This is a genomic window from Pseudomonas sp. G2-4 (assembly GCF_030064125.1).
Taxonomy (GTDB): Bacteria; Pseudomonadota; Gammaproteobacteria; order Pseudomonadales; family Pseudomonadaceae; genus Aquipseudomonas.
On record NZ_CP125957.1, the window covers coordinates 2,336,438 to 2,450,287 of the forward strand.

Consider the following 113,850-nt stretch of genomic DNA (forward strand, 5'->3'; position numbering starts at 1 on the left):
CAGCCTTGAGCGCGGTGCTCATCGATACTCTCGGCGCGTCAGGGTTGATGTTCCTGTCAGCCCTGCTATTAGGTGCCACGCTGGTACTGAAACAGACGTTGATGCGCTGGCGTGCGACGGGCGGGGCCGGTCGCCCCGGTGCCGCTCCGACACAAAGCCCGCGCCAGCCACTGAGCGGCAATCCATTCAGCGGTTTGACTGCCGTATTCAAGTCGCCTTACTTGCTGGGCATTGCCGGTTTCGTGGTGTTGTTGGCAACGGTGACGACGTTTCTCTACTTCGAGCAGGCTCGTTTGGTGGCTGAGTTATTTCCCGATCGCGAGGCGCAGGTGCGCGTCTTCGGAACCATTGATTTCATCGTGCAAGCAGGTGCATTGCTGTCTCAGTTATTCATCACTGGGCGCATTGCACCGAAGCTGGGGGTGGGGGCGTTGCTGGCGGTTGTGCCGCTGGTGATGTGTATCGGCTTCCTGGGCCTCGCCCTGGCGCCCGGTTTCGCGGTACTCGCGATGTTGATGATCGTACGGCGAATCGGCGAGTATGCGTTTGTCCGACCGGGCAGGGAGATGCTCTTCGCACCCTTGGATGCCGAGAGCAAATATAAGGCCAAGAACTTCATCGATACCGTGGTTTATCGCGGGGGGGACGCCGTCAGCGGCTGGGCCAAGAGCCTGCTCGACATGCTGGGGCAGGGTGTTGGCTTGGCCGCGGTGATTGGCGCCGGTTGTGCATTGCTATGGGGGTATCTGGGCTTGCAGCTGGGACGGCACGCCGATAGCTTGCAGGGCGAATCGGTATCAATGGAGGCTGGCGCCGCCGAAACCTAGGCATTTGTTGGATAGCGAGCGTGTTGTCCCGCTCGGTCAAGGCAGGGCGGCTTCGACCAGTTCGATCCAGTGCCTGACAGGGGTTCGGCCTGCACCGTTGAGGTGGGTCTGGCAGCCGATATTGGCGGTGACAATGACTTCGGGGTGTTCGCTTTCCAGCGCATTGAGCTTGTTGTCGCGCAGTTGCCGAGACAGTTCGGGTTGGGTCAGCGAATAAGTACCCGCCGAGCCGCAGCACAGGTGACTGTCGGGAATAGAGGTCAGGTTGAACCCCAGGCTTGTCAGGATCGCTTCAACGGCACCCCCGAGCTTTTGCGCATGCTGCAAGGTGCAAGGGCAGTGGAACGCCAGGCGCTGGTCGCTGTGTGCGCCGAGCTGATCCAGCGGCTCGTCGCGCAGTACTTCAACCAGATCCTTAGCCAGGGCACTGACCCTTTTCGCTTTGTCGGCATACGCCGGGTCGGTGCTGAGCAGGTGGCCATAGTCCTTGATGAAGGCACCGCAGCCGCTGGCGGTTTGCACTATGGCCTCGGCGCCGCTTTCTATGCCCGGCCACCACGCATCGATGTTGCGGCGGGCACGAGCAAGGCCAGTGGCCTGAGCGTCCAGGTGATAGTCCACCGCGCCGCAACAGCCGGCCTCGCGGATCGAGGTGACGCTGATCCCCAGTCGATCCAGTACACGTGCGGCGGCCGCGTTGGTATTGGGCGACAGGCTCGGTTGCACGCAGCCTTCGAGCATCAGCACTTGCCGGGTATGGCGGGTGGTCGGTCGTGGTTTTGCCGGATACACGTTGCGCGGCAATTTGCTTTGCAGTGTGTTTGGCAGCAATGGGCGAAAAACCTGGCCGCTGCTCAGCAGCCCTTTGAACAGCCCCGGATTGGGAAGGGCGCCGCGCAGTCCCGCGCGCAACAGGCGTTGGCCGAGTGGGCGTGGGACGGCTGCATCGACCACCGCCCGGCCGATGTCCAGCAAGTTGTGATAGTCGACGCCGGACGGGCAGGTGGTTTCGCAATTGCGGCACGATAGGCAACGATCCAGGTGCTCCTGGGTCTTGCGGGTCACTTCATTGCCTTCGAGCACCTGCTTGATCAGGTAGATACGCCCCCTCGGGCCATCCAGTTCATCGCCCAGCAGTTGATAGGTCGGGCAGGTGGCGTTGCAGAAACCGCAGTGCACGCAACTGCGCAGAATGCTTTCGGCTTCTGCGGCACGGGGCAGTTGGCGGGCGTCTTCGCTCAAGGTGGTCTGCATGGTTCAAAGCTCCGCGTACAGGCGACCGGGGTTGAAGAGGCCCCGTGGATCAAGTTGCTGTTTCAAGTTCCGGTGATAGTGCATCAGCGCGTCGGGCAACGGTTGGAATGGACTGTCGATCAGGCCATGGCTGTAGCAGGTCGCATGTCCGCCGAGCTCTTCGACCACCGAGCGAATGAGGGACGCTTCGGCGTCGGATTTGAGCCAGCGCTGAGCGCCACCCCAATCGATCAGTTGAGCACCCGGCAGCGACAGTCGGGGTGTGTTCTGCGGCAGGGAAAGGCGCCAGAGCGGCTGATTCTCATCGAAAAAACTCAATCGATGTTCGTTCAGGTCTTGCCAGTACGAAGCGTCCAGCCGCTCACCGCCCAAACGGTCATGGGCCGCCGCCACCGAGCCTTCGCCGCCCTCGAGCCGCAGGTGCAGGCGCTGGCCATCGTGACAGGCGGCGCTGATCGGCAGCGGTTGCTGGCCCCATTCCGCCAGGCGCAGCAGGGCACGATCGCTGTCCATCTCCAGGCTGATACTTAACGCTTGCCGCGGTTTCGGCAGGACCTTGAGGGACACTTCGGTTATCACGCCAAGCGAGCCGTAACTGCCGGCCATCAAGCGCGACAGATCGTAGCCGGCGACGTTCTTCATGACCTCGCCGCCAAAGCGCAGATGCTTGCCATGACCGGTGATGATCCGTGTCCCGAGGACGAAGTCGCGGACCGATCCTGACCAGGGGCGCCGCGGTCCCGAGAGTCCGCAGGCAATCATGCCGCCCACGGTGGCGTCTTCGCCGAAGGAGGGCGGTTCGCAAGGCAGCATCTGCTGCGACGCGTCCAGCACTTCAGACAAGTGTGCCAATGGCGTACCGCAGCGAGCGGTGATGACCAGTTCGGTCGGGTCGTAGCTGACGATGCCCCGGTGGGAGCGGGTGTCGAGGACTTCACCCGCCACGATGCGCCCGAGGAACGCCTTGCTGTTGGAACCCTGGATGCGCAGCGGAGTGGCGCTTTCCAGCGCCTGGTTGACCTGCTCCAGCAGCGAGGCGCTGTCATCCATATCGTGTTCGCTGCGCATCAGAAACGCTCCAATTCAGGGAAGGGCAACTGACCCATATGCACGTGCATGGCACCAAACTCGGCGCAGCGATGCAGTGTTGGAATATTCTTGCCCGGGTTGAGTAATCCGCTTGGATCGAATGCAGCTTTGACGGCATGGAACACGGTCAGCTCATCGCTATTGAACTGCGCACACATCTGATTGATTTTCTCGCGGCCCACACCGTGTTCACCGGTAATGCTGCCGCCGACCTTCACGCACAATTCGAGGATCTTGCCCCCCAGGGCTTCGGCACGATCGAGTTCACCCGGTTGATTGGCATCGAACAGAATCAGTGGATGCATATTGCCGTCGCCGGCGTGGAACACGTTGGCGACCCGCAGGTCATACTCGGCTGATAACGCCGCGATAGCCTGCAGCACACCGGGCAGTTCCCGGCGTGGGATCGTCCCGTCCATGCAGTAATAATCCGGAGAGAGGCGACCCACCGCTGGAAAGGCATTCTTGCGCCCGGCCCAGAAACGCACGCGTTCGGCCTCGTCGCGAGCCTGGCGCACTTCGGTGGCGCCGGCCTTTTCCAACACTTGGCGCACACGGTCGCAATCATCATGGACGTCGGCTTCTACACCATCGAGTTCGCACAACAGAATCGCTTCGGCGTCGACCGGATAGCCGGCGTGGATGAAGTCTTCGGCAGCGCGAATGGCCAGGTTGTCCATCATCTCCAGACCGCCCGGGATAATGCCCGCGGCAATGATGTCACCCACCGCGCGGCCAGCCTTTTCGACGGAATCGAAGGCCGCCAGCAGCACTTTGGCGGTTTGCGGTTTGGGTAGCAGTTTGACCGTGACTTCGGTGATCACCCCGAGCATGCCTTCGGAACCGGTGAACAAGGCCAGCAGATCGAAACCGGGTGAGTCGAGGGCCTGGGACCCCAGCGTCAGGTGTTCACCGTCGACGGTGAGGATGTCGACCTTGAGCAGGTTGTGCACGGTCAGGCCGTACTTCAGGCAATGCACGCCGCCGGCGTTCTCCGCCACGTTACCGCCGATTGAACAGGCGATCTGGGAGGACGGGTCCGGCGCGTAGTACAGGCCAAACGGCGCGGCAGCCTGGGAAATCGCCAGGTTACGAACGCCGGGTTGGACGCGGGCAGTGCGGGCGGCGGGGTCGATGTGGAGGATGTGGTTGAAGCGCGCCATCACCAGCAGCACGCCTTTTTCCAGCGGCAATGCACCGCCGGACAAACCCGTGCCTGCACCGCGGGCGACGACGGGCACCTGCCGTTCATGGCAGAGCCGGAGCACGCCTTGGACCTGGTCGATGTGGCGCGGCAGCACCACCAGCATCGGCGTGGTGCGGTAAGCGGAGAGTCCGTCGCACTCGTACGGTTTGAGCTCTTCGCGCTGGTGCAGGATTTCCAGGTCGGGCCACTGGGTTTGCAGGGCCTGCAGCAGGGCGTTTTTGTCGACGTCGGGCAAGACACCGTCGACGCGTTCATCGTAGAGAATATTCATGGTCAGTGGCGACACTCCGTTGTTTTTATTAGAGGTCTGTTCAACTCAGCTGACTTGCATGATTAGCCTGAGGCGTTCTGCTGTCTATGTCAGAAGCAGCTGGAGATACATCCAAGTTGTGAGGGTGCGTTGAGCTACCTATACATGAGGGCATTACCATGCACCACTTGATCGTGCCGCCGCCAGACGGATCGCACGCGCAGCCTATTTATCAGGCACAGACGCTTCAGCTGACTTTGGTCAAATAACTCGGCACGGGTTGTTCGGGCAATATGGACAGAACTTTTAAACGCTGGAGCATCCGATGGCGGGCGCGGTGGAGGTGTTCCTTGAGATTCAACGCCGCCGCATCGAATGCACCGTGCAACAGCAATTCTAGAATCAAACGGTGTTCGGCCATCATGGCTTCGTCTGGACCGATACCCAACTGACTGTAGAAAATCCGATTAATGGTCATGGGGCTCTGGCTCTGGCGAATCAGCGTCGCGATCTTGCGGTTGGGAATACCTGCCAGGCAGTGGCGATGCAGGTCTTCTTCCAGTCTTTCGATGTCAGCCAGGCTGCATTGCGGATTGTTCTGCGCGGCCTTGACCCGCGTGAGCATGGCTTCAAGTGCGTCCCGGCTGAGCCCGGGTGCGCTCTGGCGTAATGCCTCAGGCTCAAGGCAGGCGCGTAGTTCGTAGTCTTCGGTGACTTCCCGCGCGGTGAGCGGGCCGGCCAGCCATTGGGAGTAGGGTTCCTTTTCGACCAGCCCCCGGTCACGCAGACGCATCAACGCCTCGCGCACCACTGCCCGGCTGACGCCGTAATGTTCGGCGGCCATTTGTTCATCGAGGCGGTAGTGACCGAACGCAACGCAGGTCGATAAAGCTGCGCCAATCTCGTCAAATATCCGCTCGCCCAGCGGTCGCGTATCAACCAGTTCTTCGCTGCTATCAAGGCCAAACTGATGGTGGGTGAGGGTGAGCCGTAATGGCTCCACCTCAACTCCCTTCGGGTTGACCAGATAACCACGGCCATCGAATCGGCTGATCAAACCTTCGTCATGCAGCAGGTTCAAGGCCCTGCGCACGGGCACCCGACTGGTGCCGAACAGCTCCGCCAGGGGGGCTTCGAGCAACACAAGTCCCTGAGCCACGTCTCCGTTGACGATGGCGTCGCGCAGGACCTGGCGGATCATGGCGTAGCGGGACGCGGTGCGGGATTCCTCGGTGGACATCGATTTCATAGGCTTCTCGAAAGGCGGGCGCCGATTCTCGCACAAGTTCGGTTGTCACCGCGGGCTACGTCAACGTGCCCATTCCCAGGGCTGTTGTTACTTTTTTGCACTAAAATGTATCTTTTGTAAAAAATCCATTATTGATGTTCGGCGTTCAGGCTACTTGCCCCACACTGCAGCCGACGAATATTTGCAAGCGTTACAAGGCCTCTAGTCCGCCAATCCGACGGGTAAAGCCGTTTGCAAAGATCTACATCGCAGGTCAGGCAGATTTATCCTGGCACGCTTTCTGCCTTTATAAAACGTACATTTTACTAATATATACGTTTATAGGTGGATGAAATGGCCTGCTTTAGCCCCTCTGTCCCGTTTGCAGCCGATGCCCTGGCACTGGCGGAGCAATTTGCTTCTGGCAGCAGCGACCCGGTTCGCGCATTGGACGAAGCGTTGGCCAAAGCAGCAGAGGTCGATCATGTGTTCATTTCCCTATGTTCTGTGCGCGCCCGCCGCGAAGCTCTGGCGTCGGCTGCGCGCTGGAAAGCTGGACAGCCGGCAAGCGCGCTGGACGGCGTCCCCATCGTCTGGAAAGACCTGTTTAACATCGCAGGGAGCGTAACGACAGCGGGCGCTGCAATACGCCAAGACTTACCGCCAGCGCTGCTTGACGCCAATACCGTAGGCCAGCTGTCGCGAGCCGGGATGATCAGTGTCGGCAAAACCAACCTCAGCGAATTCGCTTATTCAGGCCTCGGGCTTAACCCTCATTTCGGCACTCCACATAACCCATTCGGGCTCGAACAGCCGCGCATTCCGGGTGGTTCCTCTTCGGGGTCTGCGGTGGCGGTTGCGGCGGGGATCGTGCCAATTGCAATGGGCACGGATACCGCTGGCTCCATCCGAGTTCCAGCAGCGTTCAACGGTTTGGTGGGGTTTCGCAGCAGTTGCCGACGCTACAGCCGCGACGGCGTCTTCCCGCTGGCGCATACCCTCGACAGCGTAGGGCCCCTGACCCGCAGCGTGCGCGATGCCGTGGCCATCGACAACATCCTGCATGGACGTTCGCAGCCGATATCTTTAGCTCCACGCCCGCTGGCCGGTCAGCGGTTTTGGGCCGATGAGGCAGTCATTTTTGATCCGCGTGTCGAATCTGCCGTACGCGACAACCTCTTGCAGTGCCTGAGCATGATGAAAGCTCAAGGCGCGCTGATCGACCTGCGTCCTTCGCCCGCCTTTCAGGCGACGCTTGAGCTCATCGAGCTATCAGGCTGGCTCGGCGCCGCTGAAGCCTTCGCCTTGCACCAGCCTCTCTTGGACAGCGCTGCAGCTGCGCAACTCGACCCCCGCGTGCGGCGTCGTCTGGAGGCGGCACGCTCATTCCCGGCCAGCCAGTTGATCAGGCTCTACAGCGCCCGCGAGCAGCTGCAGCAACAAATCACCGACGAACTCGATGGCGCCTTTTTGATAACCCCAAGCGTTGCCCACGTGGCGCCGCTGTTGGCGCCACTGCAAACCGATGACGAGCTATTCGCGCGCACCAATCTCGCTACGTTGCGCCTGACCATGCCCGGCAGTTTGCTGAATCTACCGGGCGTGTCGCTGCCCAGCGGCTGCGACGAGTCAGGTTTGCCCACCGGCATGTCGATCAGCGCGCCGCCTGGTGAGGACTCACGATTGCTACGCGCTGCGCTGGCGGTAGACACCGCGATGCGACAGCGCTGAAGCACTCACGATTGATCAGATAAACCCGCAGGAGAACGATAATGGCTAAAGAAATTTTGTGCGCCTTTGGTGTCGACGTAGACGCTGTGGCAGGTTGGTTGGGCTCATACGGTGGCGAGGATTCGCCCGACGATATTTCCCGCGGGCTGTTCGCTGGCGAAATCGGCGCACCGCGCCTGCTCAAGTTATTCGAGCGTTATGGGCTGCGCACCACATGGTTTGTGCCCGGCCATTCGATGGAGACCTTTCCCGAACAAATGAAGGCCGTGGCCGATGCCGGTCATGAGATCGGCGTACACGGCTATAGCCACGAAAACCCGATCGCCATGACGCCCGAACAGGAAGAAATCGTCCTCGACAAGTCCATCGAGCTGATCACCCACATGACCGGCAAGCGCCCGACTGGCTACGTTGCGCCATGGTGGGAGTTCAGCAAAGTCACCAACGAGTTGCTGCTCAAAAAAGGCATCAAATACGACCACAGCCTGATGCACAACGACTTCCATCCCTACTACGTACGTGTGGGTGACAGCTGGACCAAGATTGATTACAGCCAGCATCCCGATACCTGGATGAAGCCGCTGGTACGTGGCCAGGAAACCGAGCTCGTGGAGATTCCCGCCAACTGGTACCTCGATGATCTGCCGCCGATGATGTTCATCAAGAAGGCGCCCAACAGCCACGGCTTCGTCAACCCGCGTCATCTGGAAGAAATGTGGCGTGATCAGTTCGACTGGGTGTACCGCGAGCATGAACATGCGGTTTTTACCATGACCATCCACCCCGACGTCTCCGGCCGCCCGCAGGTGCTGCTCATGCTGGAGCGTCTGATCGAGCATATCCAAAGCCATGAAGGCGTGAAATTCGTCACCTTCGACGAAATCGCCGATGACTTCGTTCGCCGCAATCCTCGTAACAGCTGATTGGCCCTTCCTACTGAGGCATGACCCATGTCCATCTATAACAAGCTCGATCTGACCGGCTGGAAACCCCAGCAACTGACTTCCGAACAAGTACGCTATGCCACCTGGATCGCTTTTTTTGCCTGGGTGTTTGCGGTGTACGACTTCATCCTGTTCGGCACATTGTTGCCGGAAATCGGTCGGCACTTTCAGTGGGGTGAGGCGGAACAGGCGGAGATCGCCACCTGGGCCGCTGTCGGTACGGCAGTGGTCGCCCTGGCTATCGGACCATTGGTCGATCGCCTCGGTCGACGCATGGGCATTATCTTCACGGTGACCGGTTCGGCAATCTGCTCGGCACTGACCGCATTGGGCGGCTCATGGGGCAAGTCGCCGTTGATCCTGATCCGTTCGCTAAGTGGCCTGGGCTACGCCGAAGAAACGGTCAACGCCACTTACCTGAGCGAGATCTACGCGGCGTCCGAAGACCCACGCCTGGCCAAGCGTCGCGGCTTTATCTACAGCCTGGTGCAGGGTGGCTGGCCTGTCGGCGCGCTGATTGCTGCGGGGCTGACAGCCGTGCTGTTGCCGATCATTGGCTGGCAGGGGTGTTTCATCTTCGCGGCCATCCCGGCGCTGGTCATCGCCTTCATGGCGCGCAAGCTCAAGGAAAGCCCGCAGTTTCAAATACATCAGCGCATTACCCAGCTGCGCAAGGCCGGCGACGCCGAGCAAGCGAAAGCGGTGGCGATGACCTACGGGGTGGATTACGAAGAGCATCGTACGGCGGGCATAGGCGCTGCGTTTCGTGGCACATCGCGTCGTGCAACGCTGGTGATAGGCGCGGCGATTCTGCTCAACTGGGCGGCGATTCAGGTGTTCAGCGTATTGGGTACCTCGGTGATCGTCAGCGTTCACCACATCTCCTTCGAGAACTCGCTCATTATTCTGGTGTTGTCGAACCTGGTGGGTTACTGCGGTTACCTGGCTCATGGCTGGATGGGTGACAAGATTGGACGTCGCAACGTGATTGGCCTTGGCTGGATGCTCGGCGGTCTGGCATTTGCGGGCATGCTGTTCGGCCCGAGCAACATGCCGATGGTGGTCGGTCTTTACAGCCTTGGGCTGTTCTTCCTGATTGGTCCTTATTCAGCGGCGTTGTTTTTCATCAGTGAGAGCTTCCCCACCAGCATTCGCGCCACCGGCGGCGCCATCATCCATGCCATGGGCCCGATCGGCGCGGTGGTTGCAGGCTTCGGTGCCACCTCAGTATTGAGCGCCGGTGGCGACTGGCAAACCTCGGCCCTGTATTTCGGCGCGCTGCCTTGCTTTCTTTCCGGCGCGCTGATGTTTGCCGCCAGGCACGTGCGCCCAGAAACCGTCCAATAAGGAACTGAACATGACTCGCAAAGTAGCGTTGATAACCGGTGCCGCCAGCGGTATAGGACAAGCGTTGGCAGTCGCTTTCGCCCGCCAGGGCGTGGCAGTGGTCGGTGGGTATTTCCCGGCCGATCCCCATGACCCGGACATCACCGCGCGTCTGATCGCTGACGCTGGCGGCGAAAGCTTGATGGCGGCGCTGGACGTAACCAGTACCGATTCAGTCGACGCATTGGCCGAGCAGGCTGTCAGCCGTTTTAACCGTATCGATTGCGCGGTGGCCAATGCCGGTTTATTGCGCCGCGCGCCCCTGCTCGAGATGACTGATGAGCGCTGGAACGAGATGCTCGATGTCGATCTGACGGGCGTGATGCGCACCTTCCGTGCGGCGTCACGACACATGGGCGAGGGTGGGGCAATGGTGGCCATTTCGTCGATAGCCGGGGGCGTTTATGGTTGGCAGGACCACTCGCATTATGCCGCTGCCAAGGCCGGAGTGCCGGGACTGTGTCGCTCGCTGGCAGTCGAACTGGCGCCACGGGGCATTCGCTGCAACGCCGTGATTCCGGGGCTGATCGAGACGCCACAATCGTTGGACAGCAAGAACTCGCTAGGGCCGCAGGGGCTGGCCCAGGCGGCCAAAGCCATTCCGTTGGGACGCGTCGGCCGGCCCGATGAAGTGGCGTCGCTGGTGCGGTTTTTGTGCAGTGAGGAATCCAGTTATCTCACTGGACAGAGCATCGTCATCGATGGCGGCCTTACCGTGCGTTGGCCTGGGTGATTCGCGTAGTTGGCTCGAAGCGAAAACGCTGCGCACCCGCACTTGGGAATATGAGGAAAGCATCATGCAATTGGACAACAAACGCGCCGTGATCACAGGCGCAGGCAGCGGCATTGGCGCCGCCATCGCTCGCGCTTATGCCGAGCAGGGCGCACGCTTGATCCTGGCGGATCGTGATGCGACCTCACTGGCAAGCACCGCCCATGTCTGCCGCGAGCTCGGCGCTGAGGTTGTTGAAAGCGTGGCCGATGTCGGCTCTGTCGAGGGCGCGCAAGCCAGTGTCGATGCCTGTGTCCACCACTATGGCGGCATCGATATCCTGGTGAACAATGCAGGCATGCTTACCCAGGCGCGCTGTGTCGATCTAACGCTTGCCATGTGGGACGAGATGCTGCGCGTCGACCTCACCAGCGTCTTCATCGCCAGCCAGCGTGCCTTGCCGCATATGCTCGCCCAGCACTGGGGACGTATCATCAACGTCGCCTCGCAGCTGGGCATCAAGGGCGGCGCTGAATTGAGCCATTACGCTGCAGCCAAGGCTGGGGTGATCGGCTTCACCAAGTCCCTGGCGTTGGAAGTCGCCAAGGACAATGTGCTGGTCAATGCCATAGCCCCTGGCCCCATTGAAACGCCGCTAGTGTCTGGCATCAGCAGCGCCTGGAAAATTGCCAAGGCCGCAGAGTTGCCGCTAGGGCGTTTCGGGCTGGCAGAAGAAGTTGCGCCGGTCGCGGTGCTGCTTGCTAGCGAACCCGGTGGGAATCTGTTCGTCGGCCAGACGCTGGGCCCTAATTCCGGCGATGTCATGCCGTGATTCAAAGGAGCAAATGACCATGTGTGGACTCTGTGGCCTGCTTGGCGAAGACGTGCACTGGAGCGACCCGCTAGGCGATGAACTGCCCCGGCGTCGTGAGCGCTTGCGCCGGATTGCCGCGATCAATACGGTCGTCGCGCCTTTTCGCTTGAAAGTCGAGGATTTCCAGGGCGTTTCCTATCTGTTGCTTGGCGCCACAGGCAAGCAGGCGTTGGCCAACGGCCTTGATCAGCTGTGGCAACGGGCGGAGCAGTTGACCGGTCGGGTACTTGACCCTTTGGATGAACGGCTGCTGGATCAATTGGAGCGCCAGCCATGAGTATCGCGCTGAACGTGATCACTGGCTTCCTGGGCAGCGGCAAGACCAACTTGCTCAAGCGTCTGCTCAAGGAGGAAACCTTGGGTGATACGGCACTGCTGATCAACGAGTTTGGCGACGTAGGCATCGACCATCTGCTGATGGAAGAAGTCGCGCCGGACACCCTATTGCTGCCTGGCGGCTGTGTCTGCTGTTCGATCCGGGGCGAATTGCGCGACGCGCTCGCGACCCTGCTGGAACGCCGTGCACGGGGGGAAGTGCCGGCTTTCCGACGGGTAATCCTGGAAACCACCGGTCTGGCCGATCCGGCGCCGATTCTTGCAACCATCAGCAGCGACCCGCACCTGCGCGGCCGGGTTCATATCGGGTTGGTCGTGACCGTGGTCGATGCCAGCCATGCAGCTCTTCAGGAACGCCTGCACCCGGAGTGGATGGCCCAGGTGGCAGCCGCAGACAGGCTAATGATCAGCAAGACCGACCTAGCGGGCGAACCCTCATTGCGAGCGTTGCAGGCGCGTCTGCGCTCGATCAATCCAGCGCCCGTTTATGCCACAACTGACATTCTCTGCGGCGACCAATTGCTGCTCGGCGAAGGGCTGCGCGGTAACGATCCGGCCAAAGAGGTTGCACGCTGGCAACTGCAACGTGTGAGGTCAACACCTGCCCGTCACGCAGAGGCTCAAGTCTGCTGTCTGACGCTACAACGACCGCTCGACTGGGTCACTTTCGGAGTCTGGCTGTCCATGCTGCTAAGATGCCACGGCGAACGAATCCTCCGCGTCAAAGGACTGCTCAACGTGAATACCAGCCAAACCCCCGTCGTCATTCATGGTGTGCAGCACTGCCTGCATGCGCCCGTGCATCTGCCTGCCTGGCCAGGAGATGATCGTACATCAAGGCTGGTGTTCATCGTGCGCGGCTTGGATATCGACCTGCTGCGACGTTCATTCAAGGTGTTCACCGAGCGGCTGTCGCCAGTGCTTCAGGAAGCTTTGACATGACGGTAACACTGCGGGTGCTGGGGACCTCGGTCACGTTGCTGGAATCGCTGCGTGAGCGTGCCGAGCAGGAGCTGGGTATCAAACTCGTCTACCAAGTGCATGATGTGCAAACCGCCCAGCGTATCGCGGTCATGCAGCCCGACAGTTACGACCTCTACGATCAGTGGTTCCACAATGTGGACTTCGTCTGGCCGGCACGCGCCATTCAACCCATCGATACCCGTCGCATCGCCCTGTGGCACGAAATCAACGACCTGCCTAAACGCGGCAGATTGTCTGCCAGCGACAGACTGGTCAGCGGCAGCGTGCCCAGCGAGCGGATGTTCGTGCAGCACGACGGTAGCCTCGGCAGTGCCGTCACTGAGCGTATCAGTATGCTGCCCCTGACCCACAACGCTGACAGTTTCGCCTACCGCCCAGAACGTATGCCTGTTGGCTTCAATTCGACAAACGAGAGCTGGGGCTGGCTGCTTGATCCCGCGTGGTGCGGACGTGTTGCCCTGCAAAGCGACGCCGCAATTGGCGCACTGGATGCCGCATTGGCGGTGCAAGGCGCGGATTTGGCGACGTTCAACGACATAGGCAACCTGAGCATCGAAGAGATCGACATTCTGGCCGACATCCTCGTACGCAAGCAGGAGGAGGGCATGTTCGGTGCATTCTGGTCGGATGACGAAGAAGCCGCCGAGCTGATGTTGCACCCCACTATCGATATTCAAAGCCTGTGGTCGCCTACGCTGGTGCGGTTGCATCGTGCCGGAGTGAAGTATCGCGTCGCGGTGCCTCGCGAAGGGTACCGTGGCTGGTTTGGTGGTCTATCTCTGTCACGCCATGCGAAGGGTATTGTGCTCGATGCCGCGTATGCCTATCTGAACTGGTGGCTTTCCGGCTGGCCCGGGGCGGTGATGGCGCGCCAGGGGTATTACATTGGTAATCCGAGCCGCAGCCGCGATCACCTGAGCGCCGCGGAGTGGGATTATTGGTATGCCGGATTACCCGCGCGCGAACAGCTGATGGGCAGCGACGGCTTGCCTCTGATTGACATTGGCGAAGTGCGCGACGGTGGTTCTTACGAACAACGCATGGGGCACATTGCCGTGTGGAATTCGGTGATGGATGAGCACAACTATCTGGTGCGCCGTTGGGGCGACATTCTACGAGCGGGCGAGAAAGGCTCCCGCAGGCAATGAAATCATGGTTGTGAGCGGGATGTCCTGGCGATCAGATCCACCTCTCGATAATACGCCTTCAACGTATCGACGAACTCCTCGGCCAGTCGCGTCCGTGTGGGTGCGGTCGGCCATATCACATAGGTCGGAAAGAGGATGTCCGGTGTGAATGGCCTGACCACGATGTCGCGATGCAGATAATCCTTGGCGACCAGCGGGTGGGCGAGGGTGATGCCCATGCCGAGCGCGACCATCTCGCAGTTGATCGCGCTGTACTGCGCCTCGACGGCCATGATTCGCTCGACGCCTGCCTGCTCGAACAAACCATCCACCAGTGATCGTGTGCCATCGCCGTGGCAGAGTGAAACGAATGGCTGGCCTTCCAGGTCCTGGAATGTGATCTGCGCCCGTGCCGCCAGTGCGTGTGTGCGAGGCAATACGCACACGGCGGCTTTTTCGGCGAGCAGTTCGATTTGCTCGCTGTTGACGTCGCCGGGATGAACCACGATGCCGATGTCGCAAAACTGCGACTTGACCCATTGCTCCACCGTAGGCGAGGAGTTCACGTGCAGTGACACCGTGAGTTCGGGCCGCGTGGCGGTGAAGTTCTTGATCACTGCAGGAAGCAGGCTCAGGCCTGTCGACGGTACGGCCGCTACCCGCAAACGCCCGGTGCCCAGGTTGCGAATGTTCTTCGCCGAATGCTTGAGGCTGTCGAGGCCGACATAAGCGCGTTCCACTTCATGAAAAAACGCCTGGCCTTCTTGTGTGGGGACCAGCCGCACGCCTGCGCGCTTGAACAGGGTCAGTCCGGTGCTCAGTTCCAACTGCGCGATCAGCCGGCTGACATTGGGCTGCGAGGTATACAGCACCTCGGCTGCCGCGGTCATGGACCCCAGTCGCATGACGCTGCGGAATGCTTCGATTTGCCTGAGATTCATGCTCGCCCTCCATATCAAATATGAATAACTAACCCGGATATTCTGATTTGACCATATGGATGGTGCATCGCAATACTCCAAAACAGCAACCCCATAGCGCACCTGAAGATGCGCCATCGGCGTGAGGTATTCGCCGACAACATGCAGCGCGCTGCATGGCTTCGATTGACGCCGAAGCAACTGACGCATTGTTCGATCTGCCCCCACGCACTTCGGAGATAGTCTGTGAATAGCCATAACTCGACCTCAGCCATTCCGCCGTTTAGTCCCTTGACCCGCATTGCCACTGTTGTCACCGTGACCCTCTTGGGGCTGGGCAGTAGTGGTGCCGTTTTCGCTGAGCCGACGCTGTATGTCGCCGGTGTGGGCGGGTCAACCGAGCAGATGTACAAGACCAAGGTCATTCCGGCCTTCGAGAAGCAGCACAACGTCAAAGTGATCTACGTTGCAGGCAACTCGACGGAAACCCTGGCCAAGTTGCAGGCCCAGAAAGGTCGCCAGCAGATCAACGTGGCGATGATGGACGATGGGCCGATGTACCAGGCGTTGCAAATGGGACTGTGTGCAAAACTCAGCGATGCGCCGGTCTATCAAGACCTCTATCCGCTGGCGCGAATCAGTCCTGAAGCGACCGGGATTGGCGTGGTCGCCACCGGTATCGGTTACAACGAAGAGGCCTTCAAGAAGCGTGGCTGGGCCCCGCCCGATTCCTGGGAAGACCTCACCAATACCCGCTACAAGCAGCTGCTGGGCATGCCGCCCGTGACCAATACCTATGGCTTGCATACGCTGGTGCAGATGGCCCGTTTGCGCGGCGGGGGTGAAAAGAATATCGATCCTGGCTTCAAGGCGCTGAAGGACGAAATCGGCCCCAATGTCCTGGCTTGGGTCTCGGCGCCAGGTGAAATGGACGGCATGATGCAGAACGGCGACGTGGTCATGGCCGTGTATGGCAGCGGCCGTGCGGTGGCGTTGCAGAGCACCGGCTTTCCACTCAAGTTCATCTACCCCAAGGAGGGCGGCATCGCCCTGCAGGTCGCCGCCTGTGGCATCACGCCCAATGCTCAGCCTGAGCTGTCGCAGCAATTCATCCAATATGTGCTGTCACCGCAAGTGCAGGAAATCCAGGCACGGGAAAACGGTTTCGCGCCGGTCAACAAAACCGTCAGCCTTGAGCCGGATGTCGCCGCGCGTATGCCCTATGGCCCGGAGAAGGTCAATGCGCTGATCAAAGTCGATTGGGAGACGATCAACCAGCAGCGCAGCGAATGGACGACGCGCTGGAATCGTACAGTCGAACGCTAGCCATCCATTGGCTCCGATCCTTCCCGAAACCCTTCTGGAGGCGCAGGCCCAGCCTGCGTGGCAAGCCAATGGCATTTCTAACGCTTGAAGGCCTCGTCAAGACTTATGGCAGTTTCAAAGCCATTGACGGCTTGGACCTGGAGGTGCGGCACGGTGAGTTCATCGCCTTGCTCGGACCCTCCGGGTGCGGCAAGACCACCACGCTGCAATCCATCGCCGGCTTCGTTCAACCTACCCAGGGGCGCATCGTTCTGGATGGCCGCGACATTACCCATGTACGGCCCGAGCAGCGCGGGCTGGGGATTGTCTTCCAGAGTTACGCGCTATTTCCGCACATGAGTGTCGCCCAGAACATCAGTTTCGGCCTGGAAATGCGTGGCGTACCCAAGGCCGAACGCCGCCAGCGCGTCGACGAGGCACTGGCGCTGGTGCGCCTCGACGGTTTGGGCGAGCGTTATCCCAAGGCGTTGTCTGGCGGTCAACGACAGCGGGTTGCCATTGCCCGGGCCCTGGCCATTCGCCCGAACCTGCTGTTGCTCGACGAACCCATGTCCAACCTCGACGCCAAGCTGCGCGAAGAGATGCACATTGAATTGCGGGCGATTCAGCGTGACCTGGGCATCACCACCATCCTGGTGACCCATGATCAGGTCGAAGCCATGACCATGAGCGACCGTATTGCCGTGATGCAAAAAGGTCGGATCGTGCAGATCGATACACCGTACGAAGCCTACGAACGCCCGCATTCACCTTTCGCCTCGGCGTTCCTGGGCAAGACCAATGCTTTCGCTGGCGCCGTGCAGGCCCGCAACGAACGGTGTTGCAACGTGCAGGTCAAGGACACGCTGCTGCATGTCCCCCATGAAGACCGGGCGCTGGGCAATGAAGTCAATGTCTACATCCGCCCGGAAAAGATTCGCCTGACGGAGGCGGGCAGGGGCCGTTTGAACGGGCGCATCCGCTTGCGCGTATTCCTTGGCAATCTGTGGTTGATCGCGGTGGAAACCCACTTGGGCATGGTGCACATGACCCAGCCGAACCTGGGCACTCCGCCGCCCGATGAAGGCCATGAAATCGGCCTGGACTGGTCCGACGACGACCTGCGCCTGTTGGATCGGGAGGCTGCCCATGGCCAGGTATGATGCCGAACACGTCGGTGCCGCGCCCTGGTTGCTCAGCGGCCCGGCGTTGCTGGTGTTCATCGCGTTGCTGCTGGTGCCCCTGCTGCTGACAGCGGTGCTCTCGCTCAACCTGTTCAGCGACACTGAGGGCGTATTGCCGGTCTACAGCTTCGGCAATTACCTGGAGGTGTTCAAGGACGGTTACTTCCACGACATCTTCCTGCGCACGGGCGGCCTGGCGCTGGCCGTGACGGTCCTTTGCGTACTGTTGGGCGTACCGGAAACCATCATCATTGCGCGAATGGCGCCGCGCTGGCGCTCATTGTTCCTGCTGGTGGTGTTGGGGCCGCTGCTGATTTCGGTGGTGGTACGCACGCTCGGCTGGGCGATCCTGCTGGGCAACAATGGACTGATCAATGATGCCTTGCAGGCGCTGGGCATCACCGACCAACCGGTGAAAATGTTGTTCACCCAACTGGGCGTGATCATCGCGCTGACCCATGTGCTGGTGCCGTTCATGGTGATTGCCGTGTGGGCCACCCTGCAGCGCCTGGACCTGCAGGTGGAGTGGGCCGGATTGTCCCTGGGCGCCTCGCGGCTGACGGTGTTCCGCCGGATCATCCTGCCGCAAATCATGCCCGGCATTCTTTCCGGTTCGATCATTGTCTTCGCCCTGGCGGCATCCGCCTTCGCCACCCCGGCGATCATCGGTGGTCGACGTCTGAAAGTGGTGGCGACAGCGGCCTATGACGAGTTCCTCGGCACCCTCAACTGGCCCCTCGGCGCCGCCATCGCGATGCTCCTGCTGGTCGCCAACCTGATCATCATCCTGGGTTGCAGCAAGTTGGCCGAGCGCCGTTTCAAGCAAGTCTTCGAGTAACCGGCCATGCACAAGAACGGATTTTTCTCGCTGCTGTTTCATCTGTTGTTCATCACGTTCATCGTCGCGCCGTTGGTGGTGGTGATGGCGATCGCCTTTACCGACAAGGGGTACCTGTCGTTGCCCACCGACGGCTTGTCGTTGCGCTGGTTCCGCGCGTTGCTTGAGAACCAGGAAATGCTCGACGCATTCTTCCTGTCGTTGAAGCTGGGCCTGTTTTCGGCCACTGTCGCGACGTTGCTGGCGGTCCCGGCGGCATTGGCGATCAGTCGCTACGAGTTTGCCGGGCGCAGCACGCTGACGGGTTTCCTGCTGTCGCCGCTGATGATTCCCTCCGTGGTGTTGGGCATTGCGTTCCTGCGGTTTTTCTCCATGGCACAGATCGGTGGATCGTTCTGGGCGCTGAGCATTACCCATGTGATTGTGGTGTTGCCCTATGCCTTGCGGCTGACGCTGGCTTCGACCATCGGCCTGGAGCGCGACATCGAACAAGCCGCCTTGTCACTCGGCGCACGGCGCTGGAGCGCTTTTTACCGGGTGGTGCTGCCGCGTATCCGCACGGGTGTAATCGGCGGCTGGATGTTGGCGTTCATCCAGAGCTTCGATGAGCTGACCATGACCGTATTCGTTGCCACGCCAGGCACCACCACCTTGCCGGTGGCCATGTACAACCAGATCTCCCAGACCATTGACCCGTTGATCACTGCGGTTTCCACGGTCCTGATCATTGGAACCCTGGTGTTGATGCTGGTGCTCGACCGCATGGTCGGGCTGGATCGGGTATTGATCGGAGAAAGTAAATGAGCCAGGACAGGCACAATCCCGTGCAGTCGGAAGTGATCGTGATCGGCGGCGGGCTGGTGGGAATGGCGGTGGCCTATGGCTTGGCCCGGGACGGTGTCGATATCCAGGTGCTCGATCAGGGCGATGATGTATTTCGTGCCTCCCGGGGCAATTTCGGCCTGGTCTGGGTCCAGGGCAAGGGCCATGACCTCCCGGATTACTCGCGCTGGACCCGTTCTTCGGCCACTCGCTGGCCGGCGCTTGCCCAGGCGTTGATGGCCGACAGCGGTATCGATGTCCAGCTCAGGCAACCGGGTGGTTTTCATATGTGCTTCAACGACGAAGAACTGTTGGAGCGTCAGTCGCGACTGCAAATCTTGCAGGATGCGCTGGGGGATTATCCGTTCGAAATGCTGGACGCCGCCGAACTGAAAGCGCGCCTGCCGTTGATCGGTCCTGCGGTGGTCGGTGCCAGCTTTACGCCTCAGGATGGTCACGTCAATCCACTGAAATTGCTCCGGGCCCTGCACACCTCGGCGCAGGCCAAGGGCGCGCGATTGCAGGGCGGCGTGCAGGTCGAGCGCATTGATTGCGGCGCCGGCGAGTTTCGTGTGAGAGCCGGCCAACGCTGCTTTGTCGCGCCAAGGATCGTCCTGGCCGCCGGCTTGGGCAACGCCGCGCTGGCGCGGCAGGTGGGCTTGTATGCGCCGGTAGCGCCCAACCGCGGACAAGTGTTGGTCAGTGAGCGGGTCCGGCCTTTTCTCCACTATCCGACGCTCAACGTGCGCCAGACCGATGAAGGCACCGTGCAGCTTGGCGATTCCATGGAGGAGGTGGGCTTTGATGACGGCACCTCCACCGAGGTGTTGGCCGCCATCGCCAAGCGCGGTGTCACGACCTTCCCCTTGTTGCGCGACGTGGGGCTGGTCCGGGCGTGGGGCGCATTGCGGGTGATGAGCCCGGACGGATTGCCCATCTACCAGCAATCAAGCGCCCACCCGGGTGCCTTCGTGGTCACCTGTCACAGCGGCGTGACCTTGGCGGCCGCCCATGCCCTGCGCATCGCGCCGTGGATCATGGGCGGGCTGCCGCCTGATGAGCTGGAGGTGTTTTCCGGCGATCGTTTTCTAACTGACAAGGTGTTTTCCCATGCACACTGATTCGCTGTTCCAACCGATCACCAGTGAGGTCAGGACGACGCGGACGGTGAGCCTGACGTTCAACGATCAACCGCTGAACGTGCCCGCCGGCATGAGTGTCGCCGCCGCCTTGCTGATGTCTGGCATCCATCGCTTTCGCGCCACCCCGGTCAGTGAGTCACCCCGCGCGCCGTACTGCATGATGGGCGTGTGCTTCGAATGCCTGGTAGCGATCGACGGCGTCCCGAACCGCCAAAGCTGCCTGATCGAAGTGGCTGACGGCATGCGTATCCATTCCCAGGAGGGCGCGCGGGACTTGATCTATCAACCGATGAGTGTCCACGTCGTGGAGGTGCAGTCATGAACCTTGAAAGCGTCGAAGTCGTGGTGATTGGCGCGGGGGCGGCGGGCATGGCGGCAGCGACGCGGTTGGCCGGGTTGGGCCTGCAGGTGGTGTTGCTGGATGAACAGGGGAGCCCGGGTGGGCAGATCTATCGGGGCATCAGCCTGGCACCTCTGTCACGGCGGGATTTGCTGGGGCCCGATTATGCCCAGGGCAATGAATGGGTCCAGGCCCTGGCCGCTTCGAGCGTGCGTTATGAAAAAGGTGCATCGGTGTGGCAAGTGACGCGAGAGCGCCAAGTCAGTTATCTGCGTGAAGGCCGCCTGTATACGCTGGACGCCAAGGCCGTGCTGTTGGCCACCGGCGCCATGGAACGGCCGTTTCCGATTGCCGGCTGGACCTTGCCCGGTGTGATGAGCGTCGGCGCTGCGCAGATCCTGTTGAAAAGCTCAGGCCTGGCACCGAGCGAGCCGGTGGTATTGGCCGGCTGCGGCCCGCTGTTGTACCTGCTCGGCTGGCAGTACCTGCGGGCCGGTGTAACGATCAAGGCCCTGGTCGACACCACGCGGCCAGAAGATTACTGGCGCGCCCGTCGCCACCTGTTTGCTGCCTTGCGGGCCTGGCCGTACCTGCGCAAGGGGTTGGAGTTGATGCGCAGCTTGCGTACTGCCGGTATTGCTCACCACAGCGGTGCCGAAGACCTGGCAATCGAAGGCGAGCAGGCGGCGCAAGCCCTGACATTCAGTGTGTCCGGCAAGGCGCAACGCGTCGCCACGCGTTGCGTGCTGCTGCATCAAGGCGTGGTGCCGAACATCCAGTTCAGCCAGGCGTTGCGCGCCCGCCATGAATGGGACCCACAGCAGCTGTGTTTCACCCCGGTCAGCGATCCATGGGGGGAACTGGATGTGCCGGGGGTCTATGTCGCTGGAGACGGTGCGGGCATCGGTGGGGCGCAGGCAGCGGCGTTGCAGGGGCAATTGGCGGCGCTGGGGATTGCCGCGCGGCTCAAGTCGATCGGCCTCTCTGAACGTGACGACGAGGCTCGCCAGTTGCGCCTGAAACTGACAAGCAACCTGCGGATCCGCCCCTTTCTCGATGCGCTGTATCAACCAAAGGAGCAAAATCGTATCCCCGCCGATGAGGTGATGGTCTGCCGCTGTGAGGAAGTGACAGCCGGTGAGCTGCGCGGTTTTGTTGCCCTGGGCTGCGCGGGTCCGAACCAGGCCAAGGCCTTTGGCCGTTGTGGCATGGGACCGTGTCAGGGGCGCATGTGCGGCCTGACGGTGACTGAAGTCATCGCCAATGCCCGTGGCGTGTCGGCGGCCGAAGTCGGGTATTACCGGATTCGACCGCCGATCAAGCCCATCACCCTGGGGGAGTTGGCCGGTGAGTGAAGCGAGCGGGCGCGTGACGGATGTGCTGGTCATTGGCGGCGGCATCCATGGCCTGAGCACTGCATTGTTCCTCGCGCAAGCGGGCGTCAAGGTCACGGTGCTGGAAGCGGAGTATTGCGGTCGCCACGCCTCTGGCGTGAACGCTGGAGGGGTACGCACCCTGGGGCGTCACACAGCGGAAATCCCATTGGCCCTGGCCTCGCGGGATCTTTGGCATGACCTCGAGAGCACCTTGGGCGACGACGGTGGTTTTGTCCCCAGCGGCCAGCTCAAGCTCGCGGAGAACACGGCAGAGCTGCTGGAGTGCCGGCTCCGGGTCGAGCACCTTCAGGCGTTGGGTTTCACCCATGAAGTGCTGATCAATCAGCATCAGGTGTTCGAGAAAGTGCCGAGTATTTCCCGGCACGTGACGGGCGGCATCTGGGTCGAGGGCGATGGGTACGCGGTGCCTTACAAGACCGTCACCGCGTTTCGCCTGGCTGCGCAGAAACACGGTGTACGGATCCACGAAACCACCCCGGCACAGCGGATTGAGCAAACCGGCACTCGATGGAAAGTGCACACACCTGGCGGCTGTTTCAGCGCCGAACATCTGGTGGTGACGGCAGGCGCCTGGGCCGCCGAGCTGGCGGCCCAGGTTGGCGAGCCGGTTCCGGTGCATCCCGAAGGCCTGATGTTAATGGTCACCCATCGGGTCGCGCCTTTCTGTACCCCGGTGTTGGGCGCCACGACAAGGGCCTTGTCGTTCAAGCAGTTTGCCAACGGTACTGTCGTGATTGGTGGCAAGCTGATCGGGTCGCTGGATTTTCTCTCGCGCCATGGCGAAGTCGACATGAGGCGCCTGGGCAGCAGCGCCCGCACGGTCACCGACTTGTTCCCCCATTTGCGAAACCTGGGCGTCAACCGCGTCTGGGCCGGCGTTGAAGCCTTTACCGCTGATGACCTACCGGTGATAGGGGCCAGTCGCAAGGCCAGCAACCTCAGTTACTCATTTGGTTTTTGTGGCAGTGGCTTTCAGATGGGCCCTGGCACCGGTAAACGCCTGGCCCAACTCATTCTGGGCGAGCACTCGGACATCGCCCTGGAACCCTTCGCCATTGATCGTTTCGAGGTCGCCGCCACTGCGACGGCTTCAACTGTCCAACCCACCTCAACCCTGTTGCAACACTAAGGAGTTCACATGCTGGAGATCACCCGGATCGAAACCAATCAACGCATGAGCCGCGTCGTTCAATGCAATGGCTTCACCTTTCTCGGCGGCCAGACGGCCACTGACCGGACCCAGGACATCAAGGGCCAGACCGCCCAGGTGCTGGCAAAAATCGACAACTACCTGGCCCAGGCCGGCCTGGACAAGACTCGCATTCTCAGTGCTCAGGTGTGGCTGTCGGATATCCAGGCTCATTTCGCCGGTATGAACGAGGTGTGGGACGCTTGGGCCCCGGAAGGCCATGCACCGGCGCGCGCCACCGTTGAATCGCGTCTCGCGGCCCCAGACCTGTTGGTGGAAATCACCGTCATCGCCGCAGGCTGATCGCCAGCGGTGCCCTATGAGTCGGCCGGGGACTGCGGCCGACTTTTCAGGGGCACTGAGGGCGCTGCGGTGCACCTGCATTAAAGGAGCGCCTCACCTCGCAGAGCGTTCAGAACCAGCGAAAAGGCCGGAGTGGGTAACCGACGGCTCGGATAGTACATGTGATACCCCGAGAACAGCGGGCACCAGTCTTCCAGTACCCGTACCAGGCGGCCTTCCTCAAGGTGGGGGGCAAACTCTTCCTCCGGTAAATAGGCGATACCCAAGCCGTTGACCGCCGCCGCCGGGACATGGGCGCTGGAGTTCACGATAACCTGGCCAACAACGCGCACATTGATCTTCTTCCCACGCTTTTCGAATTCCCAAGCGTCAACGCCGCCAAGGGTTGGATAGCGTATGTCGATGCAGCTGTGATTCACCAGGTCCTGCGGTTTCCTGGGCATACCGTTGAGTGCGAAATAGGCAGGTGATGCCACGGCGGCCATTCGGACCTCAGGTCCGATTGGAACGGCGATCATATCTTTATCGACGGTGTCGCCAAATCGTATGCCCGCATCGAAGCGGTCGGCAACAATGTCTCGGAAGCCATAGTTGATATCAAACTCAACCTTGATGTCAGGGTATTCGAGGAGCAGGGGCGTGAGGCGCGGAAGCAGGATGGTTTTGAGAACAAAATCACCGCAGGTAATGCGAACCGTACCTGCAGGCTTGTCACGAAGCTCAGTCAAAGCGTCCAGCTCGGATTCGATCTCGTCGAAGCGATGACCGATGGCTTGCATGAGGCGTTCACCCGCGCTGGTTGGCGAAACGCTACGCGTGGTGCGCGTCAGCAAGCGAATCTCCAGTCGTTTTTCAAGCCCGGAAACCGTCTGACTCAGGGCGGACTGCGTGACGCCCAGGTGGGCGGCCGCTCGTGTAAAGCTGCCTTCCCTTGCGACCGTCACAAAAGCCAGGAGATCGTTAAGGTTATGTCGTGGCATCGAAATCCGCCTATCGGTATTGATTAGCTGTGCTAATAGCTTCTACAAGGTTTCATTAGATTATCAAGCATCACGTATTCCCAGAGAATAGGGCAAGCCTACCTGTAGTCCCAGGCAGGGCGCGTACCAGTCGCTGATCCAGACCCCGCAACCACGCGATCAGCACCTATTCATTGATGGGAGCACCTCATGAGAAAACTCGTTATGTTCGCCGTCCTCCTGATGGCGTCGCTCTCCGCACTGGGAGCAGACATGTCTAACGGAGCCGATAATTTCTACAAAAGTGAACAGGTCACGATGCAGAAGGTGATCTTCAAAAATCAGTACCAGATGAAAACTGCAGGGAATCTGTTCGTCCCCAAAAATCTGAAGCCAGGTAGCAAAAACGCAGCGATCATCGTTGGCCATCCCATGGGCGCGGTCAAAGAGCAAAGCTCGAACCTGTATGCCCAGAAACTGGCGGAGCAAGGTTTCGTGACCCTTGCCATCGATCTGTCGTTCTGGGGCGAAAGCGAAGGGCAACCGCGCAACGCGGTCTCGCCGGAAATCTATGCTGAAGACTTCAGTGCAGCGGTGGATTACCTAGGCACACAGACCTTCGTGGATCGCTACCGGATAGGTGTCCTGGGCATTTGCGGGAGTGGAAGCTTCGTCATCAGCGCTGCCAAGATCGACCCTCGGATGAAGGCCATTGCCACGGTCAGCATGTATGACATGGGCGCGGCCAACCGAAATGGCCTGAAGCATTCCGTCACCGTCGAGCAGAGGAAGCAAGCGATAGCCGCTGCTGCCGAGCAGCGTTATGTCGAGTTCACCGGTGGCGAAACCCAGTACACCAGCGGAACTGTCCATGCGCTCACGGACAAATCCAACCCCATCGAGCGCGAGTTCTACGATTTCTACCGCACGCCCCGTGGTGAGTTCACCCCCAAAGGCCAGTCACCGTTGCTGACCACTCACCCGACGCTGACCAGCAACGCCAAGTTCATGAACTTCTATCCGTTCAACGATATCGAGACGATCTCGCCACGGCCAATGCTGTTCGTCGCCGGCGAAAATGCTCACTCGCGTGAGTTCAGTGAAGAGGCCTATCGACTGGCGGGGCAACCCAAGGAGCTGGTCATCATTCCAGGTGCGGGCCACGTGGATCTCTATGATCGGGTCAATCTTATTCCGTTCGCCAAGCTGACCTCGTTCTTCCAAACCCATCTTAAGTAACCTTTATCGTCGGTTTGGAGAGCGTCAGATGAGTAGCACCACCTTACCCATTCAGGCAGCGCGTCGACAGGTATGGGGAGCTGTCCTGGCGATGTCGCTGTGCGCCTTCGCCCTGGTCACTTCCGAGTTCCTGCCGGTAAGCTTGCTCACACCGATTGCGACCGACCTCGCGTTGACAGAGGGGCAGGCCGGACAGGCGATTTCAATTTCCGGCCTCTTCGCGGTCATCACCAGTCTTTTCATCTCCTCAGTGATTCGCCGACTCGACCGCAGGCCCGTTCTGCTGTTCCTGACAGCCTTGATGGTTGCGTCCGGTACGCTCGTCGCGTTGGCCCCCAACTATTCAATGCTGATGCTGGGGCGAGCGGTTCTGGGCATCGCGATTGGAGGCAGTTGGGCAATGTCAACCGCCGTCGTCATGCGGATCGCTCCAGAAGGCGTTGTGCCCAAAGCCATTGCTTTGATTCAGGGGGGCACCGCCTTGGCTACAGCGGTAGCCGCCCCCCTTGGTAGCTTCATGGGCGGATTGATCGGCTGGCGGGGCGCGTTTTTTTGTGTGGTGCCGCTTGCGGTTGTGGCGCTCTGTTGGCAGGCGTTCACCTTGCCGAAAATGCCTGGCGATAACGCGTCTGGATCTGCAATTGATGTGTTTCGGCTGCTAGGCAGTGCCAAGGTCGCGTCAGGGATGGCGGCGGTAGGCTTTCTGTTCATGGGGCAGTTTGCGTTGTTTACCTATCTGCGCCCATTTCTCGAGTCGGTGACCCACGTCAATGTGTCTGAGTTGTCCCTGTTACTGCTGATCATTGGGATGGCGGGTTTGGCGGGGACGATGGTGATCGGTTCGGTGTTGAACAAAGGCCTTTATCGGGTACTCATGATCATCCCGTTGCTGATGTCGGGGATTGCCCTGGCTTTACTGGCCTATGGCAGCTCGATGTGGACTACAGCCGTCTTGCTGGGGGCATGGGGCCTGGTTGCGACATGCGCACCAGTAGGCTGGTTCACCTGGCTGTCACGCACGCTTCCACAGGATGCCGAGACCGGCGGCGGCCTGATGGTGGCGGTGATTCAGTTGGCGATTACGCTCGGCGCGACGGTGGGCGGGTTACTGTATGACGGAATGGGCTACCAGGCCACGGTCATCGCGAGTGGGGTATTTCTTTTGGTGGCTGCTGCCCTGGCGTTGCTCGTATCGCGGACAACCACGCCTGTTTCACGATGATCTATCGAGGCGTTTGCGCTACGCAAAAATCCGTTGACCACGGTGCAATGATCAACGCGGCCGCCAGGATGAACAGCACTCGAAGATTCCTGGGGTCGAGCCTCACAGTGAAGCATTGAGTTCGTCGATCAAGGTTTCCCGATACTTCAATGCCGATACCGACACCTCGCCGAGCTTGCTGGCGACGGCACTCAACAAACCTTGAGCCAGAAGCATGAAGGCACACATGCTGTTGCTGAAAAACAGGCTGTGATTGGGAACGTAGAAGCTGTGCAAGGCTACCTTCGCCAGCGGCGAACTGGACGAGTCGGTCAGTGCAATGACTTTTATCCCGTGCCGGGCTGCCACCTCGGCAGTGGCCAGAACGCTGGGGGTGTAGGGAAAGCAGCTGGAAACAACCAGTACATCGCCCTCATCCAATTGCGCGAGAGCATCCGCCACCCCTTGGCGACTGGAGTCGAGGGCAGCCACATCCGGGCGCAACATGCCCAGCCCATAGGACATGAACAGCGCCAGAGAATTGAACTGGCGCATGCCGTGGACCCGTACCCGGCGGGCGCTGGCCAGCAGTTCCACCGTCTGGACAAACACGTCCGGGTCGACCTGCTCAATCATGCTGGCGAGGTTGGCGCTTTCCTGGCGACCCAGACGCGTCAACTGATTGAGGATGTCCTTATCGTCAGCATTAATCACCAGTCGCGAGGCCTGATCACTGTAGAAATGCTTGCCCTCGGTAATCTCCCGGCGAAACACGTCCTGCAACTTGCTGAAGCCGCCATAGCCCAGACGTTGTGCCAACCGGGACAGGGTCGAGGCATTGACGTCCAGCTGCTCCGCCAGCTCACTGATCGAGGAAACAGCGGTGCGTTGTGGAGACTCGATCAGCGCCATTAGCACGCGTCTGGAGCTGCTGCCCAAGGCGATGTCCACCTCGCGCCGCTCGATGGCCTCGAGCAATTGCTTGAGGCCATCCAGGGTGTCGGGTACGTCTGCTGGAGCTTTAGTCATCAGGGGCATCCATTGGCTATTGAACGGTCGCCACGCCATCTTGAGTGGTGGGGTGATCGGTGTTGCGACGCGTGAAAATTGGCCATTCTACCGCGAGAGAAGCACGACGCCTTCAATGTCTGGCTGGTCGGTGTTCGGCTGCGTATAAATCCGCCACTCTACAGTGTTGGCGCTGATCAGAAAGACCCCCGTGGCCAGGGTGTTTTCATCGTCCGGATCATCTGCGGCGGCGCGGTAAACGGGCAGGTGACCACCCGAGGTATCGCGCAAGATACTCAGTGATACCCCATCATCCAGATCTCCTGGCAGCTGCTTCAGAGACTGGTCGATACATTGTTGTCGGGCGCCGGAGCTGGCGGTAATGCGTTGTTGGAGCCGACTCAGCGACGGCGCGATCAGGTGATTCGAATGCCCGCCTGGCCGCTGGACCTCGCTGACGTTGCTGCCTTCGGCGCTGGCTTCGACACTGACCACTCGGCGGCTTCCGGCCTGGCCAAAGGTGTGGTGAAAAGCGCCGGCGCGGTCGGTACGAGTCACCACGGCAATCGCCTCATCGAGGGTGCGGGCGTCAAGGGTCGCGCGCCCCAGAATCTGTCGAGGGATACCGGCAGGAATGCGGGTTGGGCGGATGTTGTTGACGGTCGCCACCAGGCCACACTCATTGACGGCCAGGGTGTGCCCGGGGAGGGAGCCCGGATAGACAAAGCTGCTGAAGGCCAGGCCCGACTCAGGTTGGGCATGCAAGAGCGCGCATTGGCCCCTGAGTTGAGGAAAACCATCTTCATTGTGAGCGATCAGCACGCCGTCGCTGGCAGGACCGAACAGCGTCGTGCAGCCATCGACGCTCTGCTGATGAACGTAGTCGCCACGGCAATTCCACATAAACACTTCATCAAGCGGTAATTGCAACCCGGCCGCCAAGCCTTCTATTTCCTGCCAGTAACGAGGGAACTCGGTTTGCACCGCCTGGCGCATCTGCACGGCTTTCGGTGTTTGCGCCAGCGAAGTGAGATATTGCCAGAGGGGTAGGGGGCGCAAGTGCCGGAGCACCGCATCGCGACCGAAGACACCCAGGCCGTGACCGATGGCGTGCGCGTTTCCAGCCAGGTGAATAGGGGGCAACGTCATGACATCTCCTCAGGACACGTGCTGTAGAAATTCCCGCAGGCGCGGGCTGGGCGGGTTGGCGATCAACTCGGCGGGCGGGCCATCCTCGGCGATGCGGCCCTTGTCGATAAAAATCAGGCGAGTGGCGACCTTGCGGGCAAAGTCCACTTCGTGGGTGACGATCACCATCGTCATGCCTTCTTCTGCCAGCGCTTTCATGACGGTGAGCACTTCATGCCGCAATTCCGGGTCCAGTGCCGACGTCGGTTCGTCGAACAGCATGAGCTTGGGTTTGACCGCCAGCGCCCGGGCAATCGCTACTCGCTGTTGCTGGCCGCCGGAAAGCTCGGAGGGGTAGTGATTGGCGCGGTCAGCCAGGCCGACTTTCGCCAGCAGTTCGGCGGCGAGCTGCTCGGCCTCTTTACGGCTGGCACCCCGCACCCGCACTGGGCCGAAGGCGACGTTCTGCAGCGCAGTCATCTGTGGAAACAGGTGGAACTGCTGGAAGACCATGCCGGCTTCCTGACGAATCAGTCGCTCGTCGACCTTGGGGTTGTTGACCTCCAGGCCATCGACCATCAACTGGCCTTCGGTGATTTCCTCGAGCTTGTTGATGCAGCGCAGCAGCGTCGATTTCCCTGATCCGGAAGGGCCGATAATGACCACCACTTCGCCGCTGGCAATCTTGAGGTTGATGTCATGCAGCACCTGAGTGCTGCCGAAGTGCTTGGAGACACCTTTGAAGTCGATCATAGGATTTTCAGCCTCGATTCCATGCGCCGCAGTATGTGACTCAGTACCAGCGTAATGATCAGGTAGATGATGGCCACCGCCGACCAGATTTCCATCGCACGGAAATTACCGGCAATGACTTCCTGACCCTGGCGGGTCAGCTCGGCAACACCAATGACAATGAACAGCGAGGTGTCCTTGATGCTGACGATCCATTGGTTGCCCAGCGCCGGGATCATTCGCCGAAAGGCCAGCGGGGCGATGACGTAGCGCAGCGTGTCTCTTTTCGACAGGCCCAATGCCAGCCCGGCCTCGCGAAACCCTCGATGGATCGACAGCACCGCACCGCGGGTGATTTCGGCGATGTAGGCGCCGGAGTTGAGCATGATGGTCACGACCGCCGCGCTGAACGGATCGATGCGCACCGGCACCATCATGGGCAGTGCAAAGTAGATGAACATGACCTGCACCATGATCGGGGTGCCACGAATCAGTTCGATGAAAACAAGCGCAACACGGCTGCTGAAAAAACCGCCGTAGGCGCGGGCAAAACCCGCGACTACGCCGATGATGGCGCCACCGATCAAACCCAGGATCGAAATCCACAAGGTCAGTTTGGCGCCTTCGAGCAGGACCGGTAGCGCATCCCAAATGGCGCTCCATTGGAAATGCATGCTGGATTCTCTATTGAGTGAAGGGCAGGGGTTTATTGCGGATCGGTGCCGAACCACTTGCGATAGATCTGCGCATACGTTCCGTTGTCACGAACTTTCTTCAGCGCGACGTTGACCTGCTCGCGTAGCTCGCTGCCCTTGGGGAACGCGATGCCGTATTGCTGGGCCATCATCTGTTGGCCGACGGCTTTGACCTGGCCTTCTCCGGCGGTCTTGATGTAGTACAGAACGTTAGGCGTATCGTGCATGGCGGCATCGACGCGGCCGGTACGCAGTTCCAGATAGGCGTTGTCGATGTTGGGGAATTGGCGCAGGTCGCTCGCCTTCAGATTGGCCTTGGCATAGTCGGCGGCCGAGGTGCCGCTTTTCACGGCCAGGGTCTTGCCGGCGATATCCGCTTCACCCTTGATCGTGTCGTTGTCGCTTTTGACCATCAGCAGAAAGCCGCTGTCGTAGTAGCCGTCGGAGAAGTCGATGGCCTGTTTGCGCTCTTCCTTGATGGTGATCCCGGCCAGCGCCAAGTCGACGTTACGGGTCTGCAGGGCAGGAATGATGCCGTTGAAATCCATCGGCTTGAGCTTATAGGTGACGCCCATTTCTTTGGCGATCGCTGCCCACAGATCGATATCGAAACCGACGTATTCGTTGCCCTGTTTGAACTCGAAAGGAACGAACGCGGTGTCCGTTGCCACCAGCAGTTCCTTGCTGGCTGCAAAGGAGCCCGACGCGGTGACCAGTGCCATTACAGCCAGTGATGCCTTCAGAAGGTTCTTCATGCGTGTTTACTCTTCAGGGGGAATACAAGCCCCAAGGCGAGCCTGGGGCGGTTGGGATAGCGGCAGTCAATTTTTTGAGTGATTCACAAGGTTCACTCCACTGTTTTTGTTGTTGGCCCGGCTAGCCACCTGAAAGAGGAGGCGCACGAAACGTATGCTTCTGTGCAAAATATACGTGCATTTTATGCAAATGCAAGTATGTTTTGCGCGCATGATTTGCCTGGCTAATCAGCCTGTTTGTCGGCAATACCTATGGATAAAGGATCCAAAGCGGAGGGTGAAGCGTTTTTTAGGCGCAAAAAAATATTGCAATTATCATTTCTGCACTTATTATTTGCGTGAATTATCGGGAGCGGATCATGAGCCACGTTTTTCATCGCAGCCTTACACAAAGCTACCCAATGGCCGTAAAAGGCGATGGTCCCTATCTGGTCGACAGCAACGGTCGCCGCTACCTGGACGCCAGTGGCGGTGCTGCCGTGTCATGCCTGGGTCACAGCGACCCCGAGGTGATCGAGGCCGTGCGCAGGCAGGTCGGCCAGTTAGCCTATGCGCACACGTCGTTTTTCACCACGCAAGTGATGGAGGAGCTGGCGGATTTCCTCGTAGCCCGGGCGCCTGAAGGCATTGATTCGGTGTACTTCGTCTCGGGTGGTTCCGAAGCCGTGGAAGCGGCATTGAAATTGGCCCGCCAATACTTCATCGAGATTGGCCAACCACAGCGCAAGCACCTGATCGCTCGTCGGCAGAGTTACCACGGCAACACGCTCGGAGCACTGGCCACCGGTGGCAATGAATGGCGACGCAAGCAGTTCGAACCGCTGCTGATCGGTGTCAGTCATGTCACCCCTTGCTATGCCTACCGCGAGCAACAACGTGGGGAAACCGCTGAGGCCATGGGCGTGCGCCTGGCCGCCGAACTTGAAGCCGAAATTCTGCGTCTGGGTGCCGAAAACGTCATGGCGTTCGTTGCCGAGCCCGTGGTTGGGGCGACCTTGGGGGCGGTTGGTGCGGTGCCTGGCTATTTCAAGCGCGTTCGCGAGGTTTGCGACCGCCACGGCGTTCTCCTGATCCTCGATGAAGTCATGTGCGGCATGGGCCGGACCGGGACATTGTTCGCCGCAGAACAGGAAGGGATTACCGCCGACTTGATCACCATTGCCAAGGGCCTTGGCGCAGGCTATCAGCCTATCGGCGCGACCCTGGTGAGCAAGACAATCCGTGACGCCATCGCCAATGGCTCGGGATTTTTCCAGCATGGCCACACCTATATCGGCCATGCCACGGCGTGTGCCGCGGCGCTGGCGGTGCAGAAGGCCATCGAGTCGCGCGGCTTGCTGGCGCGGGTCAATCAGTTGGGCGAGGGGCTGCGTACGCGCCTGGTCGAGCGGTTGGGCAGCCATCCTCATGTGGGTGATATTCGCGGGCGTGGCTTGTTCCATGGCATTGAGTTGGTGGCTGATCGCGATAGCAAGGCACCCTTCGATCCCGCATTGAAATTGCACGCCAAACTCAAGAAAACCGCCATGGCTGAAGGCCTGATGTGTTACCCGATGGGCGGCACCATCGACGGGCAATATGGCGATCATATCCTGCTGGCACCACCGTTCATTCTCGAAGACCGTCACCTGGACGAGATCGCCGACAAACTCCTGATCGCGGTGAACAGCACGATTAAAGGTCTCTGAGGAACTATCGCCATGGCTATTCAATCGCGTCTGACCGCCCTCGATGAAGCGCACATGGATGAGGCCCAGCGCGCCGTTCTCAAGGAGATCCTCCGCGGCCCGCGAGGTAATCTGGACGGTCCCTTCCTGGCCTGGATTCATAGTCCGGAACTGGCCAATCATGCTCAGCGACTGGGCGCGTTCTGCCGTTATGGCACTCGTCTGGAGTTGCGGCTGACCGAACTGGCAATCCTGTTCACGGCTTCATGGTGGCAGTCCCAGGCCGAGTGGCAGATTCATGAACCGATCGCACGCTCGGCGGGTGTATCCGATCAGGTCATCGAGGCGCTGCGTCAGCAAGTATTGCCGCCATTCACCCGAGACGATGAACGGCTGGTTTATCGAATGGGCAAGGCGCTGTACGAGACTCGCCGTATCGACGACGGTCTCTATGCGCAAGCTGTGCAAGCGTTTGGAGAGCCCGCTGTTGTCGAGTTGACCGGGGTATTCGGATATTACGCACTGGTTGCGATGACCCTGAATGTCTTCGCTGTTCGCCGTGATACCGATGCACCGCTGCCATTCGTTGAACCATGAATGCGCCCGCTGACGGCATCAGACCCTCACATCGACCTTATTGGCGCTGCGCTCGGGCAACGCTTGCGCGACTGTTTCATGCGTCATCCGCTCGCCTTTGCTCCACAACTGGGAAGAGAAGAAACCGTTCAGGGTATCGGCATTTGGAGTCGCCCCTTTTTTGAGGAACAGGGCACCCAGGTCGATAGTGCTGGCGAAGTTGTCCTTGTTCAGGATGTACCCACCCGTGAAGTTACCGCCCCACGGGGCGTCGGCGGCCACCAAGGCGATGGAGGCGTCGCGGTAGCTGCTCGCAGCCGATTTCAACCCACTGGAAGCGTTCAGCAGCTTGTTCAGCTGGTCCATGTCGGACGCACTGAGCTGGCCTGAACTGTCGAAGGCCTTGAGATTGCCATCCGCTTCAATGGTGAAGCCAAATTTTTTGTCGGCCAGATCCGGATGGGTGGAGGCCAATGCTGACTGGAACTCTTCGAAAAAGAACTTCAGCGATTGATGGGCGTTGCGGTGCTGCTCGGCAATTTGCGGGAAATCCGGCGACTGGGTTCGCGCGATCATGCTCTCGATCGATTCCGTTGTCGGGATCGGCGCTGGGGTTTCATTGACTGGATGGTAGATCGCCGCCGGATTGATGTTAACCGACGTTTTCAGCAGGTCTTCACTGAGCGTCTTCGGGGTCAATGGTTGGCTGGTTTGGCTTAGCTGAGTGGCTGATGGCTGGATAAACGTAGCGTTAAAAGAAACAGTCATGTTGTCATTCCCTGGACGTCTGAAGTCAGCAGGGTATCGACGGCCTATGGAAAAACTTGAGTGCGGTAGAGTCAGTGAGGTCCTGAAGCCCGGCTCGGGAGTGGTGGCCGGCCGCGGTCGCGCACAGGTGGCAGGGCAGCCTTATATATTGATATTAAGATTTAATATGGCTTAATTGCATGGAGTTAATGTCGTTAAAGTATCGGCGATTACGAGTACTGGTCTATGCTGAGAAAGTCGAATGGCAATAGAGGTTGGGTGTCCTGTGTTAAGAGGGGTAATCAGCTAATTGAAATAGCTGATGTCGAAAAAGGGCAGCGGCGGTTTTAACCAGATGAGGGTCGGAAAGTTAGGCATGAGCAATGTTCTCGCTAACTTTCGTCCTGGCGTAATGTGATGCCCAAGGCTCTGTCGGGTAAGTGATGTAACGGCCGTTTCGGTCGACTATTTCCCCTGGTCGACTTGAAGGAGCGGATTGTTTGTCATGAGTCAAATAATTTCATTCGGTTTAAGCCTATCGTGGTGATGCCAATCAAGGCGCTTCGCCTACCCGCCATACTTGACCATGCGGCCCCTGTCGAAGGCTGAGCTGTTTTGCCCGCTGTCCGCTTCATCCCCGCAGGATCACCAACCCAAGGAAATACGCACCATGGAAAGTTGGAAGGTCAGAACTCATCTTTTTTTGCTTGCCGGATCTTTAATGTTGGGAATGCTGTGTGTTGGTGGACTCGGGCTGTATGGCATGCGTTCCACGTTACATGATCTGGAAACCGTCTACCTGGATCGGGTGGTCCCACTAAGGGATCTGAAAAAAATCGCCGATCTGTACGCAGTGAACATTGTTGACGCCACTCACAAGGCACACAACGGCAACTACACCATGGCTCATGCGTTGGCCCAGATCGAGCAAGCTCAAGTCGAGATTGCCAAGACTTGGTTGACCTATAAGTCGACTGAACTTATCGCTGAAGAAACTCGCTTGATCGGGCAGATCACGCCCCTGATGGACGCTACTCAAGGTCCGTTGATGGCGCTTCAAGGCATGCTGGGTCAAGGTGATGAGGCGGGTTTGGCGCAGTTCGCGGCCACGCGGCTATACCCGCTGATCGATCCGTTATCGGAGAAGTTTTCCGAATTGATCGAGGTGCAACTGAGCGAAGCCAGGCGTCGTTTCGAAGAAAGCCAGGATGCCTACCAAGCCTACGTGAAGCTCGGTTTACTGATCCTCTCGCTAGCCCTGGTTCTGGGCTGCACTTATGCATTCTTTTTCTCAAGGCGCTTGAGCCTCCAGTTGGGCGCCGAACCAGGTGAGCTGGCAGCAATGAGTTCAAGCATCGCTGAGGGGCATCTGGCCAACTCTCTGCTCGATCAAGGTAAACACCCGACTGGTGTGTTGCATTCGGTGCAAGGTATGCGCCAGAGCCTGCGGGGTATGATCGGCAATATCAGCCAGGCTTCGATGCAAATCGAGAGCGCTACTCGGCAGTTGGCCCTTTCGTCCGAACAAGGGCAGAGCAGTGCTGCCCTGCAAAGCGATACGGCATCGTCCATGGCGGCTACGGTCGAGCAGCTTTCGGTGAGTATCAATCACATCGCCGACAACGCCCGTCAGGCCCAAAGTACGGCACAGAGGGCGGGGCAGATCACCGATGAAGGCATGGGGGTGATGCGCAAATCGATCCATGAAATGAGTCAGATTGCCGATCTGGTGACGCAAAGTTCGGCCGATATTGATCAGTTGGCAATTCAGTCCAACGACATTAGCCAGATTGTCGGCGTCATTCGCGGCATCGCCGAGCAGACCAACCTGCTAGCGCTCAACGCCGCCATTGAAGCGGCACGGGCGGGTGAACAAGGTCGTGGCTTTGCCGTCGTAGCCGATGAAGTACGCAACTTGGCAAGTCGCACGGCCCAGTCGACGAAGGAGATCGTTACCCTGGTCGATGCGATACAAAACGGTATGCTCAAGGCAAAAGCAGGCATGGCCGCCGGCTGCGAGCGAGTGACCAATGGGCTTGAACTTGTGGAAAGTGCGGGCGCTTCGATGATCACTATAAAAAAGGCGTTGGATGAATCAATGGAGGCGGTCAGTTTCATTTCCCTGTCGTTGCAGGAGCAGCGTGCCGCCAGTGATCAGGTGGCCTATAACGTGGAACAAGTCGCGCAGATCGTTGAACAGAACTCCGCTGCTCAAGGGGGAATTGTGCAAGCGACTCAGGAGCTTAAGGTAATGTCCAATGGGTTGGAGGTCAGCTTGAGCCGCTTTAGTTTGTAAGAGCGACACAACATACACGTGGGAGTCGGCGCTCATGCATCGCTCAGCAGAACCGACTATCCTTTCGTAACACTGCACTCTTGGCAAAAAGGGACACCATGCCAGACTATGATCGTGCCATCGGCTCCGGACCCGGCATTACAGGCGGTGATCGAACCTCTCCGGTCAGGCCCTGGCCACTCTGGATGGCTTCAATCACGGTTTTCTGTCTTGTCATGACATCTCCGGGATACGGCCAGAACCTGCCCACCGCAGCGGGTGGCGAAAACGCCATGGTTACGGTAGCTCAAGCGCAGGAAATGGTTTCCAGGGCCACCCTCGGCGCCGTTCGCTGGAGCGGTCCTGAATCCGGTCCGCCAGCCCCGCGGGGCAAGAGCATCGTTCTTGTCGCAGAAGATTTGCGCAACGGAGGCATTGTCGGAGTTGCGCAGGGCGCTCGGGAAGCCGCCAAGGCGATGGGCTGGACGTTGAAGATATTCGATGGTGCTGGATCATCGGCCGGGCGGGCAAAGGCTTTTTCCGATGCGCTGGCAGCGAAACCCGACGGCCTGATTCTGTGCGGCTCTGATGCCCTTGAGAACAATGCGGCACTGACCCTCTTCGCCAACCAGGATGTGCCGGTGGTGGGCTGGCACGCCGGGGCACGCCCCGGGCCGATTGACGGTACGCCGGTGGCCATGAACGTCACCACTGACCCGCTCGAAGTGGCTCGCCTCACGGCCATGGCGGCCGTCGCACAGTCAAACGGACGCGCCGGCGTGGTCATCCTGACCGATTCCAAATACAGCATCGCCATGGCGAAAGCCAAGGCCATGGAAAACGTCATTCGCGCCTGTCGGGAATGCACGTTGCTGGAAACGCGCGATGTCGCGATCTCCGAAAGTGGCGAGAAGATGCCGGCGATCACCAAAGAGCTGCTTCAGCGCCATGGCAAGCGCTGGACTCATACGCTGGCCATCAACGATATCTATTTTGACTATGCGATTGTCTCATTGACCAACGCCGCAATACCCAGCGACGGCCTCAGTCTGCTGTCTGCCGGCGATGGCAGCGCTTCGGCTTTCTTACGCATACAGGCAAAAACCTACCAGACCGTCACCGTGGCCGAGCCGCTCAATCTGCATGGCTGGCAACTGATGGATGAGTTGAATCGGCTGTTTGCAGGGCAGCCGGTGAGCGGCTTCGTTGCGCCGATTCACTTGGTCAATGCCGACAATATCGCGCTCGACGGCGGAGAAAAATTTCAGTACGACCCTGACAATGGCTATCGAGACATCTATCGCCACCAATGGAATCCCTGATATTGAACGTGACTTTCCGGCTCGCAAGGCTGTATCGCCGGCTATTGCCGCAATCGCTACGCGCACAGTTCACACTGGCGTTCCTGACGCTGGCGCTGCTGATCCTGGCGGGTGGGGCAACGGCGGTCTACGCCCTGCGCACGTCAAACAGCGCCACCCGCCAACTGACGGATGAACGACTGGTTCGCATGCAAGATGGGCAAGACATGCTGCAGCGTACCTTGTTGATTGAACGCCAGACCGATCAGCTCCTGACAAGCCACTCCGCTGACACCCTGCGTTCAAGCTATGCGGCGACCGTCGAACAGCTTGAAGCCCTTGATCAACTGGTGCAGCAGTTGACAGCGGCAAACAGCGGCGTGGCGATACTCGATATGCACCAGTCAAGCCAGATGTTCCGCAACACCGCCAACATCGTTGCGCAGCTGCGAGAGAGCCTGCTGCAAACCGAGGTCTCCTTTGAGCAGGACCTGGAGGATCAGACCACCCGGTTAACCGCGATTCAGACCCGGGCCAACCTGGAGCAGGCAGTGTTGCTTTTCGAGCTGCCGCAGGCGGTTGACAGTGATGCCGTGCAACGGCTGCGGACCCGATATGAGCGCTTGTCACAGGCCGCTGGCACGTTACCCGACGCTGATGTGCCGACCCCCGATCTTTTCTCCCAACGCCTGAGGCTCATCGATCAACACAACGTCATACAGCGCTTCAATGAGGAACTGAAGAATGAGGCGGAGGTTCTGGTCGCGGTGGCCCGTACTCAATCCAGTGCTTACACCGAAGACTATCGCGAAGCCGTGCAGCGCCTGGTCGAGGCCTCGAATCGTAGCCAGCAATGGGTACTGATCATGTTGGGCGCCAGCCTGGTGTTCGCCTGGTTCGTGACCCGGGTGTTCATGGGCCGTCATGTGCTCGTGCGCCTGAATGAAATAAGCCGGCAGTTACGTCAGGAACACACTGAAAAAACCCATTTGATGATGGCCGAGCATGGGAAGGATGAGATCGGCAATATGGCTCGCGCGGTGAATCAGTTCCTCAAGGATCGAATTCAACTGGAGAAAAAAACCGTCCAACTGAGCATCGCCACCGAGCGGCTCGCCGTGCAAAACAACCGATTGGAGCAAGAAGCCGTCATTCGGGCCGGACAGGGTCATGTCTTGGAGCTGATCGCCAGGAGCACTGAGCTGGCAGAAGTCCTTGAGAGCCTGGCTCACCTGGTCGAGTCCCAGTTGAAGGAGATGAGGGTCTCCATCCTGGTGCTGGATGAAGAGGGCAAGCATCTGCTGCACGGGGCTGCGCCCAGTTTGCCAAAAGCCTACAACGAGATTATCGACGGGATTGCGATCGGTCCGAACGTCGGTTCATGCGGCACCGCGGTGTATCGACGAGAACCGGTCATCGTCACGGATATCGAGCTGGATCCGCTGTGGGAGGAATATCGTTCAATCGCTGCGCTCTATGGCATTCGCTCCTGCTGGTCGACGCCGATTCTGTCCCATGAGCGAAAGGTGTTGGGCACGTTTGCCTTGTATTCCAGCACCGTACGCAGCCCAAGCGCGTTCGAGGCGCGGCTGATCGACATGGCGACCCCGCTTGCCGGCATTGCGATAGAACGGCAACTGACGGAAAAGCGCATTCGCTACATGGGTGACCATGACGCACTGACCGGGCTGCCGAATCGCACCCTGCTCGAAGACCGTCTCAAGCAGGCCATACTTTATGCTCAGCGCTACAACCGCCTGGTGACGGTGGTGTTTCTCGACCTGGACAAATTCAAGCTGGTGAATGACAGCCTTGGGCACAGTGCCGGAGACGAACTGCTGAAAACCGTCGCCCAGCGCATGTTGGGGTGTGTACGCCGCACCGATACGGTCGTGCGCCTGGGGGGCGACGAGTTTGTGATCGTCCTGTTCGACCAGCCCTCAGACCTCGACGGTGTGACGCCCGCCCTGCACAAAATCCAGGAGGCCATCCTGCAGCCCATCCAGCTCAGCGGACATACACTCCACGTCACCTGCAGCATGGGGTTGGCCTGCTATCCCGCCGACGGCAGCGATACCGACACGCTATTGAGCAACGCGGACGCCGCCATGTACCGGGCCAAGGAACTGGGGCGCAACAGTTACCAGTTCTACACGAGCGAGATGAATTACAAGGTTCAGGGCAAGCTCGCCATGCAAGACGGGCTTCGAAACGCACTCAACCATGACGAGTTCCTGTTGCTGTATCAGCCACAGGTGGATTTGCATTCGGGGCAGATTATCGGTGTAGAGGCGTTGATCCGCTGGCAGCACCCCGAGCTTGGCAGGGTGTCTCCGATCAAATTCATTTCCCAGGCCGAAGAGACCGGGTTGATCGTGCCCATCGGCGACTGGGTGATTCATGCCGCATGCAGACAGAACAAAGCCTGGCAGGATGCGGGCTGGCCGCCGATCACCATGTCGGTGAATATTTCCGCACGGCAGTTCATTGAAAGGGACCTGATCGACCGGGTGAGGCATGCCTTGCAAGAGACCGGACTGGACCCGATGTACCTGGAGCTGGAGCTGACCGAAAGTCTGATCATGCAAGACCTTCAGCAAGCCATCCGCAAAATGAAGGAACTGCAATCGATGGGGATCAGCCTCTCGATCGACGACTTCGGCACCGGTTACTCCAGCCTCGCCGCATTGAAAACCTTCCCGATCGCAAGACTCAAGATCGACCAGTCTTTCGTGCGCGACCTGCCCGACAACGAGAACGACAAGGCCATCGCCACCGCCGTGATTTCGTTGGGGCACAAACTGAACCTCAAGGTCATTGCCGAAGGTGTCGAAACACAAGAGCAGCAAACGTTCCTGTATGAAAACGGCTGCGATGAAATCCAAGGCTACTTTTTCAGCAAGGCGGTCAGTGCAGAGGAAATCAGTCAGTTGCTGCGTACGGCCCGGTTGCCTCAACCGAGTCGCGTTGCGAGCCCTGACTCGGTAAGGCAAGAACACGGTGTAAAAGGCCCCCGGTAATCCAATGTCCAGGCATTGATGACTCAGCGTGCGGGAAAACGCGGCCTTTATCCAATCACAGCATGCGGCGCAGGACGTCGTTGCGAGGGTCGCGGTCGAAGACCCGGTGCTTGAGGGCGCCCGCGACATGCAACACGATCAGCCCGAGCAGGGTATAGGCGAGCACCTTGTGCAGCCATTGAAAGACGACGAACCAATCGTCATTTTTCGGCAGGAGCTCGGGGAGGTTGACCCCAAAAAAGAACACGCCGTCGCTCATTGTGTAGGTGCTCGACATCGAGTATCCCATCAGCGGTACGGCGACGATCAGTACATACATGGAGCGTTGCACCAGGCGTGACAAAAACCGCTCATGGGCGGCCAATGTTTCCGGCGGCGCTGGGAGCGTGGGGGTGCGCAGACGCAGGACAATCTGAACCAGGACCAGCAGGAAAGCCAATACGCCAAAGGATTTGTGCCAGGGGTAATAGAGCTCGTACTTGCTCGCCACTTCATCGTCCATGCCGGTCATATGCCAGCCGGCCCAGAGGAGGCCGGCGATAAGCACGGCGCGCACCCAGTGCAAAACTCGCAGGGATGCTGGATACCGATCAATTGTCGCTTGTTTTATGGGATTCATCGCAGCCTCTTCATTGATCATCAAGACATCGAAAATGCACGGTTCAATACCACCCTCGGCGACACCAGGCTTCGAGGGTGGTGGGTGCAGTGATTGTGCTCAGGTCGGCAGCAGTACGGTGATGACCTTCTCCTCGGTGTAGGCCAACGCACCGCCAAACCCGCCTTCGCGCCCGATGCCGCTGGCCTTGACGCCACCCCAGGGCAGGTTGGCATCCAGCGGGCTCCAGCAGTTGATCCCCACGGCGCCGGCCTTTACTGCAGCGGCTACGCGGTGGGCTCGCACCAGGTCGGCAGTCCAGACCGTGGCCGCCAGGCCGTAGGTGGAATCGTTGGCCAGTGCGACCGCCTCCTCTTCGCTGTCGAAGGTGATCACTGTGCCGACGGGCCCGAAGATCTCGTCCTGGGCAATCGCCATGTCGTTGCGGGCATTGGCGAAGATCGTCGGCTGGACAAACCAGCCCTGTTCAGGGGTCGATACACCGCCGGCCAGTAGTGAGGCGCCTTGGTCGATGCCCAGTTGGATGTAGCGGTTGACGCGATCGAATTGCGCTTTCTTGGCCACCGGCCCCATTTGTACATCCGGCTGCCGGGGATCGCCCACCTTGACCGCGCGCGCAGCATCGGCAAGCGCCGCGGCGAAGCGATCGGCGAGGCTGCGGTGTACCAGGATGCGTGAGCCGGCTGCACAGATCTGGCCCTGATTGACGAACAGGCCGAGCGCGCAGCCGCGCAGCGCGTCCTCGAAGGAGGCATCGTCGAAGACAATCTGTGGGCTCTTGCCGCCCAGCTCCAGTGCCACGCGCTTGAACAGCACGCCGGCGGTGCGCTGGATCTCGCGTCCGGCCTCGGGGCTGCCGGTGAAGCTGATCTTGGCGATGTGCGGGTGTTCGCACAACGCGCGACCCACCTCGTCGCCGTAGCCGGTGACCACGTTGATCACGCCGTCAGGGAAGCCCGCTTCCTGAGCCAGCGCCGCCAGGTGCAGGGCCGACTGCGGGGTTTCTTCCGACGGTTTGATGACCACGGTGCAACCTGCTGCCAGCAACGCGGCGAGCTTCCACACCGTGATCATCAGCGGTGAGTTCCAGGGCACGATGGCGCCGACCACGCCCACTGGCTCGCGCACTGTGTACGAGAGGGTCTTGGCGCCGAAGTATCCACCGGTGGGAATGGTGCGTCCCTCGAGCTGGTTGGCCCAGCCGGCGGCGGCGCGCAGGTTGGCGATCGCGTTGGGCAGGTCCATCCGGCGCGGTTCGAGCGGTGAGCGACCGATGGCGTTGGCGTCCAGATCGGCCAGCAATTCGCTGTCGCGCTCGACCAGATCAGCCAGTTTCGACAGCAGTCGAGCGCGCTGGGCGCCGTCAAGCTGGCTCCAGGCACCCTGCTCGAGTTGGGTGCGCGCCGCGCCCACGGCACGGTCCACGTCCTCGGCCGTGCCGCGCGCAGTGCTGCCGTATGCCTGTTCTGTCACGGGGTTGATGAGGGTTATGCGACGACCGTCGGAGGCTTCGAAGGACGCGCCTTGGATGAAGTGGTTCAGGTGCTGGGTCATTGGGGGGCCTGCGTGATAGGGAATGGTCGGGTGACACGCCTCATGCCTTGAGGGAGGCGAGGGCGTCGCCGAAGATGTCCAGGGCCTTGAAGAACAGCGAGCGTGAGATCGTCAGCGAGGGCATGACCCGCATGACGTTGCTGTAGCGACCGCAGGGAATCATCAGCACGCCGTGGTTTAACAGGTAGCCCATGAGCTGGCCGATCTTCTGCGGCTCCAGGGGGGCTTTGGTGGCCGGGTCCTCGACCAGTTCGATACCGATCATCAGGCCGCGGCCGCGTACTTCACCAACGAACGGGCTGTTGAAACCACGGATACGTTCCTGCGCCTCCAGCCCCAGCGCGTGGGCACGGTTGAGCAGATCAAGCTCCGGGTCTTGCAGGATGCTGATGTTGGTCAGCGCGACGGCCGCGGACAACGAGTTGGCGGCGAAAGTATTGGGCATCGATCCGTCAGGAATCGCGGCCGCCAGGTCTGAGCGCATGATCAGGCCGGCCATTGGCAGGTCGCTGCCGATACCTTTGCCAAAGGTGAGCATGTCGGGCTTGACGCCTGCGTGCTCGACCGCCCACATTTTTCCGGTGCGCCCTGCGCCGGACTGCACTTCATCAACGATCAACAGCGTGCCGCTGCGGTCGCAGGCCTTGCGCAACAGTTGCAGGAACTCTGCCGAGGGCGGCACGTAGCCGCCTTCGCCCTGCACCGGTTCCACGATCACGGCGGCCACGTCGTCGGCGGCGGTGTAAGGGGTATTCAGCAGGTAGTCCACGTACTCGCCGGCGATCTGCTCGGCGCTTTTGTGAGTGGTGTCAAAGGGAAAACGGTAGGCATACGGGTAGGGGGCGTGAATGACGCCACCCATCTGGGCGCCGTAGCCCTTGCGATAGGCCGTGCCTGTCGTCAAGGAACCCGAAGCGTTCCACACGCCGTGGTAGCCACCGTGGAAAGCGATGATCTGGTGCCGCCCGGTGATGCGCTTGGCGAACTTGATGGCGGCCTCCAGCGCATCGCTGCCGCTTTGCGTGAAGAACGTGATGCAGTCGCCACGCAAACCGTCGGGTGCGATCTCGGAGAGCTTGGCTGCCAGTTCGGTGCGCCGGGTGCTATTGACTTCCAACGCATGCATCAGCACCTCGGACTGTTCGCGGATGGCTTGCACCACCTTCGGGTGGCAGCGGCCTACGCTGCTGACACCCACGCCTGCGGACAGGTCAATGTAGGTGTTGCCGTCCGGGTCCTTGAAGGTCGCGCCAAACGCACGGTCCATGGCCACGGGCATGCGTCCGCCGCCGCGGGCCATCGACTCGGTGCGCTCCGACAACGCCAGGGCCTCGCGGGTCTTGGGGCCGGGCACGGTGCCGGAGGTCATCCGCGGGGCATCCGCGAAGTGGAGGGATTCAAGTTTGGTTTCGCTCATGACGGTCTCTCAAGATGTCGGTTTCAGTGTGCCGATCATCCTCGCGTGGGGTTCCTGGCCGGTAGCCCGAATCGGCACATGGATGGACCGCCCCAAACACGAGCTCCAGGGAACTGGCTGTTCGTCAGAGAATTGTGCAATATTTCATCTATGTGCGAATATCGTCAAAGAAGTCGGACAAAAACAATAATATTGGCAGAGGCTTTCGCGCATTATGAGAAATCAGAACATAAGCCATTTTCGCGACATCCATGTCCATGCCGCCACCGTCCAGGAGTGGAACCAGGACTACAACCAGTTAACCGCCGGTTTGGCCGAGTGTTCGCTCATGCAGTTGACCACGGCGCGATGCCACGTCTTTCGCGAGCAGATCAACCAGCGTGTCGTGCAGCACGGCGTGGCCCCCCGGGGCAAGATGTGCTTCGCAGTGCCGCTCACTGTCCCGGGTTCGACGCGGATGCAGGGGCGGGAAGTGGACGACAGCAGCCTGTTCTTTCTCCATGGTGGCGAGGAGTTCATGTTCCATATGCCGATGGGCATGGAGCTGCTGTCCATCACGTTTGAACGTGAATGGTTCGAGCAGGCATTGGCGCAAACGGCGTCGGCCAAGGACATCAGCCAGTTGTTGCGCCAACCGGTGATCAGGGTTTCCAGCCAGCGCTTCGCCCAGGCTCGCCGCCGATTGCTGGCGGTGATCTCCCAGGCCCTGGCGCACGAAGAACTCGACAGCGCGGGCGATCCGGCGTTGGAGCAGGCCATGCTCGGTGAGTTGCTGCAACTCATGACCGACCCGGCCTGCGACAAGCAGCAGCGCATCGCCAGCTCCACGCGCAGCTTCATTGTCGAGAAATGCCACCGTCTGGCGACCGCAGAGATGATCAACGTGCCCAGCGTGAACGAGCTGTGCCAGCGACTCCACGTGAGCCGGCGTACCGTGCAGAACAGCTTCCGCTCGGTGGCCGAGACGACGCCGCTGAACTACTTGCGCTCGGTGAGGCTCAACGGTGTGCGCCGAACCTTGATGTCTACCCCCGCGTCGCACCTCTCGATCGGCGATGCCGCTGCCCAGTGGGGTTTCTATCATCTCAGCCATTTCGCGGCGGAGTACCAGGAGCTGTTCGCCGAGTTGCCGTCCCATACCGTGCGCGCAGCCATCCCCGGTTGCGCCCATGCCTGAACATCAGCCCGCCGCACTCAGTGGCGGACGGCCGTTGACCCCACAAGGATGTAGAAAAAGATGAACAGTCTTCGCCGCCTGCTCATGGTCTTCGACCTGTTTCGCCCGGAACAACCGGTCATCGATGTGGAGATCATTTGCCGAGAGCTCGGCTACACACCCGCCACCGCCTACCGTTATCTGCGCGAACTCGGCGATGCGGGCTTGTTGAAGCGATTGCCGCGCGGCTACGCACTTGGCCCGCGAATCGTCACGCTGGAGCATCAGATGACCCACTACGATCCGTTGTTGGCATGCAGCCGGGACCTGGTCGACAAACTGGTCGCCGACACCGGCCTGGATGCGCTGGTCAGCGAGTGGCATGGCGACTCAGTGGTCAACGTGCTGATCCGTCGTGGCTCGGATGCCGGCCCGGTCGGTGGTGACAGGGGGAGGGCGATTGATCTTTTTCACAGCGCGACCGCCCGGGTCGTATTGGCTTATCTGCTGCCGCGCCAGATCCGACGCCTCTACGACACGCACGCGAACCAGGCTCAATTGCTGGAATGGAAGCCGTTCACCAAAAGCCTGCTTGCCATCCGCAAGCAGGGCTACTGCATCAGTGAAAACGAGCTGCACTCGGGACGCAGTGGCATCGCGGCACCGATCTTCGACGAAAAGCAGCGAGTCCTCGCAAGCGTGACCCTGGTCGGACACAGTGAGCGGTTCCGTGCGTTTCAGCAAAGCTACTTGTGTGAGCTGGTGACCGACGCGGCGGCGGAACTGACCGCGCGTATCGCCTTGCAGTGAGCTGTTGCCTTGGCCTGTTTTGGAACGAGGTACCGATTTGGGATATCGGGGCGTTCACGGGGAGGCATAGGATCAGGTCCAACATGCGACTACAGCGATAAGCTATTCGGTGACAGTGAGCGGTTGACTGCGCCGATCCTACAGCGACTGCCTCATACAATAAGGTCAAGAAAAAATGAGTGTATCTGTTCCGATCAACAGTTCGACTGGGTTGAAGCGCGGCGCCCTGGGTGTCGGCTTCATCATCTTCTTCGTGGTTTCGGCCGCCAGTCCCTTGAGCGTCATCGCCGGAGGTTTTCCCATTGGCATCATGCTGGGAAACGGTGCGGGTACGCCGGCCCTGCTGATATTGACGCTGCTGGTGTTGTTGGCCTTCTCGGTGGGCTATACCACCATGGCCCGTCATGTGACCAATGCCGGCGGCTTCTATGCTTTCTCATCTCTTGGTTTGGGTGGTTTGGCTGGCGGTGCCGCCGGGGTGTTGGCGATGTTTGCCTACAACATTCTCCAGATCGGACTTTACGGCATGTTCGGTGGGGTGGTGAGCAGCACGATGGCCAGTGTGTTTGGGCTGGAGCTGCCTTGGTGGTCATACTCGCTGATGGCGATGGCCAGTATCGCTATCCTTGGCTATCGCAAGATCGATCTTTCTGCTCGGGTGCTCTCGGTTGTGGTGATTGCCGAATACCTGGCAATCCTGACCCTGGATTTCGCCATTCTCAAAACCGGTGGCGACAGTGGTATCAACCTGGATTCGTTCAGTAGCAGCCATGTGTTCAGCGGTACGCCTTCAATCGGCGTGCTGTTCTGTTTCGCCGCCTTTATCGGCTTCGAGGCCACGACTATTTACGGCGAAGAGGCCAAGAACCCGCAACGGACCATTCCGATTGCCACCTACTGCTCGGTGTTGCTGATCGGTGGTTTCTACGCGCTGTCGGTGTGGTCAATGATCGTCGGCGTAGGGGCGGATAAAATCGTGGCCACGCTGCAGGCCTTGCAGGATCCGACGACGTTTATTTATGGCATGTCCGACCACTTTGTCGGCCCGTATCTGACTCAGATTATCCGGGTGCTGTTCATGGTCAGTATCTATGCCGGGCTGCTGGCCTTTCATAACGCAGCGGCCCGTTACTTCTACGCCATTGGGCGTGACGGCCTGTTGCCGAGCCGGTTGGGCACTACCCATCGGGTCCACCAGAGTCCCCATATGGGCTCGGTGTTGCAGAGCCTGATCTCTGCCGTGGTCGTGCTGATTTTCGCTGCGATGGATGCCGATCCGATCCTGCAGCTGTTTGCCTGGTTCTCGAACCTGGCCACCCTCTGTGTGATTTTGTTGATGGCGCTGACCTCGGCGGCAGTGTGGGTCTACTTCCGGCGCCACCCTGAACTCAAGATCGGCCTTTGGCGCGGGCGGATCCTGCCGGGGGTTTCTTGTCTGGCGCTGCTGGCCGTGCTGATCCTGGCGGTGGTTCATTTCGATGTGCTCACCGGAGCCAGCAAGGTCCTGTCCTATGGCCTCTGCGCCGTCATCCCTGCGGCGCTGCTGGTTGGCGTGTTGCTGGCGGCGCGACTGCGCAAGGCGGCGCCGGAGCGCTACCTGGCATTGGGTAGCCACAAGCTTTGAGACCTCAGGCCATGGCGGGCTGGGGGAGAGATTAAACGGCCTTGTTCTCGACCAGACAGTTTCCGCCATCCACCACAATGACTTCGCCGGTGATGTAGCTCGCATCGGGAGACGCAAGGAAAGCAACCAGTGCAGCCACTTCCTCGGGACGTCCGGCCCGGCCCATGGGTGTGTAACGTGCGGCCTTGGCCTCTTCGGGCGTGCTCGATCCGGTATTGATCCAGCCGGGAGCAACGCTGTTCACAGTGATTCCCTGCTGGGCCACTTCAAGCGTCAGGCCCATGCTCATCCCGACCATCGCGGCCTTCGCGGCGCTGTAAGCCGTTTCACCGCGATTGCTGCACCGAGTGCCGGTAGTGGAACTGATATTGATGATGCGTCCGTAACGGCGCGCCTGCATGCCGGGCAGGACAGCCCGTGTAAGAAGAAAGGCTGTCGTCAGGTTTCGGGCCAGCGAAAGATTCCACGTCTGCAGGTCCATGCTCGCCAACTCGGAAAAAGGCTCCGGGCTTCCCTGCATGGCCATGCCCGCGTTGTTCACCAGTATGTCGACATGCCCCCAGAGGGACTCTGCCCAAAGACAAAACTCACGCACCTGATTTTCATCGGTAAGGTCGACGGCCCGGCCTTCGACTTCGAACCCTTCGGCGCGCAAGTCTTCGACTCGAGCAAGGATGCGGGCGCTGCTCGCAGTGACGATCAATTTGGCGCCGGCTACGCCAAACCTGCGCGCGATTGCCATGCCTATTCCGATCTCACTTCCAACGCCACTGACGAGTGCCACATGATCTTGCGCTATAGCGTTCAGCATGCTGATCTCCGGATACTGTTGAAGCGCGTACCGTAGTTCAGATTTGCACAATGTGTGGGGCTTTCTTATCGCAGTGGCTGAAAGTTTGTGAAGGGGCGATCCGTCTAGCGTTCGCCGTGCAAACCGGCAGGCCTAAGGCTGGCCTTTGGCGTCGGTCGAGACGACGCTTTCGTAACCGGCTGCATGCGGTATTACATTGGGCACCAGCAACCGCTCACGGCGACATTTGAATTTCACGCCTTTGCGCGGCGCCATGTCCCTGGCCGTTTCCATGCAGATTTCTTTGGTGGCATAGGTCGGCCCAGGCTTGCGTTCTTCCACGCAGCCTTCGTTACCACTACAGATCGCCATAACCACAAAATATACGGTCATCATCCTGAGTTGCTCCCATCGAAGCGATGCGATTGTTGCGTCCTGCGTTAGCCCTGAGGGGGCCCAAACGAGTAGCAATGACAGGCGGATGATGAGCCTTCATTCAAATCCCCAGCAATGGCATATTGATGCCTTTTGTCGGAAAAATGGCACTATTTTAAACTTTCGTTGTTTCGTCAAAATCGACGCCAATATGTTGGCGTTTTGGCTGGCTGAAGAGGGTAAATCCTATGAGGAAGGCATCCCGGATGAAGCAAGGAAAGTCGCCTTGAAGTCCGGGGTTTTTCCAATCCATACACGCGATTTGCGCTGTGCAGCGCAGCTTTAAATCGGCCTCATTGCGGCCACTGCTCAAGCAGAATCGAGACGAATTTCTCTGCGGCGGGGGACAGGGAGGCACCCCGGCGATAAACCAGGCCCAGCGATCGGTTTACCACCGGTTCGATCAGCGGCACGCTGACCAGGGTTGGATGGTCCCCGGCAGGCATTGCCAAGCTGGGCATTGCTGAAACCCCCAGGCCTGCCTCGACCAACCCCAGCGACGTGGACAGATGTTGCACTTCGTAGAACCATTGCGGCCGCCAGCTCAGGCCCGACAAGGCATGATCAAGCAGCATGCGGTTGCCGCTCAGGCGACCGACCCCGATCAATCGATAGTCACTGAGTTCTGACCAGGTGACGGCGCTACGTTCAGCTAACTCATGGTCGCGCCGGCACGCCAATACAAAGGGTTCGTTGACCAGCGGCACGAATTCGATGTCCGGATGCTGGCCGCTCATCATGTTGATGCCGAAGTCGGCTTCGCCTCGCAGCACCGCCTCCAGGCCTTCGTTGGCACTGAGGTCGAGCAGGCGAATGCGGATTTTCGGATAACGCTCGTTATACAAGCGGATCACCGAAGGCAAAAAATAGAAGGCTGCAGTCGGGATGCAAGCCAAGGTCACACGGCCGATCTGTCGCTCTGCCAACTCGCGAATATTGAGAATCGAGTCGTCGAAATCATCCAGCAAGCGTCTCGCCTTGGGCAAGAAATCACGCCCGACGCTGGTCAAACTGACTTTGCGTGTTGTGCGATCAAGCAACGCTGTACCCAAACCCTCCTCAAGTTTTTTCATCCGTCGGCTCAAGGCCGGTTGAGACAGATGCAGTGCATCGGCGGCTTCATGAAAGCTGCCTAGTTCGGCGATTTTCACGAAAGATCGTATGTCCTGAAGCTCATATTCCATGTCTTGTCCCCATCAAGAAGAGCGCTGCGTGGCTCAAAACATCCTAAGATAATTCATTCGTGAAACGCAATAATCGCTCTGATCTTTGCATTGGAAGTGATTTTGAAAGCCTGCCACTCTTGTTTCCAGAACATCAATTATCCAGATTGATCAACAAGAGTTAATGTTCATGCAGCGAATTCCTTGTGTGCTGATGCGCGGCGGTACCTCCAAAGGACCGGTATTTCTCGCCTGGGATCTACCCACTGCGGTCGCCGAACGTGACGAGCTGTTGCTCAACCTGATGGGCTCCGGCCATGAGCTGGAAATCGACGGTATCGGTGGCGGCAGTCCGCAAACCAGCAAAGTAGCGATCGTCAGTCCTTCGCTGCACCCTGAGGCAGATATCGATTATCTCTTTGTCCAGGTCATGGTTTCCCAGCGTCGGGTCGATACCGCTCCCAATTGCGGCAACATGCTCTGCGCCGTCGGCCCATTCGCCATTGAGCAGGGATTGGTCAAGGCTGGCGGTGACCTGACCCAGGTGCGTATTCGCAACCTCAATACCGGGACCTTCGTCACTGCCGAGGTGCAAACCCCTGGAGGCAAGGTCTGCTATGAAGGCGACACCGCCATCGACGGCGTGCCAGGCACCGCCGCGCCGGTGCAATTGACCTTTCTCGATGCGGCTGGCAGCAAGACGGGGACACTCTTTCCAACCGGGCAACCGCTGGACGTTATCGACGGTATCCCGGTGACTTGCATCGACATGGCGATGCCGATGCTGATTGTCGAGGCGGATCAGCTTGGCAAGCGCGGCGACGAAAGCCCTGCCGAACTGGACGCCGATAAAGTCTTCCTGCAGCGCCTGGAGTCCCTGCGGTTGAAAGCCGGCCTGGCCATGGGCTTGGGTGACGTCAGCGACAAGGTAATCCCCAAGCCGGTACTGGTGTCTTCGGCAAAGTTTGGTGGGACTCTCCACGTGCGCTACTTCATGCCGCACAACTGCCATCGCGCTCTGGCGATCACGGGCTCCATCGGGCTGGCCACCGCTTGTGTTGCCGAAGGCAGCGTAGCCGCTCTATTGCTTGGCGGAGTCAGCGAACCACGCTTGCAGCGGGTTCGTATCGAGCACCCAAGCGGCGGTATAGATGTCGTATTGTCCTACACCGGTGAAGGGGGCAAGACCATTCGTGCCTCGGTGGTGCGCACCGCCCGCAGGCTTTTTTCAGGTTTCGTCTACGCCACGGCCTCGCACCGTCTAGCCGGATAGCCCAGACAGTCATTGGCGTTTGCATAGGCCAGGTACACCGAGCGTGTCGCCTGGCAGGTTGCAGGTCGTGCGCCTGGGTGTTGGTGATGCTACTCATAACAACAAGAGATCAAACATATGCTCGCTTTACTTGGCTTGGCCATGGTGGTGGTTTTCACCTTCCTGATAATGACCAAACGTTTGTCGCCCATCGTGGCCCTGACGGTCGTGCCGATCGTCTTTGCGGTCATCGGCGGGTTTGGTGGAACCACCGGCAAGATGATGTTGGACGGCCTGAAAATGGTCGCCCCTTCGGCGGCGCTGTTGCTGTTCGCGATCCTGTTTTTTGGCCTGATGATCGACGCCGGTCTGTTCGATCCCTTGATTCGCAAGCTTCTTAAACGGGTCAATGGTGACCCGATGAAAATCGCCGTAGGCACGGCTCTGTTATCGCTGGTGGTGGCACTGGACGGTGACGGCACGACGACCTACATGATCACCTGCGCCGCCATGTTGCCACTGTATAAGCGCATCGGCATGAACCCTATGATTCTGGCTACCGTTGCAATGCTCTCCCTGAGCATCATGAGCGGCATGACGCCTTGGGGCGGCCCGGCGACCCGTGCGATCGCCGCCTTGGGCTTGGATGCCGGCGAGTATTTCGTGCCCTTGTTGCCCACCATGATTGGTGGCGCCATGTGGGTGGTGTTCACTGCCTTTCTGCTGGGGCGTGCCGAGCGCAAGCGTATTGGCAATGTGCAGCTGCAAAGCGGCGGCAATGATTGCTATATCAAGGCGATCATCGAGGATACCCCGCACAAGCGTCCAAAACTGGCCTACGTCAATCTGCTGTTGGTGATTGCGGTGATGGTCGCGCTGGTGATGGGGCTCATGCACTCGGCGATCCTGTTCCTGATTGGTTTCGTCCTGGCGCTGATGATCAACTATCCGCAACTGGATATTCAGAAGGAACGTATCCTCGCGCACTCGGGCAATGCCATGACAGTGGTCCTGCTGGTGTTTGCCGCTGGCATCTTCGCCGGGATTTTCTCCGGGACGAAAATGGTCGATGCGCTGGCGCAAACCTTGGTCGACTGGATTCCGCCATCCTGGGGGCACCTGTTCCCGTTGGTGGTTGCGATCACCAGCATGCCGCTGACCTTCGTGCTCTCCAATGATGCGTACTACTTCGGGGTCGTGCCTATCCTGGCCAACGCTGCTGCCGCGTATGGGATCGATCCGGTGGAAATCGCGCGGGCTTCCATCCTCGGTCAGCCGGTGCACCTGATGAGCCCGCTGGTGGCTTCGACCTTGTTGTTGGTGGGCATGGTTGATCGCGATCTCGGCGATTTCCAGAAAGCCACCGTCAAGTGGGCGGTGCTCACGTCCCTGGTGATAACCGCGCTGGCCTTGTTGACTGGGGCGTTGACCCTGTTTTCCTGATTCACCCAACACTTTTTCTGTTCTGCCTGACATGCCTCGCCATCGAGGTGTGCGCTGGCCTGCACGCCAAATAACAACAACGAGAAGTTTGACATGACTACTTTTCTGACCCGTGGGGCGCTGTTTTCAATGTTTGGCCTGCTGCCGCTGGCCACCGCCAGCGCCGAAGGCTTCATCGACGACAGCAAGCTCAAGCTGCAACTACGCAACGTCTACTTCAATGAGAATTTCCGCGACGAGCACGGCATGAGTGCACGCGCGGCGAGAACCGCGAAGAGCGAGCGCACTGAATGGGCCCAAGGCTTTCTGTTGGATTACCAGTCAGGTTTTACGCCAGGCACGGTTGGCTTTGGCGTCGATGCCTTGGGCCTGCTCGGGGTCAAGCTCGACTCCGGGGCTGGCCGCAGCGGCACCGGCCTGTTACCGGTGCATGACGACGGCCGTGCGGCCGACGAGTTTGCCAGCGCGGGCATGACCGCCAAGGCCCGGGTGGCCAAGACCACGGTCAAGTACGGCACCTTGTTACCCAAAACGCCTGTGCTGATCTACAACGATGCGCGTCTGGTCCCCCAGACTTACCAGGGCACCCAGATCAGCAGCACTGACATCGACAATCTTGCCCTCACCGCAGGTTCCCTGGAGCGCTTCAAGCTGCGGGATTCGAGCGACAGCATGCCGATCGTGCCTGACGGCTATGGCGGCGATGAGTCAGGCGATTTCAATTACGCCGGCGCCGATTACAAGCTGGGCAAGAACGTCCGCCTGAGCTACTTCTACGGTGAGCTGGAGAATTTTTATCGGCAGAACTTTGCCGGCATCCAGCACGATTTGCCGCTGGGCGCCGGGGTTCTGACCAGCGACCTGCGTTACTTCAACAGTGTCGATTCGGGTTCGGCCTACGGCGGCAAGATTGACAACGACATGCTCAGCGGTCTGCTGTCCTATGCGGTTGTCGGCCATACGTTCAGCGCTGGCTACCAGAAACTCAGCGGTGAGGCCGGTTTGCCTTACATCAGCGGGGCCACAGTCTATTCCTTCAGCAATGCCGGGATCGGCAAGTTTATCGAGGAGGACGAGAAGACCTGGATGCTCGGCTACGGCTACGATTTTGCCCGCCTCGGTGTTCCCGGCCTGACCTTTTCCAGCCGCTACCTTAGCGGTAACGATGGCAAGTCCAATACCGCAGTCAAAGAGTGGGAACGTGACGCGGAGATTGCCTACGTTGTGCAGCAGGGTACCTTCAAGGGACTGGGCGTGAAGCTGCGCAATTACGTCTATCGCTCGGATTTTTCACGCGGCCGGGACAGCAATCGGATTTACGTTTCCTACGACATTGCCCTTTGGTAGGGGGAGGGTGCATCAGCTTTGCCCTTCGCGTCGCTTTGAGCAGCAGTCATTCGGAATCGACGATGCTGAATGCTTACGCCTGGACTCTCAGCGCGCTGATGATGAAAGCATGAAGGCTGTTGACCGCTTTAGACCCGCGAGAGGCCCGGCTGCGTAGAATCGAAACGTCCATGGGTTCAATGTTGCCTAAGCCGTGTTCGCTGCTTAAGACCTGAAGCGATGCCTGCACGGTGCATTGCGTGATCGCGGCAATGGCGAGCCCACCCTCAACGGCGGCGACCTGGCCAGCAAGACTGGAGCTGTTGTACACCACCTTGAATTGGCGCCCTTGCTGGCTCAGTGAGTTCACCGCATATCGCCGGGCCAGGCTTTCACTTTCGTAGACGGCGATAGGCAGCGGGTCTCGCCGCCACAGTTCGAACTGTGGCGAGCCCACCCAAACCATGGGCTCTTTGAAAAGAAATGTACCGCTTTGAGGCGAGTCCCTGGAAACCAGCGCCAGATCAAGATCGCCGCTTCGCACCCTCGGAATCAGCGTGGTCGACTGTTCACAGGTCAGTTCTATTTCCACGCCTGCGTAGCGCGGCGAAAAACGCTTCAGGACCGGTGTGAGGTACCTGGCCGCGTAGTCCTCCGCGACGCCAAGGCGGATTCGGCCGGTCAGCTCCTCACCGTGAAAAGCCGCTTGGGTCTCGGCATGAAGCGCGAGCATGCGACGGGCATAGCCCAGCAGGGTCTGGCCGTCGTCGGTCAGTTGAAGGTGTCTCGGGCCACGACTCAATAATGGTCGTCCAAGCGCAGTCTCCAGTTTCTTCATCTGCATGCTGACAGCAGACTGCGATCTGTTGACCTCGTGGGCGGCGCCAGAGAGCGAACCTGCATCCACCACCGCCACGAAGCACTTGAGCCAATCGATCTGCAAATCACTGGCCGGCATCGCTGTTACCTCTATTCGTTAATCGAATGGCTAAGACGTGAATTATGCGCTTTTCATGACAATTGCCCACCTGCAAGATGCTGGCTTGAATCAATACAGGGTGGATCTGATCATGCCATTTGAGACCTGGTTGCTCTACCTGGTTACCTGCTGCGGTATCGCGGTAGTGCCAGGGCCCAATGCGTTATTGGTGCTGACCCATGGAGCCATTCACGGCAGTCGGAAAACGCTGTTCACGATCACGGGTGGCGTGCTCGGTTTCGCCTTCGTGCTGACGCTTTGCGCTTTGGGATTGGGTGCGCTGATCCAGGCATCGGCCACCTGGTTCACCGTATTGAAGGTTGTCGGCGGGCTCTATCTGATCTGGCTGGGTCTCGGGCTGTGGCGGTCTGCCCCCGTCAATCTTGAGACGACCGGCGCTACCAGCTTGCGACATTGGTCGCTGTTTCGCCAAGGGCTGGTATCAGCCATTTCAAACCCCAAGGCACTGTTGCTGTTCATTGCGTTGATTCCACCCTTCCTGGATCCGCAACGGAACATCATCGCGCAGACGATCGCTATTGCACTGACCTACGCAGTCGTGGAGTTCATCGTTGAGTATGCAGTGGCCAGCGCAGCGAACCGGGTCAGACCTTGGTTGGCTCGAACTGGGCGTCGATTCAATAAAGTCTGTGGAGGGTTTTTTGTATTTTTTGGATTGGCCCTGCCCATCCATGCCTGAAGGCGCGACTTTGAAACACAGATTCGCCCGCCCTGCTATAAATCCATAATCAAAACCCTGAGTATGGAAACCACATTCATGACCTTTAACTGGCACAGCGACCCGCTCACACGAAATACCAACGTCTGTGAGCGCTATAAAAATACGCAGAATGTACGCAGGTTCATGGCAGAGCACTGCGGCGCGAGCTTTAAATTTGACCGGGACTTTATGGCCTGGATACGTAACGGAGAAGCCAAGACCATGGGGGATGTCGTCGATGAGTGGGTGCGCCGACAGCGTGCTGCCAATTAAGCAGCTACGTTTGCCACCGGATTCAATGGCAGCCTCTGGTTGAGGTCAGGCATTCGAATGGACAAGCGCCTGATGAAGCGCCCAACCTCGAAAGACTTGCTGCAGCAGACGGACGTGGCGTTAAACCCGCCACTTAGTTATCCAAGAAATCCGTGAGTATGTCTGTGGATAACCGTGCCACCACCATGTGGATAGGGCGTTTTAACCGCCGATCAAAAAATAGCCACATCGCCGCAAACGATCCCGTTTCAGCGTCGGCGAAATTCCAACTGGGTGCGGTAATGGTGAAACTGATAGAAGCGTTGAAGCCAGACCGCATAGTTTCCCGCGCCATTGGTCAGGATCGCGTCATCCGGCAGCCACCATTTGCCCAGGTCATTCTCTGAATAGACAGGCCCCAGTGTGCTTGCTATCGTATTCAAAGGTAGTACCTATGAATACGAGAGAGGCTGACATGGCAACGTCAATCAAAATCGATGAGGATTTGAAGTACCGCATCCAGCAATTGGCGAGTGCCCGGCAACGTTCGGCTCACTGGATCATGCGTGAAGCCCTCTCGCAGTATGTCGTGCGGGAGGAGGCGCGGGAAAGTTTCAAGCAGGAGGCGCTGGCTTCGTGGAAGGCTTACCAGGAAACAGGCCAGCACCTGACTGGGGCCGAGACCCGAGACTGGCTTAAAACCTGGGGAACCGAGGAAGAGTCGGAGCTTCCCACGTGCCACGACTGATTCTTACCGCGGGTGCGGGTGAGGGATTGGAGCGTTGTCGTCGTTTCCTATTGGAAAAAGACCCGCAGGTGACGCGTAGGGCTGCTCAAACCATTGAGCAGCAGTTAATGCGCTTGGAAACCGATCCCCATGTCGGCCGACCTTATGACGAGATGCCTGAGTTGCGAGAGCTGGTCATTGCTTTTGGTGATGCGGGCTATGTCGCACTTTATCGTTTTGCTCCCACAGAAGAAGCCGTATACGTATTGGCGTTTCGGCATCAGAGGGAAGCAGGTTACTAATTTCACATCCATCAGGCCGTACGGCCGCCGAGCACTTCAGCGACCCAGTCGGCAATGTACTGGCCGGCATTGATGCTGTTATCGAAGCTCGAGTGCTGCACGCCGCCTTCACGCTCGGTGAATATCTTCAGCTCGCGTTTCGGGCTGTTGACCAACTGCTCGTAGGTGCGGTGTGCCCATTTCAATGGGATCTGCGAATCCTTTTCACCGTGGGTGACCAGAAAGGGCACTTTGATGCGATCCAGTATGCCGTCCAGGTGGACATTCTCGGCGATGGCCATGAACTCATCAGTGTCTTTGGCGCCCCATACCCAAGCCACGTGCGACCAGTAATGGGGGACCGGGAAGCTGCCTTCCTTTTCCATTCGGCGCTTCTGCACATCACGCCAGTCATGGTTGGCGCCCCACACCACACCGCAAGCGAAGCGCGGCTCGAAGGCTACCGCGCGGGGGCAGTAATAGCCGCCGAGCGACACGCCTTCCAGGCCGATGCGCCTGGCATCGATATCGCTGCGGGTTTCCAGCCAGTCCACCACGCGACTGGCCCAATGCTCGCTGTCAAAACGCGCGGTCAGGTTCTGCAGGCGCAGCGCTTCGCCGGTGCCAGGCTGGTCGATGATCAACGACGACACCCCGCGTTTGGCCAGCCAGGCGGGCAGGCCGACGCGGTATTTCATTTCCTTGGTGGAGTCCAAGCCATTGACTTGCACCAGAACCGGCGCCGGGCCGGTCACGCCTTCGGCACGTACCAGCAGGCCGGAGAGGTGCTTGCCCTCGTAAGGAATCTCGACGCGCTCGCAGTTCTCTTGCGACAGTTCGATACCCCGTTGGAAAGTCTGTAGAAATCGTTGGTACAGCTCCGTGCGACCCGAGGCGCCATGAGCCTGCAGGCGTTCGCAGCTCAGGTAGTAAGTGGCGGCGCGGTTGTATTTTTCCCCGGCCGACAACAGTCGGCCTTTGGCTTCGTCTTCCTCTGCCAAACCGCAAAGCTTGTCGGCCATTTTCGCCCAGGTTTCACGAAAGGCCTTGCTGCCAGCGGCGTCGGGCTGTTTGGCGGCTTCTTGTAGCGGCGCGCACATCTCTTCGATTTCGCCGATGCGGGCACCCATTTCAATGGCGAGGTCGACGGAAAGATTCCACACGTAGTTGGTTGGGAAGTATCGGAACATGATTGTTATTGTCCTTGTGCAAGCAAAGGCAGGCAGCCAGGTCCGGGCCAGATGGATCGGGCTCAGGCGGTTTGAAGCAGGCTAAGGGGAGGCCAAATGTTTGGCCAATCGCGAGTCGGGATGGCAGGTATCGCGAACGACGATGGCATGTGTGGATTGCATCGGGGCTATGAGCTCCACGCGCACACTTCAAGCCGTAAATCCAGATACCTATCATCGTACTTCGCGATTGCTCCTAGCGAAGGATGCGATTGGTGCTGTCGAGATTCGATTCATTAAAGTCCGCCGCATACCGTACCGCCGTTGGCGGATGGCACCACTCGATCCTGCCGCTTGATGAACTGTAGCCACCGTCCGTCACGGCATTCTTTTCCCTGCTGTGTAAGGAGATGGGCATGTTTGCACTGAGCCGTGTGCTCGGCAATCTATCGGTGGGTGCCAAGCTGTTGCTGGGTTTCGGCCTGGTACTGCTGGTGACTCTTGGAGTGGCGGCCACCGCTTTTCATTCTCTGGGTGTGTTGCAGCAGCGCGGGGAGCAATCGCGACAGGAGTCATCGATCCAGGCACTTATCCTGCGTGCCCGCATCGCCGAGAAGGAATTCGCCCTGGATCTTTCTCCGCAGCGCCTGGACCAGGTGCGTGAGATTATTGGAAAACTGAGCCGGCAACTCGATGATGAACCAGCCAATAGCGCATCCCTGACCACCATACGCACGGCTGTCAGCGCGTATCTTGAGCAGTTTCTCGGTTATGCCGATTCGTTGCGTCGGGCCCGCGAAGCCCGGCTGCATATGCAGGCGCTTGCGCAGACCGCAGGTGGCAGTTTCACCTTGCTGTTTCTTGATCAGCTGGATGCTCTCAATGTCCAGTTGGGGCAGGGGACACCGCCGAGCAGCGAGCAGATGGTGCTACTGGAGCAGACTGCGGCGCTGCGGGACAAGCTCGCCAAGCTGCGTGACAGCGAACTGTACTACTCGCTCGACGGCGAGGAGCGTTACCGCAGCGACTGGGAAATGAGCATGAGCGACCTGCTGGCCGCCATGCAAACGCTCGATCTGGGCGAGCAGCAAGGTGAGTCGCTGCAGGAGGCGAGCACGGCCTTGGGCGACTACCGCAAGGCCTTTGTCGAGTTCGTCAACAGCCGTAGACAAAGTGCGCAAAGCAGTGCGGCGATGAGTGCGCAAACCGAGCAAGTGAGCACGTTGCTGGCCCAGGCCGATGAGCAGCAGAAACAGGCGGTAGTGGACGATAATCGCAGCGCCTATCGTCAATTGGGCCTGATCACCGTCCTGGCGTTGGCCTTGGGCGTGGGGGCCAGCCTGCTGATCCGCCAGTTGATTCTGCAGCCGCTGCGCCAAGCCGTGCAGTTGGCTGAGCGTGTCGCAGCGGGAGATTTGAGTCAGCCGCCGTCAGACAGCGCTCGTCGCGATGAATTGGGCCAGCTGTTGAGCACAGTGGGCAGCATGTTGGGCAACCTGCGCGGATTGGTCGGGCGCATCGACCGTGGTGTCGGCTCGCTTAATGGCATGGCCCGCAGCCTGGCCGAGGTGACCCAGAGCAACAGTCGCGGCGTCGAGCAGCAGCGCCAGGAAACCGAACTGGCAGCCACCGCCATGCAACAGATGGCTGCCACGGCGCAGGAAGTCGCCCGCAATGCCGGTGAGGCCAGTGAAGCGGTGGCCCACGCCGACGAACAGGCCCGTGAGGGCGATGAACTGGTGCGTCAGGCGGGTGGCAAGATCGATCATCTGGCGGTGGAGATGAGTGGTTGCGCGCAAGCCATGCAGTCCCTGTTGGTGGAGAGCGCAGCGATTGGCGGGGTCCTCGATGTCATCAAGGCGGTGGCCGAGCAGACCAACCTGCTGGCGCTCAACGCCGCCATCGAGGCTGCGCGTGCCGGCGAGCATGGTCGTGGTTTCGCCGTGGTCGCCGATGAAGTGCGCGGGCTGGCTCGGCGCACCCAGCGCTCAACCACGGAAATCGAAGGGTTGATCGCTCGTCTGCGCGGTGTTGCCCAACACGCCGCCGAGCGCTTGCAAGGCAGTCATGTGCTAAGTGATGAAACAGTGGTCCTTGCCGCCCAAGCCTCCCAGGCACTGGCGCGGATTACCCGGGCGGTATCCAGCATCGAACAGATGAACCAACAGATTGCCGCCGCCGCCGAGCAGCAGAGCGTGGTGGCCGAGCAAGTCAGCCGGAGCATGACGCGGGTGCGCGAGGTGGCCGAGGACAGTGCAAGGGAAAGCCTGCAACTGCAAAGTTCAACGGCCGATTTGCAACAGATTAGCGGCGAGTTGAATGCGGCCGTCGGGCACTTCCGCACCTGATTCGCCTCCGGGCAGCGGGAGCAACTATTGCTCCAGCTCGTTGATGATCTGACTGATTTTTGCCCGCAACCAACGGTGCATCGGATCCCCATCCATGGTTCGGTGCCAGAGCATGAACTCACGCATCACCGGGATTTTCACCGGTGGTTGCAGGATGCGCAGCGGCAGGTAGTTGGCGTAAAGCCTGGCCATGCGCTGGAGCATGGTGGCGACACGTTGGGTGCCGACGATCAACTGCGGCAAGGTGTTGAAGTCGTGGGTGACCACCTCCATGCGACGCGTGAAACCGTATTGGCTCATCAGCCATTCTTCGACGCTCAGTTGCCGGTTGCGGCCAAAAATCACCGATACGTGGCCCATCTCGATGTACTGGTCCAGCGTGATGCTATCGCCCACTTGGGTGTTGCCGTCCCATACGACACAAACGTGCTCTTCTTCGAACAGTAGCTGCGATGGGTGGCCTTCGATGAGGTAGCGCTCTGGCACGATCATCATGTCGGCCTCGCCGCGCATCAGCAGCTCGGTGGACGTGTCGCCGGGGCCAAGCAGTTCGAAGGTAATGTGCGGGGCTTCCAGGTAGATCTTCTGGATCACTCGGGCAAACAGGACGCTGATCAGGTAGTCCGAGGTGATCAGGCGGAAATGGCGCTTGCTGGTCGCAGGGTCGAACACCGGTTTGGCGGTGATCGAGGACTGGATCGTCAGCAATATCTGGCGCACGGGCGCCGCCAGTTCTCGGGCATAGGGCGTGGGCTGCATCTTGCGCCCGACCTGGGCGAGCAGTTCATCTTCGAAATAGACGCGCAGCCTGCCGAGCACTCCGCTGGTGGCGGATTGGGTCATGTGCAGGCGTTCGGCGGCGCGGGTGATGTTCTGCTCTTCCAGTAACACATCAAGCGCCACCAGGAGGTTGAGATCCAAGTGGTTAAAGCGCATGGCGGTCTCGATTTTTGTATTTATTTTGTAAATACCTTCCGGCGTTCCTATCGCGCCGTCAAGTCCCTTGAAAGGGGGCATCGACCGATGAATATTCGATTTTCCCCGCCGTTGGCTCTGTGCGGCCATGTATCGCGTTTGCCGATAGGTCGCATCCCGACAAGCGATTAGTCAGTGGATTTCCCCCGCGTCAGTATCGGCACGCAGTCGGTTGGCCGTGACGCTTTATCGACTCCAAAACCAGCATCGGCAGCGCATCGCCTGGGCACTGCTCCCACAGCGAGGTGTTGGCCTTGCGCAGAATAATTTCAATGGAGTGGTAACAATGAACATCATCGGCCTTGATGCCTTGGTTTTTGGCGTCGACGACATTCAAGCCTGTACCCATTGCCTGTGTGACTACGGCCTGCAACCTGTCGATGTCGACAGCGAGGGCGGCCGTTTCGAAGCCCTCGACGGCACTGCCGTGATCATCCGCCGCGCTGACGATGCCAGTCTGCCGGCCGCCATCGGCCCTGCTCCCTCGATTCGGGAGACCCTTTATGGCGTGGCCAGCGCGGCTGACCTGGATGCCATCGCCGATGAGCTGGGGCGTGATCGCCCGGTAACCCGTGGTGCCAATGGCTCCGTGCACAGCGTTGACGACATGGGTTTTGCCATTGGTTTCCAGATCAGTGTGCGGCGCGCCTACAGTGCGCCGGCCGACCTGACCAATGCACCGGGCCATGCCCCCCAGCGCCCGGTCAACCAGCCTGGCATCCACCCTGATATGCAGGCCCTGCCGCGCACCCTTTCCCACGTGGTGTATTTCGTGCCGGATGCGGTCAAGGCCGAAGCCTTTTACAAACGCCTGGGCTTCGTGACCACCGACACCTTTGTTGGCGCCGGTCCGTTCATGCGTCCGGCCGGTTCCGATGACCACCATTGCTTGTTCATGATCCAGACGCCACCGCACATGAAGGGCTGCGAGCACTTCACCTTTCACATGGGCAGCGGTACGGAAGTGTTGCTGGCCGGGCGACGCTTCGAACAGAACGGCTGGACCAGCTTTTGGGGGCCGGGTCGTCACCTCTTTGGCTCCAATTGGTTCTGGTACTTCAACAGCCCGTTGGGCTGCCACATCGAATACGACGCAGACATGGACAAGCACGATGATGCCTGGCAAGCACGCCAGGCGCCGTTGTCGGCGGATAACTCGCAGCTGTTCCTGTTCACGTCCAGGGAAAAGTGGTTCCCGAGCGGTCCGCCGCCCAAGCAGGCCTGAGTGCGGATGTCGTCCATGAGTCACGCCGCCATTGCTCTGTGTCGCTTGGATGAACTGCTCGAAGGGCAGGCCCGTGGGTTCGATCCGCTGGGTACGGGAAAGGACAGCGTGTTTGCACTGCGTCACCACGGTGAGGTGCGAATTTATCGCAACAGCTGCCCGCATCTGGCTGTGCCCCTGGAGTACCGCAAGGACCGTTTTCTAAGCGCCGATGGCAGCCAGATCATCTGTTACGCCCACGGTGCCCGGTTCCTTCCGGACAGTGGCCTGTGCGTCTACGGACCCTGTCTGGGGGAACGCCTGAGCGCTCTGCAATGGTATTCGGAGGCCGACTGGCTGGTGCTCGAAGCGGATCAATTGGCAGTTTGTGCACCCTAGTTAACGTATCGCGGTTGCTGATACATCGTATCCCTACATGCGATTAGTCAAACGCCTGCTTTACCGAGAAAGTGAGCACAACGCGGTAGTGAATGCGCGCAGAAATACCCGGTAGCGAGGCCTGAAATCGCTCCTGCATAACGCCAGCGTGAATAACAAGAATAAGAGTGAGACAAGCATGAACTCAGTGAAAAAGGTGCTTATTGTCGGCGGTGGTATCGGTGGTCTATGTGCCGCAATCGCATTGCGTCGCAAAGGCATCGAAGTCGATCTTGTCGAACTCAAGACGCAGTGGACCGTCTACGGCGTCGGCATCCTCCAGCAGGGCAACGTCGTGCGTGAGATGGCCAAGCTGGGTGTGTTGGACGGCTATCTGGGCGCCGCCTTCGCGTTCGAGGATGTGACCCTCTCCAACACTGCCGGCGAGCAGTTGGCACGCCTTCCCGGCCAGCGCCTGGCCGGCCCCGAGTACCCAGCCAACGTCGGCATCTCGCGTCTGGCCCTGCATCAAGTCCTCAGTGAAACCACGATTGCCCTGGGCGCCTCGATTCGCCTGGGCCTGAGCGTACAAACGCTGGAACAGGCGGGCGAGGGTGTCGATGTGCTGTTCACCGATAGCAGCCACGGCCGTTATGACCTGGTGGTGGGGGCTGATGGCCTGTACTCCCATCTGCGCGGTTTGCTGTTCGGCGAGCAGTACCAGCCGCGCTTCACTGGTCAATCGGTGTGGCGCTACAACTTTCCACGTACCGCTGGCGTTGATCATCTGGCGACCTTCCAGGGACCCGCCGGCAATGCCGGGCTGGTGCCGCTGGGGCACGACCAGATGTATATGTTCATGACCTCCCATGAGCCCGGTAACCCGAGGATGGACGCCTCCACCCTGGCGTCCGAGATGCGCCAGCGCCTGAGCGGTTTCACCGGCCTGATCGGTGAACTGCGCGAGCAGATCAGCAACAGCGACCTGGTCGTCTACAAACCGCTGGAAGTGGTGTTCGTCAGCGAGCCTTGGTACCGCGGCCGTATCGTGCTGATCGGCGATGCGGTGCACGCCACGACGCCGCACCTGGGTCAGGGCGCTGGCATGGCCATTGAAGATGCGGTTGTGCTGGGCGAGGAGCTGGTCGCCGGTGGCAGCGTCGAACAGCAGCTCGAACGCTTTATGGCGCGCCGTTATGAGCGCTGCAAATTCATCAGCGAAAGCTCGGAGCTGGTGGGTGAAAAGGAAACTGCCCACGACAGCAGCTTTGACCGGGTCGGCTTGGTCAGGCGGATGATCGAGTTCACGGCAGTGGCCATCTGAGGCTCCGGCAGGACTGATTTCGCTCTCCCATGGATGTTTCATGCCCGCGCAGGCTTGGCCTGGCTCGCCAGCGGGCGCTGTTTACCAGAAGAGCTGACATACAACAACAATAAAGAGGGTTACTTCGATGGCTACTCGCAAGTTCGCTGCCTCGCGGCGCGTCCCCTTCACCCTGACCCTCGCGGCCAGCCTGGGGCTTGGCGCTTCGGCTGCCCAGGCGTTTCAGATCGATTCCGGCAATCCCGATCTCAGCTTGCGCTGGGACAACACGCTGAAGTACAGCGCGGCCTGGCGCCTGAAGGACCCCAGCAGCAAGCTCAGCCAGGGGCAGACGGCGCTGAACCAGAATGACGGCGATAACAACTTTGGAAAAGGGCTGATCTCCAATCGCCTGGATATTCTTTCCGAACTGGACATCGGCTTTCACGACTTCGGCGCTCGCCTGAGCGGTGCGGCCTGGTATGACACCGTGTACCAGGACAGCAACGACAATAACGACGCCGCCAGTGCCAACCAACGCTCGGTCGGCTTCGACGAATTCACCAGCGACACGCGTCATCTGCATGGTGGCGATGGTGAAATACTGGACGCCTTTGTCTACTGGAACGGTGAACTGGCCGAGCGTGCCATGTCGGTTCGTGTGGGGCGCCACGGCCTGATCTGGGGTGAGAGTCTGTTCTTCGGTGCCAATGGCATTGCCGGTGCCATGGCGCCGGTGGACGTGGTCAAGGCGCAATCAGTGCCCAATACCCAGTTCAAGGAAATCACCCGGCCGGTCAATCAGCTATCGACCACTTACCAACTGACCGATGACATGTCGCTGGGCGCGTTCTACCAGTTTGAGTGGGAAGAGACTCGCCTGCCCGGCTCCGGAAGCTACTTTTCTACCAGCGATACCCTCGGCGAAGGCAATGAGCGGCTGATCGTTGGCGGGCCATTCCCGCCTTTCCTTGGTGGTAATGCCAATAGCCCGGCAGCGTTCTTCCATGGCAAAGACAAGAAAGCCAGAAGCTCCGGCCAAGGCGGACTGCAGCTCAAATACACGACCGGGACCGTGGATTACGGCCTGTACGCGCTCCAGTATCACGAGAAAACCCCAACGCTGTATATGAAACCGAATGCCACCGGGCCTGACTTCAGTACCGGGAAAATCGGTGAGTACTCCTGGGTTTACCCGGAAGATATTCGTGTCCTGGGCGCCAGCTTCGCCACCACTGTCGACGAATACAGCTTTGCCGGTGAGGCATCGACGCGCTGGAACATGCCGTTGGTATCCAGTGGCCAGACGGTCCTGCCGGGCGTCGAGGCGGACAACAACGATGACGCTCTGTACGCCGTTGGCCGTACGGCCCATGTCAACCTCAACGTACTGGCATCGCTGGGGCCTTCCTTCATCGCCAATGAAGCCAGCCTGATCGGGGAGGTGGCCTGGAACCGAGTGCTGTCCGTGACCAAGAACCGCGCAGCCCTGGACCCCAACTCAACGGATGACGGCCTGGGCCTCAAATTGGTGTACACGCCTACCTATCGGCAGTTCTTCCCGGGTGTGGATATCGGTATTCCGATGGGCATCAGCTACTTCCCCATGGGTAAGTCGGCCGCGGTCAGCGGGTTCGGCCCGGATAAAGGCGGCGACATGAACATTGGTATCACCGCTACCTATCTGGACCAGGTGACCTTTGGGCTGACCTATACCCACTTCTACGGACCCGAGGACACCACCCTCGACGCTGCCAACCACTTTAACTACAAGCAGTCGTTGAAGGACCGGGACTACCTGGCTTTCTCCGTCAAGACCACGTTCTAAGAGGATTCGCGCATGACCATTCAGTTCACTCTAAAGGCCTTGTGCTTAACCCTGCTGGCCGCCGCCGCGCCGATGACCTTGGCCGCCAGCGTTGAACAAGCGGCTGAGCTGGGCAAGACCCTGACACCCTTCGGTGCAGAGAAAGCCGGTAATGCCGACGGCAGCATTCCGGCCTGGGATGGCGGCTACACCAAGGTCGATCCGGCTTACAAACCGGGGGGCAAGCGTAGCGATCCGTTTGCCGCGGACAAACCGTTGTACAGCATCACCGCCCAGAACCTGGCCAAGTACGCCGACAAGCTCAGCGACGGCACCAAGGAGCTGTTCAAGCGCTTCCCGGACACCTATCGCATCGATGTGTATCCGACCCGGCGCACGGCGGCCGCGCCGCAGTGGGTCTATGACAACACGCTCAAGAATGCGACCCGCGCCAAACTGGTCACCAGCAGCGCCGGCCTGATCCCTGATGGTGCCTATGGCGGGATCCCGTTTCCGATTCCACAGAACGGCACCGAAGCCATCTGGAACCACCTGCTGAACTGGCGTGGCACCTCGGTGGCGGCGCATTTTCGCCACTATCTGATGACGGCCGACGGCAACCAGGTGATGACCAGCGACGGCCTGTTGACCCAGGAGATGCCCTACTACTTCGAGGAGGGCGGCCCAGAGAACTACTCGGGCGACTACTGGCAGGTGCACTTTGTCAATTCCGGCCCGGCGATTCGTGCCGGCGAGCAAATCCTGGGGCGGGAGAACATCAATGGTGACAAATCCCAGGCCCATGTCTATTTGAGCGGCCAGCGCCGAGTGCGCACGCTGCCCAACGCTTGCTGCGATACCCCTACGCCGTCCACTGCCGGGGTCATGTCCTTCGACGAACTGTTCGTGTGGCAGGGACGTACGGACCGGTTCGACTGGAAACTGGTGGGCAAGCAGGAAATGTATGTTCCCTACAACACGAACAAGGTGCAGGCGGCCGCCCGGCCGGAAGACCTGTTCGCCAAGCACCATCTGAATCCTGACTACGTGCGTTGGGAGTTGCACCGCGTTTGGGTAGTCGAGTCGACGTTGGCCGCCGGCAAGCGTCACCAGTTGCCCAAAGGCCGCTACTACCTCGACGAAGACACGTGGCAAGCCCTGCTCGGCGACCGTTGGGACGCCAGCGGCCAACTGGCCAAGACCCTCTGGTCGCTGCCTTCCGTATTGCCCGACCTGCCAGGCCTGGTGCAACTGTCGGCCGGTTTCTATGACCTGACCTCCGGCGCGTGGTTTATCCAGAACCTCTACGCCGGATTGCCGGAGCAGTATCACGCGGTCGATCGCTACAAGGCCTCCGAGTTCTCGCCAGCGGCGATGGCCGGGCGCGGCGTGCGTTGAGTCTGAGCTGAGCGTGAAGGGCAGGCCTGTTGGCCTGCCCTTGGGGTGCGAGTGTTTTTCCGAGGTGGGTTATGAACAGAATCAGTCAGGCGGGCGCCTTGCTCTTGGCCTTGTATTTGCCCTTCGCCACGAGCGAATGCCTGGCAGGGCCCAACACCGTGGGCGCGCCGCTGAACACCCCGGCCATGGTGGTACCGGCTGCGCAGAAGAGCGTGTTGCTCGATCTGGCGCGGGCCGGCACACGTGTGGTGGCCGTGGGCGAGCGTGGCTTGGTGCTGCTTTCCGACGACAACGGGCAAAGCTGGCGTCAGGCATCGGTGCCGGTATCGGTCAGCCTGACGGCGGTGCAGTTCGTCGACGCGCAACAGGGTTGGGCCGTTGGTCACGCTGGCGTGGTATTGGTCACGCGTGATGGTGGCGAGCACTGGACGTTGCAACTCGACGGCGCACGCGCGGCGCAGCTCGAACTGGAAACAGCCAAGGCCGACCAGGCCACGGCTGCCAATCTGGATGACGCATTGGCCCGCGTACAAAATGCCGAGCGTCTCGTCGCCGATGGTGCGGACAAGCCCTTCCTGGCGCTCGAATTCATCGATGCACAACATGGGCTGATCGTGGGTGCCTACGGGCTGGCGCTGTGGACCGCCGATGGCGGCGCCACCTGGCAGTCGCGGATGGGGCACATCGCCAACCCGAACGGGATGCACCTGTACGCCATCAGTCACGAGGGTTCGCGCTGGTTCCTGGCTGGCGAGCAGGGCTATTTGGCGCGTTCGGATGACGACGCGGTTTCGTTCAGTCAGCTGCAAAGCCCTTACGAAGGCAGCTTCTTCACCCTGCAGAGCCGCGCCGATGGCGCCCTGTTGGTGGGCGGTCTGAGGGGCAACGCCTTTATCTCCAAGGATGGTGGCGACAGCTTCCAACGCCTGTCAGTGCCCATGCCGATTTCATTCAACGACGCCACCCGCCTGGCCGACGGCCGGGTGCTCCTGGTCAACCAGAGCGGCGTGCTGTTTCGCAACGGCGAGCAGACCGGGGCGGCGCTGCTACCACTGGGCAAGCCCTTGGGCAGGCCCGTTTCAAGTCTGGTCGAGGCCGCCGATGGCAGCCTGATCGTCGCCGGTTTCACTGGGCTGCAGCGTATTGCGCAGCCATCCACTGCCGCTTCGGAGTGAGGTTATGACGTCCCCTAGCAATTTCACCCCGTCGCCTTTGAATGCCTTCGATGATTTTGATCCGCGTTCCGGCTCGGTACTCGAACGAGCCCTGTTCAACCATCGCCTGTGGGTGCTGCTGTTGTGCCTGGCGACCACGCTGGTGCTCGGTTGGCAGTCCAGCCGTGTCGAGCTGAACGCCAGCTTCGAAAAAATGATCCCCACCCAGCATCCGTACATTGCCAATTACCTTGAGCACCAACAGGAACTGAGCGGGCTGGGTAACGCGGTGCGCATCGCCGTGGTCAACAAGCGGGGTGACATCTACGACAGCGCCTACCTCAAGACCCTGCAGGCGTTGAGCGACAAAATCTATCTGCTGCCCGGCGTCGACCGTGCGTACATGAAGTCGCTATGGACACCGGCCACGCGCTGGGTGGCGGTGACCGAAGCGGGCCTGGACGGTGGACCGGTGATTCCGGACAACTACGATGGTGGCGACGCCAGCCTCGCGGCATTGCGGCGCAATGTGCAGTTGTCCAACGAGATCGGCCAGTTGGTGGCTTTCGACCACGCTTCGAGCATCATCCATGTACCGCTGCTGCAGCGCACCCCCGACGGCCAGCCGCTGGACTACACCAAGCTGTCGCAACAACTGGAGTCGCTGCGCAGCCAGTACCAGAGCGATAGCATCGACATTCGTATCACTGGTTTCGCCAAGAAAGTCGGTGACCTGATTGCCGGTCTGCGGCAGATCCTGATGTTCTTTGCCGTGGCCATCCTGATCACCGCCGTGGTGCTCTACTGGTATACCCGCTGCATCCGCAGCACCTTGCTGGTGGTGTTCTGCTCGCTGGTGGCGGTGGTCTGGCAGCTCGGCCTGCTGCCGTTGCTGGGCTATCAACTGGATCCCTATTCGGTGCTGGTGCCGTTCCTGGTGTTTGCCATTGGCATGAGCCATGGCGCACAGAAGATGAACGGCATCATGCAGGACATCGGTCGTGGCATGCACCGTGTGGTCGCCGCGCGCTTCACCTTTCGTCGTCTGTTCCTCGCCGGTCTCACCGCGCTGCTCTGCGACGCGGTGGGCTTTGCGGTGCTGATGATCATCAAGATCCAGGTGATCCAGGACCTGGCGATGATCGCCAGTATCGGTGTGGCCGTGCTGATCTTCACCAATCTGATCCTGTTGCCGGTACTGCTTTCCTATGTGGGTGTCAGCCGCCGTGCTGCGCGGCTGAGTTTGAAAAGCGAGCACGCCGAACAAGCCGGCCAGAATCGCCACGGGTTCTGGCGCTTCCTCGACCTGTTCACCCAGCGTCGCTGGGCTGCGCTGTGCATTGCCCTGAGCCTGGCACTGGCGACTGTCGGCTTCGTGGTCAGCCTGCAATTGAAAGTCGGCGATCTCGACGCCGGTGCCCCGGAGTTGCGGGCTGACTCGCGCTACAACCAGGATGATGCGTTTCTGACCCAACATTACGGCGCCAGCAGCGATCTGTTCGCGGTCATGATCAAGACGCCGGCCAGTGCCTGTTCGCGCTACGACATCCTGAGCAAGGTCGATGCCCTCGACTGGCAATTGCGCACCTTGCCAGGCGTGGATTCGACCAACTCCCTGGCGTTGCTTAACCGTCGGATGCTGGTCGGCCTCAGTGAAGGCAGCCCGAAGTGGTACGAGCTGCAGAACAACCAGGCGATGCTCAACATGGTCACCGCCGGGGCGCCGCGCGGGCTGTACAACGAGGACTGCAGCCTGCTGACACTGTATGTCTACCTCTCCGACCACAAGGCGCAGACCCTGACCCGGCTGGTGGAGCATGTCGAACAGTTCGCTGCGGCGAACAATACCGACGAGGTGCAGTTCCTCCTTGCCGCTGGCAACGCCGGGATCGAGGCCGCGACCAATATCGTGGTCAGTCAGGCCAATCGCGAAATGTTGTTCTGGGTCTACGGCGCGGTGATCCTGCTGTGCCTGATTACCTTCCGCTCCTGGCGCGCCACGATCTGTGCGGTGATTCCACTGATGCTCACCTCGATCCTCTGTGAAGCGCTGATGGTCTGGCTGAACATCGGCGTCAAGGTCGCGACCCTGCCGGTCATCGCCCTTGGCGTGGGCATCGGTGTCGACTACGCGCTGTACGTGATGAGCATCCTGCTCGGTCATATGCGCCAGGGCACAAGCCTGTCGGAGTCGTATTACCGGGCACTGCTGTCCACCGGCAAGGTGGTGATGCTGACCGGTGTGACCCTGGCTATCGGTGTTGCCACCTGGATGCTTTCGCCGATCAAGTTCCAGGCCGACATGGGCGTACTGCTGGCCTTCATGTTCGTCTGGAACATGGTCGGTGCGCTGGTTCTGCTGCCGGCCCTGGCTCACTTCCTGTTGCCAAGCAAGCGTGTCAGCAAGGGGCAGGTCGAGCCTGAGTTCCGGGATGAGGCCAGTCGTCCGGTGAATGTACCGCTGATGGCCGCCACGGCGGAGGAGGCCAAGGTATCGCGCTCGCCGAGCAAGAAGACTTCCGGTCACGTTCAAACAGCGGCTAATCCAGTCGCGCCATAACAAGAAAGGACTTTGCCATGCCTCGTCTGTACCTGTTTCAGCAGCCTCTCTGGCTTGACCTTATTGCCGGCCTGAGCGCCTTCGGTATGGCGTTTTGCGCGGCCCAACCCTCGGAGGTGCACGATGAACGTTGAACGCCAGGCGGGTTTGCCGCAGTCGTTATTGCTGTTGCTCGGCAGTTGCCTGCCGGTACTGGGGGCGGTGTTGCTGGCACCTGTGCTGCCGCGTATGCAGGAGCATTTTGCCGACACACCGGGTGTGGCCGTGCTGGTGCCCGTCGCCTTGACGCTACCGGCGCTGATGATTGCCCTGCTGGCCCCCGTCGCGGGGATCATCGCCGACCGGCTCGGGCGCAAGCCGTTGCTGATCGGCGCCATGTTCCTCTACACCCTCTGTGGCGTGCTGCCGCTCTGGCTGGAGTCGCTGCAGGCCATTGTGATCAGCCGCGCCGGCATCGGTTTGGCCGAGGCGGCGATCATGACCTGCTGCACCACGATGATGGGCGACTACTACAGCGGTGCGCGACGTGAACGCATGTTCGCCCTGCAGATGGTCGCCACCTCGCTGGCGGCGGCGATTTTCATTGCCGTCGGTGGCGTGCTCGGCGAGCACGGCTGGCGTACACCGTTTTCCCTGTATGGGCTGGGACTGGTGCTTCTGCCGCTGATGGTCTGGTTGCTGTGGGAGCCGCGTGCGCGTGTTGTAGCAACGGCAACGGCAACGGCGGTAAGACGGGCGTTCCCCTGGCGCGTCCTCGCACCGCTGTATGGCCTGGCCTTCCTGACGGGCTTGAGCCTGTTCATCGTGCCGGTACAAGTCGGTTTCCTGCTCAACCTGCTGCATGTCGACGGCGCGCAGCAGATCGGTTTGACCATGGGCGCCAGCCAGCTCGGCGTGCTTGCCGGCGCCTTGGGTTTTCGCTTGCTCAGCGGGGTGCCGGCGCACCGGAAAATGTTCCTGGCTTTCGCCACGGCGGCTATCGGTGGCGGGCTGATGGCGGTGGCCGGCAGTCATGGGCTGGTGGTCATTGCCGTACTGATCAATGGCCTGGGTATCGGCCTGATGATGCCGACCCTGCTCACCTGGATCATGTCCCTGGTCGACTTCCATCAGCGCGGCCGAGCTGCCGGCGGCTTCACGTCGATGTTCTTTGCCGGTGAGTTCGTCAGCCCGCTGGTGGTGCTGGCTATCACCGGTGGGATGAGCAGCGCTTTGCCGGCCGCGCTGGGGATCGTTGCGGGCGTTCAACTCTTGGTGGCCTTGGCTTGCATTCGGTTGCGTGGCCGCGGAGCTGCTTTTTCCGCCACTGTCGCCGTGGACCCTGATCGCTGATCTGCCCATACGACGTTTTATCAAAATAAGAACAACGAGGAGATCATCATGAATTACTTGCTCAACACCTGGTACATCGCTGGCTGGGCAGACGAGCTGGTGCCGGGGGCGCTGCTTGGGAGAACCATTGTCGAGCGGCCGATCCTGTTCTTTCGCGACAGCCTGGGCGTGGTCCAGGCAATCGATGATCGCTGCCCACACCGGTTTGCCCCACTGCGCATGGGCAAGATTGTCGGCGACAGCGTTCAATGCCCGTACCACGGATTGCGTTTCGATGGTCATGGCCAATGCACTCACAATCCCCATGGCGAAGGCAATATCCCCAAGGCCGCCTGTGTGCGCTCGTTTCCTGTTGTCGAGCGCCATGCCGCGATCTGGGTCTGGCTTGGCGATCCGGCACTGGCCAGCGATGCGCTGATCCCTGACTTTTCCTTTTTCGAGCAGGCGCCAACCCATGCCAAGGGCAATGGGTATTTGCCTACCCGCGCCCACTACGAGCTGCTGTCGGACAACATCATGGACCTGAGCCATGTTGATTTCCTGCACCCCGGTACGCTGGGTGGCGGAGCGTTGTCACGGGTGCGCGCCAGCGTTGAGGAGTTGCCCAATGATCGCGTGCGCATCAGTTGGTGGGCCCCTGACGACGTGCCCCCGCCAGCTTTCGGCGCGCATCTTGAAGACCCGACTCGAGCAGACGTCTGGGCCGAGGTTATCTGGCATGCGCCAGGCCTGATGTTACTGGGCAGTGGCGCCACCGCCCCAGGACGCCCGAGGGAGGAGGGGCCCGTTACCTGGAACTTGCACCTGATGACCCCACAGGACGCGACGAATACCCATTACTTCTTCGCCAACACGCGCAGTTTCGAGCAGCACAATGAACAGTTGAATGCCTTCGTCCAGAAGATGTTGATCGGCATTTTTTCCGATGAAGACAAACCCATGGTCGAGGCTCAGCAGCGTCAGATTGGCGAGGTTGAATTGCTTGGCCTTAACCCTGTGTTGCTGCCGGTCGATGCCGGTGCCGTGCGCTGCCGACGTGTCCTGCGTCGACTGATTGAGGCTGAGCGGGCAACGGTTGAAGCCCGGCAGTGACCCAACTGTCGTTCTAAAGAGAGGAATTGCGATGAGTTTTCTACGCAACGTCTGGTATGCAGCCGCCTGGGGCGTCGAGGTCAAGACCGGGACGCTGTTCCAACGAACCCTGCTCAATGAGCCTGTGGTGTTTTTCCGTGATACCCAAGGCAGCGCTCAAGCCATTGCCGATCGCTGCCCACACCGTTTCGCACCCCTGGGCATGGGCGTGCTCAAGGGCGATGCGGTGCAGTGTCCGTACCATGGCCTGGCGTTTGATGGCAGCGGCACCTGCGTGCATAACCCTCACGGCGATGGTGCGATTCCCCGGGCCGCCAAGGTCAAGGCCTATCCCCTGGTCGAACGCCATAGCTTGTTGTGGATCTGGATGGGCGATACGCGTCTGGCCGACGCAACGCTGATCCCTGATTTCAGTTGCATGGACGATGACCATTGGTATGTCGGCAAACGCTATTTGCACGCCAAGGCCAACTACGTGTTGGAAACCGACAACATCATGGACCTGAGCCATATCGAGTTTCTGCATCCCAGCACGTTGGGTGGCGATGGCGTCAAAGGTGCGCTGACCAGCGTGCTGGAGGAGGGCAACACCGTCTGGTCGAACCGGCAGACGATTGCCGAAATCTTGCCGGATTTTCTCTACAACGCCTGGAACATCCCGCTGAACACCCCGGTGGATCGGTGGATCGATGTGCGTTGGGATGCCCCTGCGAACATGATGCTCTTTTCCGGCGCGGTGGCGACAGGCCGTCCAAGGGAAGAGGGCGTTTCGACGCCGATTCCGCACTTGTTCACCCCGGAGACGGAGACCACGACTCACTACTGGTTCTCCATGTGTTTTCCCAAGGCGATGGGCGAGTTTGCCGAGGGATTGGCAGAGCAGCAGGCAGCCGCTATCAATCAGCCTTTTCACGATGAAGACCTGCCGATGCTCGAGGCTCAGCAGCGGATGATAGGCGATACGTCTTTCTGGGATTTGAAGCCGGTCTTGTTGATCGGCGACGCCGGAGCCGTTCGAGCCCGTCGTGTACTCGACCGTTTGATCGCCGCTGAACAACAAGCGGGTGCCCGGTGATGATCGCTGTCGTCGTGACCCGCAAGCGCCTCGAAGCCGAAGGCATCTACAGCTTTGAATTGGCCGCGGTCGATCATCGCCCGCTGCCGGCTTTCAGTGCCGGCTCGCACATCGACGTGCATTTGCCCAACGGCTTGGTTCGCCAGTATTCGCTGTGCAATCACCCCGAAGAGCACCACCGCTACCTGTTGGGCGTGTTGCTCGACCCGGCGTCTCGCGGCGGTTCGCAGGCCATGCACGAGCAAGTGCACGAAGGCAGCCGGCTGAGTATCAGTGAGCCACGCAATCTGTTCCCGCTGGAGCATGGGGCAGGGTACAGCCTGCTGTTCGCTGGTGGTATTGGCATCACGCCGATCCTTTGCATGGCCGAGCGCCTGGCCCAGAGCGGCGCTGCTTTCGAGCTGCACTATTGCGGCCGTTCAGCTGAACGCATGGCCTTTATTGAGTACATCCGCCATTCGCCATTTGCCCACCGTGTGCATGTCCATGTCGACGATGGTGAAGGGTCCCAGCGTCTCAACGCCGCTCGGGTTTTATCCGCGCCGACCCGCGACCGTCACCTGTATGTCTGTGGTCCCAGCGGCTTCATGGAGCACGTGCTCGGCACGGCGCGCGAGCAGGGCTGGACCGAGGCGCAATTGCACCGGGAGTACTTTGCCGCCGCCGCTGTCCCGGCCCCCGAGGCGGGAGGTTTTGAGGTGCAGCTGGCCAGCACCGGACAGTGCCTGCAAGTGCCTGCCGATCGCAGCGTGGCACAGGTGCTTTTGGAGGCCGGTATCGATATTCCCTTGTCCTGCGAACAGGGTATCTGCGGTACCTGCCTGACGCGCGTACTGGAAGGCGAGCCGGAGCATCGCGACATGTTCCTGACCGATGCCGAGAGGGCCCGCAACGACCAGTTCACGCCTTGCTGCTCACGTGCCAAGAGCGCGCGACTGGTTCTGGATCTTTAAGCCCGTTGGCAAACTGATTGAGGAGTCGAACATGCAACAACTTCCAGGTTTCAAACGAGTGGTCACCGGGCACGATGCCCAGGGCCAGGCGGTGGTCGCGCTCAGCGGACCGACGCCCAATAGTTTCCCGCTCAAGGCGGTACCCGGCACGGTCTTCCATGAGATCTGGAACAGTGGCGCCAGCCCGGCCGTGCTGGATAACGGCAATGATCCCACCAGCAAGCCGCTTCAGTTGAGTCCGGCACCGCAGGGCAGTGTGATCCGCGTGGTGGATATTCCGCCCGACAGCGTGCAGAACCAGGTCAGTGCCGAAGATGCCGCAGCGGCCTTCGCTGAAATCGGCCAGGCCCATGCCGGCACGGGGCAGGCTGATTCCAAGCACAAGCTGATGCACCGTACCGAAACCCTCGATTACGGCGTGGTCACGGAGGGCGAGGTCTGGCTGGTGTTGGATGGCGAGGAGGTGCATCTCAAACGTGGGGACATCGTCGTGCAACGAGGCACCAATCACGCCTGGAGCAATCGCACCGAGCAGATGGCACGCATGCTGTTCGTGCTGCTCGATGGCCGCTTCGCCCCTGAACTGCAAGGAGAACAAGCATGAAGCTGAGCACCCTCAAGGATCACAGTCGCGACGGTCGCTTATTGGTGGTATCGCGCGACCTGGCGTGGGCGGTGGATGCCAGCGATATTGCCGCGACGCTGCAGGAGGCCATCGATCATTGGTCAAGCGTCGAGAGCGCATTGCGCGCCCGCTATGACGCCTTGAACGAGGGCACGCAGGCAAGTGCCTTTGCCTTCGATCCACAGCAGGTCGCTGCACCGTTGCCGCGTGCCTGGCAGTGGTTGGATGCGTCGACGTTCCTCAGTCACGGGGAGCGGATGCAGAAGGCTTTTGCGCTTGATCCCATCGAAGGCGTTGAACACACACCGCTGATGTATCAGGGCTGCGGCGACGATTTCCTGGGGCCCCACGACGATATCGCGCTACCCAGTGAAGCCCATGGCATCGACTTCGAAGGCGAGTACGCGGTGCTGGTCGATGATGTGCCCATGGGCTGCTCGGCAGAAGAAGCCGCCAGCCATATTCGACTCATCCTGCAAGTCAACGATGTCAGCCTGCGAGCGCTAGCACCCCGTGAAATGAAGACCGGCTTTGGTTTTATCCAAGCCAAATCCTCCTCAAGTTTTGCTCCAGTGGCGATTACTCCTGACGAGCTGGGCGATGCCTGGCGCGACGGGCGTGTGCATCTGCCGCTGAGGGTGGATTGGAATGATCAGTGGTTTGGTCATGCCCATGGCGGCGCCATGCACTTTGGTTTTCATCAGTTGATCGCCCACGCAGCGCTGACCCGGCGCCTCAGGGCGGGCAGCCTGATTGGTTCCGGCACCGTTTCCAATGCCGATCCCAGCGTTGGCGCTGCCTGCATTGCCGAACGTCGTGCCGTCGAGATGATTGAGCAAGGTGCACCACAAACGCCGTTCATGCGCTTCGGTGATCGCGTGCGCATGGAAGTCTTCGATCAGCATGGGCAGTCAGTATTCGGGGCGATAGACCAGCGCGTCGTGCGAGGAGACCTGCCATGCGCGTGATGATTACCGGGGCCAATGGTTTTATCGGGCGGGCACTGGTGAAACGATTGCTTGAAACCAATGAGTTACGCGGCCGGCCGATCAGCGCCTTGATACTGCTGGATAAAGAACTGGTGGGATTTGCCGAGGACAAACGCCTGCGCCGGCATTGCGGCAGCGTTACCGACGCGGCGTTGTTGCGTCGTGCGCTGGCCGATGGCATCGACGTGGTTTTCCACCTGGTAAGCATCCCGGGCGGGGCAGCCGAGGAGCACTACGCTCTCGGCTACCAGGTCAACCTGTTGGCGAGCCTGGAGTTGCTTGACCAATTGCGCGAACAGCCCGGCGCACCGGTGCTGGTGTATGCCAGTAGCGTGGCGGTATACGGCGGCGACCTGCCGACGCGCATCGACGAGCGTGCCGCAACACGCCCGCAACTGAGTTACGGCGCGCACAAGGTGATGGTGGAAATGGCCCTCAACGACCTGGCCCGACGAGGCGAGGTGGATGGCCGCGCCGTGCGCCTGCCTGGCATTGTCGCGCGTCCACGTGAACCCAATGGACTGCGCTCGGCGTTCATGAGCGATCTGTTGCACGCCTTCGCCGAAGGCCAGCCGTATCGCTGCCCGGTATCGCCGCAGGCACAGGCCTGGTGGATGTCCGTGAGGTGTTGCGTGGATAACCTGTTACGGGCCGCCGAACTGCAGGCAGACGAGATCGGTGATTCGCGCATCTGGCAATTGCCGCTGCTGCACCTGTCCATTGCCCAGGTCATCGATGCCCTGACTGCTGCCTACGGCCAGGAGCGCCGCGCGTTGATCAGCTTCGCGCCGGATGCCGGATTGGAAGCGTTGTTCGGCAATTTTCCGGCGATGAAAACCCCCCAGGCCCGCGCCCTTGGCTTTCGTCATGACGGCTCTGCCGGCGCCTTGATCCGCAACAGTTTGAATTCTGCTACCCCGGCGCGCCGTACGCGCGGGCGAGCGACGACCGGAGTGACCGAACATGCAATCGACTAAACGCCGTCTGGTGGACCTGTCCGTTACCCTGGACAACAACCCCTACACCGATCCACCGCCGTTGCTGCCGAAAATCGACTACATGGACCACCAACAAGGCTGGCCGGAGATGGCCGCGATGTTTCCCGGCCTGTCCAAGGAGCAAATGCCCGGTGATGAGTCCTGGGCTGCCGAACGCCTGCAGATTACCACCCACAGCGGCACGCATATGGATGCGCCCTGGCATTACGCCTCGACCACCGACGGCGGCAAGCCGGCTTTCGGCATCGACGAACTGCCGTTGGACTGGTGCCTGCAACCCGGCGTGAAACTGGACTTCCGTCATCTGCCGGATGGCCATGTGGTCAGCGCCGCCCAAGTGCAAGCCGAGCTGACACGCATCGGTCACGCGCTACAGCCACTGGACATTGTCCTGGTCAACACCCGCGCCGGCGCATTGTTCGGCCAGCCGGGGTATCTGGATGCCGGGGTGGGCATGGGCCGCGAGGCGACGTTGTATCTGTTGGAGCGCGGCGTGCGCGTGGTTGGCACTGATGCCTGGAGCTGGGATGCGCCCTTCAAATACACCCGCGAGCGCTTCGCCGCCACGGGGGACGCCTCGATCATCTGGGAAGGACACAAGGCCGGGCGCGACATCGGTTACGGTCAGATGGAGAAACTGGCCAACCTCGAGTGCCTGCCTGCCAACGGTTTCCAGGTGTCCTGTTTTCCCTACAAGATCAGGCACGCCTCGGCCGGTTTCGTCCGCGCCGTGGCGATTTTCGAGGAGTGAGCCTGCACGAAGTGTTAGGGGGCGGATGACATGCACGACGATAAGCCTCTTCGGGTTGCCTCTGTGCTTGAGCCCGCAATACAGCCTGCGGCCACGGTGTTGACGATGGTCGACCCGCGATGGACATTGTTTGTTCGCGTCGCGGCGGCTGGAAGTCTCAGTAAGGCGGCCGTCCTGCTGGATATGCCTCAGTCCATGGTGAGTCGAGGTATTGCCCAGCTCGAATCACAGTGTGGCGAGCGGCTGTTTCATCGCACCGGACGTGGGGTGGTCCTGACCGAATTCGGGGAGCAGTTGCTGCCTTGCGTATCGAGTCTGATCGCGGACGCTGAAGGCCTTGTCGATGACATTCGTAACCGGCGTGGAAAACCGCTGGGCGAGGTGGTCGTCGGCATGCTGCCTTCTGCGGTACGGCGGTTTGCGGGAACGCTTTTTGCGGCCGTGCAAGCACAGATGCCAGGCGTGCGGTTGCACCTGATCGAGGGCGCAAGTGCTCAACTTGAAGAGCAGTTGCATGACGGTCGTCTCGATATGGCGTTGGTGCTGCGCGAGAATGAAGCCAGCATCGGCGAGGCGTATCTGCTGGCCAGGCTGCCGCTGCACTTGGTAGGGCCCTCCACCGACCCCATCTTCGCTCATCGAGACATCGCGCTGAAGCAGTTATCCGGATTGCCATTGGTGGTACCCGGGCGGCCCCATTTGCTCAGGGCCAGGCTCGATCACCTGGCGGTCGAGCAGGCCATGGAGTTGTGCGTCGCCGTGGAAGCCGATTCCGTCCAACTCCAGTATGAAGTCGTTGCGGCGGGCGGCGGCTATGCGATTGCCTCGGTGCTACCGGGCTCGTTGGATCAACGGTTGATGTCCTCGCGCATTGTCGACCCCGTTCTTGAGCGTTTTGTCGTGCTTGCCGAATCTCCCCGCCGCCCTGTGACCCGTGCCTCCCGTGAAGTACGACGGTTGATCTGCAACCTGGCCATGCCATCGATTTGAGCGATAGCTGCTTTCGACTCCGAGCAGTATTCGGCGTGGTGCGTGCCTCGTAGGGTGTCAGTCAATCAATGGCTGATACCCGATTGCGAGGTGAGCGACATGCATGATTCCCCAGTGCCCCCAGTAATTGCCCCGACGCTGTTTCTCAGCGACGCCGATGTGGCCTCGCTCTGTGACTGGAGCGCAGCCGTTGCCGCGCTCGCCGAGGCGTATGCCTGCCCCACATCCGATGCCATGGTGCCGCCTCGGTCCATGGCCCGGGGCGACGGGATCTGGCTGCGCAGCTTGACGGCGGTGCCCCCCGCGGGCGGCCATATGGGTTGCAAATTGATCGCCGCCTCCATGCGCGCCCGTTGCGCCAGCTATCTGATCGCGTTGTTCAATCAGCAAACCATGGCCCTCAGTGCGTTGATCGACGGCAACCGGGTGACCGGGTTGCGCACGGCTGCAACCGCCACACTGGCGGTGGATCTGCTGGCGCCCCGGCGGGCCCTGCGGGTTGGCGTGATCGGGGCGGGGTTTGAAGCGCGTGGTGCGCTTGACTGCCTCAAGGCTGTGCGGGATGTGGCCCAGGTTCGGGTGTTCAGTCCAACGCCTGCGAGCCGTGAGCGTTTTGCCGAAAGCTTCAGGCCAGCGCTGGATATCCAGGCGGTCAGCAGCGCACAGGAGGCGGTGCAGGATTGCGATGTAGTGATTTGTGCCGCACGCAGCCGTGACGAATCGCCCGTGTTGCTGGGGGAGTGGCTGCCCGCGGGCGTTACGGTCGTGTCATTGGGTTCCACTTTGCCGGAGCAACGGGAAGTTGACCCGGTGACGATGGAACGCGCTGTTTGCATCGTCGCTGATATGCCGCAAGAGGTGCTTCACGATACCGGTGACGCCATTGCTGCGATCAGTGCCGGTGTTTATGTCGCGGACAAATTGGTCGCGCTGGCGGACCTGGTCGCGGGCCGTGTCACACCGCGTCGAAACGCAAGCGACATCGTCCTCTACAAGTCGGTGGGCTCGGCGCTGCAGGATGTCGTCATTGCACAAGCGCTGTACGAGCGCGCCAAGCAACAAGGCCTCGGCATCGAGCTGCCCGCCAGCATTGTCCCTGTCTCGAAATAACCCCTCCACTGTTCGAAGGAAAATCATCATGGCCACTTACAAGAAAGCCGATGCCCGTGCCTGGGCCCGTGAAAACCTGGTTGGCTGCTCGGCAGTCACCATCCCCAGCTTCAGCGCCGACCTCAAGCGCCTTAATGAGCGCGGCATACGCCACGACATAGAGCATACGGTTGGCCTCGGCTACAGCAGCACATTGCTGTGCAGCGAGCTGGCGATCTCCGTCCAGGAAAACGCTCAGTTCACCGCTTGGGCCCGAGAGTCGGGGAAAAACCTGATCCTGTTCTTCCATGCCGCTTTTGGCACCCTTGCCGAGAACATCGAGGCGGTAAAGCTCGCCGAGAAAGCCGGTGCAGACATCGTCCTGCTCTCCTATCCGCCGCAGTTCTGGCCGACCAGCGAGCAGGAAATCTACGACTACACCAAGTCATTCTGTGATGCGACGGACCTTGCCGTGATGCTGTTCCCGATTCCGCTCTGGGGCTTTGAACGCGTTCATCCGGCAGGCATGTCCCTGGAGTTGGTTCGTCGCCTGTTGACGGATTGTCCGAACATCGCGGCCATCAAGTCGGAGCAAGGATTCCCGCTGCCGGCCGGCATCTGCGAGATGTATTACCACTTCCGTGACCAGGTCGTGATCAGTTGCCCGATCGAAGGCGATGCGATCCCTCTGATGAGCCTGATGAAGCTGCAGTTCTCCGGCACCAGCAACACCGCCTGGATGAGCGACTACTACCCCAAGGCGTTCGAACTGGCCCGCACGGGGCGGTTCGAGGAGGCGATGGAACTGTACTGGAAGGTCAATCCGGCACGCAGCGCCAACGGCGCCGCCGCCCAGACGTATGCGGGCGGCACCGGGGTGCTCAATCGTACGATGTGGAAATACCAGGACTGGCTTGCCGGATTCAACGGTGGCCCGCTTCGTGCGCCGGCGATGCGCGTGCCGGATCGGCTCATGAAGTCCCTGCGTCAAGGGCTGGTTGCGGCGGGTCTGCCGGTGACTTCGGATCCCGATAGCGCCTTCATGATTGGGCGTCACCCTTGCTGAGCATGAGGATTTCAATGTGAAGCATTTACTGAAAGACCCCACGCTGTGGCGTACCGGTGCCTACATCGGTGGCGAGTGGCTGGATGAGACGCCGCACGGTCGGTACACGCTGCGTAATCCAGTCGATCAAACGGTACTTATCGAGCTGCCACGCTGCCGCGAAACCGAAGTGCGCTGTGCCATCGATGCCGCGCATGAGGCCTTTGGCCCATGGCGCCGCCTGACGGCTAAACGCCGTGGCGAGGTATTGCGTCGTTGGTATGAGCTGATGATTGAACATCGCGAAGATATTGCCACGCTGATCACTCTGGAGGAGGGCAAGCCACTGGACGAGGCCCGTGGTGAAGTCGATTACGCCGCCTCCTTCGTGCGATGGTTTTCGGAAGAGGCCACGCGGGTGCGCGGTGACGTGATTCCTGGTGTGAAAGACACCCAGCGCATCGTCGCATTGCGCGAGCCCATCGGCGTTTGTGCGGCCATTACCCCGTGGAACTTCCCGGCGGCGATGATCACCCGCAAGGCGGCGCCGGCGCTCGCGGCGGGTTGCACCATGGTGGTGAAGCCGGCAAGCCAGACACCGATGACCGCGCTAGCGCTCGCCGAACTCGCTCAGCGCGCCGGGATACCGGCCGGTGTCTTCAGCGTGATCACCGGGAATGACACCCGAGACATCGCGGGCGAACTCACGGCCAACCCGTTGGTGCGCAAGCTCACGTTCACCGGGTCTACGGAAGTGGGCCGGCTGTTGTTGGCGCAAGCGGCGCAGACCGTCAAGAAATGCTCGATGGAGTTGGGCGGCAACGCCCCCTTCATTGTCTTCGATGATGCTGACCTTGATGCCGCCGCCGACGGTGTGCTGTTGGCCAAGTTTCGCAACAGCGGCCAATCCTGCATCGGTGCGAACCGGGTGTTGGTGCAGGCTGGGGTTTATGACGCGCTGGCCGAGCGCATTGTCGAGCGGGTGGCACGGCTTAAAGTGGGCAACGGCCTGGAACCGGGCGTGCAGGTGGGGCCCATGATCGATGAAGCCGCGGTGCAGAAATCTCAGGCGTTTGTCGAGGATGCCCTGGCGCAGGGCGCTCGACTGTTGTCCGGTGGTTCCCGTCATGCCATCGGCGGGTGTTTCTTCCAGCCCACGGTGCTGGCGGATGTGACGCCTGGGATGCGGATTGCCCGGGAGGAGATTTTCGGCCCGGTCATGCCACTGTTGCGTTTCGAGACGGAGGACGAGGCGATCGCGATGGCCAACGACAGCGAGTATGGCCTGGCCGCCTATCTGTACAGCCGGGATGCGGCGCGCATCTGGCGTACTGCTGCGCGGATTGAATCGGGTATGGTCGGGATAAACTGTGGTTTGATATCGAATGAAGTCGCCCCCTTCGGTGGGGTGAAGCAGAGCGGTCTGGGGCGAGAAGGATCCCACCTGGGGATCGACGAGTTCCTTGAGGTGAAATACCTCTGCTGGGATGGCCTGGAAAGCGTATGAAATGAAGTGGCCAGGGGGCGATGGAAGGCGGTTTACATGAGCCGCATTTCATCGGCCTCCTATATTTATCTGCGCGGCAAGTTGTTTCGCGCAGGCTTATTGTCTCGCGCAGGCTTACAGGGCCTGGTTCTGCCGCAAGGGCAGGACTCCGAGCCATCGGACGGGCACTTGCGGCACCCATCACCTCCAGCGATACCTCGGATTGTGGAATGCGATTTCAGCGCGGATACCCAATTCGATAGTCTGTTCCTTGATCCGGCATATGAGCCGGAATTTCATGAGTTTTCAGCCCTCGGTCGATAGCGCTGCTGAACTCGTCGGTGCGCAATGCAATGTCAGCCCGATTGAAATAAGAATAATTAGGAGAGCGTGATGATTGCAGCAGTCAATAAGGTCCTGGTGATCGGAGGCGGTTTTTCCGGTATGACCGCGGCTATCCAGCTTGCCCGTCAGGGTGTCGAGGTGGATCTGGTCGAGATAGACCCTTTGTGGTGTCCCCTGGGGGCTGGGATCACGCTTAGCGGCCCCACGTTAAGAGCGCTTGATACCGTCGGTATCCTTGAGACGGTCGCCGAGGAAGGGTATCTGTCCACCGATTTCGATGTGTTTTCACCGCCAGGCAACCTGATCGTGCAGTTGGCGCTTCGACCTCCGGTCAGCCACAAACCCATTCCTTGTGGCGGCGGCATTCTGCGTCCCGTGCTGGCTCGAATTTTTGCCGAGAAGACGCGGGAAGTGGGAACTCGCGTACGCCTTGGTATTACCTTCGACAGCATCGTCGAGCTTGGGGATAGCGTCGAGGTGACGTTCACCGACGGGACCTCCGGGCGTTATGACCTGGTCATCGCCGCCGATGGCGTGCATTCGCGGGTACGAAAAGAGTTCTTTCCAGAAGCCCCTTCACCAAAACCCATTCACCAGAGCGTCTGGCGTGCGGTGCTCAAGCGGCCGCCGGAAATCGTCCGTCCCAGTCATTGGCTCGGACGCACCAAGGTCGGCGTCAATCCGATTTCTGCCACGCATATGTATATGTTCCTCATGGAAAACCGCGAGTCTTCCGAGTGGATTGATCCAGCAAACTGGGCAAGCGAAATGGCGCGTCTGCTGGGTGAGTTCCCAGCCCCGATCCTGCAAACGCTTGTGCCGCAACTGTACGAGCCCGGCGCCAATATCGACTACCGCCCACTGGCCAATCTGTTGGTGCCGTTGCCGTGGCACAAGGGCCGTATCGTGATGATTGGGGACACGGTGCATGCCACCACGCCTCATCTGGCTTCCGGGGCTGGAATTGGCATCGAGAGCGCCATCGTGCTCGCCGAAGAACTGTTCGCTGATGGCGATCTACAGGTTGCCTTGAGCCGGTTCGAAGCACGGCGTTGGGAGCGTTGCCAACTGGTGGTGGAGAATTCTGCACGGCTGTGCGAGATCGAAAAAAGCGGCGGTGACAAGCAGGAGCACGCCCAGATCATGGGCGACTCCATGGCCACGTTGGCCGAGCCCATCTGAGCGATTGTGGCGAGGGAGCTTGCTCCCGCTGGGTCGCGTAGCGGCCCCAAAACCTGGCGACGCGGTGTGTCAGGTTGATTGAGCGGTCCTTGAGGGGCTGCTGCGCAGCCCAGCGGGAGCAAGCTCCCTCGCCACAAAAGGCATCTCGGTCAGCCTGGAAACTTGTTCGTGACTGACACTGATTCGAGATACCCGCTAACCCGCACCGTGCACAACCTCTGTGGCGAGGGAGCTTGCTCCCGCTGGGTCGCGCAGCGGCCCCAAAACCTGGCGGCTCGGTGTGTCAGGTTGATTGAGTGGTCCTTGAGGGGGCTGCTGCGCAGCCCAGCGGGAGCAAGCTCCCTCGCCACAAAAGGCATCTCGGCCAGCCTGGAAACTTGTTCGTGACTGACACTGATTCGAGATGCCCGCTAACCCGCGCCGTGCACAACCTCTGTGGCGAGGGAGCTTGCTCCCGCTGGGTCGCGCAGCGGCCCCAAAACCTGGCGACGCGGTGTGTCAGGTTGATTGAGTGGTCCTTGAGGGGGCTGCTGCGCAGCCCAGCGGGAGCAAGCTCCCTCGCCACAAAGGCATTCCGGCCGCTCTAGAGATCTAGGATGACGACTTCTTTAACGTACACGAAGAAAGATTCTGACGACGCTGCGACGCCTTCAGCAGAAAGCCGTTGGAACAGTGCTCTCTGGTACTGACGAAAGATCGAAAGATCTGCTTCATTTTCAAACCACATGCTGGAAACGCCTTCATAGACTGCTACGTTCGGCCCGAAATAAGCGGTCACTCTGTCACCCTCGGGAAGATACCTGGAGCGGACATGCCTGCGTAGCGCCTGTTGGAAGTCTGGATACTCACCGGCTATGGCGTCGTGGGCCAGATCCCAGGCAGTGAAAAAAGAATCCAGCGTCACCGCCGGATTCTTTTTGATGAAGATCATCGCCTTCCATTGAAGAGGGGCGGTACCGTCGGTGGATGTCTCCACTTCATCCATCAATTGAGCGGCTTGTTGAGAAAGATCAGCGAAGTTTTCTGCGTCAGGTCCGGTGGTTTGTTGCGTATAGGGATCGCTGAAGGTCTGAATTAAACCTGGCATGTCGGCAAAAAATAACTCGGTGATCGAGTCTCTGTGAAAGGTTTGTGTGTAAGCGATGTCGGCGTCAACGCCGAAAGCAGAGTCGATCACATGATTTTGCACGTATCGCTTGACCCCCAGGGGTTTAGCCTTGGCGATTCTTCCATGCTCGTGCTCGATATATTCCAAAAACTCAGCATGGGTCATTCCGGGTTTTCGGCGTACAGCGGCTAGGATTTTAATCATGAGGGCGCTCGCGTCTGGTAAGGGTTAATTGTTTTTATCTCGCTACACATCGAATACGGTTTTCAGGCTGAACTTAGCGTCACAGCCTCATATTTCTTGAGATGCGTAAATGCAAGATAAGAGCAAATTTGCCCTCCAGACCAATCGGTGTTTCTGCTAGCAGGTATCACGGAGCAACATGCTTGAGGCGTTTTCATCTGGCTCTTCATGAGCGGTGGTTTGTTACGCCAGGCGCACGCGCCAGCGAGAATCCAATGAGTGGATTCCGCCTCCGCGCGCGACGATGTAGAGCGCGAGAAAGCCCATCAACACCGGAAACTCAATGCCCCGATCTATCCAGGGCCATGTGGGGCCGAGTGCATAGCTGATTGCAGCCATTTGAACGACGATCAGCAGGGCGACCAGCCTCGTGCCAAGCCCGATTGCCAGCATGAGTGCGCCGGCCGTCTCCAAAAGCATGACCAGGAAAGCGAGCTGCGGGGCGAAAGGCAGTCCCATCACGTTTTGGATCAGGTTGATGGACGCGGCCATGGGGTCTGCCATCGAACCATGGGCGGTGCGCAGAAACTTCGGCAATCCGTGGGTAAAAAGGACGGCAGCGAAGGCAATTCGCAGCAAGGTGTACAAATAAGGTTCGAAGCTGGCAGCCCGCGTGCTGACAGTGGCCAAAATGGAATCCGTCGATGCTCTGTTTTCAGTTGTCATGAGTAATCCCTGGAAGCTGAGACGTGACTTCGGCAACGACCCCGGCACCGCGTGCGGGGTCGAAGCGCCTCGGGTTAGTCGAAGGCGTTATTGGCCTTTCCCAGGAAACCCCATCTTCGCAAGCGTCAGCGTCTCGTCGGCACGCCCCCAGCCACCGTCCGCCACCTCTTCGACCAGGACCATGGTGAATGGACGAACCTGCTCGCCGAAGTACTCCACGAACATCTGCGTGGTGCGGTGGATGATTTCTTCTTTGCGAGCGTGGTCCAGGATTCCTTCGGGGAATTTGTAGTTTGCAAATGGCATGGAATGACTCCGGTGGCTGGCTAAGGGCGATGAGCCCACGGAGTGCATTCTTCTTGTTTGGGCCGAGGAGATAAATCCCGTGAAGTTGCCATGTGAATTCAATGGCGTCGAACAATCGACGCCATTGCACGAGATTCAGCGCTCACCGAATAGCATCATTGCACCCGCAGCTCGCGCAACTCACCCCCCTCTTGCTTCAAGCGCTCCAGATACGTGGTGGCGTCCAGCAGTTGATAAGGAAAGTACAGGCCTGGCGGTGTGGCGGGTCGGCCGTCCAGCCCGAGCAGTCGTTCAAGGTTCATGGCGACGCTGAGGCCGGTCAGCGGTGCCGCGCCTTTCGGGTGGACGACGGCATGGCGTGTGCGCAGCGGTTCGCCCTTAAGGTCCTCGCCCTTGAGTTCGATAATGATCTCGGTCGACATCGGCTTACCCTGGCGTCGGGTCGAACTCACTCCGATGGCCATGTTGAACTGGACATTTGGCGCACCCGTTGCAGCCGCCAGGCCGACGACGTCAATGGACGAGAAGCCGGACGCATCGATTTCAGTACCATCCAGCGCACGGAAGCTGACTTTGGAATCCTCACCTTCGCGCCAGACGTACACGCCATCGCGCCGTGTCAATGCGGCGGGCAGCATTCTGTTCAAGTGTTCGAAGTCGGTGGCGACGGTGGGACCTCCGGTGTCCTGTTCATCGACCAACGCGTTGATGCTGATATCGTCGATCCGGCCGAATGCCTTGGCAATGTCCAGCGTCGACACGGTCGTCGCGCCAACCATCCATTCATAACCGAGGACGATGGGCGAGGCATCAGGAGAATGCATGTAGATCGCGATTTCCGGCGCAATCTCGAAGACCCCGGAAGAGATGCTCAGGTGCGGCACGCCGTGCTTTTGGGCGTAACGAAGTCCGGCAAGGGCATGGTCCATGTAGAAGACCGCCACACCGCTGACCGAACGATTTCCAAGGCCCAGATCATCCGCCGTGGAATCAATCACCACGCCCTGCGCACCGCCGATTTGCTCTGCGGCTTGCTGAGCCTTGCCAAGGTCGCGTCCGCCGATCAGCAGCGGCACGTCGGGATGGGCAGCACGCAACGCCCGGGCAGTGTGGTGGCCGATGGCGCCAGATCCGCCCATTAAAAGGATAGGATTAAGTGACATGGTGTGTTCTCCTTCTTTCTTGGGTTTAACCTACTATTGGTAGGTACCCTAGCACGACTTCATGACCTTCAACCTACCATTGGTAGGTTTTGTTATTCGGAACCGACAAAGTGCAAAAAGACATCGACGGCGCTGTCCCAAGTTCAGCTGCGCGCCGGCTTTCGAAAGCCGAACGGCGACAACAATTGCTGGATACCGCCTTACTGATCGTGCGCGAGGAGAATGCCGATCGGCTGACGTTGGGTCATCTGGCGGTTCGTGCCGGGGTATCCAAACCGGTTGTCTACGATCATTTCGGCACCCGGTCAGAACTGTTGATCGAGCTCTATAAGTGGATTGATACCGAGCGGGTCAACGCTTTTCGCGATGCGATGACCACGGCTGTGCGGAGTGTGGAGGAGACGGCCCAGGTCCTGGCCAGTGCCTACATCCAATGTGCGGCAGACAACACCGACGAGTTCCATGCAGTGGGCGCCGCCCTGGCAGGCAGCGAGGAGAAGGCGGCGGTTTTCCAGGAGCTTCTGGATAACTGCGTGCAAATGTTCGTGGCTGTGCTCGAGCCTCACGCTCCCGGGTCAGCGAGCGAACTTGAGCGATGCTGCACGGGCTTGGTCGGTGCGGGAGAAGCGCTTGCGGGCGCGTTGGTACGGGGGCGTTATGGCGAGGACGAGGTGATTGAAGCTTTCGCTTCGCTGATCCGGGGCGCGCTACAGGACGCCGACTGAGGCTGGAGCGCGATGAAGATGCGGGGCGGGATATTGGTTATCAGTGGCCGATGCCTGAAAACGTTTCGAGATCTCCCTACTCGTCGTCTTCCTTCATATGAAAAATCGTATAGGGCAGGATCAGCGTATCGGCGACGAAACTGAACGGCAGGTCAATGATTGCAAACGGTGCCAGGGCGCTCATGGCGCCAGCGTTTCCGGTGGTAGAGTCTTTGATGATCGCCATATCGACAGTAACGCCGCAGTAAGGATGAAGGCCGCACATGTGCCCGTAGCTGGAGCTTTCGTTGATCGTCGCGCATCCTGTCAGCAGTGCCATTGCCAAAGCCGTTACTACGATCCGCATAACGTCGCCTTATCCTGAAAGTCGCGACTGTAGCATTGATGACGGTTGGGCTATAGGGGCTGGCTGCTTTCCCTCGCTGTAAAGTGAACAGCCCGGCAGTGTGCGTCCGGGCTGTGGCAGAGAGGCCTTTTGATTCCTGCTGCATTGCAGGCTTGTCAGTGAGAATGCCGCGGCTCACCGCTACGAGCGATCACGCGCAAATGCAACGTGGCAGGCTCCAGGCAACCCCCCGTGGACAGCTGTCCCACCAGTTGTCGATACAGCTCCTGCCAAGGCGTTTGCGACGGCGGAATATTGGGTGTCCACTCCAGTCGGCGCTGGGCCATCTCGGCCTCGTCGATCAGCAGGTTCACGGTTCGGGTGTTGAGGTCCACCTTCAGGCGGTCGTTGGTTTTTAGTAACGCCAAGCCGCCGCCGATGGCTGCCTCAGGGGACATATTGAGGATCGATGGGCTCGCCGAGGTGCCGCTCTGGCGGCCGTCGCCAAGGCAGGGCAGGGAGTCGATGCCTTGTTTGATCAGGGCGGCGGGCGGCGCCATGTTCACCACTTCGGCACTGCCGGGGTAGCCCACGGTGCCGACACCGCGGATGACCAGGATGCAGCGCTCGTCGATGTCCAGCGCCGGGTCGTCAATGCGAGCGTGATAATCCTCCGGGCCTTCGAACACGATAGCCCGGGCTTCAAAGCTATTCTCGGCGCCGGGTTCGGACAGGTAGGTTTTGCGGAACGCTTCGCCCACCACCGACATCTTCATGATCGCACTGTCGAAGAAATTGCCACTCAGAACGATAAACCCGGCGCGGTGCTTGAGCGGGGTGTCGAAGGGGTAGATCACATCGGTGTTGCTGGTCAGGCTGCTGCTGACGATTTCGCCGATGCTCCTGCCGCTGACCGTGGCGCAGTCTTCATGCAGGCGTCCGGCTTTTTGCAGTTCATGCATGACCGCGGGCACGCCGCCGGCCCGATGGAAACCTTCACCCAGGTATTTGCCCGCCGGCATGCAATTGACCAGCAGCGGCACGTCCTCGCCAATCCGTTGCCAATCATCCAGGCTCAGCTCGACGCCCATGTGCCGCGCAATGGCGATCAGGTGCGGCGGGCAGTTGCTGGAGGCGCCGAGTGCCGAGGCGACGGCGATGGCGTTCTCGAAGGCTTCGCGGGTCATGATCTGCGAGGGGCGTATGTCTTGCAGCACCAGTTCGCAAATGCGCTTGCCGGTGGCATAGGCCATCTGCCCGCGCTCGCGATAGGGCGCCGGAATGCTCGCGCAACCGGGCAGCGACATGCCCAGGGCCTCGGCCAGGGCGTTCATCGACAGGGCGGTACCCATGGTGTTGCAGTGCCCCACTGACGGCGATGCGGCGGTGGTCATTTCCATGAAGCCTTCGTAATCGATCTCGCCGGCCGCCATCAGATTGCGCGCATGCCAGAGCACCGTGCCCGAGCCAATCAGTTCACCCTTGTGGTGGCCGTCGAGCATCGGCCCGCCGGACAGGACAATGGCCGGCAGGTCGGTGGTCGCCGCGGCCATCAGGCAGGCGGGGGTGGTCTTGTCGCAACCGGTGGTGAGCACCACACCGTCCAATGGATAACCGTGGAGAATCTCCACCAGCCCCAGGTAGGCCAGGTTGCGGTCCAGCGCAGCGGTGGGCCGGCGCGATTGTTCGGCGATCGGATGCACCGGGAATTCCATGGGTATGCCGCCAGCGTCACGAATACCGGCCTTGACCCGTTGCGCCAGTTCCAGATGATGACGGTTGCAGGGTGTCAGGTCGCTGCCGGTCTGGGCGATGCCGATGATCGGGCGTCCCGATTGCAACTCTTCGCGGGTCATCCCGTAGTTCATGTAGCGCTCGACATACAAGGCTGTCATGTCCGCGTGGGCCGGATCATTGAACCATTGCTCGCTGCGCAGGCGGCGTCTTGGCGTGTCACTCATGATTCATTTCTCTCTTGTAATTAGTTGAATCGGCAGACTGTTTGTACGTCAGCGGGCGAGCAATCCCCGGGAGGCGAGGTTGCGCAGCAGGGCGCTGAGGCCGAAGGTCCAGGGCGCGGCGTCAGCGCTGTGGGTGACCTGATTATGCAGGCTCCCGAGCAACGGACTGCTGATACTGACCCGGTCTCCGAGTTTGTGGGTGAAACCGCCGCCGACGTGATCACGATCTTCAGTGGGGGCGAACAGCGTCCCCAGGAACAACAGGAAACCATCCGGGTACTGGTGATTGGCATTGAGGGTCTGACCTGCCAGGTCCAGCGGGTCACGACTGATCTGGCTCATGGAGCTGGAGCCGTGCAGGCGATAACCGTCCTCGCCTTGTACCTCCAGATCGACCACGCAGGCCCGCACATCATCCAGGCTGAAGTGCTCGTCGAACAGGCGAATGAACGGCCCGATGGCGCAGGACGCATTGTTGTCCTTGGCTTTACTCAGCAACAGCGCACTGCGGCCTTCGAAATCCCGCAGATTGACGTCGTTGCCCAACGTGGCGCCGTGGACCTGGCCACGGCTGTTCACGGCCAGCACCACTTCGGGTTCCGGGTTATTCCATTGGGAACCGGGATGAATACCGATGTGGCTGCCACTGCCGACGGCGGCCAGCACGGGCGCCTTGGTGAATATTTCCGCGTCCGGACCGATGCCGACTTCCAGGTACTGCGACCACATGCCCTGTTCGATAAGCAAGGCTTTCAAGCGCATGGCTTGCTCGGAGCCCGGTACGATCGAGCGCAAGTTATCGCCGATCACGCTGTGCACGGTGGCGCGTACGGCTTCAGCTTTGGCCGCGTCACCGCCTGCCTGCTCCTCGATCACCCGCTCGATCATGCTGGCGGCGAAGGTCACGCCAGCGGCCTTGATCACTTGTAAATCCAGGGGTGGCAACAGCGACGGTTTGGACGGGTCGAGGTCAGGGCCCGTGTTGGCCAACAGGGCTTCGACACTGGCGATGAAGGTGCCGGGGGTCTGTCTCACGGCGGCCAGTGGCGATTCTGTTTCCAGCAAGTCACTCAACGTCGCGAAACGATCCGACAGATCGAACACCCCGTCGCTGCGCAGCACGATGGGCGAAGGTCCTGCGATCCGGCCAGGTACCCAGGCGCGGCCAATCAGGGTTCCGGCCACCCCATCGACCGGCAGGGTGTTCTCGGGAGTAAGCAATGGCGACATGGAGAGGCTTCCTGATTTTTTGTAGTGCTTTCACGCTAGGGTGGGCTGTCGATAAACTCCAATGAGATATATTCAGTATTCGATAACGCCAGGTTATTGCCGGCCCGAGGAATGTACATGTCTGATCTGTCCTTTTCCAACTTCTGCGCTTGGCTCAAATTCCGGCATCTGCTGCTGATCGATACCTTGGGGCGCACCCGCAATATGCATGTGGCGTCGCAGCAGATGAACCTCAGCCAGCCGGCCGTCAGCAAGATGCTCAAGGAAATCGAAAGCCTGCTCGGCTTTGCGTTGTTCGAACGGCTGCCGCGGAGCATGCCGCCCACGGCATTGGGCGAGCATGTGCTGCGTTATGCGCAGATCGCCTTGAATGACGCACGTTCGTTCGTCGAGCAAATCAGCAGCCTGCGCGAGGGCGGTCACGGCTACCTCAAGGTCGGTGGCATTTTTGCCGCGACGGCGGTGGCCTTGCCCGAGGCGATCCTGCAAATCAAACAACGTTGGCCGTTGCTGTCGATTGAAGTCGTGGAGCAGACCAGTAATCACCTGATGGAAATGCTCGAAGAGAAGAAGCTCGACCTGGCGGTGGCCCGTTTTACCGATCAAAGCCAGCAGCAGCGTTATGACTTCCAGCCTCTGGCGCCGGAGCCGTTCTGCATCGTGGTCAACAGCCGTCATCCGCTGGCAAACGCCGGGCCGGTCTCCTTGCAGCAATTGGTGGATTTGCCGTGGATTCTCTATCCGGTCGGTACGCCCATTCGTGCTCGCATGGAACTGGCCTTTGCCGAGGCCGGGGTAGGGATGCCGCGTAACACCATCGACACCATCTCCATGCAGACTTTCCTCCAGGTCCTGCAGCGTGGCCCCATGATCGGGATGTTGCCTGATGCCATGGTTCATCCGCTGCTCGAGAGTGGCCAGTTGAGAACCCTCGACACCCCGTTGCACTTGGTACCGCAGGACTACGGCATCCTTACGCGCAAGGACGAACCGCTGGTAGGTGCGGCGCTGGAGTTCGCCGAGATTCTCAAGGATAACGCCCGCCTGAGCGGTTGAATGTGCCGCCGCCATCGCGAGCAAGCTCGCTCCCACAGGGGGCCGGAGTGTGGCGGTATTTCAGTCAACACAAAACAACTGTGGGAGCGAGCTTGCTCGCGATGGCGGCGGATCAGCCTGCGCTGAATCCTGTGGCGAGGGAGCTTGCTCCCGCTGGGCTACGCAGTAGCCCTTGCCAACCTAAGCCTCGATAACAATACGTTATCGACTAATCCAAAAATGCCATTGGGAAGAATCGATTCCCGACAGTAGAGTCCTCGTTCAATCGCCGGATGAGTCACTCATTCGACGTGACCCAATAAAAACAATCAGGGGTTACCTCATGCAAACCATCTCCGAGCCGTTGCCCGCCCAGGCCGCTTGCGAACCGGATTTCGAAGACCGAACCTACCGCAAGGTCATCTGGCGCATCCTTCCCGTCCTGCTCTTGTGCTACATGGCTGCGTACCTTGATCGGGTGAACATCGGTTTTGCCAAGCTCGACATGCTCAACGAGCTGCAATTCAGCAACACCGTGTATGCCTTGGGCGCCAGTATGTTTTTCTGGGGCTACTTCCTCTTCGAAGTCCCCAGCAACCTGTTGCTGCATCGCTTTGGCGCGCGGTTCTGGATTGCCCGGATCATGCTGTCCTGGGCAGTGATCTCCATGGCCGTGGCCTACACTGTGCCGCTGGCGGGCTTCTTCCACATCGAGTCGAGCAGCATGTTCTACGTGCTGCGTTTTTTACTGGGTATCTGTGAAGCCGGCTTTTTCCCAGGGGTGATCCTGTACCTCAACTACTGGTTTCCAACCCATCGGCAAAGCCGCGTGATGTCTGGTTTCCTACTGGCCCTGCCGGTCAGCTTGACCCTCGGCGGCATACTTTCCGGTTGGCTGATGAATAGCATGCAAGGGGTGCATGGCTTATCCGGCTGGCAATGGATGTTGCTCATCGAAGGCATTCCTTCGATCATCATGGCGTTCGTGGTGATTGCCTGCCTGGCCGACAACATCGACAAAGCCAAATGGTTGTCTGCTGCGGAAAAAGCCTTGCTCAAGGCTAACCTGCAAACGGACAACCAGGGCAAGGCCACACGCTTGAGCGAAGTGTTCTTCAACCCACGGGTATGGTTGCTGGTGCTGATCCTGCTGACCTTCAACACCGGCTTCTACGGCTTGGCCTTCTGGATGCCTTCGATCATCAAGAGCACGGGCATCACCAACAGCCTGCACATCGGTTTGCTCACCGCCATTCCTTACTCGGTGGCCATTGTGGCGATGCTGCTCAACGCCCGACACTCCAACCGTACCGGTGAGCGACGCCTGCACGCGGCTGTTCCGGCTTTCATCGGGGGTGTTGGCCTGATCCTCAGTGCGTACTTCGCCGACAACCTGGTGTTGTCCGTGCTTTTCCTGAGCGTCTCCGCTTCAGGGATTCTCAGCCTGATGCCGATTTTCTGGACCCTGCCCGGGACGGTGCTGTCCGGCGTCGCTGCCGCAGCCGGTATTGGCATGATCAATGCCATCGGTAACTTGTCAGGGTTCACCGGCTCGATGATCACCGCCGTGGCGGAAACCCTCACGGGCAACATCAACAACGGCACCTATGTACTGGCCTTGTGTCTGCTGGTCAGCGGTGGGCTGATCCTGGCCATTCCCGCGTCGATGCTCGGCAGGACGCCGAAAGACGCGCCCATGGCCGCGAAACTGGAAGCCGCATGAACATGCAGCACAAACGAGTGTTGGTCACGGCGGCGGGGCAGGGTATCGGCCTTGCCAGCGCCGTGGCTTTCGCCCGGGCCGGTGCCGAGGTGTTCGCCAGTGACATCGATATCCAGGCGCTGGCGGGCATCGACGGGATCACCGCCCTGACCCTGGACGTCACCTCGACCGATGCGATCCACGCCGCCTGCGCACGAATCGGCGGATTGGACGTGTTGTTCAACTGTGCCGGTTACGTGCACAGCGGCAACATCCTCGAGTGCGACGAAGCGGCCTGGGCGCGTTCGATGGACCTCAATGTCACGGCCATGTACCGGATGATCCGCGTGTTCCTGCCGGGCATGTTGGCGCGTGGTGGCGGCTCGATCATCAACATGGCGTCGGTGGCGTCGAGCATCAAGGGCGTACCGAACCGTTTTGCCTATGCAGCCAGCAAGGCGGCAGTGGTGGGCCTGACGAAGGCCGTCGCCATCGACTTCGTTGGCCAGGGTATTCGCTGCAATGCGATCTGCCCGGGTACGGTGGATTCTCCGTCGCTGCGCCAGCGCATTGCCGCCCAGGCCGCGCAACAGGGCGTCGATGAAGGGCAGGTCTACCGGCAATTCCTCGAACGCCAGCCCATGGGCCGTATCGGCAGCACCGAAGAAATCGCGCAGTTGGCCGTGTATCTGGGCAGCGATGCGTCGACCTACACCACCGGTGGTGTGCATGTCATTGATGGCGGCATGACGCTCTGAGCCCGGTGTTCACGTTGAGTTTGAGCAGGAGAATTCCATGAAACTGTTGCGTTACGGCGAAAAAGGTTCGGAGAAACCCGGGCTGCTGGATGCCGACAATCAGATCCGCGACCTGTCGGGGCATGTGCCGGACATCGCCGGACAAGCCCTGAGTCCGGACAGCCTGGCCGCGCTCGCCGCCCTCGATCCACGCAGCCTGCCGATCGTCGCCGGCCAGCCACGGATCGGCGCCTGTGTCGGGCAAGTCGGCAAATTCATCTGCATCGGCCTGAACTATGCCGACCATGCGGCCGAGTCGAACATGGACGTGCCGAAAGAGCCGATCATCTTCAACAAGTGGACCAGCGCCATCTGCGGGCCGAACGACAACATCCAGATTCCACGGGGCTCGCTCAAGACCGACTGGGAAGTGGAGCTGGGCGTGGTCATCGGTAAAGGCGGGCGCTACATCGATGAAGCGAATGCCCTGGAACATGTCGCGGGCTATTGCGTTATCAACGATGTGTCGGAGCGTGAGTGGCAGTTGGAACGCGGCGGCACGTGGGACAAGGGCAAGGGTTTCGATACCTTCGGTCCCCTTGGACCGTGGTTGGTCACCCAGGATGAAGTCGGTGATCCCCATGACCTCGATCTCTGGCTGGAGGTCGATGGGCACCGCTATCAGAACGGCAATACTCGAACCTTGATCTTCAGTGTGCCGCAGCTGATTGCCTACCTGAGCCGTTGCATGAGCCTGCAACCGGGGGATGTGATCTCGACCGGGACACCGCCCGGGGTTGGCTTGGGCATCAAGCCCCAGCCGGTTTTCCTGCGTCCGGGACAGACCATGCGCCTGGGGATCGCGGGGCTGGGCGAGCAGCGTCAGGTGACGGTACAGGCGGATTGATCCTGCCGTCCTCGGCATTGGGCGGGATGGCTACGCATCGATTTCCCCATAGACGGCCAGCAGGAAGGAACCCGGCAGCGAGGCAAGCTGTCTCGTTGTAGGGGAGTATCCTCAACGCCTGATGCGCGCTCTGGCATCATGGATGTCAGTTATTTTGGGGCTATGCTCTCGCCGAGGCCGATGTGGATCAAAACCGTCGTAACGACCTTTCCCTGGATGGTGTGAATTTTTTTCTCGCCGATGTGCGCGACGGGCTGGGTCCTTACCTGGCGATCTATTTGTTGGCGGTGCACCGTTGGGAACCGGCCAGCATTGGCGTGGTAATGACGGTGGCGGCCATCGCCGGGCTCGTTGCCCAGGCACCCGCCGGCGCATTGATCGACGGGGTGCGCAGCAAGCGCGCCGTGGTGGCCGCTGCGGCGTTGCTGGTAACGCTGGCTTGCCTGGTGCTGCCATTCACCTCTTCGTTCGGCCTGGTGGCATTGACCCAGGCGGTCAGCGCCGTGGCGGCTTCGGTATTCGCCCCGGCCATTGCGGCGATTTCCCTGGGTATTACCGGCCCCAGGGCCTTCACGCGGCGCACCGGGCGCAACGAGACTTTCAACCATGCGGGTAACGCTTGTGCCGCGTTACTGGCCGGTGGGTTCGCCTGGTTGTTCGGGCCTATCGCGGTGTTCTACCTGATGGCGGCGATGGCCTTGGCCAGCGTCGTGGCAGTCAGTTGCGTGTCGGCCAAGGCCATCGACCATGATGTGGCAAGAGGGCTCGAGGCCGGGCAACCGGCCCAGGGGCCGATGCCCTCGACGCTGCGCGTGCTGCTGGATAACCGCACACTGCTGCTGTTCGCCATTTGCTGCGGGTTATTCCACCTGGCGAACGCGGCGATGCTGCCCCTGGTCAGCCAGAAACTCGCCTTGGCCAATGCACACTTGGCCACGCCGCTGACCTCGGCCTGTATTGTCGCGGCGCAGTTGGTCATGGTGCCCATGGCCTGGCTGGTTGGCGTCAAGGCCGATGCCTGGGGACGCAAGCCGCTGCTTCTGGCGGGTTTCCTGATCCTGCCGATTCGCGGCGTGCTGTACGTGCTCTCGGACGATCCTTACTGGCTGGTGGCCGTGCAATTGCTGGACGGCATCGGCGCCGGGCTGTTTGGCGCGCTGTTCCCCTTGGTGGTCAAGGACCTGACCCAGGGCACCGGGCACTTCAATGTCAGCCTCGGTGTGCTGTCGACCGTGTTCGGGCTCGGTGCCGCGTTGAGCAACAGCCTGGCCGGTTTCGTGGTGCAGGGGGCCGGCTACAGCGCTGCGTTCCTGACGCTGGCGGCGATTGCGACATTGGCATTTGGACTGCTGCTGGCCATGCCAGAGACCTTTACACCCAGTCGCGCTTCACCGTCCGATTCCCCGCCCGTGCCTGAGGGTGAGATCGCCTGAATATAGGCATGCAGAGCCACGTTCCGCCCTCACGTTCGAAAATGCCCCACCAACCGCTGCTGATGATTCGCCATGTCATACAGCGAGTGGCTGGTCTGCGAGGCGTCCTGCATCTGGCTGGTCAATGTTTCGCTGATGCTTCGAATGTCACTGACGCGATGGCTGATGTCTTCCACGACGGCACTTTGCTCCAGGGCAGCGCTGGCGATCTGCTGGTTCATTTGCTCGATCACTTCCACGGCGTCGGTGATGTGCTGCAGCGCTGCATGGGTTTGTTCGACTTGAACGACGCTGCCCCTGGCCAGTTCGCGGCTCAGTTGGGTGCTGTGCACCACATCCTGGCTTAACTGTTGTAGCGCTTCGATCACCGTGCGTATTTGCTCGACCGAGTTTTGGGTGTTGCTGGCCAGGTGTCGAACTTCGTCAGCCACCACCGCGAAGCCACGGCCCTGTTCACCCGCCCTGGCCGCTTCGATGGCGGCGTTCAAGGCCAGCAGGTTGGTCTGTTGGGCAATGGCACAGATGACGTCCAGTACCTGGTTGATCTGTTGGCTGTTGTCAGCCAGCGTCTTGACTTGTCCAAGCGTTGTTTCCAGGCGTCGGTCGAGGGTATCGATGCTGTTGACGGCATCGGCGAACAACGCTCGTCCTGATCGGCTGGCGTTTTCGGCGACGGTGGCGGCATCAGCCGCTTGGTGGGAGTGGCGGGCAACTTCCTGGGCGCTGGTGCTCATTTCATGCAGTGCGGTGGCGGCCAGCTCGACTTCCCGATACTGCTTGTGCATGCCCGCGCTGACGTCCCGGGCAACCCGCGCGGACGTGTCGGCGGTGTCCCGGGTGTCCAGGGACGCTTGCTGGATATCCCGGATGATGGGCTGCAATTTGTCGAGAAAGCGATTGAACCCATTCGCCAGGTGGCCCAGTTCATCGCTGCGCTCGTTGGGCAGGCGCTGGGTGAGGTCACCGTCGCCTTCGACAATGGCATCGAGCATATGCGCCACTGTGAGCAGCGGTCGGGTCACACCGTAGGCGGTGAGCCAGATGAGTAGCAGGCCCAGGCTGCTGGCGAGCAATCCCAGGCTGAGATTGAACCAGTTCGCCTGGCGCTGCTTGTCGTCCAACTGGGCCTGCATCGCCAGGGCAGGCGCCTGTACAAGGGCTTCAGGCACCCGTATCTGTAGTTGCCAAGGGGCGTTTGCGGCGAGGGTTTGCACCGCTTGCCGCACGTCCACGGAGGCGGCCGATACCGCGCCGCTGTGACCGGCCACTTGCCCGGACGCAGAAAGAATACTGATTTCGCTGTGGCCGGGGTACAAATCCTCAGCCAGGCTGGCGGCGAGTTTCTGGAGTGTGTCGAGACTGATGTCCATGCCCACGACGCCGATGGTCTTGCCCTTGTCTATCAGCGGCACCGAAATGCTGCTCATGAGGGTTTTCTGGCCCTCGACTTCGACCGCATAAGGTTCTGTCACGCAGGTGCGCCCCTGGGTTTGTGGGCAGACGTACCAAGCGTTCGCCGGTTCGCTGCCCGCCGGTGCATCGTTGGCGGCGATCTGGGCTTCGCTGAGCACCTCTTGAACCAGGTTCCCAGGCTGACTTTGCGACCAGTAGAGGGCAAAGCGGCCTGTTTCGTTACTGGCCAAGCTACGTTGGCCGGAGAAACCTGCGTCTTCACCCGCCAGCGCGTCGGGAAGCAGCACGACGTACAGGCCGAGGGCTTTCTCGCGTTTGAGCAGCGCCTGGCGGGTCACACCGATCAGGTCGTGGCGCAGTTGCTCGGGAGTCAATCGCCCGTTCAGGGTCTGGGCACGCAACTGAAGCACCGCTTCAGCAAATCCTTCTCCATAGAGCGCCGTTTCGTTGAAAAAACGTTCCACCCGCTGGCCGTGGGCGAGGGCTTGGGCTTGTAGACGCTCCAGGGCCGATTGCCCAAGCAGCTGACTGCTCTGCAATTTCAACAGCTTTGCGCTCTGTTGATTCTGATACAGGGAGGCACCGGTCAATGCGCCGACGACGGCCAGCAGGGACAGTCCACTCAAGAGGGTGATCCGCCATTGGATAGTGAGGCGAGCGAAAAGCATGCTGATATTCCTGCGCTTGGGCTTCAATTTGCGCGGGCCAAAGCCTGTTTCGGGCATTGGAAAGGGGCGACCCACTGGTTTTTATTGTTTGTGGCCGGCACCCGGTTTGAGGGGTGGGCAAGGCTATCTTGCAGGAGGAAGAGCGGGGCGGTTATCCCGAATCGGCAACACCTGTCGGGTTGCGAGCATCGTGCTGACCTACTTTGGGGCGGCGCTTGTGATGCTGCCAATTTGGGATAGCGAAGGGTTTTGGCGAGGGCATAGCATCGAAACCAGCGTGCAACCAGAACAATAAGCTGCTGGAGAACGGTGAACCTGGCCGTGCCCCGATCCCGCAACAACTGCCTCATACAATAAGGTTAAGAAAAAATGAGTGTATCTATCCCGATCAACAGCTCGACGGAGTTGAGGCGAGGCGCCTTGGGTGTCGGCTTCATCATTTTCTTTGTGGTATCGGCGGCGAGCCCCTTGAGCGTCATCGCCGGGGGCTTCCCCATTGGCATCATGCTGGGTAATGGCGCCGGCACGCCCGCCTTGTTGGTCTTGGCGCTGTTGGTGTTGCTGGCTTTCTCGGTGGGGTACACCACCATGTCCCGCCACCTGACCAACGCGGGCGGTTTCTACGCGTTCACCGCCCGTGGCCTCGGTGGCCTGGCCGGCGGGGGGGCGGGGGTGTTGGCGATGTTTGCCTACAACATTCTTCAGGTCGGTCTGTATGGCATGTTCGGCGGTGTCGTCAGTGGCACGATGGCCAGTGTATTCGGCCTGGAGTTGCCCTGGTGGTGCTATTCGCTCCTGGCAATGGCGAGCGTTGCGATTCTTGGCTACCGCAAGATCGACCTTTCTGCTCGCGTGCTGTCGGTGGTGGTCATTGCCGAGTACCTGGCCATCCTGACCCTGGATTTCGCCATTCTCAAGGCGGGTGGTGACAGTGGCATCAATCTCGATTCGTTTGACCGCAGCCATGTCTTCAGTGGCACGCCGTCAATTGGCCTGCTGTTCTGTTTCGCCGCTTTTATCGGCTTCGAGGCCACCACCATTTACGGTGAAGAAGCCAAGAACCCACACCGCACCATTCCGATTGCCACCTACAGTTCGGTGTTGTTGATCGGTGGTTTCTACGCCTTGTCGGTCTGGTCGATGGTGGTGGGCGTGGGGGTCGACAAGATCGTTCCGACCCTGCAGGCATTGCAGGATCCCACCACCTTCATTTATGGCATGTCCGATCATTTTGTCGGCCCGCACCTGACCCAGATCATCCGCGTGCTGTTCATGGTCAGCATCTATGCCGGGCTGCTGGCGTTCCACAATGCCGCCGCCCGTTACTTCTATGCCATCGGGCGTGACGGCCTGTTGCCTCACCGGTTGGGGACCACCCACCGCGTCCACCAGAGTCCGCACATGGGCTCGGCTCTGCAAAGCCTGATCGCTGCCGTGGTGGTGCTGATTTTCGCCGCGTTGGATGCCGATCCGATCCTTCAACTGTTCGCCTGGTTCTCCAACCTCGCCACGCTGTGCGTGATTCTGCTCATGGCGCTGACCTCGGCTGCGGTGTTTGTCTATTTCCAGCGCCATCCGGAACTGAAGCTGGGCATCTGGCGCGGTCGGATCTTGCCGGGCTTTTCCTGCCTGGCGTTGTTGGCGGTCCTGGTGCTTGCAGTGCTTCATTTCGATGTGCTCACCGGTGCCAGCAAGCTCTTGTCTTACGCCCTCTGCGCCGTCATCCCCGCTGCGTTGATCGGAGGCGTGTTTCTGGCAGCCCGTCTGCGCAAAGTATCGCCCGAGCGGTTCATGGCGCTGGGTAGCCACAAGCTCTAGGGCATCACGCCGCACTGTTCAACTTTCACGAAATACCGGTCCGCGCTGTTCGGGACGGCCCGTCAGCGCGCGAAAGGGAGGTTTTTATGCACGATTATCAAATGCTCATCAATGGGGTTCGGGTCAGGGGTGAAAAGGGCCACTTTGATGTGCTCAATCCGGCGACGGGCACCGCATTCGCCCAATGCCCGGCGGGTTCCCTGGCTCAGCTGGACCTTGCTGTCGACGTGGCTCGGGCGGCCTTCAGCGAGTGGCGTCACAGCACTCACGAGGACCGGCGCGAGCGCCTGCTGAGCATCGCTGCCGACATCGAGCAGGACGCCGACGCATTGGCCCGGCTCATTGTGCTGGAGCAGGGCAAACCACTGGCGCTCGCGTTCTTCGAAGTCATGGGGGCGGCCGCCTGGACACGTTATGCCGCCGAGCAGCAGATTCCCGTGGAGTTGGTGGAAGACACCCCGACCCAGCGCATTGAGCTGCATCGCAAGCCGTTGGGTGTGGTCGCGTCGATCACCCCCTGGAATTGGCCGTTCATGATCGCCGTCTGGCACATCATGCCGGCGTTGCGTGCCGGCAATTGTGTGATCAGCAAGCCGTCGAGCCTGACCCCCTTGAGCACGCTGCGCCTGGTGGAAATCATCGCCTGCCATGTGCCTCGGGGCGTGATCAACGTCGTGACCGGCGAGCAAGGTTTCGGCAGTGCGATCACCGCGCATGCCGGTATCGACAAGATTGTATTCACCGGCTCGACGGCCACTGGCCAAAGCGTGATGCGTGGCGCTGCCGGCAATCTCAAGCGCTTGACGCTGGAGCTGGGCGGCAATGACGCCGCCATCGTACTGCCTGGCACGCCGGTCGAGGCGGTGGCCGAAGAGATTTTCCAGGCGGCATTCCTGAACATGGGGCAGACCTGCGCCGCCCTCAAGCGTTTGTACATACACCAATCCCAATACGAAGAGTTTGCCGAGGCCCTGACGCGCATTGCCGCGCGTCAGACGGTGGGGGACGGCCTGGAGCCAGGCGTCGATTTCGGGCCGGTGCAGAACCTCGAACAGCTCAAGCTGGTGGAGGCCCTGGTGGCTGATGCCCGTGCCCGTGGGGCCCGGGTGTTGTGCGGTGGCGCGCGCCTGGACCGCCCGGGCTTTTTCTATCCGCCAACCCTGGTCGCCGATGTGACAGACGGGCACCGCCTGGTCGATGAGGAACAGTTCGGTCCGGTGCTGCCCTTGATTGCCTACCAGGATGTCGAGGATGTCCTGCGCCGCGCCAATGCCAGCGATATGGGCTTGGGTGGATCGGTCTGGGGCGCGGATGTCGAGCAGGCCCAGGCGTTGGCCTGTCGCCTTGAAAGCGGCGTGGCGTGGGTCAACTGCCACGCCCAGATCCAACCGAATACGCCATTTGGCGGCAGCAAGATGTCCGGGTTCGGTGTCGAGTTCGGCCTTGAAGGGTTGCTGGAGTTCACGGGCCAGCAACTGCTGTACGTACGCAAGCGTGAAACTGAGTGAGGACTTGAATCATGTATGAGAAATACAAGACAGCGCAGAAGAAGTTCTGGCATCCGATGAGTTCTTCGGCGCCGGCCAACCGCTCCAATACCTTGATCATTGCCCGGGGTGACGGTAACTACATCACCGATATCGATGGCCATCGCATGCTCGACGGTGTCGGTGGTTTGTGGAACGTGAACGTTGGCCACAACCGGGCTTCAGTGAAGGCGGCCATCGCCGCGCAGTTGGACGAGCTGGCGTATTACCAGACTTTCGACGGCATCGCCCATCCGCGGGTGTTCGACCTGGCCGAGCGACTGACGTCGATGTTCGCCCAGGAAAACATGGCGCGGGTGTTGTTCAGTTCCGGCGGTTCCGACGCGGTCGAAACGGCCCTGAAAATGGCCCGCCAATACTGGATTGCCAGCGGTGAGCCGGGGCGCACGCGCTTTTTGTCGTTGCGCAATGGCTACCATGGCGTGCACGTGGGCGGTACATCCGTGGGCGGCAATGGCGTCTATCACTACAACCACGGGCCACTGCTGGCGGGCTGTCATTTGCTCGATACGCCTTGGCTGTACCGCAATCCCTGGGACTGCCGCGATCCGGAAGAACTGACCGCTCACTGTGTTCGCCAGTTGGAAGACCAGATCGCGCTGCTCGGTCCGCAAACCATTGCCGCGTTGATCGCCGAGCCGGTGCAGGGAGCCGGTGGCGTGATCGTGCCGCCAGCGTATTACTGGAAGCGGCTGCGCGAAGTCTGTGACCGCCACGGTATCTTGTTGATCGCCGATGAAGTGGTCACGGGGTTCGGCCGCACCGGCTGCATGCTCGGCAGTCGGGGCTGGGGCGTCGCGCCTGACGTGCTGTGCCTGGCGAAGGGCATTACCGCCGGCTACATCCCCATGGGCGCCACGCTCTTCAACCAGCGCATCGCCGACGCCATCGAGAACGGCCCGGGCTTCAGCAGCGTGATCATGCACGGTTATACCTACAGCGGACACCCGACGGCGTGTGCGGCGGCCTTGGCGGTGCTGGACATCGTCGAAGCGGAGGATTTGCCGGGCAATGCCGGGAAAGTCGGTGCCCAATTGCTGGAGCAACTGCAGCCGCTGACCGAACGTTATGCCGTGGTGGGCGAAGTGCGCGGCAAGGGCTTGATGATCGCCGTGGACCTGGTCGCGAACAAGGTCACGCGCGAGCCACTTGACCCCGCCAACGGCCTGGCCTCGCGCATTGCCGAGCACGCGCGTCGCGCCGGCGTATTGATGCGTCCGATAGGCAACAAAATCGTGATGTCGCCACCGCTGACCCTCACCTCTGACGAGGCCGCCATGATGGTCGGTGCGTTGGACAGCGCGCTCGCCGACTGCCGCTAGCCTGTAGGCCGGCGCAGCGTGCTGCGTCGGCTCCTGAATATAAAGACAGCCTTCAAAGGCGCACCACAAGGAGCCCCAGCTATGCGAAACCTATCGCGTATGGAATTTTTCGGCAGTGGTCTTGCCTGTACGTTGGCGCTTTGCGCCGCGAGTCAGGTCCAGGCCTATGAGTTGTATGCCGATGACGACACTCACCTCAACGCCGACATGCTGGCCGTGTTCGGCCATTTCAACAGCCGCAAGAACTACGATGGCAGGCCAGGCGGTTCAACCTGGCGCGAAGGCTTCATCAAGTATGGCGTCAGCGGTGACCAGGGCCTGGCCGGCCATGGCACCGCCTACGGCGCGTTCAGCCTGGTCAGTTCCGCCACCTGGGGCGATGGCGACGCTGCCGGCAATACGCTGGGTAGCGAGCGCACGACGAAGATCGAAGACGCCTACCTGGGGTGGCGTTCCGCCGATCTGTTCCCCGTGCTGGGGCAGGACGGTGTCGATATCTCCGGCGGCCGCCAGGTGGTCAAGCTGGGCAGGGGGTTCCTGATCAACGACGACGGGCCGAACCTGGGCAAAGGCCCGGCCGACGGCCGCTTGAATCGTGGTGGCGCCTATTACCTGGCCGCCCGGCACGCCTTCGATCAAACCGCCGTGCTGCGTCTGGGCGGGCAGGACGGGCTGCATGGCAGTGTGTTGTGGCTCAAGTCCGACAACCGTGCCCAGGCTGAAACCGAACTGGCCGCCGGTACGCTGGACTACACCACCCAGGCCGGGACATTGGGGTTGACCTGGATCCATGGTCTTGATGTGAATGATCGCTGGGCGAGCGATTTCCAGCGGCAACGCAAGGGCATGGACGTCTACAGTATTCGCGGTGAAGGCGACGCCGGCATCGAGAATGCGAGCCTGGCGTTCGAATACGCCTGGCAGGACAAGGACGCCGGCCCGCAGAACGCCTGGTACGCCGAGGCCGGCTACACCTTTGCCGATCTCGCCTGGGCACCCAAGCTGACGTACCGCTATACCCGCTATTCGCAGAAGTGGGACTCGCTGTTTACCGGTACGAGCATGGGCTACGGCACCTGGTTGCAGGGTGAGGTCGCCGGTAACTACGCCGGGCCCTTCAACACCAACACGGGTATTCATCATGTCGGTCTGACAGCCAAGCCGCTGGAGAACCTGACCCTCGGTGCGTTGTACTTCGATTACAACACCGTACGTAAAAGCAACGCCCTGAACCTGGATGCCCGTGAGCTGGATCTGTATGCCGAGTGGGCCGTCAACGAGCATTTGATCGTCACCCCGCTGATCGGCCTCTACAAGCCGGATCGGGATGCAACGACGGGGGGCAATCAAGTGGCGGGCAATGGCACCAACCTGTACAGCCAAGTCACCGTGGCCGTGCCGTTCTGAGGCAGGGGGTGTTCGATAAACCCGGTGGTGAGGGAGCTTGCTTCCGCTGGACTGCGCAGGCCCAAAAAAGGGGGGCCGCTACGCGACCCAGCGGGAGCAAGCTCCCTCGCCACAGGTTTTCAGTGCATCCGCTCGGCGATTCGCCGGGTGGTTTCCATCACCATTTCAATCACGGTCTCCTGGCGCAGCAGTTTGAAACTGTGGCTGCTGCCCACCGCCGAAAGGCTCCCCACCACCTCGTCGAGTTCTGGATTGATGATCGGCGCCGCGATACCGGTCAGGCCTTGATTGAGTTCGTCGTGGGTCAGGCAATAACCGTCCTTGCGAATCTTTTTCGTCGCTTTGGAAAAGCTTGCCCAGTCGTAAGTATTCTCGGGGTCGTTGGCCATATGTTCTTCGAACAGACGCTGCAGGCGTCGACCCTTCTGGAAGGCAATCAGCACCTTGGACTGCGCACCGCGAAAAAACGGCAGCGGGTGGCCGCGACCGAATGAAAAGTGGTAAGTGCCCGTGGGTTCGGTGATGTAGGTATTGATGATGTGGCCGTCATAGAAAACGCTGGCGAACACCGCCAGGCCGGTCTCTTCGGACAGCTCGTGCATCAGCTCGCGGCCTGCCACGAGGATCGGGTCGTACTGACGCATCATCCAGTCGAGCTCGATGATGCGCGGCCCCAGGCTGTAGCTACCGGCATCCACCCGGACCAGCAGGCCGGCGTCGCACAGGTCCTTCACATAGCGGTACACGGTCGCCCGTGACAGGCCCATGCGTTCGGCAATGGTGTCGGGGTCGATCTTCAGCCGTTCTGGGCCGAAGAGGTCCAGGACACTCAGCATTTTACTCAGACTGCTCATTTGGCTCCTAAGGGGGCAGAGGCGCGCAGGTGGCCGTTGGGTGAGCACTATAGGTAGACGCGCCAGTGATGGAAAGCCTGCTCACTCGATGAGAAAGGCGCTGACACGTTACTTCAGGGTTTGAGAAATACAAACATCTTTATCGATCTCGAGCCGATAAAAACGTATTAAAATCTCAAAATAAGAGTTTTACGTAAAAAAACAGCTTGTTTTGTGGGTTTGCATGTGTGATAAATCTCAGCCATTGCAAACGCTCGAACAAGAGGGCAGGAAATGAATGGTGCGCAACTGATAGTGAAGGCGGCGGTGGCAAGCGGTATCGAGTACTGCTTCGCCAATCCCGGAACGACCGAAATTCCCTTGGTGGCAGCCATGGCCAGTGCCCCAGCCCTCAAACCGGTGCTGTCCATGTTCGAGGGGGTATGCACCGGGGCCGCGGACGGTTATGGCCGGATCGCCGGCAAGCCGGCCATGACCCTGACCCACCTTGGGCCCGGTTTTGCCAATGGCATCGCCAATCTGCACAACGCCCGTCGCGCCAATACGCCGATCGTCAACGTCATCGGTGATCACGCGTCATGGCACGTCAATTACGATCCGCCGCTGGCCAGCGATATCCAAGCGCTGGCCGGGAGTGTTTCAGGGTGGGTGCGCACCTCGCGCACAGCCTCAGGGATAGGGGAAGACTTCCAGGAAGCGGTGCGTGCCGCCTGGCAAGCCAAGGGCCAGATCGCCAGCTTGATTCTGCCGATGGACCTGCAAGCCAACCCTGTGGAAAGTGAGAGCGCCTTCACTACGTTACAGGCCCCGGTTCGTCGTTTTGCCGGTGACCGGATCGAAGCCGTGGCCCAGGCGCTGCGCAATGGCCAGCGTCTGGTTTTTATCGTCGGCGACCAGGGCTTGTCGGTCGCGGGTCTCGAAGCGGCGGGGCGTCTGGCGCAATTGCCGGGCGTGCGTATGTTCGCCGAAACCTTTCCGCGCTTGAGCTATCGCGGTGGTGGTTTGCCTGACCTGGATCGCTTGCCTTACTTCCCCGAAGTGGCCATTGAGATCCTTGATCAATACGACGCGGTGGTGTGCGCCGGCGTTCCGGACCCGATCAGTTACTTCGGCTACGAAGGCATCCCCTCTCGCCTGGCAGAACGTGACCGCCTGCTCTGCCTGGCAGAAGTGGGGGACGATGTGGCGGGGGCGCTCACGGCCCTGGCCAATGAACTTGAAGCGCCGGCGTATGTGCCCACGCCGATGGGCGTCGAGCTGCCGACCGCTGAAGCCGAACTGACGCCTCAGTCGATAGGCCAAGTGTTGGCAGCGTCTCTGCCGGACGACTGCATTGTTTCTGTAGAGGGTGGCACCTGTGGCTATCCCTTCTTCACCGCCTCGGCCCATGCCGCGCGGCATCGAGTGCTGACCAACACCGGTGGGGCCATCGGCCAAGGCATTCCGGTGGGATTTGGCGCCGCCCTGGCAGAGCGTGGAAACCGGGTGTTCTGCCTGCAATCCGACGGCAGTGCCCAGTACACCATCCAGACCTTGTGGAGCATCGCCCGCGAGCAATTGCCGGTGGTGATCCTGATCGCGGCCAACCATCGCTACGCGATCCTGCAGAACGAACTGCGTCGCTTTGGCATGACCGAGTTGGGCCCCGAGGCCCTGAGCCTGACTGTGCTGGACCGCCCCCGTATTGACTGGAAGGCCCTGGCCAAAGGCTACGGCTTGCCGGCCAGCACCGTACACACCAATGCCGAATTGCAGCGAGCCCTGGCCAACGCCAAGGCCGACGGCGGTCCGTGCCTGATTGAAATGGCGCTGTGAAGGAGGGGATATGAGTCAGATCCAATTGCTACCTGCCGTCGAAAAATTCCTGGCACAACCCGGGCGCCTGTTTATCGGAGGCACCTGGCAGGACGCCGCCAGCGGCCGCCGGTTTGCCGTGGAAAACCCGGCCAATGAATGTGTGCTGGCTGAAGTTGCCGAGGGCGGCGAACGCGATGTGGATACGGCCGTCGCGGCCGCCCGTGCGGCCTTTACCGGTGTCTGGGCGCAGCAGTCGCCGGCCCAACGCGGCCTGTTGCTGTTTCGTCTGGCCGAACTGCTCGATCAGTATCGCGAAGAGCTGGCCCAACTGATTACCCTGGAAAACGGCAAGCCGATTGCCACGGCCCGTGGTGAAGCGGCGAGCGCGGCCAATATCATCCGCTACTTCGCCGGCTGGCCGACCAAGATCGAGGGCAGCACGCTCCCCGTCTCGCCTTCCAGTGGCGCACCGATGCTCAACTACACCTTGCGTGAGCCGGTGGGCGTCTGCGCGTTGATCGTGCCGTGGAACTTCCCGTTGACCATGTGCGTGTGGAAGCTCGGTCCGGTGTTGGCGACCGGGTGTGTCGCGGTGCTCAAACCCGCTGAACAGACCCCACTGGTTGCGATTCGCCTGGTGCAATTGATCGAGGCCGCCGGCTTTCCGCCCGGGGTGGTCAACCTGGTCACCGGGCTTGGTATTCATACCGGCGCACCCCTGGCCCAGCATCCCGACGTGGACAAGATTGCCTTCACCGGCTCGACCCAGGTGGGGCGGCTGATTGCCCAGGCGGCCACCGGCAACATGAAGAAAGTGTCGCTGGAGCTGGGAGGCAAGTCGCCCAATATCATTCTGCCGGACGCCGATATCGTCCGGGCTGCCAAAGGCGCCGCCGATGGCATTTTCTACAACCAGGGCCAGGTCTGCACCGCCGGATCGCGTCTGTACGTGCACGCCAGCGTGCTTGATCAGGTACTCGAAGAACTCCAGCGCCACGCGGCCGCCCATGTGCTGGGCCCCGGACTGGATCCGGCCAGCAGCATGGGGCCGCTGGTGTCGGCCCGGCAATTGGGTTCGGTCAGTGCCTATCTGCAACGCGGCCAGGAGGAGGGCGCCGAGCTGATCTGCGGCGGCGCTCGACCGGCCCACCTGGAACGCGGCCACTTTATCCAACCCAGCGTGTTTCTGGACCGCGCTGAGCGTGCCTGTGTCGCCCGCGAGGAAATCTTCGGCCCGGTGCTAACCGTCATGAGTTGGACCGAGATCGATGAATTGGTGCTGCGCGCCAACGACTCGCCCTACGGCCTGGCGGCCGGTCTCTGGACCCGTGACTTGCGCTCCGCCCATCGGGTGGCGGCGCAATTGAAAGCTGGGTCGGTGTGGATCAACTGCTGGAACGTCGTCGACCCGGCCTCGCCCTTTGGTGGCTACAAGCAATCCGGGTGGGGACGGGAAATGAGTAAAAACGTGATCGATGCCTACACCGAAACCAAAAGTGTCTTCGTCGATCTGGCCTGAGCCGAATAATCACAAGAGGAACTGCTATGGATCTGGAATTGCAAGGCCGCGTGGCGATCGTCACGGGCGGTGGTATGGGCATCGGCAAGGAAGTCGCGCGTTTTCTGTCCCAAGAGGGCTGCAAGGTGGTGATTTGCGCACGGCGCATGGAGTTTCTCCAGCAGGCCGCCGAGGAGATCACCGCCCAGACCGGCAACGAAGTGCTGCCTTTGTTCTGCGACACCAATCAGATGTCGGCCGTGTCGGACATGGTCGACGCCGCGCACAAGCACTTCGGGCGCATCGACATCCTGGTCAACGGTGCCGCGGCGCCCTCGGGCGTGGTGCGCAATGACATCGAACATGCCGGCGACGAAGAGTTGCTGTCGGACCTCAACACCAAGGTGATCGGTTACTTCCGTTGCGCCAAGGCCGTGACCCCGCACATGAAGGCGGGCGGCTTCGGTCGCATCATCAACATCGGTGGCCTGACCGGGCGCAGCAGCAAAGTCCTCTCGGGCATGCGCAACCTGGCCATCGCCCACATGACCAAGACGCTTTCCGACCAACTGGGTCCTTCCGGCATCACCGTCAACCTGATCCACCCCGGTGTGGTGGACACCCCGCACATCCAGGAGCTCTACGAGCGCGAAGGCATCAAGCAGGGCAAGACACCCGGTCAGGTCGAACAGGGGTACATCGACGCAACGCCGATTCGACGCACGTTGGCCCCCATCGAAATGGGCTGGCTGATCGGTTTCCTGGCATCCCCCAAGGCGGGCGCCGTGACGGGTGAATCCATTGGCATCGATGGCGGCTTGACGCGTGGCATCTTCATTTGAGGAGCAGCAGTGATGAGTAACGGAACCCTTTTAGTTGCAACTGTGGGACAGGCGGTGATCCGCAGTGCCGACGATGGGCGTACCTGGCATCGTCTTGGCCTGGGACAGGACCTTGAATTCGATGCGATCACTCGCTCCCTGAGTGTCCATCCGGGTGCTCCCGAAGTGATCTATGCCGGTACCGACATTGGCCTGTGCGTGAGTCATGACACCGGCGGCCACTGGCAGCAGGTGGACTCGCCGTTCAATGGGCAGACTGTCTGGAAGGTTGCCGTCGATCCACAGGATGCAAAGCGTATTTTCGTCGGCACGGGTGCACCTTCCCGTGCCGTGTTGTGGCGCACCCTCGACGGCGGCCAGAGCTGGGATCGCGCGCCGGTGGAGATTCCGGAGTTCTGCGATGGCGTCAGTCGCCCGCGCTTGCTGGCCTTCGCTTACGACCCGACAGATCGCGACCAGCTCTGGTTCGGCCTGGAAGAGGGCGGGTTGTTTCACAGTCGTGACGGCGGCGATAGCTGGACCCGTGTCGACGATCGGCTGCTGTGGGACTACAACTCGGACATCCACAACATCCTGGTCCTGCCCAACCACGGCCAGAAGGTCATCGTGGTGGTGTGTGTCAACGCTGTCTACCGCAGCGTTGATGAGGGACAGACGTGGACCGGCATCGAGGCCCGCGAAACCTTCGGCCTCTACTACGTGCGCGCCATGAGCGCACCGCTGGGCAGCGAAAACACTCTCTACCTGAGTATCTCCGACGGTACACCCGGCACCACCAGCAAGGTGCTGATCTCCCGGGATGCGGCCCTCAGTTGGGAGGTGCTGCCGCTGTCACAGCAACCCAACTCGTGTGTCTGGGCCATTGCCGTCAATCCGGCTGACCCGCGCCAGATAGTCGCCGGCACCAAGTACGGGCACCTGTTCACGTCCGAGAACGGCGGTGACGGCTGGCAGAAGCAGTGGCGCGAGTTCAGTGAAATCGCTGATGTGCTCTGGACGCCGGCCGTGGCGCAGATCAAGTCCGGGCACCAATCCATCATCAAGAAGAACTGAGGTATCGCGCGATGAAAGTCGACGTCGTTCGTACTCACCTGTCGCTGTTCGTGAGTGACCCGGAAACGTCGGCACGTTGGTACGCCGATGTGCTGGGCATGCACGAGAGCGCCCGGGGTGAGAGCTGGATCATGATGGCGTTTGGTGCCAAGCATCACGACATCGCCCTGATCCGCGCAGAGCCGGGAGCCCATCAGGGCGGACTGGGCCTGCAGCACTACGGGCTGGAGATCGCTGGCGACATGACCACCCTGCGCCAGCTCTACGGCATGTTGCTCGCCAAGGGAATCGAAGTGGTAAAGATCACCGACCACGAAATCGGCAACGGCGTGTACTTCAACGACCCCGACGGCAATCGCATGGAATTTTTTCTCGAGACCGAACACGACGACGCGCAAGGCAAGGCACGTTTCAAGGCCGCCGGCGCGCCCAGCCGAAATTTTGATCTCGATCCCCTTTGACTCGATCCCTTTGAAGAGACCTGTCCGATGAAAACCGCCAATTTCGCCAGTTACCACATCCGCAAATGGTATAGCTTCGTTGAGGAAACCCTGGCCAATGAAAGTGGCCAGTTGGCCGATGGTGAACCCTTGTTCAAATA

103 protein-coding genes and 3 pseudogenes (2 of these 106 only partly in view) are annotated in these 113,850 nt (G+C 60.3%); 74 read left to right on the forward strand and 32 right to left on the reverse strand.

The genetic code is table 11. The features are described from left to right. On the forward strand, positions 1 to 827 hold the 3' portion of the coding sequence (locus tag QNH97_RS10595; protein ID WP_283556751.1) for an NTP/NDP exchange transporter. The gene continues 496 nt to the left of window position 1, outside the view; the window shows 827 of its 1,323 coding nt (coding positions 497–1,323); the start codon falls outside the window, past its left edge; its stop codon occupies positions 825 to 827. A gap of 36 nt (positions 828 to 863) precedes the next feature. Here QNH97_RS10595 and glcF read toward each other — a convergent pair whose 3' ends face one another. The 4 genes from glcF to QNH97_RS10615 all read right to left on the reverse strand — a co-directional run bounded on the left by glcF (position 864) and on the right by QNH97_RS10615 (position 5,867). Next, positions 864 to 2,081, reverse strand: coding sequence for a glycolate oxidase subunit GlcF (glcF, locus tag QNH97_RS10600; protein WP_283556752.1), 1,218 nt, complete (start codon positions 2,079 to 2,081; stop codon positions 864 to 866). Positions 2,082 to 2,084: 3 nt separating this feature from the next. After that, the gene (glcE, locus tag QNH97_RS10605) at positions 2,085 to 3,149 is read right to left on the reverse strand and encodes a glycolate oxidase subunit GlcE (RefSeq protein WP_283556753.1); all 1,065 of its coding nucleotides are present in this window, start codon (positions 3,147 to 3,149) and stop codon (positions 2,085 to 2,087) included. After that, entirely contained in the window at positions 3,149 to 4,648 is a 1,500-nt protein-coding gene (glcD, locus tag QNH97_RS10610) for a glycolate oxidase subunit GlcD (protein ID WP_283556754.1), read from the reverse strand. The genes glcE and glcD overlap by 1 nt, the downstream gene beginning before the upstream one ends. A gap of 226 nt (positions 4,649 to 4,874) precedes the next feature. After that, on the reverse strand, positions 4,875 to 5,867 hold the full coding sequence (locus tag QNH97_RS10615) for a GntR family transcriptional regulator (protein WP_502944534.1): 993 nt from the start codon (positions 5,865 to 5,867) through the stop codon (positions 4,875 to 4,877). Between the two features lie 342 nt (positions 5,868 to 6,209). Here QNH97_RS10615 and QNH97_RS10620 point away from each other — a divergent pair, with 342 nt between their 5' ends. The 8 genes from QNH97_RS10620 (at position 6,210) to QNH97_RS10655 (ending at position 13,970) form a co-directional block, all read left to right on the forward strand. After that, entirely contained in the window at positions 6,210 to 7,586 is a 1,377-nt protein-coding gene (locus QNH97_RS10620) for an amidase (RefSeq protein ID WP_283557460.1), read from the forward strand. A gap of 41 nt (positions 7,587 to 7,627) precedes the next feature. Further along, the gene (locus QNH97_RS10625; RefSeq protein WP_283556756.1) at positions 7,628 to 8,509 is read left to right on the forward strand and encodes a polysaccharide deacetylase family protein; all 882 of its coding nucleotides are present in this window, start codon (positions 7,628 to 7,630) and stop codon (positions 8,507 to 8,509) included. Positions 8,510 to 8,536: 27 nt separating this feature from the next. Continuing rightward, positions 8,537 to 9,877, forward strand: a complete 1,341-nt coding sequence (locus QNH97_RS10630) for an MFS transporter (protein WP_283556757.1) — start codon at positions 8,537 to 8,539, stop codon at positions 9,875 to 9,877. Positions 9,878 to 9,887: 10 nt separating this feature from the next. Beyond that, the gene (locus tag QNH97_RS10635; protein WP_283556758.1) at positions 9,888 to 10,649 is read left to right on the forward strand and encodes an SDR family NAD(P)-dependent oxidoreductase; all 762 of its coding nucleotides are present in this window, start codon (positions 9,888 to 9,890) and stop codon (positions 10,647 to 10,649) included. 61 nt (positions 10,650 to 10,710) lie between these two features. Further along, positions 10,711 to 11,460, forward strand: coding sequence for an SDR family NAD(P)-dependent oxidoreductase (locus QNH97_RS10640; RefSeq protein WP_283557461.1), 750 nt, complete (start codon positions 10,711 to 10,713; stop codon positions 11,458 to 11,460). Positions 11,461 to 11,479: 19 nt separating this feature from the next. Further along, positions 11,480 to 11,779: a hypothetical protein gene (locus QNH97_RS10645; protein ID WP_283556759.1), complete on the forward strand. Its 300-nt coding sequence runs from the start codon at positions 11,480 to 11,482 to the stop codon at positions 11,777 to 11,779. Then, positions 11,776 to 12,780: a CobW family GTP-binding protein gene (locus QNH97_RS10650; protein ID WP_283556760.1), complete on the forward strand. Its 1,005-nt coding sequence runs from the start codon at positions 11,776 to 11,778 to the stop codon at positions 12,778 to 12,780. The genes QNH97_RS10645 and QNH97_RS10650 overlap by 4 nt, the downstream gene beginning before the upstream one ends. Beyond that, positions 12,777 to 13,970 (forward strand): ABC transporter substrate-binding protein, encoded by a 1,194-nt coding sequence (locus QNH97_RS10655; protein ID WP_283556761.1) that lies wholly within the window; start codon positions 12,777 to 12,779, stop codon positions 13,968 to 13,970. The genes QNH97_RS10650 and QNH97_RS10655 overlap by 4 nt, the downstream gene beginning before the upstream one ends. Positions 13,971 to 13,972: 2 nt before the next feature. Here the strand turns inward: QNH97_RS10655 and QNH97_RS10660 are convergent, their stop codons facing one another. Then, the gene (locus QNH97_RS10660; RefSeq protein ID WP_283556762.1) at positions 13,973 to 14,890 is read right to left on the reverse strand and encodes a LysR substrate-binding domain-containing protein; all 918 of its coding nucleotides are present in this window, start codon (positions 14,888 to 14,890) and stop codon (positions 13,973 to 13,975) included. 225 nt (positions 14,891 to 15,115) lie between these two features. On the opposite strand from QNH97_RS10660, the gene QNH97_RS10665 reads away from it, so the two are divergent. The 9 genes from QNH97_RS10665 (at position 15,116) to QNH97_RS10705 (ending at position 23,389) form a co-directional block, all read left to right on the forward strand. Further along, positions 15,116 to 16,195, forward strand: coding sequence for an ABC transporter substrate-binding protein (locus QNH97_RS10665; RefSeq protein ID WP_283556763.1), 1,080 nt, complete (start codon positions 15,116 to 15,118; stop codon positions 16,193 to 16,195). 68 nt (positions 16,196 to 16,263) lie between these two features. Continuing rightward, a complete protein-coding gene (locus QNH97_RS10670) occupies positions 16,264 to 17,337 on the forward strand; it encodes an ABC transporter ATP-binding protein (RefSeq protein ID WP_283556764.1) in 1,074 nt (357 codons plus the stop codon). After that, positions 17,324 to 18,196: an ABC transporter permease gene (locus tag QNH97_RS10675; RefSeq protein ID WP_283556765.1), complete on the forward strand. Its 873-nt coding sequence runs from the start codon at positions 17,324 to 17,326 to the stop codon at positions 18,194 to 18,196. Before QNH97_RS10670 ends, QNH97_RS10675 begins: the two co-directional genes overlap by 14 nt. 6 nt (positions 18,197 to 18,202) lie before the next feature. Further along, the gene (locus QNH97_RS10680; RefSeq protein WP_283556766.1) at positions 18,203 to 19,000 is read left to right on the forward strand and encodes an ABC transporter permease; all 798 of its coding nucleotides are present in this window, start codon (positions 18,203 to 18,205) and stop codon (positions 18,998 to 19,000) included. Further along, complete coding sequence (locus QNH97_RS10685) at positions 18,997 to 20,139, forward strand: NAD(P)/FAD-dependent oxidoreductase (RefSeq protein WP_283556767.1); 1,143 nt, start codon at positions 18,997 to 18,999, stop codon at positions 20,137 to 20,139. The genes QNH97_RS10680 and QNH97_RS10685 overlap by 4 nt, the downstream gene beginning before the upstream one ends. After that, positions 20,129 to 20,482, forward strand: a complete 354-nt coding sequence (locus QNH97_RS10690) for a (2Fe-2S)-binding protein (RefSeq protein ID WP_283556768.1) — start codon at positions 20,129 to 20,131, stop codon at positions 20,480 to 20,482. Before QNH97_RS10685 ends, QNH97_RS10690 begins: the two co-directional genes overlap by 11 nt. Further along, positions 20,479 to 21,855 carry an FAD/NAD(P)-dependent oxidoreductase gene (locus QNH97_RS10695; RefSeq protein ID WP_283556769.1) on the forward strand — a complete coding sequence of 459 codons (1,377 nt, stop codon included), beginning with the start codon at positions 20,479 to 20,481 and terminating at the stop codon, positions 21,853 to 21,855. The genes QNH97_RS10690 and QNH97_RS10695 overlap by 4 nt, the downstream gene beginning before the upstream one ends. Beyond that, positions 21,848 to 23,026: an NAD(P)/FAD-dependent oxidoreductase gene (locus QNH97_RS10700; RefSeq protein WP_283556770.1), complete on the forward strand. Its 1,179-nt coding sequence runs from the start codon at positions 21,848 to 21,850 to the stop codon at positions 23,024 to 23,026. Before QNH97_RS10695 ends, QNH97_RS10700 begins: the two co-directional genes overlap by 8 nt. Positions 23,027 to 23,038: 12 nt before the next feature. Continuing rightward, positions 23,039 to 23,389 (forward strand): RidA family protein, encoded by a 351-nt coding sequence (locus QNH97_RS10705; RefSeq protein ID WP_502944535.1) that lies wholly within the window; start codon positions 23,039 to 23,041, stop codon positions 23,387 to 23,389. Between the two features lie 80 nt (positions 23,390 to 23,469). Here the strand turns inward: QNH97_RS10705 and QNH97_RS10710 are convergent, their stop codons facing one another. Further along, a complete protein-coding gene (locus QNH97_RS10710; RefSeq protein WP_283556772.1) occupies positions 23,470 to 24,369 on the reverse strand; it encodes a LysR family transcriptional regulator in 900 nt (299 codons plus the stop codon). Positions 24,370 to 24,558: 189 nt separating this feature from the next. Between QNH97_RS10710 and QNH97_RS10715 the strand changes: the two genes are divergently transcribed. After that, positions 24,559 to 25,587 carry an alpha/beta hydrolase gene (locus QNH97_RS10715; protein ID WP_283556773.1) on the forward strand — a complete coding sequence of 343 codons (1,029 nt, stop codon included), beginning with the start codon at positions 24,559 to 24,561 and terminating at the stop codon, positions 25,585 to 25,587. A 28-nt stretch (positions 25,588 to 25,615) separates the two neighbouring features. Continuing rightward, on the forward strand, positions 25,616 to 26,809 hold the full coding sequence (locus tag QNH97_RS10720) for an MFS transporter (RefSeq protein WP_283556774.1): 1,194 nt from the start codon (positions 25,616 to 25,618) through the stop codon (positions 26,807 to 26,809). A 102-nt stretch (positions 26,810 to 26,911) separates the two neighbouring features. Here QNH97_RS10720 and QNH97_RS10725 read toward each other — a convergent pair whose 3' ends face one another. The 5 genes from QNH97_RS10725 to glnH all read right to left on the reverse strand — a co-directional run bounded on the left by QNH97_RS10725 (position 26,912) and on the right by glnH (position 31,106). Beyond that, positions 26,912 to 27,817 (reverse strand): MurR/RpiR family transcriptional regulator, encoded by a 906-nt coding sequence (locus QNH97_RS10725; RefSeq protein WP_283556775.1) that lies wholly within the window; start codon positions 27,815 to 27,817, stop codon positions 26,912 to 26,914. An 87-nt stretch (positions 27,818 to 27,904) separates the two neighbouring features. Beyond that, positions 27,905 to 28,945, reverse strand: a complete 1,041-nt coding sequence (locus QNH97_RS10730) for a C45 family autoproteolytic acyltransferase/hydrolase (protein ID WP_283556776.1) — start codon at positions 28,943 to 28,945, stop codon at positions 27,905 to 27,907. Between the two features lie 9 nt (positions 28,946 to 28,954). Continuing rightward, on the reverse strand, positions 28,955 to 29,677 hold the full coding sequence (gene glnQ / locus QNH97_RS10735; RefSeq protein ID WP_283556777.1) for a glutamine ABC transporter ATP-binding protein GlnQ: 723 nt from the start codon (positions 29,675 to 29,677) through the stop codon (positions 28,955 to 28,957). Beyond that, positions 29,674 to 30,330, reverse strand: coding sequence for a glutamine ABC transporter permease GlnP (gene glnP, locus QNH97_RS10740; RefSeq protein WP_283556778.1), 657 nt, complete (start codon positions 30,328 to 30,330; stop codon positions 29,674 to 29,676). The genes glnQ and glnP overlap by 4 nt, the downstream gene beginning before the upstream one ends. Before the next feature lie 32 nt (positions 30,331 to 30,362). Next, positions 30,363 to 31,106, reverse strand: a complete 744-nt coding sequence (glnH, locus tag QNH97_RS10745) for a glutamine ABC transporter substrate-binding protein GlnH (protein WP_283556779.1) — start codon at positions 31,104 to 31,106, stop codon at positions 30,363 to 30,365. A 359-nt stretch (positions 31,107 to 31,465) separates the two neighbouring features. Between glnH and QNH97_RS10750 the strand changes: the two genes are divergently transcribed. Beyond that, complete coding sequence (locus tag QNH97_RS10750) at positions 31,466 to 32,794, forward strand: aspartate aminotransferase family protein (protein ID WP_283556780.1); 1,329 nt, start codon at positions 31,466 to 31,468, stop codon at positions 32,792 to 32,794. A gap of 12 nt (positions 32,795 to 32,806) precedes the next feature. Beyond that, the gene (locus tag QNH97_RS10755; protein ID WP_283556781.1) at positions 32,807 to 33,370 is read left to right on the forward strand and encodes a carboxymuconolactone decarboxylase family protein; all 564 of its coding nucleotides are present in this window, start codon (positions 32,807 to 32,809) and stop codon (positions 33,368 to 33,370) included. Positions 33,371 to 33,388: 18 nt separating this feature from the next. Here QNH97_RS10755 and QNH97_RS10760 read toward each other — a convergent pair whose 3' ends face one another. After that, complete coding sequence (locus QNH97_RS10760; RefSeq protein WP_283556782.1) at positions 33,389 to 34,117, reverse strand: hypothetical protein; 729 nt, start codon at positions 34,115 to 34,117, stop codon at positions 33,389 to 33,391. Between the two features lie 649 nt (positions 34,118 to 34,766). Here QNH97_RS10760 and QNH97_RS10765 point away from each other — a divergent pair. The 3 genes from QNH97_RS10765 to QNH97_RS10775 all read left to right on the forward strand — a co-directional run bounded on the left by QNH97_RS10765 (position 34,767) and on the right by QNH97_RS10775 (position 40,692). Beyond that, entirely contained in the window at positions 34,767 to 36,392 is a 1,626-nt protein-coding gene (locus QNH97_RS10765; RefSeq protein WP_283556783.1) for a methyl-accepting chemotaxis protein, read from the forward strand. 98 nt (positions 36,393 to 36,490) lie between these two features. After that, a complete protein-coding gene (locus QNH97_RS10770; protein WP_283556784.1) occupies positions 36,491 to 37,693 on the forward strand; it encodes a substrate-binding domain-containing protein in 1,203 nt (400 codons plus the stop codon). After that, positions 37,681 to 40,692: an EAL domain-containing protein gene (locus tag QNH97_RS10775; protein ID WP_283556785.1), complete on the forward strand. Its 3,012-nt coding sequence runs from the start codon at positions 37,681 to 37,683 to the stop codon at positions 40,690 to 40,692. The genes QNH97_RS10770 and QNH97_RS10775 overlap by 13 nt, the downstream gene beginning before the upstream one ends. 55 nt (positions 40,693 to 40,747) lie before the next feature. Here QNH97_RS10775 and QNH97_RS10780 read toward each other — a convergent pair whose 3' ends face one another. From QNH97_RS10780 to QNH97_RS10790, 3 genes are all read right to left on the reverse strand, one after another. Then, positions 40,748 to 41,311, reverse strand: coding sequence for a cytochrome b (locus QNH97_RS10780; RefSeq protein ID WP_283557462.1), 564 nt, complete (start codon positions 41,309 to 41,311; stop codon positions 40,748 to 40,750). Between the two features lie 99 nt (positions 41,312 to 41,410). Next, complete coding sequence (locus tag QNH97_RS10785) at positions 41,411 to 42,865, reverse strand: aldehyde dehydrogenase family protein (RefSeq protein ID WP_283556786.1); 1,455 nt, start codon at positions 42,863 to 42,865, stop codon at positions 41,411 to 41,413. Positions 42,866 to 42,905: 40 nt separating this feature from the next. Next, on the reverse strand, positions 42,906 to 44,282 hold the full coding sequence (locus QNH97_RS10790) for an aspartate aminotransferase family protein (RefSeq protein WP_283556787.1): 1,377 nt from the start codon (positions 44,280 to 44,282) through the stop codon (positions 42,906 to 42,908). Between the two features lie 214 nt (positions 44,283 to 44,496). Here QNH97_RS10790 and QNH97_RS10795 point away from each other — a divergent pair, with 214 nt between their 5' ends. The 3 genes from QNH97_RS10795 (at position 44,497) to QNH97_RS10805 (ending at position 47,872) form a co-directional block, all read left to right on the forward strand. Continuing rightward, positions 44,497 to 45,459, forward strand: coding sequence for a helix-turn-helix domain-containing protein (locus QNH97_RS10795; RefSeq protein ID WP_283556788.1), 963 nt, complete (start codon positions 44,497 to 44,499; stop codon positions 45,457 to 45,459). A 60-nt stretch (positions 45,460 to 45,519) separates the two neighbouring features. Then, positions 45,520 to 46,248, forward strand: coding sequence for an IclR family transcriptional regulator (locus tag QNH97_RS10800; RefSeq protein ID WP_283556789.1), 729 nt, complete (start codon positions 45,520 to 45,522; stop codon positions 46,246 to 46,248). 175 nt (positions 46,249 to 46,423) lie between these two features. Next, positions 46,424 to 47,872, forward strand: a complete 1,449-nt coding sequence (locus tag QNH97_RS10805; RefSeq protein WP_283556790.1) for an APC family permease — start codon at positions 46,424 to 46,426, stop codon at positions 47,870 to 47,872. A gap of 31 nt (positions 47,873 to 47,903) precedes the next feature. Here QNH97_RS10805 and QNH97_RS10810 read toward each other — a convergent pair whose 3' ends face one another. After that, positions 47,904 to 48,683, reverse strand: coding sequence for an SDR family NAD(P)-dependent oxidoreductase (locus QNH97_RS10810; RefSeq protein ID WP_283556791.1), 780 nt, complete (start codon positions 48,681 to 48,683; stop codon positions 47,904 to 47,906). A gap of 132 nt (positions 48,684 to 48,815) precedes the next feature. Continuing rightward, positions 48,816 to 49,055: a hypothetical protein gene (locus QNH97_RS10815; RefSeq protein ID WP_283556792.1), complete on the reverse strand. Its 240-nt coding sequence runs from the start codon at positions 49,053 to 49,055 to the stop codon at positions 48,816 to 48,818. An 88-nt stretch (positions 49,056 to 49,143) separates the two neighbouring features. Here QNH97_RS10815 and QNH97_RS10820 point away from each other — a divergent pair, with 88 nt between their 5' ends. Next, complete coding sequence (locus tag QNH97_RS10820) at positions 49,144 to 49,383, forward strand: hypothetical protein (RefSeq protein ID WP_283556793.1); 240 nt, start codon at positions 49,144 to 49,146, stop codon at positions 49,381 to 49,383. A gap of 7 nt (positions 49,384 to 49,390) precedes the next feature. On the opposite strand, the gene QNH97_RS10825 is transcribed toward QNH97_RS10820, so the two are convergent. After that, positions 49,391 to 50,281, reverse strand: coding sequence for a LysR family transcriptional regulator (locus QNH97_RS10825; protein ID WP_003200706.1), 891 nt, complete (start codon positions 50,279 to 50,281; stop codon positions 49,391 to 49,393). A gap of 169 nt (positions 50,282 to 50,450) precedes the next feature. Here QNH97_RS10825 and QNH97_RS10830 point away from each other — a divergent pair, with 169 nt between their 5' ends. From QNH97_RS10830 to QNH97_RS10840, 3 genes are all read left to right on the forward strand, one after another. Then, the gene (locus QNH97_RS10830) at positions 50,451 to 51,533 is read left to right on the forward strand and encodes a 4-oxalomesaconate tautomerase (protein ID WP_283556794.1); all 1,083 of its coding nucleotides are present in this window, start codon (positions 50,451 to 50,453) and stop codon (positions 51,531 to 51,533) included. 117 nt (positions 51,534 to 51,650) lie between these two features. After that, on the forward strand, positions 51,651 to 52,955 hold the full coding sequence (locus QNH97_RS10835; protein WP_283556795.1) for a CitMHS family transporter: 1,305 nt from the start codon (positions 51,651 to 51,653) through the stop codon (positions 52,953 to 52,955). Between the two features lie 93 nt (positions 52,956 to 53,048). After that, positions 53,049 to 54,302, forward strand: a complete 1,254-nt coding sequence (locus QNH97_RS10840; protein WP_283556796.1) for an OprD family porin — start codon at positions 53,049 to 53,051, stop codon at positions 54,300 to 54,302. Between the two features lie 73 nt (positions 54,303 to 54,375). On the opposite strand, the gene QNH97_RS10845 is transcribed toward QNH97_RS10840, so the two are convergent. Further along, a complete protein-coding gene (locus QNH97_RS10845) occupies positions 54,376 to 55,239 on the reverse strand; it encodes a LysR family transcriptional regulator (protein WP_025214197.1) in 864 nt (287 codons plus the stop codon). 112 nt (positions 55,240 to 55,351) lie between these two features. Here QNH97_RS10845 and QNH97_RS10850 point away from each other — a divergent pair, with 112 nt between their 5' ends. Both QNH97_RS10850 and QNH97_RS10855 read left to right on the forward strand, forming a co-directional pair. Next, the gene (locus QNH97_RS10850) at positions 55,352 to 55,960 is read left to right on the forward strand and encodes a LysE family translocator (RefSeq protein WP_283557463.1); all 609 of its coding nucleotides are present in this window, start codon (positions 55,352 to 55,354) and stop codon (positions 55,958 to 55,960) included. A 78-nt stretch (positions 55,961 to 56,038) separates the two neighbouring features. Continuing rightward, positions 56,039 to 56,254, forward strand: coding sequence for a DUF6434 domain-containing protein (locus QNH97_RS10855; protein ID WP_283556797.1), 216 nt, complete (start codon positions 56,039 to 56,041; stop codon positions 56,252 to 56,254). 266 nt (positions 56,255 to 56,520) lie between these two features. Here QNH97_RS10855 and QNH97_RS10860 read toward each other — a convergent pair. After that, positions 56,521 to 56,613, reverse strand: a pseudogene (locus QNH97_RS10860) (hypothetical protein); the annotation flags it as partial. A 95-nt stretch (positions 56,614 to 56,708) separates the two neighbouring features. Here QNH97_RS10860 and QNH97_RS10865 point away from each other — a divergent pair. Further along, complete coding sequence (locus QNH97_RS10865; protein ID WP_283556798.1) at positions 56,709 to 56,981, forward strand: CopG family ribbon-helix-helix protein; 273 nt, start codon at positions 56,709 to 56,711, stop codon at positions 56,979 to 56,981. Further along, positions 56,969 to 57,262: a type II toxin-antitoxin system RelE/ParE family toxin gene (locus QNH97_RS10870; protein ID WP_502944518.1), complete on the forward strand. Its 294-nt coding sequence runs from the start codon at positions 56,969 to 56,971 to the stop codon at positions 57,260 to 57,262. The genes QNH97_RS10865 and QNH97_RS10870 overlap by 13 nt, the downstream gene beginning before the upstream one ends. Positions 57,263 to 57,273: 11 nt before the next feature. Here QNH97_RS10870 and QNH97_RS10875 read toward each other — a convergent pair whose 3' ends face one another. Next, the gene (locus QNH97_RS10875; protein WP_283556799.1) at positions 57,274 to 58,431 is read right to left on the reverse strand and encodes an alpha/beta hydrolase family protein; all 1,158 of its coding nucleotides are present in this window, start codon (positions 58,429 to 58,431) and stop codon (positions 57,274 to 57,276) included. A 1,172-nt stretch (positions 58,432 to 59,603) separates the two neighbouring features. Here QNH97_RS10875 and QNH97_RS29455 point away from each other — a divergent pair. Together QNH97_RS29455 and QNH97_RS29460 are read left to right on the forward strand one after the other, a co-directional pair. Then, positions 59,604 to 59,852 (forward strand): annotated as a pseudogene (locus tag QNH97_RS29455) (methyl-accepting chemotaxis protein); the annotation flags it as partial. Between the two features lie 201 nt (positions 59,853 to 60,053). Further along, on the forward strand, positions 60,054 to 60,758 hold the full coding sequence (locus tag QNH97_RS29460) for a methyl-accepting chemotaxis protein (RefSeq protein WP_502944536.1): 705 nt from the start codon (positions 60,054 to 60,056) through the stop codon (positions 60,756 to 60,758). Between the two features lie 24 nt (positions 60,759 to 60,782). On the opposite strand, the gene QNH97_RS10885 is transcribed toward QNH97_RS29460, so the two are convergent. After that, positions 60,783 to 61,694: a LysR family transcriptional regulator gene (locus tag QNH97_RS10885; RefSeq protein ID WP_123347062.1), complete on the reverse strand. Its 912-nt coding sequence runs from the start codon at positions 61,692 to 61,694 to the stop codon at positions 60,783 to 60,785. A 325-nt stretch (positions 61,695 to 62,019) separates the two neighbouring features. On the opposite strand from QNH97_RS10885, the gene QNH97_RS10890 reads away from it, so the two are divergent. From QNH97_RS10890 to QNH97_RS10985, 20 genes are all read left to right on the forward strand, one after another. Beyond that, positions 62,020 to 62,958 carry a VOC family protein gene (locus QNH97_RS10890; RefSeq protein ID WP_283556801.1) on the forward strand — a complete coding sequence of 313 codons (939 nt, stop codon included), beginning with the start codon at positions 62,020 to 62,022 and terminating at the stop codon, positions 62,956 to 62,958. A gap of 15 nt (positions 62,959 to 62,973) precedes the next feature. Next, complete coding sequence (locus QNH97_RS10895) at positions 62,974 to 63,336, forward strand: Rieske (2Fe-2S) protein (RefSeq protein ID WP_283556802.1); 363 nt, start codon at positions 62,974 to 62,976, stop codon at positions 63,334 to 63,336. Positions 63,337 to 63,514: 178 nt separating this feature from the next. Then, positions 63,515 to 64,639, forward strand: a complete 1,125-nt coding sequence (locus QNH97_RS10900; protein ID WP_283556803.1) for an FAD-dependent oxidoreductase — start codon at positions 63,515 to 63,517, stop codon at positions 64,637 to 64,639. Positions 64,640 to 64,766: 127 nt separating this feature from the next. Then, entirely contained in the window at positions 64,767 to 66,446 is a 1,680-nt protein-coding gene (locus QNH97_RS10905) for a DUF1302 domain-containing protein (protein ID WP_283556804.1), read from the forward strand. A 12-nt stretch (positions 66,447 to 66,458) separates the two neighbouring features. Next, positions 66,459 to 67,823, forward strand: coding sequence for a DUF1329 domain-containing protein (locus QNH97_RS10910; protein WP_283556805.1), 1,365 nt, complete (start codon positions 66,459 to 66,461; stop codon positions 67,821 to 67,823). A 71-nt stretch (positions 67,824 to 67,894) separates the two neighbouring features. Further along, complete coding sequence (locus QNH97_RS10915) at positions 67,895 to 68,998, forward strand: WD40/YVTN/BNR-like repeat-containing protein (RefSeq protein ID WP_283556806.1); 1,104 nt, start codon at positions 67,895 to 67,897, stop codon at positions 68,996 to 68,998. 4 nt (positions 68,999 to 69,002) lie between these two features. After that, entirely contained in the window at positions 69,003 to 71,537 is a 2,535-nt protein-coding gene (locus tag QNH97_RS10920) for an efflux RND transporter permease subunit (protein WP_283556807.1), read from the forward strand. A gap of 123 nt (positions 71,538 to 71,660) precedes the next feature. Next, positions 71,661 to 72,869 carry an MFS transporter gene (locus tag QNH97_RS10925; protein WP_283556808.1) on the forward strand — a complete coding sequence of 403 codons (1,209 nt, stop codon included), beginning with the start codon at positions 71,661 to 71,663 and terminating at the stop codon, positions 72,867 to 72,869. Positions 72,870 to 72,917: 48 nt separating this feature from the next. Beyond that, positions 72,918 to 73,961 (forward strand): Rieske 2Fe-2S domain-containing protein, encoded by a 1,044-nt coding sequence (locus QNH97_RS10930; protein ID WP_283556809.1) that lies wholly within the window; start codon positions 72,918 to 72,920, stop codon positions 73,959 to 73,961. 31 nt (positions 73,962 to 73,992) lie between these two features. After that, on the forward strand, positions 73,993 to 75,036 hold the full coding sequence (locus QNH97_RS10935) for a Rieske 2Fe-2S domain-containing protein (protein WP_283556810.1): 1,044 nt from the start codon (positions 73,993 to 73,995) through the stop codon (positions 75,034 to 75,036). Continuing rightward, positions 75,036 to 75,989, forward strand: a complete 954-nt coding sequence (locus QNH97_RS10940; protein ID WP_283556811.1) for a PDR/VanB family oxidoreductase — start codon at positions 75,036 to 75,038, stop codon at positions 75,987 to 75,989. Before QNH97_RS10935 ends, QNH97_RS10940 begins: the two co-directional genes overlap by 1 nt. A 31-nt stretch (positions 75,990 to 76,020) precedes the next feature. Continuing rightward, positions 76,021 to 76,593, forward strand: a complete 573-nt coding sequence (locus QNH97_RS10945; protein ID WP_283556812.1) for a cupin domain-containing protein — start codon at positions 76,021 to 76,023, stop codon at positions 76,591 to 76,593. Next, positions 76,590 to 77,582: a fumarylacetoacetate hydrolase family protein gene (locus QNH97_RS10950; protein ID WP_283556813.1), complete on the forward strand. Its 993-nt coding sequence runs from the start codon at positions 76,590 to 76,592 to the stop codon at positions 77,580 to 77,582. Before QNH97_RS10945 ends, QNH97_RS10950 begins: the two co-directional genes overlap by 4 nt. Next, a complete protein-coding gene (locus QNH97_RS10955; protein WP_283556814.1) occupies positions 77,573 to 78,580 on the forward strand; it encodes an NAD-dependent epimerase/dehydratase family protein in 1,008 nt (335 codons plus the stop codon). The genes QNH97_RS10950 and QNH97_RS10955 overlap by 10 nt, the downstream gene beginning before the upstream one ends. Then, entirely contained in the window at positions 78,567 to 79,352 is a 786-nt protein-coding gene (locus tag QNH97_RS10960; RefSeq protein WP_283556815.1) for a cyclase family protein, read from the forward strand. Before QNH97_RS10955 ends, QNH97_RS10960 begins: the two co-directional genes overlap by 14 nt. Positions 79,353 to 79,457: 105 nt before the next feature. Further along, complete coding sequence (locus tag QNH97_RS10965) at positions 79,458 to 80,342, forward strand: LysR family transcriptional regulator (RefSeq protein WP_283556816.1); 885 nt, start codon at positions 79,458 to 79,460, stop codon at positions 80,340 to 80,342. 99 nt (positions 80,343 to 80,441) lie between these two features. Then, positions 80,442 to 81,452, forward strand: coding sequence for an ornithine cyclodeaminase family protein (locus tag QNH97_RS10970; RefSeq protein ID WP_283556817.1), 1,011 nt, complete (start codon positions 80,442 to 80,444; stop codon positions 81,450 to 81,452). 28 nt (positions 81,453 to 81,480) lie between these two features. After that, positions 81,481 to 82,497 carry a dihydrodipicolinate synthase family protein gene (locus QNH97_RS10975; RefSeq protein ID WP_283556818.1) on the forward strand — a complete coding sequence of 339 codons (1,017 nt, stop codon included), beginning with the start codon at positions 81,481 to 81,483 and terminating at the stop codon, positions 82,495 to 82,497. A gap of 16 nt (positions 82,498 to 82,513) precedes the next feature. Further along, the gene (locus QNH97_RS10980; RefSeq protein ID WP_283556819.1) at positions 82,514 to 83,983 is read left to right on the forward strand and encodes an NAD-dependent succinate-semialdehyde dehydrogenase; all 1,470 of its coding nucleotides are present in this window, start codon (positions 82,514 to 82,516) and stop codon (positions 83,981 to 83,983) included. A gap of 372 nt (positions 83,984 to 84,355) precedes the next feature. Continuing rightward, positions 84,356 to 85,489 (forward strand): FAD-dependent oxidoreductase, encoded by a 1,134-nt coding sequence (locus QNH97_RS10985; protein ID WP_283556820.1) that lies wholly within the window; start codon positions 84,356 to 84,358, stop codon positions 85,487 to 85,489. Between the two features lie 583 nt (positions 85,490 to 86,072). On the opposite strand, the gene QNH97_RS10990 is transcribed toward QNH97_RS10985, so the two are convergent. The 4 genes from QNH97_RS10990 to QNH97_RS11005 all read right to left on the reverse strand — a co-directional run bounded on the left by QNH97_RS10990 (position 86,073) and on the right by QNH97_RS11005 (position 88,975). After that, positions 86,073 to 86,801 (reverse strand): EthD domain-containing protein, encoded by a 729-nt coding sequence (locus QNH97_RS10990; protein WP_283556821.1) that lies wholly within the window; start codon positions 86,799 to 86,801, stop codon positions 86,073 to 86,075. A gap of 222 nt (positions 86,802 to 87,023) precedes the next feature. Next, positions 87,024 to 87,506, reverse strand: coding sequence for a DoxX family protein (locus QNH97_RS10995; protein ID WP_283556822.1), 483 nt, complete (start codon positions 87,504 to 87,506; stop codon positions 87,024 to 87,026). Positions 87,507 to 87,593: 87 nt separating this feature from the next. After that, entirely contained in the window at positions 87,594 to 87,812 is a 219-nt protein-coding gene (locus QNH97_RS11000; protein WP_283556823.1) for a tautomerase family protein, read from the reverse strand. 155 nt (positions 87,813 to 87,967) lie between these two features. Then, positions 87,968 to 88,975, reverse strand: a complete 1,008-nt coding sequence (locus QNH97_RS11005; RefSeq protein WP_283556824.1) for an SDR family oxidoreductase — start codon at positions 88,973 to 88,975, stop codon at positions 87,968 to 87,970. A gap of 110 nt (positions 88,976 to 89,085) precedes the next feature. On the opposite strand from QNH97_RS11005, the gene QNH97_RS11010 reads away from it, so the two are divergent. Next, complete coding sequence (locus QNH97_RS11010) at positions 89,086 to 89,700, forward strand: TetR/AcrR family transcriptional regulator (protein ID WP_283556825.1); 615 nt, start codon at positions 89,086 to 89,088, stop codon at positions 89,698 to 89,700. 76 nt (positions 89,701 to 89,776) lie between these two features. On the opposite strand, the gene QNH97_RS11015 is transcribed toward QNH97_RS11010, so the two are convergent. The 3 genes from QNH97_RS11015 to QNH97_RS11025 form a co-directional block, all read right to left on the reverse strand. Further along, entirely contained in the window at positions 89,777 to 90,046 is a 270-nt protein-coding gene (locus tag QNH97_RS11015; protein WP_283556826.1) for a YceK/YidQ family lipoprotein, read from the reverse strand. Positions 90,047 to 90,201: 155 nt separating this feature from the next. Beyond that, positions 90,202 to 91,986, reverse strand: a complete 1,785-nt coding sequence (locus tag QNH97_RS11020; protein ID WP_283556827.1) for an IlvD/Edd family dehydratase — start codon at positions 91,984 to 91,986, stop codon at positions 90,202 to 90,204. A gap of 48 nt (positions 91,987 to 92,034) precedes the next feature. Further along, the gene (locus QNH97_RS11025; RefSeq protein WP_283556828.1) at positions 92,035 to 93,216 is read right to left on the reverse strand and encodes a fumarylacetoacetate hydrolase family protein; all 1,182 of its coding nucleotides are present in this window, start codon (positions 93,214 to 93,216) and stop codon (positions 92,035 to 92,037) included. Between the two features lie 117 nt (positions 93,217 to 93,333). Here QNH97_RS11025 and QNH97_RS11030 point away from each other — a divergent pair, with 117 nt between their 5' ends. The 5 genes from QNH97_RS11030 (at position 93,334) to QNH97_RS11050 (ending at position 99,030) form a co-directional block, all read left to right on the forward strand. Continuing rightward, positions 93,334 to 94,272 (forward strand): LysR family transcriptional regulator, encoded by a 939-nt coding sequence (locus tag QNH97_RS11030; RefSeq protein ID WP_283556829.1) that lies wholly within the window; start codon positions 93,334 to 93,336, stop codon positions 94,270 to 94,272. 322 nt (positions 94,273 to 94,594) lie between these two features. After that, a complete protein-coding gene (locus QNH97_RS11035) occupies positions 94,595 to 95,974 on the forward strand; it encodes an MFS transporter (RefSeq protein WP_283556830.1) in 1,380 nt (459 codons plus the stop codon). Next, positions 95,971 to 96,711 carry an SDR family oxidoreductase gene (locus tag QNH97_RS11040; protein WP_283556831.1) on the forward strand — a complete coding sequence of 247 codons (741 nt, stop codon included), beginning with the start codon at positions 95,971 to 95,973 and terminating at the stop codon, positions 96,709 to 96,711. The genes QNH97_RS11035 and QNH97_RS11040 overlap by 4 nt, the downstream gene beginning before the upstream one ends. 37 nt (positions 96,712 to 96,748) lie before the next feature. Then, the gene (locus QNH97_RS11045; RefSeq protein ID WP_283556832.1) at positions 96,749 to 97,597 is read left to right on the forward strand and encodes an ureidoglycolate lyase; all 849 of its coding nucleotides are present in this window, start codon (positions 96,749 to 96,751) and stop codon (positions 97,595 to 97,597) included. A 182-nt stretch (positions 97,598 to 97,779) separates the two neighbouring features. Further along, on the forward strand, positions 97,780 to 99,030 hold the full coding sequence (locus QNH97_RS11050; RefSeq protein WP_283556833.1) for an MFS transporter: 1,251 nt from the start codon (positions 97,780 to 97,782) through the stop codon (positions 99,028 to 99,030). Positions 99,031 to 99,059: 29 nt separating this feature from the next. Here QNH97_RS11050 and QNH97_RS29465 read toward each other — a convergent pair whose 3' ends face one another. Together QNH97_RS29465 and QNH97_RS29470 are read right to left on the reverse strand one after the other, a co-directional pair. After that, positions 99,060 to 99,815, reverse strand: coding sequence for a methyl-accepting chemotaxis protein (locus tag QNH97_RS29465; protein ID WP_502944537.1), 756 nt, complete (start codon positions 99,813 to 99,815; stop codon positions 99,060 to 99,062). 150 nt (positions 99,816 to 99,965) lie between these two features. Next, positions 99,966 to 101,168, reverse strand: a pseudogene (locus QNH97_RS29470) (cache domain-containing protein); the annotation flags it as partial. A 312-nt stretch (positions 101,169 to 101,480) separates the two neighbouring features. On the opposite strand from QNH97_RS29470, the gene QNH97_RS11060 reads away from it, so the two are divergent. The 4 genes from QNH97_RS11060 to QNH97_RS11075 all read left to right on the forward strand — a co-directional run bounded on the left by QNH97_RS11060 (position 101,481) and on the right by QNH97_RS11075 (position 107,205). Further along, positions 101,481 to 102,929, forward strand: a complete 1,449-nt coding sequence (locus tag QNH97_RS11060) for an APC family permease (protein WP_283556835.1) — start codon at positions 101,481 to 101,483, stop codon at positions 102,927 to 102,929. Positions 102,930 to 103,015: 86 nt separating this feature from the next. Then, entirely contained in the window at positions 103,016 to 104,437 is a 1,422-nt protein-coding gene (locus QNH97_RS11065; protein WP_283556836.1) for an aldehyde dehydrogenase family protein, read from the forward strand. An 11-nt stretch (positions 104,438 to 104,448) separates the two neighbouring features. Further along, positions 104,449 to 105,798, forward strand: a complete 1,350-nt coding sequence (locus tag QNH97_RS11070; protein WP_283556837.1) for an aminotransferase class III-fold pyridoxal phosphate-dependent enzyme — start codon at positions 104,449 to 104,451, stop codon at positions 105,796 to 105,798. Between the two features lie 81 nt (positions 105,799 to 105,879). Then, on the forward strand, positions 105,880 to 107,205 hold the full coding sequence (locus QNH97_RS11075) for an alginate export family protein (RefSeq protein WP_283556838.1): 1,326 nt from the start codon (positions 105,880 to 105,882) through the stop codon (positions 107,203 to 107,205). A gap of 119 nt (positions 107,206 to 107,324) precedes the next feature. Here the strand turns inward: QNH97_RS11075 and QNH97_RS11080 are convergent, their stop codons facing one another. Then, positions 107,325 to 108,059, reverse strand: a complete 735-nt coding sequence (locus QNH97_RS11080) for an IclR family transcriptional regulator (RefSeq protein ID WP_283556839.1) — start codon at positions 108,057 to 108,059, stop codon at positions 107,325 to 107,327. Between the two features lie 273 nt (positions 108,060 to 108,332). Here QNH97_RS11080 and QNH97_RS11085 point away from each other — a divergent pair, with 273 nt between their 5' ends. The 6 genes in view from QNH97_RS11085 to QNH97_RS11110 are tightly spaced (at most 27 nt apart) and all read left to right on the forward strand, a layout consistent with a single transcriptional unit that may run on beyond the window. Next, positions 108,333 to 109,874, forward strand: coding sequence for an acetolactate synthase large subunit (locus tag QNH97_RS11085; RefSeq protein WP_283556840.1), 1,542 nt, complete (start codon positions 108,333 to 108,335; stop codon positions 109,872 to 109,874). 10 nt (positions 109,875 to 109,884) lie between these two features. Further along, the gene (locus tag QNH97_RS11090; RefSeq protein WP_283556841.1) at positions 109,885 to 111,375 is read left to right on the forward strand and encodes an aldehyde dehydrogenase family protein; all 1,491 of its coding nucleotides are present in this window, start codon (positions 109,885 to 109,887) and stop codon (positions 111,373 to 111,375) included. A 26-nt stretch (positions 111,376 to 111,401) separates the two neighbouring features. Further along, positions 111,402 to 112,196 (forward strand): SDR family NAD(P)-dependent oxidoreductase, encoded by a 795-nt coding sequence (locus QNH97_RS11095; protein WP_283556842.1) that lies wholly within the window; start codon positions 111,402 to 111,404, stop codon positions 112,194 to 112,196. 12 nt (positions 112,197 to 112,208) lie between these two features. After that, complete coding sequence (locus tag QNH97_RS11100; RefSeq protein ID WP_283556843.1) at positions 112,209 to 113,249, forward strand: VPS10 domain-containing protein; 1,041 nt, start codon at positions 112,209 to 112,211, stop codon at positions 113,247 to 113,249. Positions 113,250 to 113,260: 11 nt separating this feature from the next. After that, positions 113,261 to 113,710, forward strand: a complete 450-nt coding sequence (locus QNH97_RS11105; RefSeq protein WP_283556844.1) for a VOC family protein — start codon at positions 113,261 to 113,263, stop codon at positions 113,708 to 113,710. A gap of 27 nt (positions 113,711 to 113,737) precedes the next feature. Beyond that, positions 113,738 to 113,850: the start of an amino acid synthesis family protein gene (locus QNH97_RS11110; protein WP_283556845.1), read on the forward strand. 490 nt of this gene lie beyond the right edge of the window; only the first 113 of its 603 coding nucleotides appear in the window; it begins with the start codon at positions 113,738 to 113,740; its stop codon lies off the right edge, out of view.

Excerpts from the sequence above, each read along its gene's own strand:
- QNH97_RS10815 (WP_283556792.1), bottom strand. The coding sequence starts at position 49,055 with ATGACCGTATATTTTGTGGTTATGGCGATCTGTAGTGGTAACGAAGGC.
- QNH97_RS10715 (WP_283556773.1), top strand. The coding sequence starts at position 24,559 with ATGAGAAAACTCGTTATGTTCGCCGTCCTCCTGATGGCGTCGCTCTCC.
- QNH97_RS10945 (WP_283556812.1), top strand. The coding sequence starts at position 76,021 with ATGCAACAACTTCCAGGTTTCAAACGAGTGGTCACCGGGCACGATGCC.
- QNH97_RS10995 (WP_283556822.1), bottom strand. The coding sequence starts at position 87,506 with ATGACAACTGAAAACAGAGCATCGACGGATTCCATTTTGGCCACTGTC.
- QNH97_RS10645 (WP_283556759.1), top strand. The coding sequence starts at position 11,480 with ATGTGTGGACTCTGTGGCCTGCTTGGCGAAGACGTGCACTGGAGCGAC.
- QNH97_RS10820 (WP_283556793.1), top strand. The coding sequence starts at position 49,144 with ATGATGAGCCTTCATTCAAATCCCCAGCAATGGCATATTGATGCCTTT.
- QNH97_RS10885 (WP_123347062.1), bottom strand. The coding sequence starts at position 61,694 with ATGCGCTTTAACCACTTGGATCTCAACCTCCTGGTGGCGCTTGATGTG.
- QNH97_RS10890 (WP_283556801.1), top strand. The coding sequence starts at position 62,020 with ATGAACATCATCGGCCTTGATGCCTTGGTTTTTGGCGTCGACGACATT.
- QNH97_RS10805 (WP_283556790.1), top strand. The coding sequence starts at position 46,424 with ATGAGTGTATCTGTTCCGATCAACAGTTCGACTGGGTTGAAGCGCGGC.
- QNH97_RS11075 (WP_283556838.1), top strand. The coding sequence starts at position 105,880 with ATGCGAAACCTATCGCGTATGGAATTTTTCGGCAGTGGTCTTGCCTGT.
- QNH97_RS10755 (WP_283556781.1), top strand. The coding sequence starts at position 32,807 with ATGGCTATTCAATCGCGTCTGACCGCCCTCGATGAAGCGCACATGGAT.
- QNH97_RS10960 (WP_283556815.1), top strand. The coding sequence starts at position 78,567 with ATGCAATCGACTAAACGCCGTCTGGTGGACCTGTCCGTTACCCTGGAC.
- QNH97_RS10720 (WP_283556774.1), top strand. The coding sequence starts at position 25,616 with ATGAGTAGCACCACCTTACCCATTCAGGCAGCGCGTCGACAGGTATGG.
- QNH97_RS10760 (WP_283556782.1), bottom strand. The coding sequence starts at position 34,117 with ATGACTGTTTCTTTTAACGCTACGTTTATCCAGCCATCAGCCACTCAG.
- QNH97_RS10710 (WP_283556772.1), bottom strand. The coding sequence starts at position 24,369 with ATGCCACGACATAACCTTAACGATCTCCTGGCTTTTGTGACGGTCGCA.
- QNH97_RS10865 (WP_283556798.1), top strand. The coding sequence starts at position 56,709 with ATGGCAACGTCAATCAAAATCGATGAGGATTTGAAGTACCGCATCCAG.
- QNH97_RS10730 (WP_283556776.1), bottom strand. The coding sequence starts at position 28,945 with ATGACGTTGCCCCCTATTCACCTGGCTGGAAACGCGCACGCCATCGGT.
- QNH97_RS10685 (WP_283556767.1), top strand. The coding sequence starts at position 18,997 with ATGAGCCAGGACAGGCACAATCCCGTGCAGTCGGAAGTGATCGTGATC.
- QNH97_RS10985 (WP_283556820.1), top strand. The coding sequence starts at position 84,356 with ATGATTGCAGCAGTCAATAAGGTCCTGGTGATCGGAGGCGGTTTTTCC.
- QNH97_RS11090 (WP_283556841.1), top strand. The coding sequence starts at position 109,885 with ATGAGTCAGATCCAATTGCTACCTGCCGTCGAAAAATTCCTGGCACAA.
- QNH97_RS11080 (WP_283556839.1), bottom strand. The coding sequence starts at position 108,059 with ATGAGCAGTCTGAGTAAAATGCTGAGTGTCCTGGACCTCTTCGGCCCA.
- QNH97_RS10780 (WP_283557462.1), bottom strand. The coding sequence starts at position 41,311 with ATGAATCCCATAAAACAAGCGACAATTGATCGGTATCCAGCATCCCTG.
- QNH97_RS10630 (WP_283556757.1), top strand. The coding sequence starts at position 8,537 with ATGTCCATCTATAACAAGCTCGATCTGACCGGCTGGAAACCCCAGCAA.
- QNH97_RS10975 (WP_283556818.1), top strand. The coding sequence starts at position 81,481 with ATGGCCACTTACAAGAAAGCCGATGCCCGTGCCTGGGCCCGTGAAAAC.
- QNH97_RS10955 (WP_283556814.1), top strand. The coding sequence starts at position 77,573 with ATGCGCGTGATGATTACCGGGGCCAATGGTTTTATCGGGCGGGCACTG.
- QNH97_RS10825 (WP_003200706.1), bottom strand. The coding sequence starts at position 50,281 with ATGGAATATGAGCTTCAGGACATACGATCTTTCGTGAAAATCGCCGAA.
- QNH97_RS11000 (WP_283556823.1), bottom strand. The coding sequence starts at position 87,812 with ATGCCATTTGCAAACTACAAATTCCCCGAAGGAATCCTGGACCACGCT.
- QNH97_RS29465 (WP_502944537.1), bottom strand. The coding sequence starts at position 99,815 with ATGCACAAGCAGTATCGGGAAGTCGAGCTGGCCGCCACCGCACTGCAT.
- QNH97_RS10900 (WP_283556803.1), top strand. The coding sequence starts at position 63,515 with ATGAACTCAGTGAAAAAGGTGCTTATTGTCGGCGGTGGTATCGGTGGT.
- QNH97_RS10915 (WP_283556806.1), top strand. The coding sequence starts at position 67,895 with ATGAACAGAATCAGTCAGGCGGGCGCCTTGCTCTTGGCCTTGTATTTG.
- QNH97_RS10615 (WP_502944534.1), bottom strand. The coding sequence starts at position 5,867 with ATGTCCACCGAGGAATCCCGCACCGCGTCCCGCTACGCCATGATCCGC.
- glnH (WP_283556779.1), bottom strand. The coding sequence starts at position 31,106 with ATGAAGAACCTTCTGAAGGCATCACTGGCTGTAATGGCACTGGTCACC.
- QNH97_RS11045 (WP_283556832.1), top strand. The coding sequence starts at position 96,749 with ATGAAACTGTTGCGTTACGGCGAAAAAGGTTCGGAGAAACCCGGGCTG.
- QNH97_RS11030 (WP_283556829.1), top strand. The coding sequence starts at position 93,334 with ATGTCTGATCTGTCCTTTTCCAACTTCTGCGCTTGGCTCAAATTCCGG.
- glnP (WP_283556778.1), bottom strand. The coding sequence starts at position 30,330 with ATGCATTTCCAATGGAGCGCCATTTGGGATGCGCTACCGGTCCTGCTC.
- QNH97_RS10650 (WP_283556760.1), top strand. The coding sequence starts at position 11,776 with ATGAGTATCGCGCTGAACGTGATCACTGGCTTCCTGGGCAGCGGCAAG.
- QNH97_RS10855 (WP_283556797.1), top strand. The coding sequence starts at position 56,039 with ATGACCTTTAACTGGCACAGCGACCCGCTCACACGAAATACCAACGTC.
- QNH97_RS10990 (WP_283556821.1), bottom strand. The coding sequence starts at position 86,801 with ATGATTAAAATCCTAGCCGCTGTACGCCGAAAACCCGGAATGACCCAT.
- QNH97_RS10675 (WP_283556765.1), top strand. The coding sequence starts at position 17,324 with ATGGCCAGGTATGATGCCGAACACGTCGGTGCCGCGCCCTGGTTGCTC.
- QNH97_RS10930 (WP_283556809.1), top strand. The coding sequence starts at position 72,918 with ATGAATTACTTGCTCAACACCTGGTACATCGCTGGCTGGGCAGACGAG.
- QNH97_RS10965 (WP_283556816.1), top strand. The coding sequence starts at position 79,458 with ATGGTCGACCCGCGATGGACATTGTTTGTTCGCGTCGCGGCGGCTGGA.
- QNH97_RS10635 (WP_283556758.1), top strand. The coding sequence starts at position 9,888 with ATGACTCGCAAAGTAGCGTTGATAACCGGTGCCGCCAGCGGTATAGGA.
- QNH97_RS10840 (WP_283556796.1), top strand. The coding sequence starts at position 53,049 with ATGACTACTTTTCTGACCCGTGGGGCGCTGTTTTCAATGTTTGGCCTG.
- QNH97_RS10625 (WP_283556756.1), top strand. The coding sequence starts at position 7,628 with ATGGCTAAAGAAATTTTGTGCGCCTTTGGTGTCGACGTAGACGCTGTG.
- QNH97_RS10920 (WP_283556807.1), top strand. The coding sequence starts at position 69,003 with ATGACGTCCCCTAGCAATTTCACCCCGTCGCCTTTGAATGCCTTCGAT.
- QNH97_RS11105 (WP_283556844.1), top strand. The coding sequence starts at position 113,261 with ATGAAAGTCGACGTCGTTCGTACTCACCTGTCGCTGTTCGTGAGTGAC.
- QNH97_RS11060 (WP_283556835.1), top strand. The coding sequence starts at position 101,481 with ATGAGTGTATCTATCCCGATCAACAGCTCGACGGAGTTGAGGCGAGGC.
- QNH97_RS10835 (WP_283556795.1), top strand. The coding sequence starts at position 51,651 with ATGCTCGCTTTACTTGGCTTGGCCATGGTGGTGGTTTTCACCTTCCTG.
- QNH97_RS10750 (WP_283556780.1), top strand. The coding sequence starts at position 31,466 with ATGAGCCACGTTTTTCATCGCAGCCTTACACAAAGCTACCCAATGGCC.
- QNH97_RS10725 (WP_283556775.1), bottom strand. The coding sequence starts at position 27,817 with ATGACTAAAGCTCCAGCAGACGTACCCGACACCCTGGATGGCCTCAAG.
- QNH97_RS10785 (WP_283556786.1), bottom strand. The coding sequence starts at position 42,865 with ATGACCCAGCACCTGAACCACTTCATCCAAGGCGCGTCCTTCGAAGCC.
- QNH97_RS10765 (WP_283556783.1), top strand. The coding sequence starts at position 34,767 with ATGGAAAGTTGGAAGGTCAGAACTCATCTTTTTTTGCTTGCCGGATCT.
- QNH97_RS10775 (WP_283556785.1), top strand. The coding sequence starts at position 37,681 with ATGGAATCCCTGATATTGAACGTGACTTTCCGGCTCGCAAGGCTGTAT.
- glnQ (WP_283556777.1), bottom strand. The coding sequence starts at position 29,677 with ATGATCGACTTCAAAGGTGTCTCCAAGCACTTCGGCAGCACTCAGGTG.
- QNH97_RS10875 (WP_283556799.1), bottom strand. The coding sequence starts at position 58,431 with ATGTTCCGATACTTCCCAACCAACTACGTGTGGAATCTTTCCGTCGAC.
- QNH97_RS10690 (WP_283556768.1), top strand. The coding sequence starts at position 20,129 with ATGCACACTGATTCGCTGTTCCAACCGATCACCAGTGAGGTCAGGACG.
- QNH97_RS10925 (WP_283556808.1), top strand. The coding sequence starts at position 71,661 with ATGAACGTTGAACGCCAGGCGGGTTTGCCGCAGTCGTTATTGCTGTTG.
- QNH97_RS10620 (WP_283557460.1), top strand. The coding sequence starts at position 6,210 with ATGGCCTGCTTTAGCCCCTCTGTCCCGTTTGCAGCCGATGCCCTGGCA.
- QNH97_RS10770 (WP_283556784.1), top strand. The coding sequence starts at position 36,491 with ATGCCAGACTATGATCGTGCCATCGGCTCCGGACCCGGCATTACAGGC.
- QNH97_RS11100 (WP_283556843.1), top strand. The coding sequence starts at position 112,209 with ATGAGTAACGGAACCCTTTTAGTTGCAACTGTGGGACAGGCGGTGATC.
- QNH97_RS10670 (WP_283556764.1), top strand. The coding sequence starts at position 16,264 with ATGGCATTTCTAACGCTTGAAGGCCTCGTCAAGACTTATGGCAGTTTC.
- glcF (WP_283556752.1), bottom strand. The coding sequence starts at position 2,081 with ATGCAGACCACCTTGAGCGAAGACGCCCGCCAACTGCCCCGTGCCGCA.
- QNH97_RS10810 (WP_283556791.1), bottom strand. The coding sequence starts at position 48,683 with ATGCTGAACGCTATAGCGCAAGATCATGTGGCACTCGTCAGTGGCGTT.
- QNH97_RS10695 (WP_283556769.1), top strand. The coding sequence starts at position 20,479 with ATGAACCTTGAAAGCGTCGAAGTCGTGGTGATTGGCGCGGGGGCGGCG.
- QNH97_RS11065 (WP_283556836.1), top strand. The coding sequence starts at position 103,016 with ATGCACGATTATCAAATGCTCATCAATGGGGTTCGGGTCAGGGGTGAA.
- glcE (WP_283556753.1), bottom strand. The coding sequence starts at position 3,149 with ATGCGCAGCGAACACGATATGGATGACAGCGCCTCGCTGCTGGAGCAG.
- QNH97_RS11070 (WP_283556837.1), top strand. The coding sequence starts at position 104,449 with ATGTATGAGAAATACAAGACAGCGCAGAAGAAGTTCTGGCATCCGATG.
- QNH97_RS10655 (WP_283556761.1), top strand. The coding sequence starts at position 12,777 with ATGACGGTAACACTGCGGGTGCTGGGGACCTCGGTCACGTTGCTGGAA.
- QNH97_RS10905 (WP_283556804.1), top strand. The coding sequence starts at position 64,767 with ATGGCTACTCGCAAGTTCGCTGCCTCGCGGCGCGTCCCCTTCACCCTG.
- QNH97_RS10950 (WP_283556813.1), top strand. The coding sequence starts at position 76,590 with ATGAAGCTGAGCACCCTCAAGGATCACAGTCGCGACGGTCGCTTATTG.
- QNH97_RS11020 (WP_283556827.1), bottom strand. The coding sequence starts at position 91,986 with ATGAGTGACACGCCAAGACGCCGCCTGCGCAGCGAGCAATGGTTCAAT.
- QNH97_RS11025 (WP_283556828.1), bottom strand. The coding sequence starts at position 93,216 with ATGTCGCCATTGCTTACTCCCGAGAACACCCTGCCGGTCGATGGGGTG.
- QNH97_RS10935 (WP_283556810.1), top strand. The coding sequence starts at position 73,993 with ATGAGTTTTCTACGCAACGTCTGGTATGCAGCCGCCTGGGGCGTCGAG.
- QNH97_RS10830 (WP_283556794.1), top strand. The coding sequence starts at position 50,451 with ATGCAGCGAATTCCTTGTGTGCTGATGCGCGGCGGTACCTCCAAAGGA.
- QNH97_RS10845 (WP_025214197.1), bottom strand. The coding sequence starts at position 55,239 with ATGCCGGCCAGTGATTTGCAGATCGATTGGCTCAAGTGCTTCGTGGCG.
- QNH97_RS11095 (WP_283556842.1), top strand. The coding sequence starts at position 111,402 with ATGGATCTGGAATTGCAAGGCCGCGTGGCGATCGTCACGGGCGGTGGT.
- QNH97_RS10850 (WP_283557463.1), top strand. The coding sequence starts at position 55,352 with ATGCCATTTGAGACCTGGTTGCTCTACCTGGTTACCTGCTGCGGTATC.
- QNH97_RS11015 (WP_283556826.1), bottom strand. The coding sequence starts at position 90,046 with ATGCGGATCGTAGTAACGGCTTTGGCAATGGCACTGCTGACAGGATGC.
- QNH97_RS10910 (WP_283556805.1), top strand. The coding sequence starts at position 66,459 with ATGACCATTCAGTTCACTCTAAAGGCCTTGTGCTTAACCCTGCTGGCC.
- QNH97_RS11035 (WP_283556830.1), top strand. The coding sequence starts at position 94,595 with ATGCAAACCATCTCCGAGCCGTTGCCCGCCCAGGCCGCTTGCGAACCG.
- QNH97_RS10895 (WP_283556802.1), top strand. The coding sequence starts at position 62,974 with ATGAGTCACGCCGCCATTGCTCTGTGTCGCTTGGATGAACTGCTCGAA.
- QNH97_RS10970 (WP_283556817.1), top strand. The coding sequence starts at position 80,442 with ATGCATGATTCCCCAGTGCCCCCAGTAATTGCCCCGACGCTGTTTCTC.
- QNH97_RS11040 (WP_283556831.1), top strand. The coding sequence starts at position 95,971 with ATGAACATGCAGCACAAACGAGTGTTGGTCACGGCGGCGGGGCAGGGT.
- glcD (WP_283556754.1), bottom strand. The coding sequence starts at position 4,648 with ATGAATATTCTCTACGATGAACGCGTCGACGGTGTCTTGCCCGACGTC.
- QNH97_RS10660 (WP_283556762.1), bottom strand. The coding sequence starts at position 14,890 with ATGAATCTCAGGCAAATCGAAGCATTCCGCAGCGTCATGCGACTGGGG.
- QNH97_RS10800 (WP_283556789.1), top strand. The coding sequence starts at position 45,520 with ATGAACAGTCTTCGCCGCCTGCTCATGGTCTTCGACCTGTTTCGCCCG.
- QNH97_RS10940 (WP_283556811.1), top strand. The coding sequence starts at position 75,036 with ATGATCGCTGTCGTCGTGACCCGCAAGCGCCTCGAAGCCGAAGGCATC.
- QNH97_RS11085 (WP_283556840.1), top strand. The coding sequence starts at position 108,333 with ATGAATGGTGCGCAACTGATAGTGAAGGCGGCGGTGGCAAGCGGTATC.
- QNH97_RS29460 (WP_502944536.1), top strand. The coding sequence starts at position 60,054 with ATGGCTGCCACGGCGCAGGAAGTCGCCCGCAATGCCGGTGAGGCCAGT.
- QNH97_RS10790 (WP_283556787.1), bottom strand. The coding sequence starts at position 44,282 with ATGAGCGAAACCAAACTTGAATCCCTCCACTTCGCGGATGCCCCGCGG.
- QNH97_RS10680 (WP_283556766.1), top strand. The coding sequence starts at position 18,203 with ATGCACAAGAACGGATTTTTCTCGCTGCTGTTTCATCTGTTGTTCATC.
- QNH97_RS10795 (WP_283556788.1), top strand. The coding sequence starts at position 44,497 with ATGAGAAATCAGAACATAAGCCATTTTCGCGACATCCATGTCCATGCC.
- QNH97_RS11005 (WP_283556824.1), bottom strand. The coding sequence starts at position 88,975 with ATGTCACTTAATCCTATCCTTTTAATGGGCGGATCTGGCGCCATCGGC.